A 114,843-nucleotide genomic window follows, 5' to 3' on the forward strand; every position below is an offset into this window, starting at 1 on the left:
AGCAGGAAGTATTTCGCCAGGCTGCCTATCATTTCTACGCCAATTTCGGTGAATAGCTTCGCCATTAGAGCAAACACACCATAAGGTGCCAGACTCATTAAAATAACAACCAGCTTCATAATGACCGAATTCAAGTCATCGAAAAAGCCTTTCAAACGTTCACCCGGTTTACCAACCAGAGCCATAGAAATGCCGAACAGCAATGCAAACACAATAATTTGCAACATATTCCCTTCGGCCATAGCGTTAATGGGATTGTCGGGAAACAAATTAACAATGACTTCGCTAACCGATGGTGCTTCGCTGGGCTCAAAGCTGGCATCTGAAGCACGCTCAATACCCGAGCCCGGTTGCACCAGAATTGCCGAACCAATTGCAAAGGTAATTGCTATGGCCGTAGTGATCATATACATGCCCACTGCTTTTCCGCCTAAGCGCCCAAGCTTGCTGGGGTCACTTAAGGAACAAGTGCCCACCACCAGTGATACAAACACCAGTGGTACAACCAGCATTTTCAAAGAGGTAATGAATATTTGACCAACAACATCGAAAAGACCATTGGTTAAATACAAAGAAACCCAGGCATTATCACCGGCAACGTAACGAATAATGGTACCGAGAATGATCCCAGCGACCATGCCGATAACAATGCGGCTAGTCAGACTGAGTTTTTTCTTTTCGCTCATAAGCGTCCTTTATTATTCATTCTAAAAAACTGCGACAGCCTAGCAGAAAGCTTTTAAATAAGCAGCTATAAAACTGTAAGCCTCGCTGAACACCTTCTATTGTGCGACATCTGACCGGGTTAAGGAAGATTTTAAGGTATGAATAATAACAGACATGCCTTTCGCAAAACGTTCACTTAGCGGTTTACGGATAACATACTGTAATTGTAATACGTCAAAACCTTTATGCTGTTTCATTAACCACGCGTCACTGGTCGTCACCTCATCAATCAAGCCAAGCTCTTTTGCTTCCTGACCTGACCAGACCTCGCCCGTTGCCACTTTGTCTATATCCAGTTCGCTACGGTTTTCCTGAACAAAAGACTTAAACTGACGGTGAATGGCTTCTAAATCCTGTTTAAACTTACGACGCCCTTCATCGGTATTTTCACCAAAAATAGTCAGAGTGCGTTTATATTCACCAGCCGTTAATTGTTCAAAGTCGACATTATGCTTTTTCAAAAGCCGATGGAAATTCGGTATTTGCGCAACCACACCTATTGAACCGATAAAGGCAAAAGGTGCTGCAAGCAGTTTATGACCGACACAAGCCATCATATAACCGCCGCTTGCAGCCACTTTATCTATAGCAACATTAACGGTTAAGTTGTGTTCTCTTAAACGCAGTAACTGAGCAGCCGCCAGGCCATAGCCATTAACCACACCACCGCCACTTTCCAGACGCACCAAAACTTCATCTTTTTCAGTGGCCAAGTTTAAAATGGCATTTACTTCATGACGTAAGCTGTCGACTTCCTTCGCGTCCATGCTGCCTTTAAAATCAACAACAAAAAGCCGTTTCTCTTTGTTCTCCACTGTCTTCTTTTTCTTTAACGCTTTCAATGCCTTTTTCTGAGCTTTTTTATCCATCAGCTCAATTCTCAACTGTTCGCTCAGCTCATTCAGCTCTTTAGATAAATGCGTGACTTGTAAGTCACCTTTACTCTTTTTCTGTTTCTGCGCCGCCTGGGCAATAAGGCCGACAATAAAACCAACAGCCACCACAATAATAGCGGCCTTTAGTAGAAAGCCTCCAATATCAGCAACAAAATCCATACCACTCTCCTAAAACGAAAAAGGCCAGCATAACTGCCGGCCTTTGAATACCAAGTGTTCAATAACCTGAGATTATTCTACCACTTCTTCGTTATCGACTGGTATCGCTAATAAGCCGCTACCAAACCATTTCACAATCTGAGTCTGCATTTCGGTTGTTACTTCAACTGAGGCTTCAGGCGACAACAAGGAAGCATGAGAGCCACCTAAGAAACTGGCATATGCTGATACAGGCTTACCATCCGTTGACTGAACAGGAACAGTCGACTGTGGCTCTTCATTCCAAGCCGCATCTGACAATCCCATTAGTTTCACAAGCGGCTGAGTACCGGCTAAAGGTCTACCGTCGACTTTGTTAGGAATAACTGTATCACCGTCAGCTTCAATAACGAATGTCGGAGTATTTGCCACGAATTCTCTGGCATAGTTTACGGGGTCACCCGAGTCTATGACAGTTTGTGCAGCAAAAGCAAAAGGATTAAATATATTAGCTTCAATCCTTGACATTACATTCACGCCAGCTTGTTGGGAAAACCCATCAAACAAACTAGCTGCCAGGTCAACATTGGCCAATAATTGTTTCGCAGTAACTCCTGCTTGCTCTGCCTGACCATTGACCAGCTGTGTAAACTCATCAACACGGCCATACATTAAACTGTTTTTAACCACTGGACCAAAGCTACCTGAAGCCAGTAAGAAATCAGCAATGCTACCGCCAGGCATACCTAACGCAGACGCTTTCACATTGAAATCAGCATTCGTTTCATTATTTGCTATCTGAGTAAAGCTGACACCAGCAATAGCACCCAGTGAATGCCCTACAAAGTGCACGTTAGCAGAGTCAAGCTGAGCACCAGTTACGTCGCTCAGGGAGTAACGTAACCCCAACAGATCGGAAACCGATTGGCGCAAATTATCGCGAGTTGTCAGAAGACTTTCTAAGTTCATATATGCTGTTGCTGAACCGTTATCACCGCTCGCGATATATTCAACAGTGCCATCTTCATCTAAATCAAATCCTCTATCACCGTGCAGAGGATGGTCGATAGCCACTGTTGCTATTCCAGCAGAGGCCAATGTACCAGCAATACCGAACATCGAGCTCTTATCTGCGGTTATTCCGTGCTGGAAAATAACAACCGGCCAACCATTTGCAGGCATCGTTCTTCCATCGGCGCCATTTGGAATGGAGGCATAGACTGGCACGGACACTGAAGTGCTAGGAACCGGTATAGGGTTATACTTTGTCAAATGGCGATCCGGGTCAACGGGGTCCCCGCCCTTAGTATCGAAATCGGAACAGTTAGTAGGAGGCAACAACAAAGTTGGGTCTTCTGTAAAACCTGACGGCAAACTGGCGATATCTGTATCTTTAAGTTGATCGGCCTCTTCTTCCGCTTGCAAAGCATTTAATATCGCTGCGGGGCTATCACACGCGGCTTTCCAACGTCCTTTTGTTGGATCAGAGTTAGTCGCTGAATCAGGATGCGCAGAATAGTAAGGTAACGTGACACTTCCTTCGTAGAAGTTTGCTAAAGCAGCCGACGCCGGAGGAGTTAGATCGACTGCAGTCATTGTCTGTGCAACAGTTGCTCCGGAATCAGTCAATTCCAAACTAGGCGTAAACTGTCCTGCTATCTGTCGCTTAACGACATTAAGAACTTTACCCACAGACTGTGTCGTAAAGTTCGAGCTATAAATCACTCCTTCAGTATCAACCCCAGCTTGATCAAGCGCACCTTCATAAGTATTAATCAAACTTTGTAAATTTCTAGCAGAAGTGGTATCTGACGCTGGATTTTCAGCGACGGAGCGCTTCATTAATGTATAAGTTTGTGATGCTTTTACGCTGCGCCCCAGTGAGTCCTGAATATTATCTGTTAATACGACTAAGTAGCCAGTTTCAGGCGTAAAAGGCTTTGTTGGAATAATAGCGACTGACCCGTCTCCAGTTGCAGAAACAAGAAAATCTTCGTTTTGAACAAGCTCTTCATCAATTGAGCAGACGGCGCCTGGGCTTGACGCTATAGTTGAAGTTTTCCCTGCCGCTTCCTGAGCTTCATGAAGGGCACCTACAACAGGGTTTTCTGAAATACAACTTGCCGCATTGGCAGGGCCGCCTTGTGTGGTTTTAAATACTCGTATCGAGCCCTGGGCTTCAAGACTAGCGGCTTCAATAGTCACTTCTTCCCCATTTTCATCGACGGGCAACGAAAATTCAAAGGTTATAGGAGAGTGTGTACCCCAACCATCAAGCCCATTAAGGGCAACTTGTGGATTTGCGACGTCGTCCGGATTATCCACTGGAATGTTCAGCGTTCCGTCTTTACTTTCACTCAATAAAATATTGCTAGGCGCAGGCACTTCACCATTGGACGGATCAAAAACTACGCGAGACGCAGCAACACTAACTTCAGTTTCTGTAACAGGAGCTTCGTCACCGCTACCACAGCCTACAAGGCTAAGTGCAGAACCAATTGCAAGCGGAAGTAATAATTTCTTCATGAGGTATCCTCAATTCTTTTTATGATTTGTTATTTTACGTCTTCTCTTAACGATTTTTATACACCTGTATCAAATAAGATGAAAGGCTTTTTACCGATTTTTCGTTCGTTTGCTGAGAAGTTACTCGAATATCGTTACAATAGCCCACTCACCCGACCACAGTCCAATGGTATTAAGAAACTGTTATGGAAATTAAAACCGTACATGATTATCAGGCAAGCCCTGAATTATTGAAAAATAAGGTTATTTTAGTTACTGGCGCAGGCGACGGAATTGGTCGTCAAGCCGCTCTGAGCTATGCTGAACATGGTGCCACAGTCATTCTGCTGGGACGCACAGTCAGTAAGTTAGAGTCGGTTTACGATGAAATCATCGCTCAGGAAAGTCCTCAACCAGCAATTATTCCGCTCGATTTAAAAGGCGCAACAGAAAATCATTATCGTGATATGGCAGCCACCATTGCCGATCAGTTCGGTAAACTAGACGGCGTGCTGCATAACGCTGGACTGCTTGGCATTCTGTCCCCTTTTACTCACATTGAAAAAGACAGCTGGGACGACATTATGCAGGTTAACGTAACGGGTCAGTTTGCCATGACTCAGGCACTGATTCCGGTAATGGAGAAGTCGCCAAATGCATCGTTAGTATTTACCTCCTCCGGCGTAGGAAGAAAAGGACGCGCATTCTGGGGGCCATATTCGGTCAGTAAATTTGCCACCGAAGGCATGGCTCAGGTTATCGCCGACGAGTATGAAGGTACTAAATTACGCACTAATGTCATTAATCCCGGCGCGACCCGCACAGCAATGCGTGCGAAGGCGTATCCGGCAGAAGACGCTAAGTCGCTTAAAACGCCGAAGGACCTGATGCCAACTTACTTGTACCTGATGAGCGACGCCAGCATTCCGGATAATGGCTTGTGCTTCGACGCTCAGTAAACCGGCAGCTTCGAACTGACGTATCGGTAAAAATGAAACGTGTTACACTCAATAACATGCATAATTAATTAGGTTACGTCTATGACATCGAAGCTACAGCAGCGAGCCGCTACTATACTGAGGCTCGCTTTGCCCTTCAGCGCATTGTTCAGTTTGTCAGCAGTTGCTGAGCCTCCGGAGATCGAAGTTTTTGATAACGTCCGCCAGCAACAATGGGTGGGGGTAAGTCCTGTTAGTCGCGATACTATTTGGATCTCCGGTGAGAAAGGAACCGTAGCCAGAACCACAGATTCAGGGAAGAGCTGGGAATATTTTCAACCCGGACCTGATGACCTCGATTTTCGCGATATTGAAGGGATTGATGACCGCCGCGCCTATGCATTAAGTGTTGGCACAGGAGGTCAATCACGTATTTATTACACTGATAACGGTGGTAACAGTTGGCGTCTGCGTTATCGCGGCGAGGCGGACAGCTTCTTCAACTGCATGGCACTAGCTCCTAGCGGCGAAGCCTGGGTGCATGGCGACAGTGTTGGAGACGAATGGCGGATGGTACGCAGTGCCGACGGTCGCAACTGGATGCAAGTTCGTAGTGCTGTTGCCGAGCCACCTCAATCTAACGAAGGTGGTTTCGCCTCAAGTGGCAGTTGTGCCCGATTTAATAACGACAACTGGATGATAGCAACCGGTAATGCTGATAAAGCTCGAGTTCTAATTAAAGGCTCTTTCGGCATACGTTTCCGGGTGGTAGAAACGCCAATGGAAGCGGGCCCTATGGCCGGCATTACCAGTGTCTGGCCTATTGACGATAAAACCTTTTATATTGCCGGTGGCAACTTAAATGATGCCTCCAGTGATGAGAGCCGTTTGTTGCATTATCAGAACAATGAATTTTCCGCCCTGCCGGAGCCTCCTATAACAGGCGCTCTTTATAGCTTAAGTCTTATCGATCACAACGGTTCCTGGTTACTGACGTCTAACCCTCAAGGCGCGGCAGCATTAAACCTACAAACTAACGAATGGTTTAAGCTCTCTGATGCCAATATCTGGAATATTCAGTGTCATGGGGATATCAGCTGCTGGCTGGTTGGTAAAGACGGCTACGTTGGCCGTTTGCAATGGCAGGCGCCGCAACAGCGCCCGAAACTCTAACGGTTACTCACATATTAAGCGGCTGGGGAACTTAATAAAGCCAACCCACCTAATAAGTGACGGCTATTAAATCCGTGCCGCTTAAGTACGTTAGCAACAACCTGGCTTCTGTTGCCCGAGCGGCATAAGCAAATAATATCGCGCTCTCGCAAGTGTGAGTTACTGTGTATAAATTGGATGACTTCAGTCAGTGGCACGTTAACCACCTCTGCATTGCAGGGAATATCGGACAATACGTGTTCCTGCCGCTCCCGCACATCAACAATTAACAAATCATCGCGATGCCAGAATTCATCCGTATCTCCAACCGGAATATTAACGCCGTCATCAACACGACAGTCGCCGTTTAATTCACAAGGAGTGTAAACAATATGGTGCTCTGAGTCCCGCCCCGGGCAAATAAGTGTACTCTCGCCGATAAAACACTCATAAGCGCTTGATGCCGCCTCAGACCCGGTAAATAAGAAGTCTGAAGCAACCCGGCTTTTCAGTTTGGTTGATTCACTTAATACATAAACCGGATTACGACTACCGATCCGAAATAAGCGCCGCTCACCAATACTCACACAGCCAATGACGCTACCTTCGCACTCAACCGGAACCGCGTCGCACGAATCGGCAGCAGACTGCGGCCAGCCAAACACATCATACTCGTCTATAGACTGCTCAGGCATAAGTATTGGCAATAACAACTCAATGGACTGGCTGGTAATTGAATCAGCCGATGTCGATACCACCGCTTTCACTTGATAGTTCTGGCAGCTGACAATATTTTCAATTCTGCCAGCTAAAGCCGGATGAGGATCTATAACCGCTATTTCTTTAGCTTGCTTATCTATCACCAGATAACAACAATGATCATCGTACTTCAGCTGCACAACACCGTCTAACTGAGCGTCGTTATCGTTATTCGTATCCGCAACAATAAGGCAGGAATTTCTTAATGCGTCAGCGGCTTGTTTTATACGTACACAAGCCTCAGTTATTTCCTCTTGTCGCGTTGCCGGGCCAAAAGATAATCGAATAGCGGAACCGCTGCGCCACTCTTCCAGCCCCATAGCGTCTAAAACGAAGCTTTTTGTTACTTTAGAACTGCACGCAGAGCCTGAACTCACTCTTATCTGGCAGGCATCAAAAACATCCATAATATCGCGCGATGCAACACCTTCTACGGAAAAATTCAGCGTAGTAGGAACCGAACGCTCAAAGTCATGATTAAATACAATAGAGGGGAAGGCTGAACGCAGGGCTTCAACCAACTGAGATCGATAGTCCTGTAACTTAGTTTCACTATGAAAACGGCGGTTATTGTTATCCAGCATCAATTCAAATAACGCATTCAATGCTGCTATTCCGGGTAAATTTTCCGTTCCCGAACGTAGCCCCGACTCCTGTCCTCCACCAATAATTAGAGGGGTATAAGGCGCAGAATCCCGAACCGCCATAAACCCGATGCCTTTGGGGCCGTACAACTTATGACCACTGAACGGAGCGTAATCAATGGTTGTTTCATCTAAATTAAGTGCTTTTTTGCCTAATACCTGAACGCAATCGACCATCCAGGGAACATCGGGGTTATGCTGTCGTATAGTCTCTTCCAATTGTCTTAAGTTCTGGATGACACCGGTTTCATTGTTAACTGCCATGGTGCATATCATGGCAGCATCTTTTACATGCTCAGCTATAAACTGGTTATCCAATAAGCCTTGTTTATCAACTGGAATGGCAACAAGCTCAGCTTTCAACCCAAGTAGCTGATTCCAGTGGGCCAAGGCTTGGGGCACGGCTTTGTGTTCTGTCGCACCATACAGCAGGTATTTTTTTCGCTTATCAGGAGCAACCTGCATAGCCGAGTGAATTGCAGAAACCACGGCGGTCTGTATGCCCTCTGTTGCGCCACTGGTAAAAATAAGCCGCCCCGACTGCGAGCCAACAATTTTGCGAGCTAACTGACGCGTAGTATCAAGAATATAGCGAGCTTTTAAGCCAGTAATATGGCTACTTGAAGGGTTCCCAAAAACCGTTTCCATAGTGTGAGAAACAGCTTGGATAATTTCGGGAAGTACCGGAGTGGTAGCATTACAATCCAGATAAAGTTCGTTTGCGTTTGTCTGAATATCTATTGGTTTCATGCCACCCTCCAAATTAACTAAAAGTTATATGTTTATAACCTTTATGACTAAAAGGGTCAATGAATCTGGTTTTCTTTCCAGGCTTGTTCCTTTTTCATCCTATCTTTTCGCTTATCGCATGGTTCATCACAGTCACAAGCTTTTTCCATGCCCAGAGCGCCGATGCCACCACAGCTACCGGAAATTGTCTTGCGCTGTACAATATAACCAACGGCCATTGCCAGCACAACGATGATAAATAAGGCGAATACCATTATAAAGGTTTGCATTAAAACTCCTACTACTGCTCGGCCAACAACGGCTTAAATGCTTCACTCATATACTCTTCAAAACCGTCATCGGTTTTATAAATGAGCATAACTGCCATATTGTGTTTTTTTGCGAAGGACTTTGCTTTTTCCGTTCCCATTACAAATAATGCAGTTGCATAAGCATCGGCAGACATTGTGTCCTCGGCATAAACTGAAGTAGATACCAAGTTATGCTGCACAGGAGCACCGGTTACCGGGTCAATAATATGCGAATATCGCTTACCATCTTCTTCATAATAGTTGCGGTAATCACCGGATGTCGCCAAAGCGCCGTCTTTAAATTGGACAACACGTTGCACCGCTCGTTCCGTTGAAACCGGCTTTTCTATAGCCAGGCGCCATAATTCTTCACCTGGTTTGCCACCTTTAGCGATAACTTCACCACCAATCTCCACCAGGTATTGCTTTATTCGCAACTGATCTAATAAGTGAGCAACTCTGTCGACGCCGTAACCTTTGGCTATAGTGGACAAGTCGACGTATAGATCCGGGTTATCTTTAATCAGCTGATGATTTTCTACACGTAATTTCTGATAACCCGTTTTTTCACGAACCGCACTCAACTCTTCTTCAGACGGTTCTTTTTCTGGTCTCGCCTGAGGGCCAAAACCCCAAAGATTTACCAAAGGACCAACGGTTATATCCAGAACACCGTCAGTTTCCTCAGCAATTTCAAGCCCACGAGTGACTACCCGTTCAAGATCCCGGCTAATAACCATAGGTTCGGTACTTCTAAACTGATTAAACTGAGAAAGTTCAGACTCGGGATCATATGTCGACATTTGTGCATTAACACGCTCGAGCACGATATCGACTTTCTTCTGAATCTCGTCTTTGTTATGTCTGGGGTCCTTCGAGTAAACAGTCACACTATAGGTGGTTCCCATAGTCTTACCGCTAAACGAAATTTTCTCAGGTGAATCAGAACAAGAAACTAAAAAGGCCAGCCCCAGAAGGGCTAGCCAAATTTTAGCAATCGACAGTTTCGATAGCATCATGAATTAACCACCAAAGTCATCCAACATGATATTTTCATCTTCAACGCCTAAGTCTTTCAACAAGTTGATAACTGCGGCGTTCATAACCGGTGGTCCACACATGTAGAACTCACAATCTTCCGGTGCTTCATGGTCCTTAAGATAACGCTCATAAAGAACGTTATGGATAAAGCCAGTATCACCTTCCCAATTATCTTCCGGTTGTGGATCAGATAGTGCCACGTGCCAGTCAAAGTTCTCGTTCTCTTCAGCCAGCATGTCGAAATCTTCAACATAGAACATTTCTTTTTTCGAGCGCGCACCGTACCAGAACGATACTTTACGATCAGTCTTTATACGACGCATCTGGTCAAAGATGTGAGAACGCATTGGCGCCATACCTGCACCACCACCAACGAATACCATCTCAGCTTCAGTATCTTTGGCAAAGAATTCACCAAATGGACCTGAAATTGTAACTTTATCGCCCGGCTTCAGGCTGAAAATGTACGAGGACATTTTACCAGCAGGTAAGCTCAAATCATTAGGTGGTGGCGTTGCTATCCGGACGTTCAGCATAATAATGCCTTTCTCTTCTGGATAGTTTGCCATTGAATATGCGCGCACAACTTCTTCATCAACTTTTGACTCAACATCAAAGAAGCCAAAACGATCCCAGTCTGCGTGATACTCTTCCGAAATATCAAAATCTTTATACTTAACGTGATGCGGTGGAGCTTCAATCTGAATGAAACCACCAGCACGGAAAGGAACTTCTTCACCTTCCGGCAATTGAACCACAAACTCTTTAATAAAGGTTGCTACGTTATCGTTCGACTTAACCGTACAGTCCCACTTACGAATACCAAAAACTTCTTCTGGTAATTCAATTTCCATGTCCTGTTTAACGTTAACCTGACAGGAAAGACGACAGCCTTCACGAGCTTCACGTTTAGTAATGTGGTCAAGTTCAGTCGGCAGTATGTCACCGCCACCCTCTTTAACTGTGACACGACACTGGCCACATGAACCACCACCACCACAAGCTGACGAGACGAAAATACCGGCATTAGCCAGCGCGCCCAGAAGTTTAGTGCCTGGCTGGGTCACGATTTTTTTGTCTTCGTCGTCATTAATCAGGATTTCCACATCACCCTGAGGTACCAGTTTTGATTTTGCGAACATGATAATCGCAACCAAAACCAGTACGATGATGGTAAACATCCCTACACCGAGATATATCTCTTGCATCGATTCGTACCTTTTTTTACCGATTCAACACACTGGTTATAAGGATACGCCGGAGAACGACATAAAGCCCAAACCAATCAGACCCACTGAAATAAATGTGATACCTAAGCCACGCAGGCCATCAGGTACATCTGCATATTTCAGTTTTTCGCGCACTGCAGCCAAAGCAACAATAGCTAAAGCCCAGCCAACACCACTACCGATTCCGAACACAACTGATTCGCCGAAATTGTAATCACGCTCTACCATGAAGGCCACGCCGCCAAAAATAGCGCAGTTAACGGTAATGAGCGGTAGGAAAATACCCAGTGCGTTGTATAGTGCAGGTACATATTTATCCAATGCCATTTCCAATATCTGCACGATAGCGGCAATAACGCCTATAAAGGTCAGAAACTTCAGGAAACTTAGATCCGCATCCGGAAAGCCCGCCCATTCCAGAGCACCTGGTGCCAGAATGTTGTGGTAAATTAAATTGTTAACCGGTACCGAAATACCCAATACAACAATAACCGCGACACCCAGACCAAATGCTGTTTTTACTTTCTTAGATACAGCCAAAAATGTACACATACCTAAGAAGAAGGACAATGCCAGGTTTTCAATGAAAACCGCGCGGATGAACAGGTTGATATAGTTTTCCATGACCATTACTCCTTAGGTTCAACTTGTTCAGTGCGGAAGGTACGCAGTACCCAGATAAACCCGCCAATGATGAAGAAGGCACTAGGTGGCATCAGTAACAAGCCAACCGGCTCGAACCAACCACCTTGTGATGCCAGAGGTAAAATCTGTACATCAAACAAGCTGCCTGAACCAAAGAGTTCACGAATGAAGCCAACAACCAACAGCACCACTGAGTAACCTAAACCGTTACCCAGTCCGTCCAGGAAGGACATAAACGGAGTGCTCTTCATAGCGTAAGCTTCTGCGCGACCCATAACGATACAGTTAGTAATGATTAAGCCAACGAACACTGACAACTCTTTAGAAATTGAGTAAGCGTAAGCTTTTAGTATCTGGTCAACGACAATAACCAAGCTCGCGATAATTGTCATTTGGACAATAATACGTACGCTTGACGGAATATGATTCCTGATAATCGAAATAAACAAGTTAGAGCACGCAACAACCGCGGTTAATGCAATACACATAACCAAGGTGTTGCTCATTTTCGACGTTACAGCCAATGCAGAACAGATACCAAGAATCTGCAGTGCGATGGGGTTGTTGGCGAATATCGGCCCGAACAATACGGACTTCATTTCTTTTACATTAGCCATTGTTCAACTCTCCCTCACGAAGTTTCTTGAGTAATGGACCGTAACCATTTTCGCCCATCCAGAATTGAACTAGGTACTCAACACCATTACTGGTCAAAGTTGCACCAGAAAGCGCGTCAACTTCGTGCTCGCCTTTGGCGCCGCCTTTTACCACTTCAAACTGGACGTTACCGTCCTCACCGTAAACTTCTTTACCTTGCCAAGTTTTTACCCAGGCCGGGTTAGTAATTTCACCACCGAGCCCCGGAGTTTCAGAGTGCTCGTAGAAGTTAACACCTTTAACTGTGTCAAAATCATCTTCTAACGCGAGTAAACCGTACATGGTTCCCCACAAACCCTGGCCCCGAATATGCAGAACAAGACCGGTTGTGTCGCCACTTTCATCTTTAACAAGATAAATCTGTGTTAAATTTTCACGAGTTCCCAAACCAGCAGGGTCGTTCTTTTTCTCAAGCTGCATGCTGGTTTCAGGATCGCTCGCGGCTTTCCTGTTACTAAAAGAGGTCGGGTTAATGTCTTCTTTGATAGTTAAATCTTTAAGACTAACAACCATTGTTTCAATGCGCTGATCATAGGTTTCAGTGACATTGGTATCTGCCTTCAGAATACCGGCTGCATCTAAAACGTTTTTCTGCATATCAAGCGCAGCGTTCTTCTCCTGCAGTGGTTTCAAACCAATAGCAGCACCAGAAACAACAATTGAGCAAACCAGACAAAGCGCTAGCACGACACCAACGGTCTTGCCTAAACTTTCATTTTTCTTAGCCATTGCGCGCTAACCTCCGTTTGATATTTGCCTGTGCTACAAAGTGGTCAAATAACGGTGCAAATACGTTCGCAAATAAGATGGCCAACATGATGCCTTCCGGGAATGCCGGGTTAATAACACGAATCATGACCGTCATAAAACCAATCAACAAGCCGTACGCAAACTTCCCTTTATTAGTAAAGGACGCAGATACAGGGTCGGTCGCCATAAACATCATTGCAAAGGCAAAACCACCTAATACTAAGTGCCAGTACCAGGGCATAGCGAACATTGGGTTAGTCTCGCTACCAACAAGGTTAAGTAGTCCAGAGAACAGAACCATGCCAGCAAAGACACCCAGAACAATACGCCAGGAGGCAATACGGAAATAAATTAACGCTAAACCGCCAATCAAAATCAGTAAGGTTGAAACTTCGCCTACTGACCCCTGAATGTTACCAAGGAAGGCGTCCCACCAAAGCTGAGTATTGCCATAATCCATTTCACCCAGAGCCGCTTTACCCAGGTTTGTCGCACCAGAAAAGCCATCGACGGCCGTCCAGATGGAATCACCTGACATACTGGCAGGATAAGCGAAGTATAAGAATGCGCGACCGGTTAGTGCCGGGTTAAGGAAGTTACGGCCAGTACCGCCAAAAATTTCCTTACCAATAACGACACCGAAAGTGATACCTAAAGCAACCTGCCACAATGGTGTTGTTGCCGGTAAAATCAGGGAGAATAAAACCGAAGTAACAAAGAAACCTTCGTTAACTTCGTGCTTACGAATAGACGCAAACAACACTTCCCAGAAACCACCAACAATAAAGGTAACCGCATAAATAGGTACGTAGAAACAGGCACCATACCAAAGTTTCGTGCCCCATCCAGCATCAGCTCCCAGCTCTCCGCCGAACAAGTGGAATAATCCAACCTGCCAGATGTCAGAAAGCGCATAGCCGTCAGCCAAAGCCAAAGCAGCCTGGTTACCAACGTTGTACATACCCCAGAACATTGCCGGGAACGTCATCAGCCACACCAAGATCATGATGCGCTTAAGATCGATACGGTCACGAACATGCGTAGCCGACTTAGTCACAGTACCTGGTGTGTACAAAATAGTGGCTACGGCTTCGTAAAGCGCGTACCACTTCTCGTATTTACCGCCTTCTTCAAATTGCGGTTCAATACGCTCGAGTGTGTCTTTCAAGCTCATGGTTAGCCTTCTTTCTCAATCTTAGTGAGACAGTCACGCAGCACCGGGCCATATTCATACTTCCCGGGGCAAACATAAGTGCACAATGCGAGGTCTTCCTCGTCCAGTTCCAGACAACCCAGTTGCTGACCTTCATCAGTATCTCCTGATAACAAGTCACGCAACAATAATGTCGGCAGAATGTCCAAAGGCATTACGCGTTCGTAGTTGCCAATTGGAACCATTGAACGTGAAGAACCATTCAGCGACGTTGTCATGCTGAATAACTTCTTCGGATTAAAGTGTCCGGCATAAGCGCGTGTTACTGAGTGCAAGTCAGAGCCCGGGCGTATCCAGCCCAAAAACTCTTTATAATTGCCTTCCGGAATAACACTAACCTGATTGTGAAAACGACCTAACCAGGCATGCTCATCATCCGCAGTGTGACCATGCAGGACTGACCCTGAGATAATACGTTGATTATCACCACTTAGCTCACCATCCGTTAACTCATGCAAGTTAGCACCTAAGCGTGTGCGCAGTAGACGGGGTTTCTTCACGCCTTCGCCGGCAATGGAGACAACGCGGTCAGTAAAGATTTCACCTGTAGTGAATAACTTACCGTAAGCGATAACGTCCTGATAACCGATGTGCCATACTGGACGTTTGATGCTAGCAGGCTGAAGGAAATGTATATGAGTGCCAACCAAACCTGATGGATGAGGACCAGAAAAGGACTCCAGCGTGACATCTGCGTCGCCAGTATCAACTTCAGCATCACCCGCTTTACAAACAAACAACTTGCCTTCGGTCAGATTCGATAACACTTTCAAACCATCGATAAAGGCTTGTTTCTGTTCATTTATAAATAAAGTTGGGTCACCGGCTAATGGGTTAGAATCCATCGCGTTAACAAAAATCGCGCTGGCTTCTGCATCTAATGCCGGAGATTTACTGTAAGGACGGGTACGAAGTGCAGTCCATTGACCAGACTCAACCAGAATGTCCTGAACTTTTTCACGACCTAATGAGTTAAGCTTGTCGCTGTCAAATTTGTCAAAAGTAACTTGCTCGTCACCTTTCAACTCAATAACAACCGCCTGCAACACTCGGCGCTCACCACGCAGGATGTCTTTTACTACACCAGCACCAGGGGCTGTGTACTTGACACCAGGGTTTTTCTTATCCTCGAAAATCAGCTGACCTTTTTTAACCTGGTCACCTTCTTTCACGTGCATGGTTGGGCGCATACCCACGTATTCTTCACCTAGGGTAGCAACTGTCGTCACAGCCTTACCGTCGGATAGTTCTTGCTGGGGCGCCCCTTTAATAGGGATGTCCAGCCCTTTCTTGATCGTAATCATATGCGTTTGCACTACTCGTTAAGGGAAGATTCATCACAACCAGCCACTAGGACTGGAAACCTGAATAATCAAATAGTTACCGACACAAACAACCGCCTTCAGGGGGCTTGTCATCGGCAACCTGAAACATTTTCCACACTTATCGTTGGGATTTTAGCATTTTTCCCACAACGCTTACCAGTTTACTTTTGGATCAATATCCGCGTCATAATCGACATTATCGAAGCCAAAACCGAATAAATGCAGGAACTCCTGATGATACCCTTCGTAATCGGCAAGCTGATGGAAGTTGTCCTGAGTTACTTGCTCCCAAAGTGCTTCTATCTTCGCTTGAGTCTTATCGTTGGTTTCGTAACCGTCCATGTGCAGTCGACCTGCTTCGTCAAGCTCAGGATTACTACTATATAAACCTTCGGTAAACAGACGGTAAATCTGTTCGATACAACCTTCGTGCGTGCCTTCTTCTTTCATGACTTTATAAATTAATGAAATATAAAGAGGCATAACAGGAATGGCCGAACTCGCTTGTGTTACCAACGCCTTTAATGAAGAAACGTAAGCTTTCAGATTAAGATCATCGCACTCGGCGACAAGTTCTGATGCCGCGCGATCAAGATCTTCTTTTGCACGACCAATGGTTGCATGACCATAAATTGGCAATGTAAGTTTTTTACCTATATAGGTATAAGCAGTGGTTTGACAGTTTTCGGCCAGCACGCCTGCATTATGCAGAGCTTTAACCCAGCGCTCCCAGTCTTCACCGCCCATCACTTTTACCGTATTGGCAATATCTTCATCAGTAGCCGGATCAAGTGTCACTTCGTGTACCTGATCTTTGTCCGTATTGTAGGTTTTAGTTGTGTATTGTTTGCCTATTGGCTTTAACACTGAACTGTAAACTTCGCCACTATCGGGATCTTTACGTTTAGGTGATGCCAGACTGTAAACAACGAGGTCAATTTTCCCCATGTTTTGCTTAATGTAGTCGATACTTTCCTGCTTAATTTCATCAGAAAATGCATCGCCATTAATTGAATGGAAAGCTAAACCAGCTTTGTCCGCTTCCTTATGAAAAGCAGCAGTATTATACCAACCAGCTGTCGCTGTTTTCTTTTCCGTAGGCTCTTTCTCAAAGCAAACACCCAGAGTATGAGCTTCGCTGCCAAAGGCAGCAGTAATTCTTGAAGCAAGTCCGTAACCTGTGGAGCAACCTATGACGAGAACATTCTTAGGGCCATTGGTGATAGCAGGTTTATTACGGACAAATTCGATTTGGCGTTTGACGTTTTCGGTGCAACCTACCGGGTGAGAATTGGTGCAGATAAAACCGCGAATTTTTGGCTTAATGATCATATTGATGTATCCCTGTTGTTCGCATTATTTCGGCTATTGTAACCAATCAAACGACAGGAACACATCAGACATGCAGAATTTTTCTTAATTTGCCGCTATTTTCGACCCACCCAGACAGTTCGGTGAACGTCTGGACTCTCCCAGTTGCTCCCACTCACCTTGGGTATAGGTGTGTAATGCCAGGGCATGGATATGATTCATTAGTTCATCCGCTAAAATTTTATTAACCGCACGGTGACGGTTAATAAGTCTCTCTCCGCTGAATTTAGGGGTAACTAAGACCACTTTAAAGTGAGATTCAGCATTAGCTCCGCCTGAATGCATATGACTTTCATCCGCTACTTCCAGATGCACTGGAGTAAACGCTTCCCGCAATTTATTTTCAATATTTAGCCCAATAGACATAACGACTCCCCCTCTGCGTTCGCCTCTAATCTTCAGTTTAGTTTACTTATGCTGAATCGCAGAAATTTTTTTCAAAAACTTGCTAACTCTACGAATTTTCGGAGAATAAAGTTTGCTCAATATTCAGAGTCATCGACTGCCGCATGACAAACTTCATCAATGGCCGAGAAGCTGACGACAGCAGGAAAAACCGCATCTACCACTTCGCCTTTTGAAGCCTTCGCTGGTTTAACCAAGTGATAGCGTTGTGCGCTGACATTTCCTTCTGCCTGCCAGAGTAAAACACCGGTTTGTTTAAAAAGCTTTGATAAGGCATTTATGCCCTCGCTTCTGTGCGGTGGAAACGCCGTACTTTCCCCCGATAGGCGCCAGCCTCTAAGCTCGGCTTCCGATGCCAGCAAAGCCTCATTAATTCGGTTACGGCAAAAACTAAGCTCAATCGTTGCCCGGCTCAGTTGCCAGTTATCATTAGGCAGTAACTGTTCGTCCAGAGCTTTGACTTCAGCACTGTGCAAACTCATTGTGTCTTCCTGACCGCAGCCACTAAGAACTGCCAAGAAAAACCCTACTATCAAAAAACTTTTAAAAGTCATAAGGAAACCTCCAAGGCTGGATATTATAACTGAAAAGCACAGATAAACCGTTGCCTTAGTGTTAAAATTTCTGGCAGTATAGAGTGTAATTTGTCATAGGGATTCAAATCAGTTTCATGTCATCCATCTCATTTTTTCGCAACACCCTTATTGCTGGTGGTCTTAGCTTACTCGTTACCCCATCTGCACTCAGCTCAGTATGGATTGAAGCAAATGACGCGGAATTGCGGAACAGTCTGATTGTATTAGCCGAATCAGGGCTTATTAAAACACCTATTCAGCAATTTCCAATAACCTGGAAAAGCTTATTGCCTGAGTTGGACGCGCTTGAATTAAAAGGTTTGAGCCCAACCCAGCAATTAGCATTACGCCATGTGCGTCATCAATTATCACAAGCTCAGAGTGGACCTAAAACACGATGGTATATAGGTGCAACCGATAGCGAGCAGGTAGTTCAGGATTACGGCGACGACACCTATGAGGAAGGCAAAATTAGCCTAAGCCGCAATATGCACGGTACTAACTGGGCGGCAAGAATTCAGGTAAACTACCGTCAGGATCCCTTTGAAGGTGACCACAAAAAGACTCTGGATGGTAGTTACCTGGCTTACAACCTGAATGACTGGAGTTTCAGTCTGGATTCACTGCCACTGCGTTGGGGGCCGGCAGAGCACAGTAGTTTGCTGTTTTCTAACAATGCACGCCCTATGCCCAAAATTCGAATTGATTACGCTCCTGATTATCCGCCTGCCGGAATGAACCCATTCAAAATCAGTTTATTCAGTGCCTATCAGGACGACGGATACAGCGACCATTACCGGGTCAGCGGCATCCGCTTTTCCAGTCAGTTATTTCAACATTTATGGTTTGGTATAAGCGCTATAGAGCAGAGTGGCGACAACCGCCCCGACAACCGAATGTTGACCGCTGATGCCAGAACCGGTTTCGACTGGGGAGCTCATCAATTTTCAGCCTACGCAGAGCTGGGTATTGACCGAAAACTGGAAACCGATGACAAACCAGTATATACCCTGGGCGCACAATGGATGACTGGCTCTAAAGAACGTCGTCATAGCTTCACGGTTGAATACAGTCAGTTGGATGGTGGAGAAGAACACGACTTTTATTCACTGGACGAAAATCAAAGACAATACTTTCTGAACCACCAGCGTAACCCGGGCTCGCCTTTTCCCCGTGAAAGTCAGACGGTATCTGCCAGTTATCGTCAGTTTTCAGCCGATGGCTCGGCCTGGACGGCGCTGGTCAGTCATAGTAAAGAAAAAGACGATGACACTCTGTCACGGGCTTTACTACGTCGCACTGAACCTGCTTTTTCAGGGTTAGTTAAACTCTCTCTGCAATACCTTGACGGCAGCAATTACGACGGCGAAGTGGGCGTACAATTGAGTGGAGAATGGCGCTTTTAACGCGCCAGCTTCTGCCCTACTCCCAGACTGATGGTGTCCATAACATTAAGCCAGGCTTCATCCATAGCATTGACTAAGGCAGGATAGCCGTCGCTTTTCAACGGTACGGTTTCAGTAAAGGTTCCTTCCAGCACCGTCTGGTTATCCTGACTTTTATACTCCCAGTGACCCGCAACAACGGCACGTGAGTCATTACTTCCATAAAAATCATCAACCCAAACCGTTAGCTTGCCTTCGCAATTGTCAGCCAGCAACAGGCGCTGAACACTACGCTGAAGTTGATGCGCCAGAGGCGTACTCCAGCGGTGCTGCCGGGCACTATGCCAGCGGGTTTCATCCTGCTGTAGTTGCAACCCCGGCTTCGCCGCTGAATCACCCACAAACACAGGACGCTTATCCGCATGACACAAGGCTTCCACAGACTCACTCAAATGTGGAAGTCGATATTGCGTTATCTCGTATGAGTTAGAGGAACACCCGGCGAGCAAAGCAATTGCTGCAACCATAATCAACGGCTTCAGTCTTTTTGGAGAGGAATCTCTGCTATTCATAAGCTTTTGGCTCCGGATCAGGTTCTATAGATGGACTGAAAATAAGTGAATTCGGCTGTTCCTGTAACAATTCAATTACCGGTTTTAACTCACGTGAAAGCTGCTCAATTTCAGTTAACGTTTGATTCAGTTGCTGTCGTGTCGGGGAACCTTCATTAAAACTGCCGGTAAGTTCTTTCAGTTGAATAAGGTTTTGCTGCAATAACTGAGGCAACTGCTTCATTTGTGGTTGCTCAACAATAGCCGCCAGGCTTTCCGACACACTATCCAGTTTCCTGGCCGTGCTGTCGACCGAGCTCATAGCTGCCGAAAAGTCATTAAGCCCCTGCTCCAGTGGCAACTGATTGAATTTATCCAATAGTGCCGTTAACTTTTCTTCCAGTCGAGTGAAGTCACTAGCCATTGCCGGCATAACCGGGTATCCGGCAAATATATCGTCGACGCTTTCCTCACCCGCGTTCGGATAAAAACGAACATCGACAAATAAGGTATTGGTTAACAAGTTAGAGGCTCGGATATTCGCTCTTAAACCCTGCTTAAAGAGTTCTGGTAAACGCCTTTCCCAGCTTTCAATATCAGTATCGGCCACCAATCCCCTTAGGCGCTCAGGTTCAAAACGAATAAGAATGGGAATACGTTTTAACGGAGCCTCATCACCATTTTCCGGGAACCAACGCAGCGGCACCTCTCTGACGGTACCAACACGCACCCCTTTAAATTGAACCGGTGCTCCTTTTTCAAGACCAGCAATCGATTCATCCAGTAAAACAACGTAATCAATACCGTGAATATAACCTTGCTGTTTTGCTTCCTCCAGACTTTCAAACAGCTCGAACTCCTGTTCGCTGGTAAGCTTATCTCCCCGCGGCTGTCCCTCAGGAACCCCAAAAGTCACACTGGCTCCCAATAGCGACTCTATGGAACCCAGAGCCAAGTCCAGTCCCTGAGAATTCCATTGAATAGAAACGCCCCGCTGCAACCAGAACCGCGTATTTTCGGTAATAAGCTCATCATAAGGAGCCTTCACAAAAATTTGGTATCGAGTTTGTCGTTCGTCGACCTGGAACTCCGACTGCTCTACCTGACCAACAGTGAAACCTTGATATTGCACTGAATCACCTACTGTTACGCTGGTTTGCCCCTCGCTGGTCAAATTTAACCGACGCCCGGGAGTTTCCTGAGAAATAACAGGTGGCTGTTCCAGTGCTTTAAAGTGCGACTGCTGCTCTTTAGAGTCACCGGGCTGCAAACGAATATACGCACCTGACAGTAAAGTTCCCAGCCCGCTAATTCCCTGTCGCCCGATCCTGGGTTTTACTACCCAAATTCGGGTCTCCGGATTTAACATTCGCTCGGTACCTTCGTTCATCGCCACTTCTATAACAGCCGAAGAGAAGTCTTCCGACAGGCGCACTTCAGTAACCTGTCCGACGTCGACATTACGAACTTTTACCTGAGTTTTTCCGGCTTCGATGCCTTCGGCGTCCCCTACTGCCACCGTAATAGTCGGTCCAGTTCCGCGCGTATCCTGCCAAACCATCCAAAGCGCCACAGCAAGGGCCAGCAGCGGTACAATCCAGACCGGTGATATGCCGGAAAATTTGCGGACCTTAGTCGTTGAACTCTCTGTCATTTATATGCCTCTCGCCAGAATAAGCGTGTATCAAAACTCATCGCTGCAAGCATAGTAAGAACCACAGCTGCCGCGAATGAAACCGCAGCACTGCCCGGATAAACCGACATAACGGAACCACTACGAACCAAAGCTACCAGTATCGCAACAACAAAAATATCGATCATTGACCAGCGCCCTATCCAGTCCGTCAGTTTGAATAAAATAAGGCGATGACGAACCGTTTGCGGAGTTTGCCAGCGAGCTAATATTAGCAAAGTTATCAGCACCAATACTTTAGCAACAGGAATAACCAGACTAGCCACAAAAACAATAGCCGCTATTGGCTTATCTCCACTTTGCCATAACTCGGTTACCCCGCCAATTATGGTTGACGGTTGATCGCTACCAAATCGGACGGTTTCCATAACCGGTAACCAATGCGCTGGAATTAACATAATAGCGCCGGCAGTAATTAACGCGACCGTTGTGCCTGGCCTACGCCACCAGGATGTTTTCTGTGGCTCTGTGCATTGGTAACAAGTATCAGCGTTCTGAGAATTCAATGCATAACATACCGGGCAAGTCTGTAACCCTTGTTCAAATGCTGTCATTCCGGGTTGACCGTCAGGTGCTGACTGTGACGTTTGAATCAAATGCCGCCAAACGGGTGTCTGTTTCGCCCGCTCATAAACAAAAAGCAGCAGCACAACAAAAGCACTAAAACTCCAGAACCCCTCCAGTAAGCGAATATCAGCCAGGCTGGAAATCTTAACCAACGCCACCAAAGTGCCAAGTAGAAAAACGTCGGTCATTAACCAGGGTTTTAAGTGTTCGGTTAAGCGCAGTAAATATAAGCTGCTCCGGTTTCGCGCTGTATTTTTAGCATGACTGTAAACCCAAATCAGGCTCACCAGGTAAATAAACGGAATAAGAATAACCGTTAAAAGAACTAACACAGCTAATATTTTTTCGTGAAAATAAGAAAGCTGCCAGGCAGCATCCATTAGGGTCATTGACTGTTCAACACCGGCCGCAGAATAACGAATAAAGTCGACCGACAGACTGGCTAAAAGCATCACCAGAGCCGCGGTGGCCATTGCCACCAAGGTAAAATGCTCTGTTCTCCTGCCATGCTCCAGAACGTACCCGCAACGCGGGCATTCAGCTCGCTCATTCCCTGAAAGAACGGCTCGTCGGCTTACCCAGTCGCACTGGGGGCAGCCGACAACATCATTCTTTTCGTTCTGCGTTATCCTGCTCGACGTCATTTTCTTCAGGCTCCGCTGAAATCATGGCTATTACTGTCCAACCCGACTGTGGTATCAATTCCCTTTCAGTAGTAAAAATATGGAGTTTTTCGGCATCGTCCAGCGCAAACATTGGCAAAGCACGAGTTCCATACTTCTGCTGGTAGTCTGCAAAACTAAAACTGTCGGTAATAGGTGTCGACTTAATTTTAGCGCCTTTAAAATGCAGGCTTGCAAGCTTGGAATAGGTTACGCTGTCGCCAAACAAGTTTAATGTCTTACGGTAACTTTCGGTCAACTGATGGCTGGCACGGTAGTCCTGTTCTCCACCGTTTAAACCATGCACTTTCCTGGAACCAAACCAGTCCTGATAGTACATTGAAACTAACGGGTTCAGCTGTTTGTAGGGTGACATAACCAACAACTGGCCAAGGCCGGTTAAATCAATATTGTTAGCCGCGTGCTCAGAAGCCGGGTTACCAAAATACACAGGTAAATTATCCATCCGCGCTAACTTGATGTTTTCCCAGTTGGTATCAGCCAGGCGAACCGGAATGCCGCTTTCCTGTATGCTTTTTGCAACCGCCCGCGCCATTTGGTTGGCACCGAAAATTAAGAAGCCTTTGGCTTGAGGTTCCAGCAGTCCCAGCATTCTGGCCAGCGGTTTTGCGGTCAGGCTCTGCAATACGACTGTAGTCATTATTACTAAGAAAACTAGCGGAACAACCGCCGCGGCTTCTGTCCAGCCTGACTCTTCCATTTTTAATGCGAACAATGCAGACACTGCCGCCGCAACAATACCTCGGGGAGCTATCCAGGATAATAAAACCTTATCTTTAAACCTCAATTCGGTTCCTATCGCAGACAACCAAACAGCCAAAGGGCGCACCGCAAACAAAATAATGGCAATTAGAATAACCGCTGGCATTCCCAACGCATCAAACTCTGCAAAATCCAGCCGCGCTGCCAAAATGATGAAAAGCGCAGAAATAAGAAGCACACTGAGAGTCTCCTTAAACTCTAGTATTTCTTCCATATTGAGGTTACGCGTATTGGCCATAACCATACCCATAACCGTAACAGTCAATAAGCCGGATTCATGTTGAATAGCGTTGGATAACGCGAAGACTCCCAGCACTATGGTTAAAGTCGCAACGTTTTGTAAATAATGCGGGAACCAGCCACGACCTAAAGCTAAACCTAACAGGCGGGCGGCCCCCCAGCCCAGAGCAAACCCAAGAGCAATGGTTGTCGCGAAAGCCTGCAATGCGTGCAGAAAAGCGACATCCTGGCTGGCAATAATAAACTCGTATACCAGTACCGCCAGCAAGGCGCCGAGCGGATCAATAATAATGCCTTCCCAGCGTAGAATGTTTGCTAACTTATTAATCGGCCGAATAGAGCGTATCATGGGTTGAATAACGGTCGGCCCTGTGACCACAACAAGTGCCCCGAACAAAGCTGAAATTTCCCAGCCATAACCCATAATAAAATGCGTTAATATGGCTATAACCACAAAGGTCACCAGCATGCCTATGCTGACCAGATTGGTTACCATACGGCCATGACCACGAATTTCTTCAAACTTAAGGGTCAGGCTGCCTTCAAATAAAATAACCGCAACCGCTAACGAGACAAAAGGAAATAGTAAATCTTCAAATAGCGAGTCGGGTTCAAGTAACCCCAGAGTAGGCCCTAGCAATAAGCCACAAATTAATAACGGCAGTATTGCCGGCAACTTAATACGCCACGCCAACCACTGACAACTAATGGACAATACGCCAATCAGGGCAAGCATCGATAAGTCAGACATAATTTCTCCGCTGAAAGTAAGTCATTTTAGAATAGCAGAAGCTAACACTCTGACTACCCTCAAATAACGAATTTAGATGACTATTTTTTAAATGAGAATGGCTATCATTATTCGCTTTGTTTGATATAATCGTCGCGTTTCTCTCAAAATAGTTCGTTAAGGAGTCATCTGAAATGCGTAAGTTTCATTCACTACTGGCAATACTTGCTGCGACTTCTGCGACACTGGTGTCATTCACTAGCGCCGCCGCTGAAGTTAATATTTACTCAGCCCGAAAAGAAGCGCTGATCAAACCCGTTCTGGAAAAATTCACTGAAGAAACCGACATCGAAGTTAATTTATTAACCGGTAAAGCGGACGCGCTGCTGGCTAGATTGAACTCCGAAGGCGAGAATACCCCAGCGGATCTATTCCTAACCGTTGACGCTGGTGCTCTGCATCGCGCTGTTGAAGCAGACGCGTTTCAGGCAGTGAGTTCTGACGAAATTAATTCAGCCGTTCCTTCTCATTTTCGCTCTACAGACAACCTTTGGTTCGGATTAAGTTTACGCGCCCGCCCTATTTTTTACTCACCAGAGCGCGTTAACCCGGACGAACTGGAATCTTATTTAAGCCTGGCTGATGAAAAATGGAACGATCGTATCTGCATCCGCTCTTCTAATAATCTGTATAACCAGTCGTTAGTAGCAGCCCTAATTGAACACCACGGCGCAGAAAAAACTGAAGAATGGGCAGAAGACTTTGTCGAAAACTTTGCTCGCAAACCCGTTGGTGGCGACCGCGACCAAATTAAAGGTGTAGCTTTTGGTGTTTGTGACATTGCTATTGCCAATACCTATTACTTTGGCCATATGCTCAATTCCGACGACGCAGAAGAGCGTTCAGCTGCCGAAAAAGTAAAAATATTCTGGCCTGCACAGGATAAACAAGGTGCCCATGTGAACGTTTCAGGCATAGGCATTACCAAACACGCTAAAAACGTTGACGAAGCTCAAAAGCTAATAGAGTTCCTGGTCTCTGAAGAGTCACAAAAATGGTATGCTCAGGCCAACTATGAATACCCAGTTCGCGAAGGCGTTGAGTGGAGTGAAACACTCCAGCAATGGGGTGACTTCAAGCAGGATGATATTGAAATGGACATTCTGGGTGAAAATAACGGCGACGCCGTACGCTTAATGAACCGTGCCGGCTGGCGTTAATTTGCTACCAGGAGATGCGTAAATGAACCGTGGCACGCTGTTGCTGTTTGCCGTCGCGGTCTTGATAGGGCTACCACTCATAGTGGTAGCTTTGTCGTTACTGAACCCTCAATGGGACACTCTGCAACATCTTTGGCAAACCGTAATACCGGAATACATCGGTCATTCAGTGATCTTATTATTCGCTGTCGGTACCGGTGTCACTTTGCTCGGGGTAAGTACTGCCTGGTGCATTAGTCAATACGATTTTCCCGGCTGGCGTTGGTTAAGCTGGGCGTTATTGCTGCCACTGGCTATGCCTGCCTACATTACAGCTTATACCTATACGAGCCTGCTCGATTATGCCGGACCAGTACAAGGTGTTATCCGGGACATTTTCTCAGTCAATATAGGTGAGTACTGGTTTCCGCAAATACGCAGCCTGAACGGTGCTATCTTTGTTCTTTGTATTGTTCTTTACCCCTATGTCTATCTTATTACCCGCTCCGCTTTCATGCAGCAATCGACAACCGCGTTTGAAAGTGCAAAAACTCTGGGCGCCAGCTCATTAAGAAGTTTCTGGAAAGTCGCTCTGCCACTGGCGCGGCCGGCTATAGCAACCGGCGTCACTTTGGCGTTAATGGAAACTCTGGCCGATTACGGCACCATGGAATACTTCGGCGTCACGGTATTTACCACAGGTATCTTCCGCACCTGGTATGGTATTGGTGATGCACAAGGAGCCCTGCAGCTATCGGCTTTACTGCTGGTATTCGTGATTATTTTGATAATGGTCGAGCGCTACTCAAGACGCCGCGCTCGTTTTTATCAGCAACGTTCTGCAACCAAACCTCCTCAGCGGCGACCACTAAGCGGCTGGCGAGCGGCTCTGGCTTCGCTGGTCTGCTGGCTACCAGTTGTGCTTGGCTTTGTTATACCAGCGACACAACTGCTCTTGTGGTCGGTTCAGAAATCTGAAATATGGCAACAAAGCGAATTCTGGATGCTAACCTTTAACACGCTTTGGTTGGGCTTATTAGCGGCATTAATTACTGTTACTCTGGCGTTATGGCTTGCTTATGGTCGCCGTCGCCACCCTACCCGACCTTTGCGCGCGGCTATCAGCCTGGCTGGCATGGGCTACGCTATTCCCGGTATTGTTATAGCGGTTGGATTGTTGTCACCTTTAGCCTGGCTCGATAATCAAATTATCGCTATCAGTGAATGGGTGTTTGACTTTAATCCCGGGTTATTATTTTCCGGTACCGTTATCGCGCTTTTGTTTGCCTACAGCGTTCGGTTTTTATCGGTGTCCTTGCAAACCGTTAACTCGGGCCTGGAACAAATTACACCGCAAATGGACGATACCGCACGCACACTGGGCGCCAGCGGTAAACGTATTTTATGGCGGGTTCACCTGCCGTTGCTCCGTAGCCCGTTATTGGCTGCGCTAATTTTAGTGCTGGTCGATGTCATGAAAGAGCTACCGGCCACGCTGGTGTTACGTCCGTTTGATTTTAACACTCTGGCGGTGCGCGCATTTGAAATGGCATCTGATGAACGTTTAGCCGATGCCGGGCCACCCGCATTGATGATTGTCGCAGTCGGGTTAATTCCGGTTATTATGCTGTCCCGGGCCTTACGCAGCAAAACACTGAAAGCAGGAGAGTAAATGAGCACATTACTGAATATTGACGCAGTCAGCATCCAGCTCTCCGGTGACCTCATCGTCGACAGACTGAGTTTGTCTCTGGAGCCAGGTGATATTGGCTGCCTGCTCGGCCCCAGCGGTTGTGGAAAAACCACTCTGCTGCGCGCTATAGCCGGATTTATTCCGGTTTCCGGCGGAAAAATTGAACTGCACGGAACAACTGTCTCATCCAGCCAGATGCAAATACCAACCGAGCACAGAGAAGTTGGTATGATGTTTCAGGATTTTTCGTTATTCCCCCACTTAACTGTGGCCGACAATATTCGTTTTGGCATTAATCGATTACCCAAAAAGCAGCAGGAAGAGCGAGTTAAGGAACTGCTGATCCGCATTGGTCTTAATGGCTATCAAAATCGCTACCCGCACGAGCTATCCGGAGGGCAGCAACAACGTATTGCTCTGGCTCGCGCTCTGGCTCCAAAACCTAAACTGATGCTGCTTGATGAGCCCTTCTCCAGTCTTGATGCCGAACTGCGCGAAGTGCTGGCTCATGACGTAAGACGATTGCTAAAAGAAGAAGGTATTACCGCCTTACTGGTTACTCATGATCAGCAGGAAGCCTTTGCCATGGCAGATAAATCGGGCGTGATGTATTCAGGTCAGCTACTGCAGTGGGAAACGCCTTATGCCCTTTATCATCAACCAACGCATCAACTGGTCGCCGACTTTATTGGCCGCGGCGTTTTGCTCAATGGCGAAATAAGAGAACATCAACTGCATTGCGCATTCGGAGTCATAGAGCACTCACAGTTGCACAACAAACCCGACATGAGTGTTAACTTTTTAGTGCGTCCCGATGACGTATTAATTAATAACGACAGCAGTATGCAGGCCATAGTAGTTGGCTGCGGTTTTCGTGGTTCTCATTACCTCTACACTCTGGAGCTGGCCGATACCAGTCACGTGCTGGCTGTAGGCCCTTCACATCAACCGTTAAAAACAGGCGAACAAATCGGGATTGATATCGACTTTGATCACTTAGTGGTATTCGACTCGTCTTTGTGCGAATTGCCCGACTAATTGATGCGTAAAACAAATGACAAGTTGAATGCCTCACTATAGACTTTGAATAATTGTCATATGTGAGGATTCTATGGATTTTTTAATTGACGCATGGGATTTCAGTCAACATCCCGCAAAGCAACTTCAGTCGCCATCGAGCGCCACAGAAAACACCTGGTTTCATTTTCAACGTGATGCCGAAGGGTTAACCGAATGGTTAACTCAAGCCGGTATACCAGAACCTCTGATTGATGCGGTACTGGAAGAAGACACCCGCCCTCGTTTTCAGCGTTTACCCGACGGTTTCATGCTGTTGCTACGAGGCGTTAATTTAAACACCGGCGAATCTCCCGAAGACATGCTTAGTCTGCGCTTACTCTATTATAAAGGCGCGCTGTACAGCTTTCGTAAACGTCCTTTTTTATCCATAGCAAAACTGCGTGAGCAACTTAGCCAGCAAATGGGGCCGGAGTCGTTACACGACTTTATCGTTGCCCTAATTGAGCAACTGAACTTACGAATTGAAGATGTGGTGTCCTCGGCAGAACAGCAACTGGAAGCCATTGAAGGTGAAGGCTTTGATAATACGGCATCGGTTCAGGTAAAACTCACGGCTTTACACCGTCGCCTGTTACGACTTAACCGCTTTATCCGCCCCCAGCTAGCCGCTTTAGAAAAACTCAGTACCGAAACCGAAAAGGTTATGAGCACGGAGTTACACCAATGGCTGATCAACGAGCGCGATACCACTCAGCGCTTATTCGAACAAATTGACCTGATGCTGGAGCAAGTTTGGATGCAGCGCGAGCAACTTCAGCAGGCCATAGCCGAAAAAATGAATCGCAACACTTATTGGCTTTCGGTCATTGCCGGAGTGTTTTTACCTCTAAGCTTTTTAACCGGTGTTTTCGGAATAAACATTGGCGGCATGCCAGGGGTAGAGAGTGAAGATGCGTTTATGATTTTCTGTGGTGCTCTGGTGGTTATCGCTATTGTCGAATTTCTGTTGTTGCGACGTCTCAGATTCTGGTAAACATGACTTATATCAAAGCTGTTTAGACCTAAGTCGAATAGGAAATTTAAGCCAACGGAATATGCTTAAAGGCTCTGCATAAAAGGATTTGAGGTAGTGCTATGCAAGCCTATAAAAACGTTTACTCCGAAGCCCAGCAAGATCCTGAAGGTTTTTGGCTGGAGCAAGCGCGTCGCTTAAATTGGTTCAAAACGCCTAACGTCGCTGCCCGGGTCAAAAAGAATGGACTGGCAGACTGGTTCCCGGATGGCGAAGTTAACATCAGCTACTTAGCACTCGATGCACAAATTGAGGCAGGACGCGGTGAGCAAGTCGCTTTGTATTACGACTCGCCGGTTACCGAAAGTAAAACCAGTTACACCTTTAATCAGTTACGGGAGCAAGTTGCCTGCTTTGCTCATGTGCTGAAGCAACAAGGCGTAGAAAAAGGCGACCGGGTTATTATTTATCTCCCTATGATACCGCAAGCCGCTATTGCAATGCTGGCCTGCGCCCGCATTGGAGCCATTCACTCCGTCGTTTTTGGTGGCTTTGCTGCGCACGAACTGGCTGTTCGTATCGACGACGCAGCTCCCAAACTCATTATCACCGCGTCTTGTGGTATTGAAGGTGCGAAAATTCTGCCCTACAAACCTATTGTCGATAAAGCTCTGGCTGAAGCGAGCTACAAACCGCGCACTATTGTCTATCAGCGCGAGCAGTGCCAGGCAGAAATGCAGGAAGGTCAGGACACCGACTGGGAACAGGCACTGACGACAGCAAGCCCTGTAGAAGCCGTTCCTCTACCTGCAACTCATCCTCTTTACATTCTTTATACCTCGGGCACCACAGGCAAGCCGAAAGGTGTTGTGCGCGACCACGGTGGTTATGCCGTTGCGCTGAATTTTTCCATGAATTACGTCTACGGACTAAAACCGGGAGAAGTCTTCTTCACAGCATCCGATGTAGGCTGGGTCGTTGGTCACTCATATATTGTTTATGGCCCGCTGCTCTTTGGCTGCAGCAGTGTGCTTTACGAAGGTAAGCCAGTTAATACACCAGACGCAGGCGCTTTCTGGCGTATCGTTCAGGACTATAACGTCAACGCCATCTTTTCTGCTCCGACGGCTTTCCGGGCAATAAAAAAAGAAGACCCTGAAGGCGAATTTATTCAGCGCTATAACTTAAGCTCGCTGAAACGCATTTATATGGCCGGAGAGCGTTTAGATCCGGCAACCTATGAATGGACAACAGAATTAACCGATTTGCCGGTTTACGATCACTGGTGGCAGACCGAGAGCGGTTGGCCAATGTGCGCTAACCCTGTCGGTATTGGAGCGGTAAAAGTGAAACCCGGCTCTTCTACCTTTCCGGTTCCCGGCTATGAAATTAGTGTACTGGATCCACTGGGGAAAAGTTTAGGCAGCAAAGAAGAAGGTGCAATTTGCGTACGCTTACCTTTACCTCCCGGATGTCTGACCACAGTATGGGGAGATGAGCAACGCCTGCACAGCAGTTATCTCAACGCCTTCCCGGGTTATTACTGCAGTGGCGACGGTGGGTACATCGACGAACAAGGCTATGTTTTTATCATGGGTCGTACAGACGATGTGATAAACGTTGCAGGCCATCGCTTATCCACCGGAGAAATGGAAGAAATTTTAGCAGCCCATAAAGACGTTGCAGAATGCGCAGTTGTCGCCCAACCCGATGAACTAAAAGGCGAGTTGCCGGTTGGCTTTGTTATTCTTAAAAACTCTTCCACTATTGCTCACGAGCAATTGCAACAGGAACTCATCCAGTCAATACGCGAAGAAATTGGCGCAATTGCCTGCCTGAAAACCCTGCACATTGTGCCCCGACTACCTAAAACACGGTCAGGAAAAATATTAAGACGCCTTATCCGACAGGTTCTGCAGCGCGAAGACGTAGCAGTCCCCTCTACTATTGACGACCCAACAAGTATTGATGCTATTAAGGAAACTCTGCGTTAAACTATCGCCCTTTCTTTTTAACAGGAACAGGGTGTTATGACGTTATCGATTGTTGCGGTCATTGTGGGTTTGGCTGTTTTGGTCTGGAGTGCAGACCGCTTTGTTGAAGGCGCAGCCGCAGTAGCAAAACACCTGGGCATGGCGCCGTTAGTTATCGGTATGGTCATTATTGGCTTTGGTACATCGGCGCCGGAAATGGTCGTATCGGCACTGGCATCAATGCAGGGTAACCCTGCGTTGGCACTGGGTAATGCTTATGGTTCGAATATAACCAACATAGCTTTGGTCTTAGGTATTACCGCTATGCTCGCTCCTATTGCGGTTAAATCTGTGGTTATACGTCGCGAAATGCCAGTTCTAATCGCCATAACCCTGTTAAGCGCTGTATTCCTGCTTGACTACCAAATCACCCGGCTGGAAGCCATTCTCTTACTGGTTGTTTTTGTCGCTTACATGGGTTGGTCAATCTGGGTAGGTTCAAAAAGCAGCGACGACAGCTTAGCGGCGGAATTCACCGAAGAACTGGACGCAAACCCTCTGCCAATGAAACCCGCCATTATTTGGCTTATTGTTGGCTTATTACTGCTAATTGTCAGTTCACGTGCTTTAGTCTGGGGTGCCGTGAACATTGCGGTGTCACTCGGCGTCAGTGATTTAGTCATAGGTTTGACTGTGGTCGCCATTGGTACCTCCTTACCCGAACTGGCTTCAGCTATTGCGGCAACCCGCAAGAATGAGCACGACCTGGCACTGGGAAATGTCATCGGCTCGAATATGTTTAACACATTGGCTGTCGTTGGTATTGCTGGCGTTATCGAGCCGGTTTCGCTGGAACCTCTAGTGCTAAGCCGGGACTGGGTTGCCATGGCCATACTGACATTACTGCTAATGGCCTTTGGTATTCGCAAAGCACGACAAGGTCGCATTAATCGCGTGCACGGTTTTATCTTTATCTGCCTGTACCTGCTCTATACCTTGTACTTATTGAAAACTGGCTTCATCTCCCTGCAATAAAACACTATTGCAAATCGTTCGCATTTAACATAGACTATCACTATCAAGTGAGGTGATAGTCTATGTATGTTTGTCTTTGTAAAGGTATTAACGATAAAGTCATCCATCAGGCCGTAGTTTCTGGTGAGGTGAACTCAATGCGAGACCTACGCCAACAATACGGTGTAGCCTCACAGTGCGGGTGCTGTAAAAACTGTGCCAAAGATGTTCTTCACGAAGCCCTCGAACAACGTTCCAATCAAGCAGGTAAAGAGACTCAACTTCCGGTTTCCGTATGCTACACTTAATTCATACCTAGTGAATTAAGGAGTAATACGGCTATGAAAGGTGATGCTAAAGTCATCCAGCAACTGAATAAAATACTGACGCTCAAACTTACCGCCATTAATCAGTACTTTCTTCATGCCCGCATGTATCGTAACTGGGGCTTCGAAAGTTTGAACAAGCCTGTTTATAAAGCCTCTATTAATGAAATGAAGCACGCCGATGTGCTTATAGAACGAATTTTATTTCTGGAAGGCATTCCTAATTTGCAGGAACTCGGTAAATTATACGTTGGTGAAGACCCAAGAGAAATGCTGGAAATGGACCACAAAGTCCAGTTTAACGACGTTACCGCAATACGCGAAGCCATAAAAGAGTGTGAGATACACAAAGACTATGTCAGCCGTAACGCATTACGCGATATTCTCGACTCGCAGGAAGAACATCTCGACTGGATTGAAACTCAAATTGATTTGATATCGCGCCTGGGTAACGAGGTCTATTTGCAAACAAAAATTCAAGGAGCTGAATAATGCGCAGAGATAACAATGTCGTTGAGCAACTAAATCGCCTGCTGGCCTTTGAACTCACGTCAATTGATCAGTACACCTCACATTCGCGTCAGTACGAAGATATGGGTTTAATGAAGCTTTATGAGCGAATTAACCATGAAATTGACGACGAACGCGGCCACGCAGACTTACTTATTCGCAGAATTTTATTTCTGGAAGGCAAACCTAACATGAGCAATCGCGAACCTCATACCATAGGTTCGGATGTCCGGGAAATGCTGGAGAATGATCTGAAGCTTGAGCATAACAACGCCAAAACATTGCGTGAAGTCATTGAATACTGCGAAGAAGTTGACGATTACGTTACTCGCGAAATGCTGGTCGGAATTTTAAAAGATACCGAAGAAGATCACGCGTACTGGCTGCAGATACAGCTGAACTTAATGGATCGACTGGGTGAGCAGCTTTATTTACAAAGCATGATGTAATCCAGTCTCCCTTTCTGCAGACACAAAAAAACCGCCTCAAGGGCGGTTTCTTTGTATCTGGCGGAGAGAGAGGGATTAACTCGGGCCTTCCATGGCCCTCGCCCGTTGGGCAGCGCTGAAGCGCTGTTCAAAACGGCTGTCCTGCCGTTTTGTCGAACCTATAGGGTTCTCATCAAGTCCTGCCCTATCAGCAGATACAAAAAAACCGCCTCAAGGGCGGTTTCTTTTGTATCTGGCGGAGAGAGAGGGATTCGAACCCTCGATACGTTGCCGTATACACACTTTCCAGGCGTGCTCCTTCAGCCACTCGGACACCTCTCCTCTACAAGCCGCGTATATTAAGGGAAAGAGGGAGGCTAGTCAATGACTTTACCAACACTATGATTGTTGATTAATAAGTGGTCACTGTACCACCCTTCTGTACCAATTAGAAAGTGAACTGTGTTAAGTTAGTTACTCGGCATCATAAAGAATCGAGCATTTCTCTGTACTTGTCTAAGCCCTCACCAAACTCTAGTCCTACTTCCACTTGAGTCACCTGATACTGCTTGTCTTCGAGATAATTTAAACTTTCGTTCAGCAACGACAACTGTTCTTGAATTACGTCTATCGAAAGTTTTGGGATGTACTTTGCTCTGTTCTTAAAAACTTTAAGGTCATTGTGAGCAATAACTTTATTGCGCCACTTTTTTAGCCCCGAACTGCTGAAAAAAGCTTCGCACTCCTTCAGGTTTGCATTTAACCAAGCTGAGCCTAACGGTTTTATCAATTCTTTAAAGGAAACGACCTGCTCTCCTTTCTTCGTCTTTCCATCTTTCATCGGAGAGTTGTCATGTACAAGTGCTGCATATCTGAGACAGATTTGCGTCAGCATAGAGCGTTCGACGATAAACATGACGGATTTGCCTAATTTATAAGAGTTATTTCGCGCTTGCACAGAGCCAAACATACCTTGATAGACTGTAAAGTCATGGCAAAGCTCAACTACTAGTTGTTTAAACGCTGCTAGTTTTTCTTGGTCTAAATCCTCTTTATTAAAATCAATCGAGGCGTGAGTATACAACTTACGAACAAACTCCGGTGCATCCTCGTCTGAGGGCAAACAAGTTCGGACTTTATCATCATGCATAACATATCCTTTTTCGTGATTGGGAAAGTCGTGATTAACATTCAGGATTATTTAGGTACAAAAATCTGAGGAGTCAAATCGACCAATAAGGAAGGCGAGTTCCCCCCGTGGATGGTCATACTGGCAACCTGAAGAGAGCATTTTCATCAACTCCCATCACGGTCGTAAGAGGACTTACAGCCTAAACAACGCCATTTAGGGCTGCGGTGAGCAGCGTGTATTGACTGAAGCCTTACCGCCTTGCCGTCAACATCGTAACAGCGTTGACAAAATCGACTGTCTTCGTCGTCAGTAAGCACATATGTATTACCATCAAAGTTCAATTTACCTTTGAACTTAATAGCGTCTTTCAGCTCTCTGATTTTCTCGGAGAGCCTCATATTAGACTCTCTCAGTGCGAAAGCCTCCTCTCGGAATTCGATTAGTTGTTGTCGTGTTTCGGCTGTAAGCCCTTTCTCAATCAACGATATAAACTCTTTATAGCCAATCATAATCAACTCCAAAACCATATTAAAAGTTAAATGTCAACGGGTAACAGTTGATATATTAACTGGTCGGATGAGTTGAGTCAAATAGCCAAATGCGCCTTTAAAGTACGTCTTAGTGAGACACAATCGTGAGTTATAAAACCTATTTCATAGAAGTTGGTACCGATGAGGAGACAGAACGAACTTAAGCACTCTAGATCCTATTGAGAAATAATTGAGGTAAAGGGTAAGTATCATGCTATTTGATCAAAAAAGCTGGCACTTAACCTAATAAGTACCAGCTTTTATAGTGAGCCATTAAGCAATTTTAAAGCGTTTCATGCCATTATTTAATCGTTTCGCCAGTTCGTTAAGCTCGCGGCTGGCTTCACTAATTTGCTCTGAGCCCGCTGCTGTTTGCTCAGCGGCCTGAGTAATGGATGTGAAGTTTTGGTTTATCTCTTCTGCTACGGCGGTTTGTTCTTCCGCTGCAGTCGCGATTTGTGCATTCATATCGCTCATTTTTGCAACCGAGCTATTCACGGCATGCAAAGACTTACCGGCGGAGCGCGCCTGTTCAACACTTTCTGCTGCTTTTTCTCTGCCTTTTTCCATAACGGTAACAGCGTCGTTGGCACTCACTCGCATGGTTTCAATTAAGCTTTGAATATTGCGGGTTGAGTCCTGAGTTCGGTTCGCCAGCGCGCGTACCTCATCAGCAACCACGGAGAAGCCGCGGCCATGTTCGCCGGCACGGGCAGCCTCAATTGCGGCATTCAACGCCAGTAAATTAGTCTGGTCAGCAATGCCTTCTATCACTTCCAGTACTTTATGAATTTCTGCGGTGTTATCAGATAACTGACCAATAACTTTTGACGCACCTTCAACCTGGTTTGCCAACTCTTCAATAGAGCGTATGGTCGCTTCAACTTCACGGCTACCACCAACCGTCTCTTTATCAGTGTCGTCCGCCAACTGAGCCGCCTGCTCTGTATGCTGAGCAACTTCTCGCACTGTCTGTGCCATCTGATGAATTGCCGTTGCACCCTGAGTGGTCTGCTCTTGCTGCTGAACCACCAATTGCTGGTTATCATTCGCTGTTTCAGAAAGCTCATTCGATGAGTTCAAAATTGTATCTGCCGAATCATTAACGTCCTGCAGAATCTCTCTAAGTTGACGAACCATGCGGTTAACGTCTGCCATCATGCTATCTTCGTAACGCGTTCGGGTTGAAACCGTTAAGTCACCGTCAGCAATGCGCTGCAATACCTCAGCCGCCTCTTCGGGCTCTCCACCTATGGTGTGAGTCAGCTTGGCGACTATCCGCCAGGCAGCTATACCACCCGTAATAATAGCGAAAGCAGTCACCCACCACATTAAAGTGGCAAAGTTTTCGCTACGGTCCATAACACCTTCGGTACCTGACGCTATGTTCTGCTCCTGATAATCGATGAAGGTATTAATCCGATTCAGCCATTCAGCGTAAACTGGAGAGAGCTCATTCAACACGTACTCCTGCGCCTGTTGTCGTTGACCTGAACTAAGCAAACGCTCTGTTTCATCGGCGGCGGCCAGTCCACGCACTTGTACGTCTTCAATAGCAGCCAATAATTCACGTTCTTTGCTGCTAACTAAAGTGCTGTCAGAAAAAATAGCTCTCATACCCTTATCTGCTGTGTTGTAATTCGCCTTTAAATCATCAATTAACTCAAGCAGCGGAGGGCGATCAGCGGCATCATCCACAAGTACTAAATCGCGCAGGGCAATAGCCCGATCATGGACACTGCCACGGTAATTAATAGCAAAGCGTTGTTTTTCACTTCCTACTTCATTCACTCTTGTTAGTGTTTTATCGATTTCGCTAACCTGATACGTACCGACAATGGTCGTTATAACAAGTAACAGCAGAATAAAGGCAAACCCCGCGTACAACCGATTTGCTATGGTCATGTAATGCTCCAGAAAGTGATGATGATATATTTATCTATGTAATTGAACGATTATACTAATAAGCTTCAAGGATGGATCAGAAAAATTGATATATTGACGACGGTATAATCGGAATGTTCAATTATTGTTTGATAAGCCAACGGAAAATTCTGAGCTGGCTGGGCACATAGAAAAGATACTCGGGATGCCACTGCACACCAATAATAGTTTGTTCGGTCTGGCCTTCAGAAGCTTGTAGGAAACCATCGAGATCCCAACCCACGGCAAGCATACCGACGCCGGTTTGCTTCACAATTTGTGAATGCAGGCTGTTAACTCTGAGTTTTTGTTTTTTACAAATTTTCGCTAACTGACTCCGGGGCTCAATAAACACCTGCTTAGTTGGTAGTAAACCGGGTCGATTATAGGTTAGCTGTCGTAGCTCCCTAATATTCTGATTAAGTTCTCCACCCAGCACCACATTAATCAATTGCGAACCACGACAAATACCTAACAGAGGCTTTTTTTCTTCCAATGCCCAACGTATCCAGGCAATTTCAAGCTCATCTCTGTCAGGATCGTACTCGCCGTCACGCTCAGGTGGTTGATTATACTCAGATGGACTAATGTCATCTCCGCCGCCAATAATAACGGCGTCGATGCCTTCGTGGTCACAGCGGTGTCTGACACTTGCGCGCACAGGCTTCGCACCCAGACACTTCAAAATAAGCCAGGTACACCACCAGGAAGGAGACCACCGTCTGGCGGTCCCGGTTACAACCACTCGCGGTCTGTGAGCCATTGCTGCAACCTTTCCTTCCAGTCTTTTTCTGAAACCCCTATTAACGGGCGCTCAGCATCAGTAAACGCTTGCTTCCAGTATTCTAAAGCCTGTTTATCATTCGCCAGAGCATCCACTATCCACCAAATTTCCCAAGGTTCAGTTAAATCCCAGCCCGGGTGTTCAAGCTGACAGTTCGGTAAACGATAATGAAATGTCGGGCGGGCTTTCACTTTATTATCTTCCACCGCTTTCTTAATTTTTTCTTCATTCAGAAAAGCAAACAGTGGCAACATATCCAGCGCCCGGTTGCGAGTGGCATTATGTTCCAGATAATCATTAATCAGTTGCTCCTGGCTTACTTCCTGCTGAGAAACCAGCAAACGGGTGTAGGCTTCAGGATATTTATCAATATAAGGACTCAGCTTTCGTGTTGTATCAACCCGGTGAGCTTCTACCAGCCACCATTGCAACAAAGAGAATGCCTGCAAATAACGCAGCAGGACATTTGGCTCTAACGACGGTACCTCGGGATTAATATGCACACCATAAGCCGCAATCCAGGATTCATCAGTGCCCTTCGCACCGGCTTCCCTTAACGCGTCAGTCAATGGAATTAACCGCTCACACTGTTCAAGGGTCAGTGGCGGGCAGACAATTTCAATGGGCACCAGGTTCTCAGCTATGCTGCCTAACTCGCGCACCCAGGCGGAGGTATCTCCGCCCTCTGCTTTGGCTTTTCGCTTTAAATAGTCCCAGTCTATCTCAACTTTAAATGAGCCCAGTTCATCGACTTCAACTTTCTGTTCGGCTTTAGATACAGCAACCCGTTCCCCCGACAACTGCTGTTGCAGAACTTCGACGGTTCTCTCCAGAGTTAAACCGCTAAACTCCAGTTCAAAACCGACTTTTCGGTCTTCACCTTCATAGTTCAGCGGCTCGGTTAATGCTTTAAACAACGTTTTACTCAATAGAAAATGTCCCCGCTGGTCCCGGAAATACAACTGGGCTTTCAAAACCATCGTTACTGACACTAGCTACACCAAAAATGTAATTATCGATCACCACATTCTCCAGTGTGTATTCGTTTACATTACCCACATAGCGGCTGAACTGCCACTGCGGAGCGCTGGTTAAGCGCCAGTAAACTTTATAGCCCGCAATATTTTCTTTATCTTCGGCCTGTGGTGTCCAGCTTAGGGTTGTATCCGGTTTTACCGCACCTTCTATTTCGACATTAGCCGGCGGCCGTGGTGCCCATGACATACTTGCCATGGAAACCGCGTTTAGCGCGGTGAGTTTAGCAGCGTAATCAAAGTCTACGCCATCGATGGTATCGCCATATTCAATGCCATCTTCCACGCGCAGATCCTGATGCTGACGATTATAGTTTTCGTTGGTTTCCATAATGCGGATACCGGCATAGCCTAAGTCATTAAAAGGTCTGTGATGCCCACCGCGACCAAAGCGATCTAAGCGATAAACAATCATAGTGTCTAAATTGTTGATGTAGCGATCAGCCACTGTATCAATATAGCGCGCTAAGTTACGCGAGGGAGAATCCACTTCGCCACCATAAAAACGACGCATGGTTGCCTCGCGGTCCGATTCATTCATGCGGGTGCCTTCAGCAAAAATACGTGCAGTAGTGTTATTAATGACCCCGTTAATACCTTCAATGTTACCAATCATGTCATTATTGAGCACAGCGGTCAGATGCCAGCCTTCTTCTTTGGCTTTTTCGGCCAGAATTTTCCCGCCAAACAGGCCTTGTTCTTCACCGGCCAGTGCCGCATAAACAATAGAACCGTCAAACTCGTACTGAGTTAACACTCGTGCTGCTTCTAACGCGCCAGCTACACCAGAAGCATTGTCGTTCGCACCAGGGGCATCGGAGGTATAATCCATAACATCGCTAACGCGCGAGTCGATGTCACCAGACATCATCACATAACGATTCGGGTCTGTTTTGCCACGCTGAATGGCAATAACACTTTTTACTTCCACAGGGTCGGGTATGCGCTTCTCTCCAGAGATAGTATCGCTGACATACATCACTTCAAGACAACCACCGCAAGCTTCAGATATGCGTTCAAACTCGGCAAAAATCCAACGCCGCGCAGCACCAATACCGCGAGTATCAGATTCCGTTTCTGACAAAGTATGTCGAGTACCAAAATCAACCAGAGTCTGAATATCGCTTTCAATCCGGTCTGCCTGGGTTGCGCCTGCTATTTCATGTAACTTTTCCTGCTCTTTATAGTCAATGCTATCCTGAGCCATAACACTTAGCGGAATGGCTAAGCCAACACTTACCGACAATAGTGAACTTGTCCACGATTTGAACATAATTGAATACCTGTTAATTAATGAACTTATTTTGATTATGCGGTATATAGCAGAGGATGGAAAGCCACGCACAGGAGCAGCAGATAACAACCGTTAACGCTACTCCGTTAGTTGCGCAAGCTCACTTAGAGTCTGAGTCACGTCTGTCAGGGTTATGACGCCGCGCAGCTGTTTAAAACTGGTTTCAAGCTCCTTAGCCCGATGCGGCAGGTAGCGTTGAATATAAGACAAATCTGTCATCAATTCGGCTGATATTTGATTCTGACATGGCTGCCCTGATATCAGAAGCGCAAGAAAGTTTTCATCTTCATCAAGAAAGCGAATGTATTCGGCCGCCTCTTCAAAGCTGTCGTACTCGCTAATTTCCCGCCCCATAACGCCGTCTTTCTGAGTGGCCTGAGTAACTCTTAAAAGTAATATACGCGGAGACAAGCTGCTGTTCTCCGACACCCGACGCAATGCCTTTCTTAGCTCTGAGCTCAGGCGTCGCCCGCCAAGCAAGCGCTCATTGTTTGCTAACCAAAATTCAGTGTCATCAAACAATTTCGGTAAGCCTTCGGAAATAGACATTAATGCGGCCAGTTGAGGCTCCCAGTCAACGCCGTTTTTATACAAAAACAAGGCGCTGGATAAAGCGTAACGAAACATGTTCTGCTCCGCTGACGCTTCAGGACTGAGCAGTTTACAAGCCAGGGCTTTAGCTCCCTTGGCTCGATATTCCTGTAACACCGATAATTTCAGCTTCTCATTGGAATGTTCGCGCCAAAGTGGTGTTTTTATCGCATTCAATTCGCCGTAGATTAGCTCATCATCCTTGCTGTAAGTGAGCGTTAGTTGATAACACCTTGCCCCATAACCTGCCGCACGCAATGCGTTTAACGTAGCAATTAAGCTTTTTTCTTTTTGTATAGCCTGCAGCGGCAGTAAGTACTCACGCCAGACTTTATTTATGGGCAAGCAAATACGAAACAAGGTAACTTGTCGGCGTGTTGGTTTCCGGGCTTCTCGCAGCTGATTTACCACAGATTGAACCCATGGTTGCTCAATAAGCTCCGCAATAAGGTCGCTTTGGTGTTGCTGCCAGCTGTTCAGCAGTGTCTGATTGGATTTTGTCTGAATTAAAGCGCAGCTCGCTGCGCCATTTTTTAGAATGATTGGCACAGCCTGAACGGCATCAAACCAGTAACTTTCATGCCCCCGGGCTGTAACCCTCTGGGCTAAATGCTCAACATTGACTTTGTAGCGACGCCGGGACTTGCTCAACATAGCCGCTAAAAACCGGCCAAGTTCATCATCGCCAGTCTCATCCATGCGCCTTAAACGTAAGTAAAGACAAAAATCTCTTTCTTTAAGTCCAACCACCCGGTATTCATATTCCTGGGTTGCGTCAAACACAAAGTCGTCGCTAAGCCCTGAAAAGTAAACCTTTACGCGTGCATACTTCAAACCGGTTAGCTGCGGGTCAAGGCTTAGCTTTAACTGCAGTCCACTGTTGGATATGTCCACAGTCATAGCACTGAATTCCTGGCCGTCGGCCAGTTCCATGGTCACGGCGCTGACCAGGTTAATGCGTTGCTCACAACGTTGGTACTCGCGCCCAGCCACGAAACTGGCAAGTGCTTTCTCTTGTTCCTGCTGGGCTAAGGCTTTGTCTTCCGCCAATTGCTGATGCTGTGTTTTTAACGCCAATATCTGCTGTTTCGTGTCGTTCGTAAAAACGCCCTTATACAGTCGTAAACCGTCTTCAAATAACCGTTTCGCTGCGACATCAAAATAATGTACGCGCCCCTGAAAAGGGTAGGGTTCAATTTCGGACTGAATTTTCTTGCGAAGATCTATAACACCCAAAGCCGGTTTCGCTAATTCGGTAATGCGCATACGCGCCTGCAGCTTCTCGGGCCCGCTAAGGTGTTTTGTTTTACGTTTAAACAGAGACTCAAATTGAGAGCGGTGATAATCTGTTTTAAGCTCATCAATCAGACTTTCTATTGAAGGGTCACTGCTCATAATGGGCTATTAGTCAGTATCTATATTAAGTTCAACATTTCTTTTACATTAACGCTAAGAGGATCTTCATGCAAACGCTTTTACTCGGTTACGGCGATATTGCAGACCGCGTTGCACAAAGGCTGAGCGGCCAAAACGAGCAGGTCACCGGAGTTTGCAGAACGCCGGCGAGCAAACCGGTGCGCAAAGGGGTCGATTTAGTTGCAGCAGACTTAAACAGTGAACAAGAGCTTTACCAACTGTTCCAGAATAAATGGGATAATGTTGTCATTACCCTGACTCCTGCAAAAGGCGCAGAAGATAGCTATCATCAGGGCTATGTCGTTCCCTGTCGTCACCTGCAACAGGTACTGTCACAGCAAACTCATCAGCCTAATATTATTTACGTTTCCAGCACCGGCGTTTACGCACAACGCGACGGCGAGTGGATTGATGAAAACAGTGCAACCGAGCCTACATCAGACTCTGGTAAAGCTCTATTACAGGCTGAATCCATTATCAGTGCCTTACCGGGGCAAACCTCTATTCTTCGTTGCAGTGGTATTTACGGAGAAGGACGTGACTTTTTGCTGCGTCAACTAAGTCAAGGCAATGTCCAACTTCGTGACAGCTGGACTAACCGCATACATCAGGACGATGTCGCTGGCTTTATTGTGCATTTACTTACCCAGGTTAATCAGCCCAAACCTGTTTATTTAGTTAATGACGATGAACCGGTCAAACAATACGAAGTTTACCAGTGGCTGGCTGAGCAGCTTGGAATTGAGCTGACCGGAAACATTGATACAGACGTTGGGCCAAGAGGCTCTAAACGCTGTATGAACAAGGGTTTGAAAGACAGTGGTTACCAACTTCAGTATGCGAATTTTCGCGAAGGTTATGCGCCGGTTATTAAACAATGGCAGCGCTGATTGCGCTGCTCATAACTTATACGGCGTCGAAATAATCAAGCATTCCCTCGGCGGCGTTGCGTCCTTCCGCTATCGCCGTCACCACCAAATCGGCGCCGCGTACCATATCGCCACCGGCAAATATTTTCGGGTTGCTGGTTTGCATAGCAAACTCGGTGTCGCCAGTGGCCAGCACGGTACCCCAGTCGCTTAGCTCCACCTTGTGCTGCTGTAACCATTCCGGCGGGCTGGGTTGGTAACCAAAGGCAATAATGACCGCAGTTGCAGGCATGACGAATTCAGAATCCGGCACGAGTTGTGGACGCCGGCGACCATCTTCATCAGCCGGCCCCAGTTCAGTGCGTACCATTTTCACGCCACTAACCTTACCCGAATTGTCCGTAATCACTTCCAGCGGTTGCAAATTAAACTCAAAAGAGACTCCCTCTTCACGAGCATTCTGCACTTCTTTGCGCGACCCCGGCATATTGCCTTCGTCGCGGCGATAAGCGCAGACAACCGACTTCGCTCCCTGTCTTATTGAGGTTCTGACGCAGTCCATCGCGGTATCGCCACCGCCAAGTACAACCACTGTCTCGTCTTTCACATCAATAAGCGGATACTGCGACATAGGCTCATGAGCCATGAGTTTTTGTGTATTGCCAATGAGAAACGGCAATGCCGGATAAACCCCTTCTGCGTCCAGACCTTTTAGTTTTCCATCCAGCGCTTTATAGGTTCCCAGAGCTAAAAATACCGCATCATAACTGGCTTCAAGCTCAGCAAAACTGATGTCTTTACCCACTTCAACGCCCAGCTTAAACTCAATGCCCATGTCGGTAAATATTTCACGACGCAACGTCATTACCGCTTTGTCCAGCTTAAACGGCGGAATGCCGTAGGTTAGCAGTCCGCCAATTTCAGGGTAACGGTCATACACTACAGCTTTGACACCATTACGCGCTAATACGTCGGCACAGGCGAGACCTGCAGGCCCGGCCCCAATTACAGCGACCCGTTCCTGACGTTGAGTCACACCACTTAAGTCTGGCCGCCAGCCCTGTTTAAAGGCTTCATCGACCATTTGTTTTTCAATACTGCCAATAGTTACTGCGCCGAAACCGTCATTCAGCGTACAGGCACCTTCACACAAACGATCCTGCGGACAAACCCGGCCACAAACCTCAGGCAGGCTGTTGGTTTTATGCATCAGTTCAGCGGCTTCAATAACCCGCCCTTCATTGGCCAGCTCCAGCCACTGAGGAATATAGTTGTGAACCGGGCATTGCCATTCACAATAAGGGTTTCCGCAGTCCAGACAACGATCGGCCTGGCCTTTTAGCTGCACGTCAGGCATTGGATCATAAACTTCTTTAAACTCAATGCGGCGCTCTTCAACCGGACGTTTCGGTGGGTCAATACGCTGCACGTCTAAAAACTGATAAATATTCTTGTTCATTACATCACCTGCACACGTAATTCTGCGGTTGACCGCGCTCGATGCCCTAAAAGCTCTTTCACATCTGCCGCTTTTGGTTTGACGATATAAAAGCTGTCCACTATTTGCTCGAAGTTGTTTAGCAACTCGCGCGAGTAGTGACTTCCCGTTGCTTCGTGATGCTCATGAATTAAACCGCGCAAGTGCTCCTGAATAATCGGGGTATCCACTGCTACGGCTTCAACCAATTCGTGGTTAAGCCGACGGTGCAAATCACCGTCGCTGTCTCTTAAATAAGCAAAACCGCCGGTCATGCCCGCACCAAAATTGATGCCGCAGTCACCCAATACCACCACAATTCCGCCGGTCATATATTCACAGCCATGGTCACCAATGCCCTCTACCACAGCTGTAGCACCGGAGTTACGAACCGCGAAACGCTCGCCGGTACAACCGGCAGCATAAAGTTTTCCGCCTGTCGCGCCGTACAGACAGGTATTACCCATAATAACGGCTTCGTGCGTGTTATAACGACAGCCTGCCGGCGGCTTAATGGTAATTTCACCACCGGCCATACCTTTCCCAACGTAGTCGTTGGCGTCTCCGGTCAGGTGCAGCTTCAAACCACCGGCATTCCATGCACCAAAGCTTTGTCCTGCGGTACCAATAAAGCCTAAGGTAATTGGCGCAACCGCCATTCCCTGGTTTCCATGCTGGCTGGCAATGTAACCCGATACACTTGCAGCAACCGAACGGTCGTCATTACGAATAGTCAAAGACCAATGACCTCCGCTGCGCTTATCGATAGACTCTTTGCACAACTCCAGTAATCGCTGGTTCAGCTTGCCCTGATCAAACGGCGGGTTCTTCTCGGTGCAATACAAAGAGTGCTCTGAACGCACTCCTGCGGACTGCAGCAAGGCATTTAACTGTAACTGCTGCTGGCGTTTGGTTTCACCTGTCAGCCTTTCCAGTAGGTCAACCCGGCCAATAGCGTCGGTTAACTTCTCCAGCCCCAATTGGGCGAGAATGTCACGCACCTCTTCCGCCATAAACTCAAACAGTTTCACCACGCGTTCGGGTAAGCCGGAGAAGTGTTCCCGCCGCAGGGTTTCATCCTGAGTGGCCACGCCTGTTGCGCAGTTGTTCAAATGGCAAATGCGTAAATATTTACAGCCCAGAGCAATCATAGGGGCGGTGCCAAAACCAAAGCTCTCAGCGCCTAAAATAGCCGCCTTCACAATATCCATACCGGTTTTTAAGCCGCCATCGACCTGCAACCGAATTTTATGGCGCAGGTTATTGGCCACCAAGGCTTCGTGCACCTCAACCAGACCAAGCTCCCACGGTGAGCCCGCATACTTGACCGAGGTCATGGGGCTGGCACCAGTTCCACCGTCATAGCCGGACACAGTAATTAAATCGGCGTACGCTTTTGCAACCCCCGTAGCAATGGTGCCAATGCCCGGCGTAGAAACCAGCTTGACTGAAACTAAGGCTTTCGGGTTCACCTGTTTTAAATCAAAAATCAGCTGGGCTAAGTCTTCAATGGAATAAATGTCATGATGCGGCGGCGGCGATATCAAGGTAGTACCAGCTACGGCGTATCGCAGTTGGGCAATTTCCGCTGTGACTTTTTCGCCGGGAAGCTGGCCGCCCTCGCCGGGTTTTGCCCCTTGCGCAACCTTTATCTGTATAACATCGGCATTAACCAAATAATGCGGTGTGACGCCAAAGCGCCCCGACGCTACCTGCTTAATTCGGGAGTTTTTTGCGTTGTTAAATCGCTTAGGATCTTCACCGCCCTCACCTGAATTTGAATGTCCGCCAATTTTGTTCATGGCAATGGCTAAGGCTTCATGAGCTTCTGCGCTTAACGCGCCTATCGACATAGCGGCCGTATCAAAACGCTGAAACAAGAGTTCTTTGGCTTCTACTTTTTCTTTTTCAATTTTTGCTTTTTCAGGCAGTTTAATGCTGAGCAAGTCACGCAGGTGAGTCACCGGCCTCTCATTAACAAACTTAGCGTAAACGTCGTAATCTCGCTGCTCACCTGTTGCTACCGCGCGTTGCAGCGACGTCACAACATCCGGGTTATAAGCATGATACTCTCCGCCGTGTACATATTTTAGTAAGCCGCCCTGAGCCAGCTTTTTTCGTGTTAACCAGGCGCGGTGGAAGCTCTGCTGAAGATCCTGCTGTATATCGTCAAAGCCGGTACCGTCAATGCGTGCTGGCACGTTTTCAAAGCAAAGACGACGCACATCCTCGTTCAAGCCAACCGCCTCAAACAAGGAGGAGCCCCGGTAACCCGCCACTGTCGCAATACCCATTTTCGAGAGTATTTTCAGTAAGCCTTTATTCAGGCCTTTACGGTAGTTGAGCAACGCCTCCTTTATGTCCAACTGAACTTTGCCCCGGGCGACCAGTTGCTCCACGGTTTCATACGCGAGGTAGGGATAAACGGCTGTAGCACCCAAGCCTATTAACACCGCCATATGGTGCGGATCACGCGCGGAAGCGGTTTCAATAATAATGTTTGAATCACAGCGAAGATCATTCTTCACCAGCACTTGTTGCACCGCCCCAACGGCCATGGCTGCAGGTATCGTCAGCTGTTCCCGCTGTAAATCTCTGTCACTGAGAACCAGAATAACCGTTTGCTCATCCTTAACCGCGGTTTTTGCCTGCTCAACCAGGCTATCGATGGCTTGTTGTAAATTCTGCTGCTCTGGTTTAAAACCCAGCGACAAGGTGGTTGCCCGGTAATGTTGTTCATCAAGTTCCCGTAGCTGTTTTAAATCGGTGTACATCAGGATAGGTGATTCAAATAATACCCGGTCGGCATCGCCGGATGCCTCGTTAAATACATTATGCTCACGGCCTATGATAGTGGAAAGCGACATAACATGACGCTCACGAATCGGGTCAATGGCTGGGTTGGTCACCTGCGCAAACTGCTGGCGGAAATAGTCGTAAAGCAAACGCGGCTGCTTCGAAAGCACTGCGGTGGGTGTATCGTCCCCCATAGAGCCGACTGCTTCCTGACCATCTTTGGCCAGAACACTGATAATTTGCTGAATTTCTTCTTCGGAGTACAAATACGCTTTATGAAAAACCAGCATGGTCTCGTCGTCATACAAACGCTTACCCAGCTTGTCGGCGTGGCTGCGTTCAAACGGTATCAAGTGGCGACGGTGTTGTTCCAGCCATTGTTTATAAGGGTGACGCTGCTTGAGTTCTTCTTCAATTTGGTCGTTATACCAAATTTTGCCGGTATAGGTATCCACCGCCATCATTTGTCCCGGTCCTAAGCGGCCTTTTTCAATCACTTCCTGCTCGTCGTAATCCCAGATACCCACTTCGGATGCAATGGTCAGGATACCCGAGCGGGTCAGAACATACCGCGCCGGACGCAGACCATTTCTATCCAGACTACAGGCCACATGCCGGCCATTACTCATGACCACACCGGCAGGCCCATCCCAGGGCTCCATATGCAGGGAGTTAAACTCGTAAAAGGCACGCATGTCGTCCGACATGGTGGCATCTCCCTGCCATGCCGGCGGTATCAGCAAACGCATTGCGCGGAATAAATCCATGCCACCAGCCAGTAACAGCTCCAGCATATTGTCTAATGAAGCAGAATCGGAGCCTGACAGGCCCACCAGTGGCTTTGCGTCCTGTAGGTCAGGCAGTAAGGGGGTCTGAAATTTATAAGCTCTTGCCTGCGCCCACTGACGATTCCCACGTATAGTATTAATTTCACCGTTGTGGGCAAGAAACCGGAACGGCTGAGCCAGCGGCCAGCGCGGTTCTGTATTGGTAGAAAAGCGTTGATGGAAGACACAAATAGAAGTTTTCATTTCGGCATCGGCTAAATCGGTGTAATAAGCCGGCAAGTCAGCTGCCATCATCAGACCTTTATAAACTAAGACCAGACTCGACAACGACGAAATATAGAGCTCATCCTGATTAGGCATCAGCTTTTCGACGCGTCTCCGCGCCATATACAAGCGTCTTTCTAAATCTTTTTTACGCCAGCCCGGCGGAGCTGATACCAGTACCTGCTCAATGACCGGCTCAGACGATTTAGCGCCTTCGCCCAGTACTTGGTTGTTGACCGGAACTTTACGCCAGCCAGTGACCGCTAAAGTCTCTCTTTGAAGCTCTTGCTCAATAAGGTGGCGGGCAGACTCACGTTTATCCTTATCGCGGCTAAAAAATACCATGCCGACAGCGAATTTCTTACTGAGCTGCCAACCTTGAGTTTCTGCGTACTGACGGAAAAACTGCTCCGGCATTTGCAGCAGCAGTCCGCAGCCATCTCCGGTTTTACCATCGGCGCCAATACCACCACGATGCTGCATACGGTCCAGCGCTTTTACTGCGGTAGAAATTAAACCTTGCTGAGCTTCGCCATTAATATCAGCGATAAGGCCGAAGCCGCAGTTATCACGGACATCAGCCGGATCGTAAAGTCCCATGCCTATACCACTCGAATAATTATTCAATAAAGCTAGATTACCATGCAGGCATTCACTTCGGTAGGCACTGGGGTTATTATTGTTATAAATATGTTGTATAGACAAAAAGTAAAAAGGCTCCCGAAGGAGCCTTTCAAATCACTTTAAAGTCGCTGCAAATTCCAGCATTCGATCCAGCGGCACCATGGCTTTTTTGCCCAGAGCTTCATCGACATGAATCTCATGTGTCTCACCGCCGTTCTTCAGTGCTTCTTCTATCGCTTGTAAGCCGTTCATTGCCATCCAGGGACAATGCGCACAACTGCGACACGTTGCACCGTTACCCGCAGTGGGGGCTTCAATAAAGGTCTTATTCGGTTGCAACTGCTGCATTTTATAAAAAATGCCTTTATCGGTTGCCACTATGAAGGTTTCATTCGGCAATTCCTGACTCGCCTTAATAAGCTGCGAGGTAGAACCGACAGCATCAGCCATCGCCACAATATTCTCCGGCGACTCAGGGTGCACAAGAATAGCCGCCTCAGGGTGAAGTTTTTTCATATCCTGCAGGGCTTTCGCTTTAAACTCATCATGCACAACACAAGCGCCCTGCCACAGCAACATATCAGCTCCGGTTTCCCGGGCAATATAGCCGCCTAAATGCTTATCAGGTGCCCAAAGAATTTTTTCTCCTTTGGCATCCAAATGGTCAACAAGCTCAAGCGCCATACTGGACGTTACTACCCAGTCAGCACGAGCTTTTACCGCTGCCGAAGTATTAGCATAAACGACAACCGTCCGGTCAGGGTGTTGATCACAAAATTCGGCAAATTTTTCTGGTGGACAGCCAAGATCAAGGGAACACTCGGCTTTTAATGTCGGCATCAGTACTTGCTTATGAGGCGTAAGAATTTTAGCTGTCTCGCCCATAAAACGAACACCAGCTACAATCAGCTTCTTTGCCGGATGGTCGCGACCAAATCGAGCCATTTCTAAAGAATCGGCCACGCAGCCCCCGGTCTCTTCGGCTAACGCCTGAATATCAGGGTCTGTGTAGTAGTGAGCCACCAATACAGCGTCTTCATCAAGCAGAAGCAGCTTAATACGATTAATGGTTTCGGACTTATCTTCCGCACTTAAAGGTTTAGGCTTTGGAGGAAAAGTATAATCCAGGCTATCCAGAGTTTGAATCTCGGTCATGATACTACGGCTTGTTTTCCAAGTGTTCTTTATAAGTAAGGACTATTATAGCGGAATTCAAGGGATGCTTATAGCTAAGTCAGTATTACCCTTAATTCTTCAGTATGGCTAAGTGGTTTTCTTAATGAGGCATAAGATGAAATGGTGGGTTGTGCAGGATTCGAACCTGCGACCAATTGATTAAAAGTCAACTGCTCTACCAACTGAGCTAACAACCCAAATTCTGGTAAATATTTTTATCGGCGACGTGGTGGGTTGTGCAGGATTCGAACCTGCGACCAATTGATTAAAAGTCAACTGCTCTACCAACTGAGCTAACAACCCAACGCCAATAATATTGCCCGTTTCTGCTTGGCAACGGCGGCATAGTTTACTGAAATAGTGCGCGTATGCAACTGAAAATTGAAAAAAACTGTGCGACTGCTTAATTCACGAACACATGTTGCCCAGTTGTTACTGATTTAAGCGTTGTTTTGCCAAATTAGCTTCAGTACTTTCCGGGTATTCTTTAATCACTTGCTCGTAATAAGCTTTTGCATCTGCTGATTTATCTTGTTCACTGGCGATAGCACCAAGCTTCAATAAACAGTCACCACGTTTATTACTGTCAGGGTAGTCATTAACAACAGTTTCAAACTGTTGCTTTGCCTGATCGTATTGACGTTTGGCAAAAAACAGCTGACCTAACCAGTAGTGAGCATTAGGAGAATAAGTCGAGTTTGGAAAGTTCTTCAGAAAAGACTCAAATGCGGGTATAGCTTCATCATAACGCTTATCCTCAAGGACTAAAGCTATCGCCTTGTCATAAGCATCATTCTCGCTAAGGTTTGGAGAATAGCTGCTATTGTCTGTTTGTGTCGGTACCTGCTCAAGGTTATTGTAATTGTTGCTGGCAGCTTCACTCTGGTTATTGCTCGACTTCAAATTACTGAAGCGACGATCAATTTCCTGATACAGCTCGCGCTGGCGTTGCAACAATTGCTCCAGACGGTACTCATGCTCTTCCGTTATGCCTCTTAATTCAGCAACATCTTGTTGCAAAGAACCTAACTGATTGAGCATTTCAAGCTGAGCACTGGAGCGCGCTTCGAGCATGCGCTCGATTTGTTCCAGTCGTTGCTCAACGTTACCTGAAGACGACAGTCCAGAAACAGGTGCCTGAGCCATAACAACCCCAGGCACACACAAACATACAGCTAACAGCGTTTTTCTCATTACTATCCGTTACTTTTAAATTAGTAAACTAAAACAGCGCGACGGTTTTTCGCGTATGCGCGTTCGTTTGACTCATTTACCATTGGCTTTTCTTCGCCATATGAAACAGTCGAGGTTTGAGAATCCTGAACACCCAAGTTATGCAGGTAGCTCTCAACCGCTTTAGCACGGCGTTCGCCTAACGCGATGTTATACTCAGGCGTACCGCGCTCGTCAGTATGACCTTCAATAACAACTTTCACAGAAGGGTTTTTGACTAAATAATCAGCGTGCGCTGACAACAAGTCAGTGTACTCTGACTGAACGTTAGACTTATCAAAAGCGAAGTAAACGATGTGTTCTTTACGTAACGCTTCCATTTTTTGCTGACGTTCTTCTTCCATTCTTTGTGCGCGATCTGCTGCACCAACTTCAACACCAGAGTCTTGCTCTGCTTGTTGATTGGTTTCCTGACCTGCGCCCATACCTGAATCAGTTTCCTGGTTTGAGCTACAAGCGGCCAGAGTTGCCATTGGTACAACGATTGCCAGAGCTTTTAAAAGTTTATTAAGCTGCATCCTTTTCGTCCTTATCGTTTTTATCGAACAATTCAACCATTCAGGCTTTTGTTTTACATAAATGGCGACCAAGCCGGTGACTTAACTTCACCATCGGTTGCCGGTAATCGTGCTTTAAAACGCCCATCGATAGAAACCAAAGCCAGTACTTGTTTGTTATTATGCGTTGTACTGTAAATAACCATACTGCCATTTGGCGCCACACTTGGTGACTCATCTAAAGACGTTTTCGTTAAAACTTGCATGTTTCCACGCGGAAACTCTTGCTTAGCGATATGATAGTTGCCACGTGTCCGGTTTACTAAAATCATATTTTCGCCAGACGGTACAACGGTACCACCTAAGTTCTGCTCACCATCAAAGGTTAACCGACGAACCTGACCTGATGATAAATTTACGCTATATAGTTGCGGTCTGCCACCTCTTTCTGAGGTAAACACTAAAGATTCACCATCTGGCGTCCAATTAGGCTCTGTATCAATCGTACGATTACGAGTAACACGTTGCAAGTCCTTAGTTTTAATATCAAACACATAAAGCTCAGGATTTCCATCCTTAGATAAAACCATAGCTAACTTTTTGCCATCTGGCGAGAAAACAGGGTTACCATTTATCCCGGGGAACGACGTCAGCTTCTCGCGGCGGGTGGTATAAATATCCTGCATGAATATTTCTGCTGTTTTATTCTCGAAACTAACGTAAGCCAGTTTATTACCATCCGGAGACCAGGCCGGAGACATCAACGGCTCGGGTGAACGTAGCAGTATTTTCTCGTTCGCACCGTCATAATCTGCAACCGCCAGTTTGTATGGATAGCGATCATCGTGGTTTACCGTGACATAAGCGATTTTTGTCATGAAAGCACCACGTTCGCCAGTTAACGCTTCGTAAGCAACATCTGAAATTCGATGTGCATAAGAGCGAAATTGATCACCATCAATAACGCTAGAGCGAGAATCAAGAACATGATCGTTACTCTGCACCAACTCGCCATTGCGTAACATCTGCGAATTACCGCCGGTAATTTGTCCCCGGAGTACATCAATAACTTCAAACTTAACCATGTAGCGGTCAACTGAATAAGGTTCTATTGAACCGACTAAAATGGCTTCTACGCCCATCTTAGCCCAAGCTGAGTAATCTATCTCGTCATCGGCAGCCGGGCGTTGTGGCATTGCAGTTACGGGAATCGGATTAAATTTACCACTGCGCATAAGGTCCGCAGCAATAACATCGGTAAGCTCGTTTGGTACCTGTCCTTCACCTTTCCACTGAAAAGGCACCACCGCAATTGGCCGCGCCGTATCAATACCTTCCGTGATGACGATTTCCAGTACCCCTGCACGCACAAAAGCGGTTAGCGCAACAAAGAGTAGAATGCTTTTAATTAATATATTTTTCATCGGTCACCTTGTTACAACTGCGGTTTTACAGTCAATTTAATTGTACTCATTTGTTCATAAATTTCCGGATCTTCAGAAACCGGCAGCGTTGTAGCTTTTAATACGGCATTTTGTGCAGAACGACAAACGTTCGCATCGCCACTGCCTGTATCAACTGACTTAACGAATCCGCTAGGAGCTACTCTTATGGTTAACTCACATGACTTGCCCTGCATTGAGTCGTCAACATTCCAGTTTCGCTGAATAGTCTGCTGAATGAGCGCCTGATACTTTTCAACCTCACTCAGTACTTGTTGACGACGAGCCGCTTGACGACGTGCTCGTTCCGCTTCCATTTCTTTTTGTAACTGAGCTTCACGTTCTGCCGCTTCACGCTGCTCTTGTTCACGTTTACGCTGCTCTTCCAGACGCTTACGACGTTCTTCTTCAGCCCGACGTTCAGCTTCTTCTGCTTCGCGTTTACGCCGCTCGGCCTCTTTTGCCGCAGCCTCAGCTTTGGCACGCTCCTGCGCCAGGCGTTCAGCTTCTTTCTTTTCTCGCTCTGCCTGTTTGCGTGCTTCCGCAGCTTCTTGTCTTTCTAATTCCTGTTGACGCTCTATTTCTTTTTTACGTTGTTCTTCTCTTTCGCGCGCTTTACGCGCTTCTTCAGCACGCCGCTCAAGTCTCTCAATACGGCGCTGTTCAGCCGCCTCTTGCTCCGCTTTCTGCTGGCGGATTCTATCTGCCTGTTGTTGAACTTTGGATTTATCAACTGTGACTGCACTAACAATCTCTTCTGACATATCCAGCTCGCTTTGATCTAAGTTGACTTCCATAGCCTCCGGCGTTGAGGGAGTAAACTCAAAGCTAAATAACAACACACCCGCGATTGTAGCGTGTATAACAATCGAATATATCAGCGGTAAGGTTAAGCTATCTGATTTTGCCACAACTAATTATCCGACGAATCTGTCATTAAACCGACTGACGGCACACCCGCTCTTTGCAGTAACACCATCAGTTGCACAATTTGATTATAAGATACAGCACCATCACCATTGACCATAACCGGAGTATCAGGTTCAACTTGCAGGTGAGCAGCAACCAGAGTTGCGAGTTCATCTGCCTGCATCGGCGTATCCTGGGAGTCACCCTGATTTAAATAGTAACGCCCTTCAGCATCAACCGACGCAACTAAAGGCGGTTTACTCTCTTCAGAGAGAGGTTCGGCCGTTGCTTTCGGTAAATCAACTTTAACGCCCTGAGTAATCAAAGGAGCTGTTACCATAAAGATGATCAGCAGCACCAGCATCACGTCGATGTAAGGTACTACGTTAATTTCCGCAACCGGCTTACGACGCTTGCGCGGCATTACCATCATACCGTTTCGCCCTCTACTTTACTTTTGCCTGCCTGAGCCGAAGACTGTCGTTGCAAAATTGAGATGAATTCATCAATAAAATTCATGTACTGATTATCAACTTTTTCCACACTAGTGGTAAATCGGTTGTAAGCAATAACGGCCGGTATCGCCGCGAAAAGACCCATCGCAGTTGCAATCAATGCTTCAGCGATACCCGGTGCAACCATAGCCAGCGTCGCCTGTTGCACAGCACCTAAAGCGATAAAGGCGTTCATGATTCCCCATACCGTTCCAAACAAACCAATATAAGGGCTTATAGAACCAATAGTTGCCAGAATACCTAAGTTGTTATCCAGTTTTTCCGTTTCTCTGGCGTGCGCTACGCGCATGGCACGAAACGCGCCTTCAAGCATTGTCTGCGTATTTGTTGTTGAGTGGTTACGCAGCCGCGCATACTCTTTAAAGCCAGCGTGAAACAGTAACTCCATTCCTCGTGCGTTTTTAGCACGAGCCGAAATTTCCTGATAAAGGCGCGCAAGATCAACGCCTGACCAGAATCTATCTTCAAACTTTAGCGCGTCATTTCGAGCCTGTTTCAACACTTTTTTGCGCTGAAAAATTAACACCCAGCCCCATACCGACATCGCCAGTAACATAACCATCACCAGCTTGACTAATAAACTGGCTTGCATGAATAAATCAATAAACGATAGTTCTGCTTCCACGCTTTAAACCCCTGACTGAATACGCGATATTATCGGTTCCGGAATAGCGACAGCTTTCATCGCCTGGTTATCAATACAGGCTGCTAAAACTGTTGCCTGACAATGCACACTGCCATCCTTCGCCAAAACTTGTTGTTCGAAAACCAAAGAGGCTTTCTTAATCTTTGTTACTTTGACAGTGACTGTTAGTTCAGCATTAAACTTAGCCGCCTGCCGTAAATCCAGTTCTACCTTGCGAACCACAAAGGCTATATTGTGGGCTAACCAGGTATCCTGTTCAATCCCTAATGATCTTAACCACTCTGTTCGAGCTCTTTCAATGAACTTGAGATAATTAGCATAATAAACGATACCACCTGCATCCGTGTCTTCGTAGTAAACCCGGATAGGCCATTCAAATTCATAGTGAGACATTACCACCTCAAGTAAAGTTCCGAAAAGTTACCTTTGTGTAATATTTTGTAAAGAAGCCCTTAAAACTATAACTGGTCACTTTGTCAGCAGACTTTTTTTTATAACAGAACGAAAAGAACAAAATATCAACACGATGATTTTTAAGAGATTTTCTTTTTTGTTACAAATATGTTGCGCTTTTTTTGAACAAATAAGGCAACCTTCAGATTAGTTATTATAATGCGAACATCTAATTTTTCTTGTTTGATCAGAATCAGATTAACTTTATAATACTCAGCATCTCAAAGACGAAGAGATTGGTTGTCACTTTTTCTGAGATTGTTTATTCAGTAATAGTTCCCTGGATTTAACTTCCTTCTTGTTGTTCTGTTTGCCCGCACATTGTGCGGGCTTTTTTTTATCTACTTTTCGGGCTTTAACCCAAAATGCTGATAAGCTCTGGGAGTCGCTATACGTCCACGCGGCGTGCGTTGTAAAAAGCCCTGTTGAATCAAATAAGGTTCCAGAACATCCTCAATGGTATCTTTTTCTTCGCCTATCGCTGCCGCCAGATTATCTAACCCCACAGGACCACCCGTAAACTTTTCCATAATGGCTAAGAGCAGCTTCCGGTCCATATAATCAAAACCGGCCTGGTCAACGTCCACCATGGTCAACGCTGCATTGGCTGTTGCTTCGTCAACGTCACCATTACCTCTGACTTCTGCATAGTCGCGTACCCGACGCAATAAGCGGTTCGCTATGCGTGGCGTGCCTCGTGAGCGGCGTGCTATTTCCCGGGCTCCACCGTCGAGCATCCGAACATTCATAAAGTGAGCCGACCGCGCAACAATATCGGTTAATTCGTTCACATCATAAAATTCAAGACGCTGTACAATACCAAAGCGATCACGTAGTGGTGATGTCAACGCGCCAGCACGGGTGGTAGCACCAATGAGGGTAAAAGGTGGTAAATCTAATTTAATCGAACGCGCTGCGGGACCTTCGCCTATCATGATATCGAGCTGGTAGTCTTCCATAGCCGGATACAGAATTTCTTCGACAACCGGGCTCAACCGGTGAATTTCATCAATAAATAACACATCGTGTGCTTCGAGGTTGGTCAGCAACGCCGCTAAGTCACCCGCTTTTTCCAGAACCGGACCTGAGGTTGTTTTAATACTCACATCCAGCTCATTCGCTACAATGTTGGCCAGCGTGGTTTTACCCAGCCCCGGAGGACCAAAAATTAAAAGGTGATCCAGTGCTTCCTGACGCTTGCGCGCGGCCTCAATGAAAATCCCCATCTGCTCGACTACGTGCTTCTGCCCAGTATAATCCGCCAGAGTTTTAGGCCGTATGGCACGATCAACAGCCTCATCTTCACCCTGTACCTCGGGTTCAATGAGCCGCTGAGTTGGTATTTGATCGGCTTCTATCATGGGGCTTCCTTACGACAGCTGCTTTAACGCCAGTCGAATCAAGGTCTCACTGTTATGTTCTGCAGAGTACACTTTTTGCAGGGCTTTTTCAGCTTGATTTTCTTTGTACCCAAGTGACTGCAAAGCGCTAATGGCGTCAGTTCTTGCATCGGCCGGATGTTCTCCTGCATCCATACCCTGACTATCCAGCGGTGCGCGATCAGTAAATGGCGTAGACGGCTGCCAGTCTTTGAGTCGGTCACGCATTTCAATAACCAGACGTTCGGCGGTCTTTTTGCCTACACCTGGCAATTTCACCAAACGAGTAACATCGTTTTGGTTCACAGCCATGACAAACTCATCGGCTGACATGCCCGATAAAATAGCCAAAGCTAGCTTCGGGCCAACTCCCTGAGTTTTCAGTAATAACCGGAACAGCGAACGTTCTGAAGCTGAAATAAAACCGTACAATAGCTGTGCATCTTCGCGCACCACAAAATGCGTGATTAGTTTTATGGTTTCGCCTACCGGCGGCAATTGATAGAAGCAGGTCATTGGCAACTGAATTTCATAACCAATGCCCTGTACATCTAATACTACTTCCGGCGGCTGCTTGCTGGTTAGTACGCCCTGAATATGACCTATCACTTTTGTACTCCGTTAACGCAAACGCCCACGCACTGTCTTACGCGCAGCGCCTGCCATTTTTATCAGGTTTTGTGAACTGTGAGCATGACATAAGGCAACGGCGAGTGCATCTGCGGCATCTTCCTGAGGGCAACGCTGCAGATTCAGTAACGCCATAACCATATGCTGAACCTGAGACTTCTCGGCGCCACCGTTACCCACCACAGATTGTTTAATTTGTCGCGCTGAATATTCCGCTACCGGAAGCTCTGCACAAGCAGCAGCCACAATCGCCGCCCCACGCGCCTGCCCAAGCTTTAAGGCAGAATCCGGATTCTTTGCCATAAACACTTGCTCTATCGCGAACTCATCAGGTTTAAACTGAGTAATCAATTCGCTGACACTGTCATGTATACGGCGTAGCTTTTCCGCCAGGGTTAAAGGCTCTTTAGTGGTACCAATAACCTTTATACAACCACTACCAAGATAATTCAGCTGCCGTCCGCGCTGCTCTATAACGCCGTAGCCGGTCAGTCTCGAGCCCGGGTCGATACCCAGAATAATCGCCACTTAGTCGTCCAGTCGCGCAATGATCTCATCAGAGATATCGGCATTGTGATAAACGTTTTGCACGTCGTCTAAGTCTTCCAGCGCATCCAGCAGTTTTAAAAAGGTTCGTGCAGATTCCTCATCCAAATCAACGCGGGTGTCAGGCACCTGAGTTACTTCAGCGTTACTCGACTCTAGCCCTTTAGCATCCAGAGCATCTTTAACTGCACCGAAGTTCTCTGGCGATGTAATGACATCGATACTGCCTTCGTCATAAGCAAGAATATCTTCCGCACCGGCTTCCAGCGCCGGTTCCATAACCTGTTCTTCGGTCACATCGTCAGAATAACTAATTACGCCTTTCTTATTAAATAAGTAGGCAACAGAGCCGTCGGTACCCAAGTTACCACCTAACTTACTGAACGCATGACGAACATCTGACACCGTCCGGTTTCGGTTATCAGTCATGCATTCCAGCAACACGGCCACGCCGTTAGGGCCATAACCTTCATAAGTCAGCTCATCAACGTTATCGCCTTCAACATCACCCGAACCGCGTTTGACCGCAGTATCTATGGTGTCGCGCTTCATATTATTGGATAAAGCTTTATCGATAGCCGCACGTAAACGCGGGTTGGTTTCAGGGTCTCCGCCGCCTTCGCGGGCAGAGACCGTTATTTCACGAATTAACTTGGTAAAAATTTTGCCGCGCTTAGCGTCTTGCGCGGCTTTTCGGTGCTTAATATTAGACCATTTGGAATGACCAGCCATATGTCACCTCTGTTGATTACTCGTCTTCCTTCACAATACTTTTTACGCCCAGCTCTTGCAATGCTGCCGGGTTCGCTGCACCCGGGGCGTCGGTCAGAACACAGGCCGCAGTGGTTGTTTTCGGGAAGGCAATAACGTCACGAATGGAGCTTGCGCCAACCATTAACATCACCAGGCGGTCTAAACCAAAAGCCAAGCCCGCATGTGGCGGCGTGCCGTACTTCAATGCTTCCAACAGGAAGCCAAATTTTTCCTGAGCTTCATCTTTTTCAATACCCAACACTTCGAATACCGCTTGCTGCATAGCGTTTTCGTGGATACGAACCGAACCACCACCTAACTCAACGCCATTCAAGACCATGTCGTAAGCATTTGAAATAGCGGCTGCCGGGTTAGCTTTTAGCTCCTCAGGAGTCACATTAACCGGTGCTGTGAACGGGTGGTGTAACGCTGCCAGACTGCCGTCGTCGGCGACTTCAAACATTGGGAAGTCGACAACCCATAACGGTTTCCACTCGTTACTGACCAGTTCAAAATCTTTACCCAACTTCAGGCGTAAAGCACCCAGAGCTTCAGCAACAACGTTCGCTTTATCAGCACCAAAGAACAGCACATCGCCAGTTTGCGCTTCAGTGCGCTCTAATAATGGCTCAATAACTTCATCCGGCAAGAATTTAAGAATAGGTGATTGCAGTCCTTCCCGCCCTGCGCTGCGGTCATTTACTTTAATCCAGGCCAAACCTTTCGCACCGTAAATGCCGACAAATTGTGTGTATTCGTCAATCATCTTGCGTGAAACGTTTTCAGCCTGCCCCGGTAAGCGAATGGCAGCAACACGGCCTTCTTCGTCATTCGCCGGGCCAGAAAATACTTTGAACTCAACGTCTTTTAAGACATCAGCAACATCCATCAACTCCAACGGGTTACGCAGGTCGGGTTTGTCACTGCCAAAGCGGCGCATGGCTTCGTGCCAGGTCATGCTCGGGAACTGACCTAAGTCCACATCAAGTAACTGCTTAAACAAGTCACGAGCCATTTGCTCGGTAATTTGCATCACCTGCTCAGCACTCATAAAGGAGGTTTCAATATCAATTTGAGTGAATTCAGGCTGACGGTCAGCACGTAAGTCTTCGTCGCGGAAGCACTTCACAATTTGATAGTAACGGTCAAAGCCCGACATCATTAACAGCTGTTTAAACAGCTGAGGGCTTTGTGGCAGCGCGAAAAAGCGACCTTTGTGGGTACGGCTTGGCACCAGATAGTCGCGAGCGCCTTCCGGCGTTGCGCGGGTCAGCATTGGCGTTTCTATATCTAAGAAGCCGTTGTCATCAAAAAAGCGACGTACCGCGCTGGTTACTTTCGCCCGGAACTGCAGTTTTTCGTTCATTTGTGGACGACGCAAATCAAGGTAGCGGTAACGCAAGCGCGCTTCTTCACTCACCTGCTGATTAAAGTCGATAGGAAGCGGCTCAGAGCGGCTTAGAATTTCTAAGTCGGTAGCAAGCAGTTCAACTTCGCCGGTCGCCATCGTTTTATTTACCTGGCTTTCCGGGCGACGGTTAACTTTACCGCTTAAGCGCACGCAGAATTCCTGGCGCAGGCTATTTGCTGTTTCAAATAAGGCTTTTTGGTCGGGGTCAAAAACAACCTGCAACAACCCTTCCCGGTCGCGCAAATCGATGAAAATTAAGCCGCCTAAGTCCCGGCGTTTATTAACCCAACCACACAGCGTGACTTCTTGTCCCGCCAGTTCAGCATTTATTTGTCCACAGTAATGAGTTCGCATGCGCGTTTATCCTGCTAGCTGTTGCAATGAATGTTTTCACGAAGCGCAACATTATAGCGGACTGACGCCGAATGTCATCCGTCGTCGCCAGCCAGACGCACATCATTTTTACCAGCCGCTTTTGCCCGGTACATGGCTTTGTCTGCAGAGCGAAGCAAATCGTCAGTGTTGGTACCGTTCTTAGGGTAAATCGCAACACCAATGGATACACTAATTTCCAATTGTTGTTTTTTCACTTTATAGGGCTTGGCCAACTGCACAACCAATTTACGAGACACCGCCAGTGATGAACCGACATTGTTCGCTGTTGGCAGCAGGATAACGAATTCATCACCACCATGACGGCACACCGTGTCTGAACGTCTTAATAAAGTGCCCATCCGGTGTGCAGCCTGAATTAAGAGCTCATCGCCATAACTGTGCCCAAACTCATCATTTATTTTCTTGAATCCATCCAGGTCTAAAAAAAGCACAGCAAAGGGTTTTCCTGTTCTTTCATTCTGACTAATGGTTTGCTCCAGACGATCCTGCATTAAATTTCGGTTCGGCAGACCAGTCAGTTCATCGTGCGTTGCAATATGCCGAATGCGTCTTTCCGCCGCTTTACGCAATTTAATCTCCCTGCGTAAACGGCTATTCCAGATAGCAAAACCAACAATAATTAGTAAAACGACAGAGCCAACTTTCATGGCAATATCAAGTAGCTCTTTATTGCTCCAGCCCTGTTCTAAATGAAAACCGTACCATTTATTTTTTAGTTCATTACGTTCACTTTCAGTGACACTGTCAATGCCATGATTTAGAGCCATGACCAAAGGCTTCCAATCATCTCTCACCGCCAGATAAAGCTCTTCGCCCTGTGCATCATCAATGACAGAAAGTTCGGCTCCCGGCAGAGGTCGTTCCTGCAACTCATGAACCAACAACGGCAGGCTATCAACATAATAATCAACAGCACTATTACGCAGCAGATTGACACCCTCGCGTATGCCTCCCACTTCAATGGTTTGAACGCTACGCAGCTGAGACAGCTGTGGCACAATGTTGTAACCTTCGACCACACCAATTTTGCTATCGGTTAACTGCTCCAAATGCAGACTGCCGCTGCTCAGTTGAGTGGTATTCATGGAAGCTACAGCCCAGGGCGTTGACCAGTAACTTTGGGTAAAATCTATAAACTGATTGCGTTCAACGGAGTAAGAAACGCTGGTCAGTACATCAATCTCTTTGTTTTTTATCGCTTCAAGGCAGTCACGCCAATGGCCGCAGGGCTTCCAGACTATTTTTGCCGAAATGTCCTGGGTAAACTTTTTAATTAAATCAACATCGAGCCCTACAGCTTTCCCGTCTTTTATTGATACCAAAGGCTCCATCTGATCGGGCACACCTATACGCACCTCTTCATAGGCTTGGGTCCAGTTATCAGATTGGCCTGCATGACTATTAAAGACGGTTGTAGTAAAAGTGACAAAAATAGCACTTACTACACCTAAAGCTCGTTTCAATGTTTTACCCTCCACAGCGATAGCGCGGATTTTAGTCGAATATTGCCTGTGCGTCAGTAGCATTTATCGGTAAAATGCCTATTAATCTGAATTCTTTATCGAATAAAAGTAGCTTCTATGACGCAACATGACACGATATTTTCAAAGCCTCTGCCCAGCATCTCCGACTTCTGTTTTGACCAGCAGGTTGTCGAGGTATTCCCCGACATGATTAACCGGTCAGTCCCGGGCTACTCCAGTATCTTACAGACCTTGCCACAAATTGTTAGTCGCTATGTTCAGCCTAATAGCCATTTGTACGATTTGGGTTGTTCATTAGGCGCAGCCACCCTTGCTATGCGTAAAGGGTGCGAGCAGACAGAAAACTGTAAAATTATTGGAATAGATAACTCTCAACCTATGATAGAGCGTGCGCAACTGCACCTGGATGGCTTTAAAAGCCAGATTCCGGTTGAACTTCACTGTCAGGATCTAGCCGAAACCGAAATTAAAAATGCGTCAGTGGTCGTACTAAACTTTACTTTGCAATTTATTAGCCAGGATAAAAGAGACGAGGTTATACAAAACATTTTTAATGGTATGAATAAAGGCGGCGCGCTACTAGTCGCGGAAAAAGTACGCCATCCGGATGAATCTATGAATGATCTGCTCATTGAACTGCACCATAATTTTAAACGAGCCAATGGTTACAGTGAACTTGAGATTAGCCAAAAAAGAGCAGCAATCGAAAACGTGATGAAAGTTGATACATTAGAGGCTCATCAGCAGCGTTTTCAAAAAGCGGGTTTTCAACACAGCTCGGTCTGGTTCCAGTGCTTTAACTTTGCCGCCATGCTGGCCGTTAAATAAGGGATATTATGGTTAATTTCAGTAGAGAACTTAGCGCACTGGTGCAAAGTCCACACAGCCAGTGGCTGGATACTCTGGCACCACAACTCACAGCCTTTAAGAATAATCCTCACGGGAACTTAAAACGCTGGCAGCGGGTTCTAACACAGTTGCCAAATTTGACCGCAAAACAGGTTGAATTGTCCGATACCGTGCAGATCGGCAATGCCGATGAAGCCTCAGATGCCGACAGGGCTCGCTTAACCGGCCTACTCCAGCAGTTACAGCCCTGGCGTAAAGGGCCCTTTAATTTGTTCGGAGTGTTTATTGATACGGAATGGCGCTCTGATTGGAAATGGCAACGCGTAGCACCACATTTAGATGACTTAAACGGCCGTCAGGTACTGGACGTTGGCTGCGGTAGCGGGTACCACTTATGGCGGATGCTGGAAGCTGGCGCCGAGCAAGTCTGGGGTATTGACCCGGGCGAACTCTTTCTTATGCAATTCAGAGCCATTAGCCAGTTAATGCCTTTGTCGTGGCAGCAGCGGGCACATTTTTTCCCGGTTGGTATTGAACATATGCCGGAACTCAAAAGCTTTGATACCGTATTTAGTATGGGTGTACTTTATCATCGCCGCTCACCCGTCGAATTTTTACAGCAACTGAAATCTTTAATCCGCCCGGGCGGTCAATTGGTGTTAGAAACCATTGTTGTGGAAGGGGATGAAACCACCGTCATGATGCCTGGCGAGCGTTACGCACAAATGCGTAACGTCTGGTTTTTACCTAGTGCCAGTGCGTTATCCGTCTGGTTAGAACGGCTAGGGTTCAAAGACATCTCCGTAGTTGACCATAATACAACCTCAACCGAAGAACAGCGGCGCACAGATTGGATGAACGGAGAGTCATTAGCCGACTTCCTTGATCCAAATGACAAAAATAAGACTATTGAAGGTTACCAGGCACCGATTCGAGCAGTGATTACCGCTCGGGTTTAGCCCCACCGGAGTGGAATCAAGATGAGTGTTTACCGACCTAAATCGACCATTGAGCAATGGCGTATCCTGCAGGCTGTTGTTGACTGTGGAGGGTATGCGCACGCAGCTGAGGCACTGAATAAGAGCCAGTCGTCGCTCAATCACGCTGTTGCCAAACTGCAACAAGTGGTAGGCGTACAGTTACTGGAAGTCAGAGGCCGAAAAGCTCATCTAACAGCGGCGGGTGAAGTTTTGCTTCGCCGTTCACGTCAGTTAACCAACCTGACTGAAGAAATAGAACAATTGGCTGATAACCTTGAGCAAGGCTGGGAGCCGGAAGTTAAACTCGCGTTAGAAATGGTTTTTGACCGCAGCCAGTTAATTCCTGTGCTAAATGAGTTCCAGCAGCTTAGTCGCGGCAGTCGCCTGATTATCAACGACACTGTACTTACTGGCACCGTAGAGCAAATTCAGGAACAAACCGCTGATGTCGTTATTACGCACCACTTGCCCCGCGGCTTTATAGGGGAACCTATAGGTCAATACAGTATGGATTTGGTTTGTCACCCTGAACACCCGCTGGCACAACTGGAACAACCTATTAACCAGAACGAGTTGTCTCAATATTTACAAATAGTGATTCAGGATACCGGCAGCCAGCCGGTAGAAGACGAAGGCTGGTTAAAAGCCGAGCAACGCTGGACCGTCAGCCACTTTGATGAAGCACTCAGACTCATCCGAAACGGATTAGGTTTTTGCTGGTTACCAGGCTATATCTCTCAGCAAGACTTAGATGCAGGCCAACTAGCTCAAATAGAAGTTGAGGGAAGTAGTTCGCGCAAAGGCAGTTTGTATATGGTATTACCCAAAGCCGAACTGACTGGACCTTGTGCAAAAGCCTTGTCGGAACTGATACTTAAGTACCAGTCCCGCTAGAAAGGTTTACTTCAGAGACTGAATGTAGGCTTTCATGTCGGCACCTAAGTCAGGGTGGCGTAAAGCATGCTCAACAAAGGCCTGAGCGTACCCTAATTTATTGCCGCAATCGTGGCTCTTGCCTTTCATGTAATACGCATTAACCGGTTGTTTTTCCAACAACATCGCCATGGCGTCGGTCAACTGAATTTCATTACCGGCACCCACAGGCGTTTTCTCCAGCAGCGGCCATAAATCAGCAGAGAAGACGTAGCGCCCTACTACAGCTAAATCTGACGGCGCTTCTTCAACTGAGGGCTTTTCAACCAGCTGAGTAATACCGGCCTGTTCGCCCGGACTCAACTCCACGCCATTAATGTCTGCAATGCCATACTTACTGACGTCCTGCTGCGGCACTTTTTCGACCATAACCTGTGAATGGCCGCTCGCTTCAAAGTTTTTCACCATTTCAGCTAAATTATCGCGATTCAGTTTGCAGCTGGCGTCATCAACCAGAACGTCAGGTAATACGACAGCAAAAGGCTCATCTCCAATTAATGGGCGCGCGCATAAAACGGCGTGCCCCAAGCCTTTTGCAACGCCCTGACGAACATGCATAATCGTGGTTTTTTCAGGACAAATGGCTTTCACTTCAGCCAGCAGTTGGCGCTTTACCCGCTGCTCCAGAGTCGTCTCCAGCTCAAAACTCGTATCAAAGTGGTTTTCTATAGAGTTCTTACTTGAATGAGTGACCAGAATGACATCGGTCAAACCCGCTGCTGCGCATTCCTCAACAATGTATTGAATAAGGGGGCGATCGACCAACGGCAACATTTCTTTGGGAATGGCTTTGGTAGCAGGCAACATCCGGGTTCCGAGCCCGGCTACTGGAATAACGACTTTTTTGACCATAACAGCTGTCCTTAAATTCTGTTCACTTCAGAAGCGCAAGTTTATAACCTTTTCCCATGTTATAATGCAACCCAATTAACAAAATTCAAATGAAAGACTGACTATGGCTCTATATTTTTCTTCGCGTCACATTCCTCAACTGTCTAACTACAGCTTTACTCAGCGAGCTATGATTTTATCAATGGCACAGGAAAAAATGCCGGTGCCGCGCCGCCTCATTTGTAATATGGCTAAATTGGTGCCCATTTGTCTTATTTTCTTCTTTATTGTGGAAGTCGAAGGTTGGTGGAAAGTTCCTGCTTTATTAGCCGCAGGTATTGGTTACCCATTATTTACGCAACCTATTAATCTGAACATGTCACTGCCGTATCTTGATAAGGCCATCAAACAGTTTGAGGCACAGCAGTCACAGTAAGCTCCGTGTTTTCGTATCCGCAATGTAACTTATGTAAATGTTCTATGCGGTGCTCACGAAAATTAGCATGCTGCCAGATACCTAATGCCAGGTCGGGTTTTGCTCCCGGCTCTGGCTCAAATTTATCTCCAGCCTGAGCCCATACCCAACTGTGCTTTGCTGTATCAACAACGCCCACCAGAGCATCAAAAGCAGTTCTCACCTGTGAATGACAGAGCTCGTGATTCAAATGCTGTAATAACAGCGCGGGCGCAAGCAAGGTATTATCGTGGCCGGACAAATGCTGGCGGATAAGCGGGTCAATAAGCGTTTTCAATACCAGTAAGGGCAGCAGGTTCTGCTCCGTTGCATTTTGCGCAGCAGCCATAATGACTAAAACCCTGCCCTCGGTTAAAGGCCGGTAATCAATCCAGACCGGAGCCTTTCCTGAGTCATTGATCGAGCAGTTAAATTGGTAGTCATTAAGGTTTAATGGCCCGTCCGGCAGCAACTCCTCAACCAGCCGGCCAACTATCACATCGTCCTGATATAAAATATCAATATGCGCGTCCAGCTCCCACACATCGTGCAGATAGGTTTCTTCCAACTGGTAACGTTGCAGGCAATTCTCTATCGCGTTTTCAATCACACTAAGGCTCTGCACAGGTTTAACCAGATAATCCCAGGCGCCAAGGCGAACAGCTTCACGAATATCAGACATTTTTTCAGAAGCTGAAATGACAATAATTGGAATTTGGGTGCAAACCTTGAGCAACTGCTCGATGACTTCCAGGCCGTCAATGTCCGGCAGTTTTAAATCGCACAGCACAATGTCCGGGCATTGTTCCTGACAAAGCTTAATACCTTGTTTTCCATTATCTGCACAACACACATCATAACCGCTATTTACCAGATACTGTCTGACGACAGACTGAAATACCGGATCGTCTTCAATTAATGCGATGTGTGCTCGGGGCATTGTCACTTCTTAGTTATGACTCATGCCCTAAGCATTGTTCAGGAATGGCTAATCGTCAACAAGACTCATCGACTCATTCGTCGTAATCGTCGAAGTCTTCATCCCATTCATCGAAATTTTCTTCTTCAAGCGGCGGGTTACCATCAAACACTTGATCCTGCCAGCGCTGATAATAAACGTCTTTAACAAAAGAGTAAGGATCGAGGGAGTTTTCCAGTACTTGCTCCTGATCACGCAAGCGCAGGCGCAGTTCCAGCCCTTTAATGGCGTAACGAGCTACATCTACCGGCCAACTTAACAAGGGGTATGGAAAATATTGGCCATCGGCATAGTCGCCTCCCCGGTCTACTACAACGGTTGGGCCCAAAAGCGGCAGCATTAAATATGGGCCTTCCGGAACGCCCCAAACTGCTAAGGTCTGACCGAAGCTTTCTTCCCGCTTGGTAAGACCCATGGGAGTTGCCACATCGAACAGACCGACTAAACCAACCGTGGAGTTGACGACAAAACGCCCCAGTGAAATGCCAGCATCGGCAACTTTCCATTGCAGTAGGTTGTTCACAAAAGATGAAGGTTCATCAAGGTTCTCGACTGCATTGTATAATGAGTCTCGAATTGGCTGAGGAACATATTCGTAGGTTTCTGCCGCAGGTTTTAACACCGCTTTATCAACATCACGGTTAAATTCCCACATATCGCGGTTAAAATCTTCAAACGGGTCACGTGGGTCGGCATAAGGGTCTTCAGGTGTCGATGAACACCCAACCATAAAAAGGGAAGCCAACAGTAAAAAAACATATTTTTTCATTCGTCAATCCGGGTCGATAAAGTCAAAGTTAATTCAGTTGAACCGTCAGCCTGTATAGCCACAGTTTCAGCTTCCAGATCACCCTCCTGGCGATCTATTTTTTCATCCTGCGAAATACGTGCATGCACCAACCACTCGTCGAGGTCACTCAACTTATAATCCGGTAACATGGCATTATTATTCGACAAGGTCACAGTCACAGGGAACTCACCGACTGACTGACGGATAACCGCCGCCGGCATAGGCTGCTCAGAGCCTGTAACATAAACGAAAATCGTACCATCAGCAGGTAAATAACGACGCATTCCATCACTTAGCTTAACAGTGACCTTTAGCTCAACTTCAGATTTCTCCTGCTGAGTTTTCGCATTTTCCAGCGCATTAACAACTGCCTGATACCTATTGGAATTTTCTGGTAAACGCTGTTTTAATAATTGCCATGCGTTAATAGCCTGCTCCCAGTCCTGACGTTCGAAAGCAACAAAGCCCAGTAGTGATAAAGCTTCGATATTATCAGGTTCCTGCTGCAGCGCATGAGCTAACATACGAGCCGCTTTAGGCTGCCCACCTTCAACTCCCGACATTAATAAAAATCGGCTATAACTGACTAAGGTATTTACTCTGTCAGGCTCAAGCTCCAGAGCCTTCTGAAAAGCTTTATCCGCCTCTTCGCCTGCTCCCAGATCAACCATTAATCCGGCGTAAATCCACCAGGCAACCGCGTCATCCGGTTCACGCATCAGTTTCTGACGTAACCCCAAAGCAAAAGTATTCAAGTCTTCACGGCTAGCCTGCTGGCTTTGTTGCTGCAACAATTTTTTCCCTAACTCAGGTAACTGTTCGCGCGCATCTTCAGCCTGCAGCTGTAACTGCCAGCTGCCAAATGCCCAGTAAAGGCCGGAAGATATAGCCACCAAGAGTATCACAGGCACAATCACAGGTGCCCGCTGCCAGTTAACACTTTCTTCAACATCCTGACTGTCATTCAAAAAGGTTTTATCCAGCTCCTGCTTTGCATGCTGATAATCTTCTTCCGGCAGCCCGTGCTGAGAGCGTTCTTCTTCAAGCTCGGACAGGCGTTGTTCGTACCAGCGCTGATTTTCATCCTGACGTTTCTGATAACGTCTTTGCTTTCCCGTAGCAAGAAATACGAACACTACAGCAACGAGCAACATCAACAACATTAGTAACCATAAACTACTCATCGCCCGACTTCCTCAATTGCTGTAAACGCTCTCGTTCTTGTGGTGTTAATTCAACCGCCGCTTTTTTCTTGCGAGTCAAGCCAATGGCTACACCAATGCCAATAACAACTATCAGTAAAGGGCCCCACCAAAGAATACTGGTAGCCGTTGTAAAAGGTGGCTGGTAATGCACAAAATCGCCATAGCGGGCGACCATAAACTGAATAATCTCTTCCCGTGACTTGCCCTCTTTTAACATCTGATAGCTACGATCACGCATATCTTCTGCCAGAGGCGCATTAGAATCGGCAATATTTTGATTCTGGCACTTGGGGCAACGCAACTCTTTGGTTAGCTGTTGGTAGGTTGCGCGCTGTTGTTCGTTATCAAACTTATAACTGTTCTCATTTTCCGCCGATGCTGCAGAAATCAATACAAACACCGCGGCAACAGTCACTAGCAATGAACGGATCATTCGGCCTCCTCCAGCAATTGCTGGTAAATGCCTTGCAGTTGATTTGACCAGTTGCGTTCATTAACGTCACCCACATGGCGATAACGAATCACGCCGTTGTGGTCAATAAAATAGGTTTCTGGGGCACCGTAAACACCAAATTCAAACGCAACCTCTCCCTGCGGGTCAAATAAATTCACCGTGTAAGGGTCACCCAGTGTATTTAGCCAGTTAACGGCTTTTTCCCGGGAGTCGTCTTTATAGTTAAGGCCGACAATTGGTATACCTCTTGAGGCTAGCTCATTGAGAAACTCGTGCTCAGCGCGACAGGTTGGGCACCAGGTAGCCCAAACGTTAAGCAGCAAAGGACCCTCGTGTAACACTGACTGGTCGTAAGTCACCTCGGTATCATAAAGATCACTCACTTCAAACTGCGGCACAGGTTCATCAATTAACGCTGAATTAAGCTCAGTTGGGTCGCTACCAAGGCCTTTAAGTAAAAAGCCCACCAAGCCGATGAATAGAACCAGCGGACCGAATAAGATCAACCAGCGAAACTTAGTCATTGGTCATCTCCTTTTTGCCACGCTTACGATAACGTTTATCAGCAAATGCCATAGCGCCACCTATTGCCATGATAATAGCGCCCAGCCAAACCCAGCGGACAAAAGGTTTTATGTAGAAACGAATGGCCCAGGTTTCATCATCCAGAGGTTCGCCCATGGCAATATAGATATCGCGTAACAAACTCGCATCGAGTCCCACTTCGGTCATGCTGGTACGCTGTACCCGATAAAAACGTTTCTCGCTGGTTAACTGCGTTACTTCCTGCCCGTCTTTGTAGACAGTAAATACTCCCTGATCGGCATCGTAGTTAGGTCCTTCCCTATGCTGCAGGCTTTCGAACACGACGTTATAACCGATAACATCAACCGATTGCCCCGGCGCAAGCGCAATATCGCGCTCCTGCTCATAGTTTGAAACCAGTGTGATGCCGATAAGCGTTACGGCAAAACCTAAATGCCCCAGAACCATTCCCCAATGGCTACCGGAAATTTTGGTCAGCCCGGCCCAACCCTGCTTGCGTTGTTTTACCGTTTGCTGGACTTCGGTCAGTGTAGCCAGAGCCACCCAGAACGCCAGAAACAGCGCAATAACCACCAACGCGGGTAATTCGTCGGCCCAAATCTTCGGCAGCGTGTAAGCCAGAATCAGCGCCAAAGAAAGTGCTAACGCCAGCGGTTTCAGAAGTGGCTTCATAGCTTGTCTGCGCCAGCGCATTAAAGGCCCAAGACCCAGCATTAATGCAAATGGAATAACCAGCCAGCTATAAATTTCGTTGAAAAACGGTTCGCCAATAGAAATGGTGCCAAGTCCAATTTCTTTATGGACTAGAGGTAACATGGTTCCCAGAAACACAACCACCATGGCCGCCATTAACAAGACATTGTTACCCAGCAGCATCACTTCTCGTGAAAGCAGTTCATAACGGCTGTAACTTTGCATCTTACCCGCACGTAGGCCGTAAAGAATAAGCGAGCCGCCGACAACCAGCCCCAGCAGTATCAGAATAAACAAACCTCGGGCGGGGTCGGTTGCAAACGCATGCACTGACACTAAAACGCCGGAACGTACCAAAAAGGTACCTAATAAGCTTAAACTGAAAGCGGATATAGCCAGCAATACCGTCCAGGACTTAAAGCTGCCACGTTTTTCAGTTACGGCAAGGGAGTGCAGTAATGCCGTTCCTACCAGCCACGGCATAAAGCTCGCGTTTTCAACCGGGTCCCAGAACCACCAGCCGCCCCAGCCAAGTTCGTAATATGCCCACCAGCTACCAATGGCAATACCCAGTGTCAGAAAAATCCATGCCGCGAGAGTCCAGGGACGAGACCAACGTGCCCAAGCTGCATCAAGCTTGCCGGACAATAAAGCAGCAATAGCAAAAGCAAAAGCGACAGAGAAGCCGACGTAGCCCATATACAGCAACGGCGGATGAATGATCATTCCCGGGTCTTGCAGCAGCGGATTGAGATCGCGACCGTCAACAGGAATGAGAGGCAAACTGGGATCAAAGGGGTTCGAAACCGTTAGCATAAACAAATAGAAGCCAATGCTGACCAGCCCCAGAATGGCAAGCACCCGGGCTATCATCGGCAATGGCATAGAGCGGGAAAATATCGCGACTGCGGCTATCCAGCCTGCCTGCATTAGCATCCAGAGAAGAAAAGAGCCCTCATGTGACCCCCACACCGCGGTAACCCGATACGCAACCGGTAGCTGACTATTCGAGTTTGCCGCGACATAAGCAATACTAAAGTCGTTACTGACAAAGCCCCAAACTAATAAAGCAAAAGCGATAGCGGTAAAGAAAAACTGGCCATAGGCAAACGGCCGGGCTAAAGCCATCATGCCGCCGTTTCCTTTCGCCGCTCCCCATAAAGGATAAACAGCCAGCAATACAGAAAAGGCCAGCGCAATCGCTATGGCAAGATGTCCTGCTTCAGCAATCATTGCCCTTCACCTTCTTCAACTTTATTTGGGTTTACATGTTTGATGCCCTTCATCTGCTCTGCCAGTTCCGGCGGCATATATTCTTCGTCGTGCTTGGCCAAAACTTCACTGGCTTTTAACACGGTAGGTTCAATCAATTCCCCCTGAGCGACAATACCTTGTCCCTCGCGGAATAAATCCGGCAAAATTCCCTGATACAACACAGTGACTTCGGGGCCAATGTCTGTAATTTTAAAGGAAACTTCTAAAGTTTCGCGGTCACGCTCTACCGAACCTTCAACCACCATACCGCCAACTCGCATCCGCTGGCCAACCTGAGGTTTTTGTTTATCCTTGCCCTTGCCTTCAACCAGTTCCGTCGGTGTATAAAACAGATCGATGCTTTGGCTCAATGCATACAGCATCAGTCCCGTCGCTACCGAAACTCCAATCACTAAAATAGCGACCCAGGTTAAGCGTTGTTTACGTCTTGGGTTCATTACCGTCTCCTACTGCTGCACGGTTGGCTGTGCGTCTGGCTAAGCGTTGTTGACGCTGTTGTAACTGCCGGCTTTTCTTAACCAACTGTCGTTTTGCCAATAAAGTTTCTAACGCAACTCCGGCAAGAACAACAAAACTTAAAAAGAATGACAACCAGACATAAAGTCCGTACCCCCCCATAGCGACGAAGTCAGTAAAACTGTCAAAAGCCATTAGTCTTGCTCCAGTCGTTGCTGTGCCCAGGGGCGGTGTAATTCGTGTCTTAGTATCTCATTTTTTAACCGCATCATCACCAAGGATACGGTTAAAAATGCAAAGCCGGCCAAGCAGATTAATAACGGAATTAACATACTGGCGGCTATAGAAGGTCGTTCAAACTTGGTAATGGTCGCGCCCTGGTGCAGGGTGTTCCACCATTCCACCGAAAAATGGATGATGGGCAAATTGATAACACCCACTAAAGATAAAATAGCAGCAGCCTTGGCACCGGTTCTGGCGTCATCGAAGGCAAAATACAACGCCATAACACCGACATAAAGAAACAGCAAAATCAGTTCAGAGGTTAGCCGTGCATCCCACACCCACCAGGTTCCCCACATGGGTTTGCCCCAAATAGCCCCGGTTAACAAGGCAACAACGGTGAGTGCCGCACCAACAGGCGCAATTGCCGGAATAGCCCACTCCGCGGTTTTAATCTGCCAGATGAGCGCAATGCCTCCCATAATGGCCATGCCCATATAAGCACCCATAGAGAAAATCGCCGCCGGCACATGCAGGAAAATAATTCGGTAACTGTCACCCTGCTGATAATCTCCCGGAGCAAATGCCAGCCCCCAAATTACACCAGTAATAAGGGTTACAAGTGTTAATGCCACGAACCATGGCAGCAGCTTTTGCAACAGATTATAAGTTGCTTCGGGTTTTGCGTACGGATGTAACCATCGCCACATATCAATTCACACTCATTCTAATGCCAGCTGCTACAGCCAGCGGAGCCAATGTTACGGTTAAAACTGAAATTGCCGCCAGTATCGCTAACTGACCATGAACTGCAAGCCCCATTGAGGCATTTTCGACTGCCGCCGTGGCAAATATCAATAAGGGAATAAAAAGCGGAATTAAAATTAAACTGACCAGCGAACTTCCGCGCTGAACCTGCAAAGTTAACGCTGCACCAATAGCTCCCAACGCACTTAATGCCGGAGTTCCCAGAAACAAAGTTAACGCCAGTGCCCACCACCCCTGCAACGGTAAACTCAACAGCAAAGCCAGAACGGGTGACAGAATAACCAGCGGTAAACCACTTAACAGCCAGTGCGCCATCATTTTCGCAGTAACCGTAAAGGCCAGAGGCTGCGGCAATAAACATAACTGCTCCAGGGTACCGTCCTGAAAATCGTCACGAAACAAGCGTTCAAGCCCCAACAAACTGGCGAGTAAAGCGGCTACCCAGATAATTCCCGGAGCAATACGAGCCAGAATATCAGGACCGGGACCAATGCCTAGCGGAAACAACGTCACGACCATTAATAAAAAAAGCAGAGGGTTTAAGGCATCGCTGCGTCGCCGTGCGGCTATTCGCAAGTCACGCTTCAGCAAGGTTAACCAGGTTTGTCTATTCGAAAGCTGGCTCATAGCACCTCGCCCCGATATTCCAGAGACAGTTTTTCAGGCATTAAACCCGACAAAGTCAGTGACTGATGCGAGGTGAAAATAATGGTGCCACCAGCATCTAAATGCTCGACAAAACGTTGTTGTAATAAAGCTATTCCCTGTACATCCAAAGCGGTAAAGGGCTCATCTAATATCCACAGCGAAGCCTGCGTCGCCCACAACCGGGTTAATGCAACTCGGCGTTGCTGACCCGCAGACAGTCGCGTGGTTAATTCATCTTCTAACCCCAGCAGTCCAAGCTTCTCGAGCAAATCCCAGGCATCAACGTTTTGCACAGAAGACAACTGCTGCTGCCAGTGAAAGTTCTCCAGCGCACTTAGCTCGCCTTTAATCGCAGCTTTGTGCCCAATAAACAGTAACTGCTGACAATACTCCGACCAGTTTTGATTCAGCGGATTACCGTCAAAAAAAACAACACCGTTGGAGGGTTCCAGCAATCCGGTAAGAATTCGCAGTAACGACGATTTTCCGGCACCATTAGGCCCGCTAACCTGCCATAACTGACCAGCGCTCACTGAAAAGTCGAGATTTTCAAATAATACCCGCCCTCCACGGATTGAGCTTAGCCGCTCTGCGTGCAATAGTGGGCTGTTGGTGGAAACAACTTGTGTCATGCGGATTTTACAACCGGAACCTTACTGGTAAGCTGACGCAAATGCCCAAGATTCTACCATAAAAATTAGGTAAAGCGCATGGCTGATATTAAGCAACTGTTACAACAAATGATGGCCTCTCCGGAACGAACCTTAGCTCGTGCCGAACAGCAGCAATTGTCCAGTCTAATGCGCATTTTTAGCGGCTCCGCCTCTGGTGGCAATTCAACCGCAGCCACAACTCAGGCTCCGCAACAGGGTAATATTCCAACACCTTCGATAAATGCAGGCTTGCTGAATCAGGCAAATACAACCAGGTTACTTACCCAATTATTGGTTCAGATCAGTTTACCGGTAACTTTTGAGCCCGCGAAAGGCCAACAACCACCTCGTATTCAGGGTAACAACTGGCAATGGCCTAACCCACCCAAAAATATTCAGCCGCCATTAACGGCAGCAACGAAATTGCAACTGACAATAACTCAGCCAGATCCTAAACAACCCATAGTTCGTCTAGCTCTTAGTACCGGTGCAACAAAGCCAGTGGTTGTTGCAGAGATGCCGGTAACTCAACTGCCACCCAAGTTGATTAAAGCCTTTGTTGAGCATGGTCGGGTTGCTACAGTGCAACCGACACCGCAACAGCCCGTAACATCAAAGCCAGGCGCTCAACCCGTTAACCCGCCAGTGAGTCAACCAAACGTCGTTGCCCAACCCTCGCCGACACAAAAAGTGTCGATACCAACGGCAACCGGGTTAGCAATAAAACAGGCTCAACAAATAACACCCAAACAATTTCAACAGGCATTGCAGAACTTTATACCGGAAAGCCTGCGGCCGTCGCCCTCATCGACAAGCACAACTGAAAGTGTTCAGCAGCCGACGGCCCGATTGTCAGCAGACGCAGCAAGAGAAGCATTGCAGTCGCCACCTAAGGCGTTACAGCAGCTTTTAGTCAAAGTGCTTCAGCAAATGCCAACACCGGATTCCATGCAGCGCCCCCAGGCATTACAGAGCTGGGTCAGCGACTGGTTTGCGGCACGCCCGGTCAGCGCTCAACCCAGTCAGCAAATGGGAGGTTTAGGGCAAATGCTAATGACGCTGCTGGGGCTGGCAATGCAGCAGCAACCGGAAACGACCAGCAATAGTTCAGCAGCGAGAACCTCACCAAATCAGTTTACTCAGGCTTTGATCCAGCAGGTACTTAACCCTGCCCCTGAAAATGCAGGCGAAGTGCGCGAGCGCATTAATGCCCTGTTGCAACAATTGCCGCAACAACAATTGCAGCGGCTCTTACAGCTTTTTACCGGTATTCTTAACTCAGCGCAGAGCAGTCAGGCCAGGCTCCAGGATTCACCTGCTCAACAACCGGAATATTACATTCTGCTACCCGCTGATACACAAAAGCCCCAGCAGCATGAACTGCTTATTCGCAGTGAACGCGAAAGTAACAATAAAGGAGAAGGTGGCCGAACCTTATGGTTATTTACCCTACGCTTTGAACTGGAAAGTACCGGCCCTTTACTGGTTAAAGGTCGCTACCACCCACAAGGGTCATCAGTTGACTTCTACACTGAAACTAAAGCAGCGCAAAACGTGGTTGAGAGTAATGTCGAAAGGCTTGAGAAAAGGCTTGCCGAACTGGAAGTTAACAGCATTAAGCTTCGGGTTCAGCAAGGCAAAATTCCGGACAACCTGGCGCAGCAGCACAGCGGGATTATTCGGGTGACAGTATGAGTGACAGAAAAGAAAAACAAGCTATAGGTTTGTCTTACGACGGCTTTAATGCGCCTAAGGTTATCGCCCGTGGGTTCGACGAACTTGCTGAAGAAATTATTGCCGTTGCAAAAGAGCATGGCGTCTTAGTTCATGAAGACCCTTTGCTGTCCGATTCGCTGGCCAAACTGAATGTGGGCGATGAAATTCCACGGGAGTTGTACATTATTATTGCTGAGATTATTGCTTTTGCTTACTTACTTGATGGGAAATTCCCAAGACAATGGGAAGAGGGTTAAGCCGCTTTATGCGCCTTTTTTATGCAACGAGGTTAATAACTCAGCCTCAGCCTGAGGCAGGTCACATTCCTGCATCAGTTCTTCAACACTGGCTCCACTCGCCACTAACTTAGCTGCGCGCTGATAAAGCTTACTACCCGGGTCCTGCTCCGCAACTTCTTGCAACCTTTGCTGTAACTGCTGTTGCTCCTCGTTTAGCTGCGCAACTTGCTGTTGCAACTGAGCAACCACTTGCTGCTGAGCAAAGTCGGTCTTAGAGGAGGCTTCAGAGGGATCCTGTTTGAACTGTTCCCGTAACGACAACACTTCACTGGCGGTTTCCGTCAGCATGAGCAAGCGCTGCTGCTGACGTTCAATGAGCTCAGCTTGCCGCCGCGAGGTAATAACCACCGCGACTAAAGCAATAAGCGCCAGCCCAAGAGCCAGCGCCGAAATAGCAAACAACCAGTTCGTCATCATTTAGCTCAGACGGGAAATTTCATCCCACTCTTCATCGGTGAGCATTTTATCCAGATCCACCAGAATCAAGAGTTCGTCATCTCGGTTACTTACGCCCTGAATAAAACGAGCACTCTCGTCAGTACCCACATTCGGAGCACTATCAATTTCTGAGGTTTTCAGATAAACCACCTCGGCAACGCTATCGACCAGTATGCCAATAACCTGCTGTTCAGACTCAATGATCACAATACGTGAATTGTCAGTGACTTCGGTGGTCTGCAAACCAAAGCGCAGGCGCGTATCAATGACGGTCACCACGTTACCGCGCAAATTGATAATACCTAATACGTAACTGGGTGCACCGGGTACGGGAGCAATTTCGCTGTAGCGCAGCACTTCCTGAACCTGCATTACATTGATACCGTAAGTTTCCTGTTCCAGCTGGAAAGTTACCCACTGCAGAACTTCGTCATTCCCATCAACGTCAGTTTCATTCTTGATAGCGCGATTGTCTTTACTCATCTCTTACTCCGCCATGCGTTATTAATCTTGCTGGATATGTCCCAGACCTTTATCCAGAAGTGTAATCAATGCGTTAACATCCAGCAATGCACACATTCTGTCACGGACAACCCCGGCAAGCCAGGGTCGCTTATTATTTGTTTCCTTACGCCACTGAATCGATTGCGGCTGCAAAGGTTCACTGGTCACTAATTCTTCACACAACAGTCCCCATGGGCTGTCATTCAAAGTAATTAAATACTGATAATCTAAATTCTCTTCCAGCTCCGGCGTACATTTTTCCGGCATGACCCAACGAGCCGTATCAACCACCTGCAGTTTATTGTCACGCTCAGTCATAATACCGCGGAACCATTTAGGTTTTCCCATCAGCGGACTAATTTTGCCCAGTTGATGGATGCCTCCCAGGCTTTTTAGCGGCACGGCCAGAGTTAAGCCCGCGACTTTAAAAAATAGTGCCTGAAAGTCCTGTTCCATATACTCTGACATCGCGTCAGGAAGAGGCTCCGCAGGAGGCTCAGAAACTTCCGAAATTTCAGTTTCCACTGCTGTTTCGGTGTCAGTATGTACTTCCGTATCAACGTCTGTCTCAGTGGTTTCCAGCTCGACAGTTTCTGTTTCAACTTCTGTTTCAACTTCTGTTTCTGTAACCGTTTCAACCTCTGGTTCTTTATAGCTATCGTCCGCTTTTGCAGAAACTAAAGGTAATAAATCCTGTTCACGGTTTAAACTAACCGTTTCCTCTTCAGCAACAGCCTGAATTTTAGGTGCCGCTTGCTCTAACAGTCGTTTAACCGGTTCATTATCAAACTCAACTGTTTCTTCCTCAAGCAGTAAAGCGTTGAGGTATTCTGCCATAGCGGCTTCACTGTTATCGCGTTTAGTCGTCATAAATCAACGCTCTTCCAGCTGCTTCAAATTAGTTAATAGTGACTGGTAAGCCAACACCCCTCGCGATTTCGGTGCATAAGCAGAAGGCGTGAGCTGCTCATTAGAGGCATCGCGGAATTTCGTATCTATTGGGATCATGCCATTCCAGACCGAGCGACCATAACGTGCAATGAGTTTCTTATACGTTTGCAAAGACGCATTGGTTCGCTTGTCATATAGTGTCGGGATAATCGTATAAGCGTAATTCTCACCGCGAGATTTATGTATTAACGTTAAGGTCCGCATCATGCGCTCTAACCCTTTTAGCGCTAAAAACTCGGTTTGAACCGGAATCAATACTCTCTGGCAACAGGCAAGTGCGTTAACCATAAGAACGCCCAGCACCGGCGGCACATCAATAAGTACGTAGTCGAAATCGTCGGCGACCATTGCCAGGCCACGTTTTAACACCAGCCCCATGCCGTCCTGAGTGCCAAGTTTACGATCTAGCGTAGCCAGTGCCATAGTGGCAGGCATAACGCTCAGATGCTTAAACTGGGTAGGCAAAATACTGCGGCGCATCAAATCAGCGGTGACAGCTTTACCGGCACTGAAAACATCAAAGGAGCCGGATTCCAGCGATTCTGAATCAATACCAAAATAATAGGTTAATGACGCATGGGGGTCAGTATCAATACAAAGGACTCGTTTACCCTGTTCAGCCAATAGGCCTGCCAGCGCAACGGTTGTGGTGGTCTTTCCGACCCCGCCTTTTTGATTAGCTACCGTCCATACGATCATTCACTCATCCTGCTATAAGCCGCTGTAACCGACTTCTTTCATAATAGCCTTGGCCATTCCTTCAAGGCTGATACTGCGGGTTGAAATGCCCGCCTGAGCAACCGCCTGAGGCATCCCGTACACAACACAGCTGGCCTGATCCTGAGCCCAGATAGTCGCGCCCTGATCTTTCAGCATCCGCGAGCCGTCACGGCCATCAGCGCCCATACCGGTTAAAATGACACCCAGAACTTTACCCATATAGGTTTTCGATAAGCTGGCAAAAGTTAAATCGACACTCGGCTTATAAGTAATGCGCCCGCTAGTATCATCTTTTATCCGCAGTCTTGCGCTGCCCGGACGACCTTCAACCATCATTTGCTTACCACCCGGTGCTAAATACGCGGTTCCGGCTTTTAGCACATCACCGTCTTCGGCTTCTTTAACATGCACCTGACACAGACCATCCAGACGCTGTGAAAAGGCTTTGGTAAAAGCCGCAGGCATGTGCTGAACCATTACAATAGGGTAAGGAAAATTACCGGGTAATTGGGTGAGTATTTTTTGCAATGCGACAGGGCCACCGGTAGAAGTTCCTATCGCCAGTAATTGGTAAGCCCGGTTGACTGTTAAAGCGCCAGCCGATGTCGCTGTACGCGCATCACTTTCGCGCTGACTTTGCAGCTCATTATTACGTTGCCGAATACGATCCAGCGCTGTAGTCGGCTCTGATGGACGTTCGGGTTGCTTCGCAACAGGCGGCGGTGTCGATGGCCGCGCAGTCGTTCTGCTTACCGGCTGTCGGGCAATTGCTATAACGCGATCCTGCAGAGTTTTTACTGCCTCATCACGGTTACGGGCGATATCTTCAAACTTCTTCGGCAGAAAGTCTGCGGCTCCCGCCTCGAGCGCATTCAGCGTAGCTGTCGCACCCTCATGAGTCAGTGAACTGAACATCAAAATAGGACACGGGTTGCTGCTCATAATGGCTTTTACAGCATCAATGCCGTTCATTACCGGCATTTCAATGTCCATGGTAATAACGTCAGGCTTAAGAGTTCGGCTTTGTTCTACCGCTTCTTCGCCATTATTCGCACTACCAATCACTTTAATGTTGGTGTTGTCTTCTAAAATCTCAGTTACCCGGCGTCTGAAAAACGCCGAGTCGTCTACCACGAGAACTTTTACAGTCATGAACGGTTTGTCCCGTTATCTTTTGGCGTAATACTTAAGCATGCTGGGCACATCGACTATCAGAGCAATACCACCATCGCTGGTAATTGTTGCCCCGGCCATTCCTGGCGTACCCTGCAATAACTTATCTAAGGGTTTAATAACCACTTCTTCCTGACCAATCAGTGCGTTCACCACAAAGCCAACTTGTTGGTTACCAATTTGCACAACCACTACATGGCCTTGTTCTTTACGACTTGAACCATCATGGTTGCGGACTAGCCATTTTTCTAAGAAGAACAGCGGAATCGCCCGGTTACGTACGATAAGAGTCAACTGGCCGTCCACAGTATTGGTGCGCTTCATATCCAGGTCGATAATTTCGCTGACAACAGCAAGTGGCAAAGCAAAAGTCTGATCTTTTACGGCGACCATTAGCGTCGGCAATATAGCCAGAGTCAGCGGCACTTTAATCAAGAGTTCAGTACCTTTACCTAACTCTGAATTAATTTTAACGCTACCGTTGAGCTGACTGATTTTGGTCTTAACCACATCCATGCCAACACCACGACCGGAAATATCCGAAACTTGCTCTTTGGTCGAGAAACCGGCCGCGAAAATCAAGTTATAAGCATCTTCATCGCTTAAACGTGCAGCGGAGTCTGCGTCCATAATGCCTTTTTTAACGGCAATGCCTCTCAGTTTTTCAGCGTCCATACCGGCACCATCGTCTTTAATCGACAGCATAATATGGTCACCTTCCTGAGATGCCGACAAAGTAACGGTTCCTGAACGTGACTTACCATTCGCTTCACGCTCATCCGGCATTTCAATACCATGGTCAACAGAGTTACGAACCAAATGCACCAAAGGATCGGCCAAAGCCTCAACTAAATTCTTATCTAAATCGGTTTCTTCACCGTACATCTCAAGATTAATTTCTTTCTTCAGACTACGAGCCAGGTCACGGACAACCCGCGGGAAACGACCAAACACTTTCTTAATTGGCTGCATTCGGGTTTTCATCACCGCGCCCTGTAAATCGCCAGTGACAACATCCAGGTTCGAAATAGCTTTGCCCATTTCAGCGCTGTCTGACTCATCAGAATTACTCAGGCTCAGCAGGCGGTTTCTGACCAGTACCAGCTCGCCGACCATATTCATTATTTCGTCTAAGCGCTTGGTATCAACCCGCACAGTAGTTTCAACCGGAGCAGGCGCTGGTGCAGCTGGTTTTTTATCTACCGGCTGAGCCGCTGCTGGTTTCGCTTTAGGCTCTGATTTGGGCTCAGGCTTCGGCTCTGACTTGGCTGCTGCTTTTGCCGCAGGTTTTGGCTGCGCTTTGGGTTCAGGCTTTTTCGGTGCAGGCTCGTTAGCCGGCTTATCACCTTTCGGCGTCGGCGCTTTGCCACTGCCATGCAACTCGTCCAGCAAAGATTCAAATTCGTCGTCTGTAATCTCGTCGTCTTTTGCGGGCTCTTTTTGCTTTTCTTGTTTTTTCTCAGCACTTTGAGGCGCTTTGCCGCTTCCATGAAGTTCATCCAGCAATGACTCAAATTCATCATCTGAAATCTCATCACTGTCTTCATTTACCTTGGGTTTAGACGCCACTGGCTTATCTTCTTTTTTGCCGGGTCCCTGACCCTGCCCGTGCAACTCATCCAACAACGCTTCAAATTCATCGTCCTGAATTTCGTCAATGCTGTCGCTGCTGCTCTCTTCTGCTGCAGGTTCTGGTTCCGGAGCAGTTTCCGCTGCAGGTTCGTCTTTTGGAACCTCTATAGGTTCTTCGTCCTCAGACTCTGGTTCACTCAGCTTATGCAATAATTCCAGAAGCTCAGGTGAAGCCGCTTCAGGCTCTTCTTTAGCGCGCACCTGCGCAAACTGAGTATTGATAGTATCCAAAGACTGAAGGATCACGTCCATCAAGTCGGAAGTAACAGTACGTTGACCATTACGCAGGGTATCGAATACATTTTCCGCACCATGACAGGTATCAACCAAAGCCCCCAAAGACAGGAACCCGGCACCACCTTTAACCGTATGAAAGCCACGGAAAATAGCATTCAACAGGTCTTTGTTTTGCGGATCATTTTCCAATTCAACTAGCTGTTCAGACAGTTGCTCGAGGATCTCTCCAGCCTCGATCAGAAAATCCTGCAGAATGTCTTCGTCCATATCAAAGCTCATGCGACTGATGCTCCTAGAAACCTAAACTGGACAGCAAATCGTCCACTTCGTCTTGTCCGCCAACCACGTCATCACGTTGATCAGCATCGATAATTGGGCCTTCGGCATGGGCTGCATCTTTTTTAGGCGCAGGCCCTGCTTTTTCCGCGTTACGACGTTCTTCTTCTTTACCAAATATCTTCAGTAATTCAATCAGGTTCTTTTCAACGTCTTCGACCAATTGAATAACCCGACGAATAACTTGCCCGGTAATATCCTGAAAGTCCTGCGCCATAAGCACTTCAGTCATTAACCCATGCACTTGAGGCATATTTTCGCCACAACGCTTAAGTACGTCATCGACCTCATGACATAAAGACTTGAATTCATTTAACTGAATATCGTTGCTCATTAACCGATTCCAGGCCGGCATCACTTTCTCAACACGATGATGCATATCGTCTGCAAGCGGCAGACAGGCTTCTACAGCATCCATCGTACGATTCGCAGCGTCTTCGGTTTTTTCAATGACATACAGCAGACGATTTTGCGCGTCCGGAAGGTCATCCTGCGTCATTTGCACAATGCGAGGGTCAACCTGAAAATCCTGAAGCGCTTCGTGGAGGTCTCGTGTTAACTGGCCTACAGAGGTGAACAACTTGTCATTACGACGGTTGTAAACATCTTCCAGTAATTGGTTAGCCTGCTGTTGTTTCCCGTCTTCAAGCAAGGTTACTAATTCCTTGGCTTGCTCCAGAGAAATATCATGGGCGTTATCAGACATAGTCGTTCGCCCTTTAGCTGATTCGTTCGAAAATCTTGTCGAGCTTTTCTTTCAACGTTACGGCTGTAAATGGTTTTACAATGTAACCATTTACTCCTGCCTGAGCTGCCATAATGATCTGCTCTCGTTTGGCTTCCGCCGTTACCATTAACACCGGTAAATGAGCCAGGTTATCGTCTTTGCGAATTTCACGCAGCAAGTCAATTCCCTGCATACCCGGCATATTCCAGTCGGTTACGACAAAGTCGAAATCACCGTTCTGCAACATAGGCAATGCGGTATTACCGTCATCGGCTTCCTGTATATTGGTAAAGCCAAGATCACGAAGTAAGTTCTTAATGATTCGTCTCATTGTAGAGAAGTCGTCCACAACGAGAATTTTCATATTTTTATCCAAAGCACCCTCCACTGAGGCTCTCGATTACAACCAAAGTTTATTCAACCCAATTTTGCATTCGCGACTTCAGTCGCAACATTGCCTGACTGTGAATTTGACTGACTCGTGATTCACTCACGCTCAGCACTTCACCTATCTCTTTTAAATTCAATTCTTCGTCATAATACAACGAAAGCACCAAAGCTTCACGTTCTGGTAACGAAGATATTGTCGAAACCAGCGCTTTATGAAACGCGGCGTTCTCAACATCTCTTTGCGGCTCATAAGCTGACCCCGTTACCTGCTCTGGCATGATAGCATCTTCTGACACACCAAGATCTTCAATACCAACGATTCGTCCCGTGCTGACATCCCGCAAAATATGATGATATTCATCCATCCCCATATTCAGCTTTGCGGCCACTTCCGTGTCTTTTGCATCGCGTCCGGTTTCATTTTCAACCTGACGAATGGCTTCCAGTACACGCCGATGATTACGATGAACCGAGCGCGGAGCCCAGTCACCACGACGAATTTCGTCCAACATCGCACCACGAATGCGAATGCCGGCAAAGGTTTCGAAACTGGCGCCTTTACTGTTATCAAAGTTACGCGCAGCTTCTAATAAGCCAATCATGCCCGCCTGGATCAAATCATCCACTTGCACACTGGCTGGAAGTCTAGCCATCATATGATGTGCAATACGCTTAACCAGCCCGGTATGCTGTTCAATAATGGCATTCCGGTTGTCAGCAGTGGCGGCATAAAAGGCTGCTTTATTCATTGGCAACATCCCGCTTACTCTCGTTATCGGCAGAAGTTATCAATTGTTCAAGAAAAAATTCTAAATGCCCGCCAGCTTGAGCCGGAACAGGCCAGTCAATGGCTTTCTTAGCCAGAGCTTTTATTGCTAAAGAGGCAGGCGACCTGGGGTAGGCCAATACCATAGGCTGTTGTTTTCTAACGGCTAAGCGCAAGTTATCATCAAAGGGTATAATCGCGGCAAGCTCTAAAGCAACGTCTAAAAAGCGATCGGTTACTTTAGTTAATTTATTGAACAATACTTGTCCATCGCGCAGATTTCTTACCATATTGGCAACCACCTTGAATTTAAACAGGCCTTGCTCCCGGCTCAATACTTTTATCAGTGCATAAGCATCGGTAATTGATGTTGGCTCATCACAAACCACTAATAAAACATCCTGTGACGCTCTGGCAAAGCTGACAACGGTATTACCAATACCAGCTGCAGTATCGACAATTAATACGTCATAGTTCCCCTGAAGCTGGCTGAAGGCTCTTATTAATCCGGCATGCTCAGATTCACTTAAGTCCACCATAGAGCGCGTACCTGAGGTGGCAGGCACAATTTTTATACCTTCCGGGCCTTCAATCAGAATATCTTCTAATTCGCACTGACCACTCAACACATGAGAGAGGTTGCGCTCAACCCGAAGACCTAGCATCACATCGACGTTAGCCAAGCCTAAGTCGGCATCCAGCACTAATACTCGTTTGCCCTGTTTTGCCATTGCGATAGCCATATTCAGCGACACGTTGGTTTTCCCAACACCGCCTTTACCACCAGTTACCGCAATAACTTTTACTTTCGATTGTTTCATTCTTCGCAGACCGCTTGCTTGATCCATCGGGCGTATCTCTTTTCTGACTAGATTGATAACAGCTTCATATTATATTGGCTCATTCAGCGAGAAAACGCCTCATTCCAGTACGATTTTGGCACGTCTGACACTGAGGAACAAATGCTTTTATCAAGCAGGCGCTCAGCCTCGGCAACCATAAAGTTCGCATCCGCTACACGAATATCTTCAGGCACTTGCTGGCCATTTGTTAAATAACCAACCGGTAAGCCGTGTTCTATTGCTACGCTGATACTCTCACCTAAACTTAAGCATTCGTCCAGCTTAGTGAAAATGCAGCCAGACAAAGGCAGTGCTTTAAATTGCTTAACAGCATCCATCAGCACCTGGCTTTGCGACGTTGCCGACAACACCAAATACGGGCGAATACGAAGCCGTGAATTCTGAATTAACTGACTTAACTGTTCGTTCAAACGCTTATCGCGCTGACCCATGCCTGCCGTATCAATCAAAATGAGACTTTTTTGACGTAGCGCAAGTAATGCATCTGCCAGTTCCTGTGCATTTTTTGCCACTTTGACCGGACATCCTATTATACGACCATAGGTTTGTAATTGTTCACTGGCACCAATACGAAAGGTGTCGGTGGTAATTAGAGCCACTTTATCGGCACCATGACGTTGCGCATAGCGAGCCGCTAACTTTGCAATAGTAGTGGTTTTACCGACACCGGTGGGGCCGACTAACGCAACCGCTCCGCCGCGTGTCAAAATGTCGTCAGAGGTCGTATTCAACTGCCCCTCTAATAAATGCAGAGTCTGTTCCCATGCTTCGTCATCTGAGCCGCCTTCGGGAATAAAACACGCAATCTGGTCGGCTACTCGTTCGCTTAAGCCCATATGCATCAAACGGTTCATCAGCATAGACCGGGTTGGTTCTTCACGATCCATTTCTTGTTTCATTAAGCCGCTCAACTGGTGCTCCAGCAACTGGCGAATACCGTTTACCTGAGAGCGCAGTTCAGCAATGGCCTGGGAGTCATCTGCTGCTGGTGCATTTACTTGTTCAGGAAAAATATCGTCACTTAGCTGAGAATCGGCGAAGGCTTGTGGCTCTGGTTTTGATTCTGGTCGTTGTGTCGGCTCAGCAACTGCTTGCGCAGCAGTGCGTTGCGCAGGCTGTTCAGCCTGCATCTGACGCTGCAACAGTTCCTGCAAAGATTCAGCCGGTACTTCTGGTGTCTTTGATGCGGCTGGCTCGTTAGTTGCCTGCTCTGCCACAGGTTGTGCTTGCTGCGCATCCGGGTCAATAGCAGCAACCAGCTCAATACCGCCGTTCACTTTCTTATTGGACAGGATAATAGCATCCGGACCTAAGGTTTCTTTAACCTGTTGCAAACCACGGCGCATATCTTCGGCAAAAAAGCGTTTAATCTTCACAAGCGACTCCCGTTACTCTTGTGTGGCGGTTTGTTCACCACCGTTTTGTTGTCCACCAATTGAGCTGACAATACGAATTTGTTTATCATCCGGTACTTCCTGATAGGACAACACGCGCATACCATCGGTAGCGTGACGCGCAAATCGCGCCATGGTTGACCGTAGAAGCCCCGAGGTCAGCAGTACTGAAGGTTCACCATTCATTTCCTGCTGCTGATGCACTTCGCGTAATGACTGTTGCAGGCGTTCGGCCAAACCAGGTTCGATTCCGGCGCCTTGCTGATTTCCGTCATTACCAGCCATTTGCAGAGACTGATGCAACATCTGTTCCAACTCTGGTGCCAAAGTTATGACAGGCAGTTCCGCCGCCCCTTCAGCAATGTCCTGAACAATTAAACGGCGCAGTGAAATTCTCACCGCCGCGGTTAATACTTCTGGATCCTGACTACGGCCGGCGTACTCAACCAAAGTTTGTACAATGGTGCGCATATCCCGAATCGCGATGCCTTCGTCCAGTAAGTTCTGCAATACTTTCACAAAGTTACCCAGTGACAATAGATCCGGAATCAGCCCCTCAACCAACTTAGGATGAGTGCGTCCCAGACGATCCAGCAGTTCTTGTGCTTCTTCATGACCCAGCAACTGAGACGCATGATTGGTTACAATCTGACTCAAGTGCGTAGCAACTACGGTTGCAGCGTCAACCACGGTATAACCCAGAGTTTGTGCGTGCTCCCGCTGTTCCGGGCGGATCCAGACCGCATCCAGCCCAAAGGCAGGATCGGTAGTTTTCTCACCGTCCAGTTCACCAAATACCTGCCCGGGGTTAATTGCCATTTCCCAGTCATGACGAATTTCAGCTTCACCCATAGTCACACCCATTAAAGTAATGCGGTAACTGTTGGGGCCTAAATCCAGGTTGTCCCGAATATGTACGGCGGGAACAAGGAAGCCAAACTCTTGAGACTGCTTCTTACGTACGCCTTTTATGCGCGACAGAAGCTCACCACCCTGCTGCTTATCCACCAACGGAATCAGGCGATAACCGACTTCCAGACCAATAGTATCCACATGGCGCACATCGTCCCAACTAAGCTCTTTTTGCTGTGCTTGCTGAACCTGTTGCTCTTGTTCTTTCTCAACCAGTTCACCTTCTTCGGTCTTGGTTTTCTTAAGTTTGAAATACGCGGCGCCTGCTAACACGGCGGACATACTTAAAAAAGCCAGATGCGGCATACCCGGAATAATCCCCATAGCAAAAAGTACCGCACTGGTAATAACCAAAACCTTGGGGTTATCAAGCAGCTGCAGAACAACCGCATCGCCCATGTCTTTGCTGTCATTTTCACGAGTAATAATAATGGCGGTTGCAACCGACAGTAATAGAGAAGGGATTTGCGCAACCAGACCATCACCAATAGTCAGTAGCGTATAAACTTCAATGGCTTCGTTAAAGGTTAAGCCATACTGAATCATACCTATCAGCAGACCACCGATAATATTAATAAATAGAATAAGAATACCGGCAATGGCGTCACCCTTTACGAACTTACTGGCACCATCCATAGAGCCGTAAAAATCCGCTTCACGAGTTACATCACTGCGCCGGGCTTTGGCCTCTTCCTGATTGATCAGACCAGCGTTAAGGTCAGCATCGATAGCCATCTGCTTACCTGGCATAGCATCAAGGGTAAAACGGGCGGTTACTTCTGAAATACGGCCGGCACCTTTGGTAATAACCACAAAGTTGATAATAACCAGTATCGCAAACACCACCAGACCCACAGTGTAGTTGCCGCCGATAACAACACTACCAAAAGCTTCAATCACCGAGCCCGCAGCCCCTGGACCATTATGACCTTCCAGCAAAACAATACGGGTTGAGGCAACGTTAAGGCTTAGGCGTAATACCGTGGCGATAAGCAATACGGTAGGAAAAGCGGCGAAATCAAGCGGACGTTGGGTATAAACCGCCACCAGCATAACCACCAGTGACAGGGTAATTGAAAACGAAAACAAAATATCGAGCACCATGGCCGGAATGGGCAAAACAACCATGGCCAGAATAGCCATAATAGCCACAGGCGTGCCGAAACCTTTGATAAGGTGCGCATTGTTCTGTGTGAAATTTCTTAAATTTACTAACTTTTCGGCACCGCTCGCCATACGTCTTCCTGTTGCGTCAAAAAGTTGAACCTGCGATGTTTTATTCAAGAATCGAGCCAGCTTTTATTTTATTCGGAGGTTATCTTACATTCGTTTCAGTTGGGGCTTACAGACAAAGCTTAAGCAGCTTCTATACTCGTTGCTCTTTTTCAAAATAATGTGTTTTTATGCGCGGTTACTCTCTTATGGAATTGGTCGTAGCATTGGCTGTCAGTGCGATGCTTGGTGCTTCGGCCCTGCCAATATTTACTCAGCAGACAGAGTCTTTGTTGCTTCAAAAAGAAGCTGGCCGCTGGCTGTCTTATCTGCAGTTGGTAAAAGCCAGGTCCATAGCAAATAAGGAATCTATTGAAGTCGACTTAGTCACATTCAGCGATGACTCCGAAGCCTCACGTATTCAAACCAAGTACACCTACAGCCCTTCCGCGTCGCTTACTTTTTATGGAGAGTCAGCTGCCGCAACACCAGGGCATATCAGGCTAATAGGCAAAAGCAGACAGGCAAAAGTCATCATCAGCAGTATCGGTCGTATTCGATTGTGCTTAAGTGAGGGTAATTCACTTCCGGGAATCCCCTCATGTTAATGACTTCTGAGCGCGGCAGTAGCTTGGTAGAAGTTCTTATAGCCTCGGCTATTGGCGCGATAGTTGTTCTGGCGGCGCAGCAACAAATGCAATGGCAAACAGGAGTGCAACACCGCAAGCTAATGCAGGTCAATTTACTATTAAGTGCTCAGTCAGTTGCAAATCAGTTTTTTGAAACTTTAAAAAATACTGCCGAAACGCAAATTTCGAACCCTCAGGGCTATTGCTATTTGTTTCCTCAGCAAAACGGAGGCTCAGTTGGCTTCCGAGTCAGGAATGAACAGCTACAGCATAACTCAATGACTCTCGATTGCGCCGGGTATGGCTGGCAGTCCCTTACCGATAAGTCTCAATTCAAAGTCACGCAATTTACTGCTGACTCTTACTCTCCGGAATCTGGTACTGGGTTATCAAAGCTCGTTGTAATTTTTACCGTTACCAGCAATGCACAGACACATGTTTTCAAACGAACAATCACTCCTCAGGTTAACTAACTGGAGCTTACTATGAACGCGAAAGGATTCGCTCTGATACTCACCTTAGTAACACTCATAAGCTTGAGTTCAGCCAGCTTAGCTGCGCTGCTTTTTTACGCGCAAATGATAGGAGCTCAGCAACATCATCAATGGCAACAGCTTTCTCAGCAACTTCAGCAAGATTTCGAAGCAGAGCGCAGGGCTTATGAACTGGCACAAGAATAAAGGCTTTTCTCTGGTTGAAGTGTTGGCCGGAGCTGCGCTAGTCGCTCTTTGGTCCGTCAGTAGCCTGAAGATTTTACAGGTTGGATTATCGGCGATTGACCGTACCCATACAAAAGCAAAGGCGGTGGAGGTTTTGATGACTTATTTAAGTGAGGCTCAACAAACGTGGGCTAAAGGTAATAACCCGGAACTATCAAGGAAAACCGGGCAACTTCATTTAACAGCAAAACTCACTTCTATTGACCAGTTTAACGCTACCACCAAAGTCACAGTGTCCTGGGGAAAAGATAACGAACTGACCCAAACATTCTGGCTTTCCCGATAAATTAGCAAAAACTTATTTATAAGATATAATGAATAAAATTCAATGGACAAAAAAAGCGGTAAAGCAACTGCATAGAATTGCGCAAAACGATAAAGAAAGGGTCTTTAGTAAAATTACAACCCTTCGTCAGTTCCCTGACTGCTTAAACATAAAAAAGCTGAAAGGATTTGAGGATATTTATCGACTGAGAGTTGGCCGTTACCGGGTATTATTTCTATTTGTCGAAACTATTAAAGTCATTCGTATCAAAGAGGTGAGAAAACGAGATGAGCGCACCTACTGATGTACAAATCATCGAAAGAAACGGCCAGCCGGAATACGCCGTCATACCTTATGAAGACTACCTATCACTTCTGCATTCACAGACAGAGGGTGAGTTTATTCCCCATGAAGTTGTGGAAATAAGCTTATTTACGGGGGGGAACATGGTAGCAGCCTGGCGGAGGCATAAAAAAATCAGTCAAACTGAGCTCGCCCAAAAACTCGGTGTTTCCCAATCAGCAGTAGCTCAAATGGAGCGCCCCGGTTACAACCACAGAAGCAACACGCTAAAACGTATTGCTGATGCTTTGGGTATTACTATAGAACAACTGTTTTAATTAACCCACCGGGTGCGGTCTTAGCTCCGGTGGAATTGAAAAGGTAATATTTTCTTCGCGGCCGCTCAGTTCTACTGCGGTTTTACCGCCCCATTCCTGTAGCTTAGCAATGACTTCTTTGACCAACACTTCGGGGGCAGAAGCGCCAGCGGTTACAGCCACCTTCTCGTGACCTTCTAACCAGGCTTTATCAATACAGCTGGCGTCATCAATTAGGTATGCCGGAGTTCCCATTTTCTCGGAAAGCTCGCGTAAGCGGTTTGAGTTTGAGCTGTTACGCGCGCCGACTACCAACATGACATCGGCATCGCTGGCTAATTCACGTACCGCATCCTGACGGTTTTGAGTGGCATAGCAAATATCATCTTTACGCGGACCGTTAATCTCAGGGAATTTTTGGCGCAAAGCATCAATTACATCGGCTGTATCATCAACCGATAAGGTGGTCTGGCTCATGTAATGCAGGTTTCCCGGGTCTTTCACTGCGAGCTGAGCAACATCTTCTGGTGATTCCACAAGGTAGATACCGCCCTCATCGTTCTTATACTGCCCCATAGTCCCTTCAACTTCAGGGTGCCCGGCGTGGCCAATTAGAATGCATTCATGCCCTTTACGACTGGCCCGGGTAACTTCCATATGGACTTTGGTCACCAATGGGCAAGTCGCGTCAAATACCCGCAGACCGCGATCTTTGGCTTCCTGGCGAACCGCCTGAGAAACGCCATGGGCGCTAAAAATAACGATTTGATCGTCTGGTACTTCGTGCAACTCTTCTACAAAGACCGCACCGGCCTCGCGCAGTTTACTGACAACGTATTTGTTGTGAACCACCTCGTGACGCACGTAAATTGGCGGCTCAAATATTTCTAAAGCCCGCTCAACAATAGTTATAGCGCGATCAACTCCGGCACAAAAGCCCCGTGGGTTCGCTAACAAAATTTGCATCAGTTCCTCCTGCGTTCAGCCCGGTTTATTAACCAATCATGGCTCAACGCTAATAATCTCTACTTCAAAAATCACCGTTTGTCCGGCCAACGGGTGATTAAAATCGATGGTGACTGTTGGACCTTCAACTTTACGAACAATTCCCGGTAAATCGGTACCGTCCGGTTGAGTGAAAGCCAAAATGGCTCCAACTTCCGGTTTCGTTTCATCGTTAAATTTTGCCGAATCAACATAATAATAGTTGTCCGGGTTCGGTTCACCAAAGGCGTCTTTAGGCTCTAACGTGAACTCGCGTTCCGCCCCTTCGCGCAGCCCTACCAGGCACGCTTCAAAGTTTTCGGTCAGATTGCCATCGCCCATCCGGAATCTGGCAGGCTTACCTGACATTTTTGTGCTGTCTGCAACCGAGCCATCGGCCAGTTTAATGGTGAAGTGCATCACCACTTCCCGTCCGTGCTCTATAGGTAAACGACTCAAATGAAACTCCTTACTGCCCGTGACCGTTCTCGGCTTTGTCCCGACGGTTATCAAAAAAAGCTTCCAATAACATGAGTGCAGCACCGATAGTAATGGCCATATCAGCTACATTAAATGCAGGCCAATGCCAGCCCTGATAATGAACATCAAAAAAGTCGATGACATAACCATACATTAAACGGTCAGCTACGTTGCCAATAGCCCCGGCCATAATCAGAGAAAAGGCTAAATTTTGGCGCCATAAACCCACCGGGTTGCGGCGCATCCAGATAAGCAGCACCACGCTGATAGCAATAGCAATGGCGGTGAAAAACCAACGTTGCCAACCGCCACCGTCACTTAAAAAGCTAAAAGCCGCACCGTAATTGTGCACGTAAGTTAAGTTGAATAGCCCGTCAATTAAAACTCGGCTTTCATAAAGCTCAAACTCACCCGCCACCCAAATTTTAGTAATTTGATCAATAACCACCAGCAACAAGGTCAACCACAAAAAACGCAGCCCAGTTGCACGGTTAGTCTGGTTAGAAAAATCAGGCAAAACGACGCTCCTCACCTTCACCTTCAATATTGGTTACGCAGCGCTGGCATAAATCAGAGTGGTTCTCTAAAGTCCCCACCTCTTCGCGATGATGCCAGCAACGCTCGCACTTCTTGTATTCAGATTTTGCCACACTAACGGCCAACGCCATTTTTTCCGCTTTAACTGCGTCAGCAGGTGCGTCATTAATGGACGCCACTTGCGCTTCCGATGTCAGCAGTGCAAAACGCAACTCTTCGCCTAAACGATTCAAGGCTGTCGCCAGTTCATCATCAGCGTACAATGTGACTTCTGCCTGTAACGAACCGCCGATAACATCATCGCGGCGTGACTGCTCCAGCGCCTGGTTAACAACATCACGAATTTCCAATAGCTGCATCCAGAACTCGTTTTCATCGTCCTTAACACCAGAAAACTCATCAAAGCCCTGATACCAGCTTTCAGTAAAGACATACTGGCTGCGTCCGTTTGGCAACAAGTCCCAAATTTCCTGAGCGGTGAAGCTGCAAATTGGAGCCATCCAGCGCACTAATGCCTCGGCAATATGATACAGCGCCGTCTGACATGAACGCCGCGCTAAACCTTCAGATTTAGCGGTGTACTGGCGGTCTTTAATAATATCCAGGTAGAAGCTGCCCAGTTCAATGGAGCAGAAATGCATGAGTTTTTGCACCACACTGTGGAACTGGTAGTTATTGTAGGCTTCAAGCAACTCTTTTTGTAAGTCTGCCGCACGTCCGACAATCCAGCGATCCAGTTCAACCATATCTTCTTTGGCAACCAAGTCCTGTTTAGGGTCAAAACCGCTTAAGTTCGCCAGCAAAAAGCGCGAGGTATTACGAATACGGCGATACGCATCGGCTGAACGCTTGAGAATTTCATCAGAAACCGTCATTTCGCCGGAGTAGTCCGCTGACGCAACCCATAAGCGCAGAATGTCTCCGCCCAGCTTATTCATCACGTCCTGCGGAGCAACCACGTTACCGATAGACTTCGACATTTTCCGGCCCTGCGCATCAACAGTAAAACCATGGGTTAATACCTGATGATACGGCGCTTCGTCATACATGGCCACACCGGTAACCAGCGAGCTCTGGAACCAGCCGCGATGCTGATCCGAACCTTCCAGATACAAATCAGCAGGCCAACGCAAGCCGTCAAACTCACGCAATACACAATGGTGCGTCACACCAGAGTCAAACCAAACGTCTAAAGTGTCAGTGACTTTGCGATATTTGTCAGCTTCGTCGCCCAACAAAGTTTCCGGCTCTAAGTCGAACCAGGCTTGCACGCCGTCTTTCTCAATCAGCTGAGCCACTTTTTCCATAAGCTCCAGCGTGTTTGGATGCAGCTCTTCCGTTTCGCGGTTTACGAAAATGGCAATGGGGTTACCCCAGGTGCGCTGACGTGAAATGCACCAGTCAGGGCGTCCTTCGACCATGGACTCAATGCGGCTTTGTCCCCACTCTGGGAACCAGTCAACTTTTTTGATTTGCTCTAAAGCACCTGCACGCAAACCTTTCTTGTCCATACTGATAAACCACTGCGGCGTAGCACGGAAAATAATGGGCGTTTTATGGCGCCAGCAATGCGGATAAGAATGGCGATAACTTTCCGCATGCATCAAATTGCCCACTTCGCGCAATTTATCAACAATAGGTTCGTTCGCTTTAAACACATGCTGTCCGGCGAACAGTGGCGTATCGTCTTTGTACACGCCGTTATCACCCACCGGGTTGTAAACTTCAATGCCGTATTTCTGACCCACTAAAAAGTCATCAACACCATGACCCGGAGCCGTATGCACACAACCGGTACCGCTCTCGGTAGTCACGTGGTCACCTAAAATTACCGGCACCTGCAGTTCGAACAACGGATGCTGCAATTGCAGACCTTCTAAGTCTCTGCCTTTACAGAAACCCAGCTTGTGATAATGCGTAATGTTCCAACGCTCCATACAGGAGGTAACAAGGTCATCGGCTAAAATCACGCGCTCTGCGGGATGATCGTCGTTGGCTTCAACTTGCACTAAGGTATATTCAAGCCCATCCGCCAGAGTTACCGCACGGTTAGCCGGAATGGTCCACGGCGTGGTGGTCCAGATAACCATGCTGACATTGCCTTCACCTACATGGCCTTCCGGCGTGCTAAAGCGCTCAACCGTTTCAGCCGTAGCTGCAACCGGCATGCGCACATCAATAGCCGGTGAGTTTTTGTCCTGATATTCAACTTCCGCTTCCGCCAACGCTGAACCACAGTCTGTACACCAGTGCACTGGTTTAAAACCCTGATGCAAATGACCTTTATCAATAATTCTTGCCAAAGCACGAACGCTGTCGGCTTCCTGCTTAAAGTTCATGGTCAGGTACGGGTTGTCCCAGTCGCCAAGCACGCCCAGACGTTTAAAGTCGGTACGTTGCTGGTCAATTTGGGTCATAGCATATTCGCGGCATTTCTCGCGGAACTCAGCCAGATTCAGTTTTTTTCCTGGCTTGCCGTATTTTTTCTCTACTTGCAGTTCAATTGGCAGACCATGGCAGTCCCACCCCGGTACGTAAGGTGCGTCGAAGTCGCTTAAAGTTTTTGCCTTAACAATAACGTCTTTTAAAATTTTATTTACGGCGTGACCGATGTGAATTTGCCCATTCGCGTACGGAGGGCCATCGTGCAGAATAAATTTTGGCTTGCCCGCTTTGGCTTTACGAATTTGACCGTACAGGTCAGTTTCATACCATTGCTCCAGCATCTTTGGCTCGCGTTGAGCCAGGTTGCCGCGCATTGGGAATGCTGTTTCTGGCAAGTTTAAGGTGTGCTTGTAATCACTCATGGGTCACTGTTTCCATTTCCGCATAGTTACTGACTCCGGCACGCTAATGCTTCACGTGCGCGGGCGGCATCTTTTTCAATTTGTTCTTGTAGGTGCTGTAACGACGCAAAACGTTGCTCGTTACGCAATTTGGCCACCGGTGTGACCGTCATCTGCTGACCGTACAGATTGCCTGAAAACTCAAACAAATGCACCTCCAGCTGTACTTCATCGCCATTTAATGTTGGCCGGGTTCCCAGGTTGGCAACGCCGGAATGTATTTCTTCGTCTTTACCAAACTGAGCTGTTACTGCAAACACCCCATGTGACGGGCTTTTTAAACGCTTTAACGGCACGTTCGCGGTAGGAAAACCAATAGTTCGGCCATTTTTCCGTCCGTGTACGACTTTTCCGCATATTTGATAAGGTCGCCCGAGCATTTGTTTCGCCTGCTCAAAGTCGCCGTCTTCTAGCGCCTGACGTATAGCGGTGCTGCTGACTCGTTGTTGCTGTTGACGATAGCTGCGGGTATCGACAACCTCAAACCCCAGTTCTTTACCCGCTTTTTGCAGCAACTCGAAGTCACCTTCTCGTTTGTAGCCAAAACGAAAATCGTCACCCACCACTAAAAATTTAACGCCTAACTTACCCACCAGAGTCTGTTCAATGAATTCACGCGCCGGCTGGCTGGCAAACTTCTTATTAAACTCAATAACAATATGCCGGTCGACATTTTGTGCCTGTAACGCGAGATATTTCTCACGCCAGTTGGTTAGGCGTGCAGGCGCTTTTTCAGGCTGGAAAAGCTCCTGCGGTTGCGGCTCAAAGGTCATAACCGCGGACGGCACACCCAACTGCTGAGCTTTTTCACGGACCTGACTAAGCACCGCCTGATGCCCCAGATGAACACCATCGAAGTTACCTATGGTCAATACGCAACCACAATGTTCAGCTCTGAGATTATGAGTACCGCGAATCAGTTCCATGCCCGCACAATCTTAATGTTTTCCGGAAAAGACGCGATTATAACTGATACCGAGGCGATAATCAGTACTCGCGCGCACGGAAATGTCGTGGTCTCAAGCCAGTAATAACCAACACACCAATATAAATGGCAGCGCCGAATCCAATCACCTGAGCCAAAAGCCAGGGGCGCTCCACCAACGAACTGGTTCGCCAGGCGTCAATGTCCGGGCTCAACCACAGTACACCCGCTATCATCGCAGCTGTTGCGAAAAGTACCTGTAGAATAAAACGCCCGGTTCCCGGTTGTTTCTTCAGAACACCTTCTCGCCATAAAGTAACGCCCAACAGCCCAGCGTTAATAGCCGCTGAGGCCGCTGTTGCCAACGCTAGTCCGACATAGCTATAAGGAATTGCCAACGCAATGTTAAAGACCATATTCACCGCCATGGCAATGATGCCGTACTTCACCGGGCGCTTAGTGTCTTGGCGGGAGTAAAAGCCCGTTGCCAGAACTTTTACCATCATAAAACTTAGCAAACCGGTGGAATAGGCCATAAGACTGTAAGACGCCATACGTGCGTCGTCAGGGCTGAAGGCGCCGTGCATGAACAACACCATAAGCATGGGCTCTGCTAACACAAAAAGCCCCGCCATGGCTGGTACACCTAACAGCAGGACCATGCGAATGCCCCAGTCGAGCGTAGCACTGAAGTTTTCAGTCGATTTATCCACATGACGTGATGAAAGCGCGGGCAAAATAACCGTAGCAATGGCAATACCGAACAGACCCAGAGGGAACTCCAGCAATCGGTCCGAGTAATAAAGCCAGCTTATGGAACCGGTCATTAAAAAACTGGCAATGAGGGTATCCAGCAGTAAGTTAATTTGGCTAACCGACACACCAAAAATAGCCGGCAGCATCAATTTGCGAATTTTAGTAACACCCGGATCTTTCCAACCCCATTGTGGTTTAACCAATAACCCCGCTTTTTTCAGAAACGGCAGCTGAAATAACAGTTGGATAAAACCACCGAAAAATACGCCCCAGGCCAGTGCGTATTCAGGTTGCTCAAACTGAGGTGCCAACCAGATAGCTGCCGCAATAATGGCGACATTCAAAAATACCGGTGTAAAAGCGGCTACGGCAAACTTGCCCAGCGTGTTGAGTATGGCTCCAGCCATAGCGGCGAAACTGATAAACCATAAGTAGGGAAAAGTAATGCGGAGTAAGTCGCTGGCAAGGACAAACTTTTGTCCCTGAGGACCGTCATTCCACCAGTCTAAAAACCACCCCATACCAAAAAGCGCCGCCACAACAGGAGAGGCTACCACACCGAAAATGGTGACCACAGTAACGATAGTACCTAAAGTACCTGACACCCGGGCAATAAGTAATTGCTGTTCGGGCAGTTTTTTGCCCTGCTTGTACTCAGTGAGCACCGGCACAAAAGCCTGAGCAAAAGCGCCCTCAGCAAATAGCCGACGTAAAAAGTTGGGGATTTTATTAGCAAAGAAAAACACATCTGCCGCAGCGCCCGCTCCCATCAGGTTGGCGATGACCACATCGCGCACTAAACCTAACACGCGTGAGATCAGGGTCATCGCGCTGACGATAAAACCTGAGCGGAGTAAAGCTTTTGACACGAGAGATCCTTTCGGCTGACAGCTAAGTTTCTGTTTTTGATTGTAACTGAGACCAATGACGGATGCTATTTTATCAAAACCTCAGTTAAAGCACTGAGTTTTTCCCTTTTCACTGTTGACTTTTACAGCAGAAAAGGCATAATCTGCGGCCTTTATAAGAGAAGCGTTCTGTTAATGAATTTAGGAGTTCACCTTGGCTAACATTAAGTCTGCTAAAAAGCGTGCGATCCAGGCCGAGAAAAATCGCCGCCACAATGCAAGCCGTCGTTCAATGATGCGTACTTACCTTAAACGTGTAAACGCAGCTATTGAGACAAAAGACAAAGAAGCAGCAAACACTGCAATGAAAGACGTAGCTCCAATGCTGGATCGTTACGCAACTAAAGGTCTTATCAGCAAAAACAAAGCGGCACGCCATAAGAGCCGTTTGAATGCTAAGATCAAAGCACTGTAAAAAGAATTACTGACCTGGGCTTAGGCGCAGGGAACGAAAAAACCGGCTAATATGCCGGTTTTTTTATATCTGTCGTAACAGCTTGTTGCGCCACTTACCTTAATTTTACTTAGTGTAAGCCTTAACGCCCTTTTTGCTTTTTGTGATTTTACTCATAGCTGCTCTGGCCTTTTCTTGTTCTGCTTCCAGTGTTGGCTGAATTTCAGTCAGGTATTTGTCTGCTTCAGCAACAACAGTTACCCACTGCTGAGACTCTTGCCAATTGTCAGGAAGATGGTTGAGGCTTTTAATCAGTTCGGCCAACGTCGCGTTAGCAGATTCAAGTTCTGAATCCGCTATCTCTTGCTTAAGCTGGTCGCTTAACTTTGTTAACTTTTCAGGCTGCATCGACTCTTTCGCACTTAAGCGCCCGAAGCTTGTTGCATCTGACTCATAGCAACGTCGCGCTGCTCCACTGGAATTTGATCCCACGCACCTTTAATATCCAGCATCAAACGCGCTACTTCATCAATAATGTCAGTGTCTAACTCAATAGATGCATCGGCAATACGCGTACTCATATACATGTACAGCTCACGTAAGTTACCAGCAGCATCAGATCCGGCGGTGTCATCCAGGCTATAGCGCAAAGAATCGACAATGGCCTGAGCCTTACTTAAATAAAGACTTTTCTTTTCTAAGTCTTTTCGTTGAATAGCACCTTTGGCGTAATTCAGGTTCTCCAGCACACCCGCCATCAACATCTGTACCAGTTGATAAGGGTCCGCACCCGCAACACGGGTTTGCAGAGAGCCTTTAGTGTAGCCTTTTAACTTGGCATTCATACGATATTACCTCTAATTAATCACTATCTCTGGTGAAACCGGGAAGGTTTGATAGCTGTGCACTGACAGCGTTCCCACGGCTTTGTAACTGGCCGACTAAAGAATCCAGCGCCTGATATTTCGCGCGCAACGTTTCTTCCATAGACTCCATGCGAAGTTTGAGATCTTCACGGCTTTCCTTTACACGAACCAGACTTTCGTCAATCGTATCTTTCCGTAACTGTAAGGAGCCACCGGCGCCAACATAACCGTTTAGAAAGCTTTCCATACGAGATGCAAGGCCGTTCTCGCCGCCCATAACAGACTCTAAAGCTGCAGGGTTATTCTTCAGTACATCGCTAACATTAGTAACCGGATTCTCTTGTTCCAGCTTACCGTTTTCATCCAGTCCGAAACCTAAATCAAACAAAGTTTGCTCATTACCAAAAGTCGAGGTCAGTATGTTATTCAATTGACCTTTTAAGCTGCGAACAGTGGAATCACCTTGCAGCATACTATTTTCGCCACCAATTTCATTCAGCGATGAAACCACGCCATTGTATGCTTTGACAAAGTTATCAATAGACGTTTGAACACTTGAATCATCCCGGGCAATTGAAAGCTTGGCCGTTTCTGTGCCTTCGGTTTCTTTAACCGCCGTTATAGTTGAGCCCTGAATGACATTTTCAAAGACATTGGTGTCATTGGTCGCCTGGATACCATCAATTTCAATAATCGCATCGGTCGCTTTATCAGCATCGGCAATACTCATACCGCCTGAGCCTGGGGCACCACCATTAGCCTGGGTAGAAATAGCATCGAACTCAGCGTTATCGTTAGTAACGGTTAAATTATTACCTTCGCCACTCACGTTCGAGCGGAATACCAGTTTCGCCTGGTCCCCAGTATTAATAATATCCGCGGTGACACCAAAGTTATCCTCGGACGAATTTATCGCTTTACGGATATCCTCCAGACTTGAGCCTGCCTCAATATTTAAAGTGAAGCTTTCGTCACCCGCACCAAAGGTTAATGATCCGGCATTGGTGTTCACTTCGTCATCGGCGCTTGCAAAAGCCCCATCCGCAGATACAGCACGACTTCCTTTAGCCAACTGCATCACAGAAATATCAAAATTACCTGCACCGGCATCTTCTGTACTTTCAACAGTTATAACATCGCCTGATTCAGGCTGTTTAACAGAAGCTTTCATTGCAGTAAACAAACTAGCTTCGGTGAGCTTTTCAGCAGCATCCTGAAGTTTTGATAATACCGATCTCATTTCACCAACTGCAGACAACTCTACCTGCAACCGTCCTTCTTGTTGGTCAAGCCGGTTCTGTTTCGGAACGCGTTCCGCTTCAAGTGTCGCTTTAACGATACCCTCCAGGTCTAAACCTGAACGAGCACCCAATGATGAAACTAATGGCATACCATCACCTCTTTAAATTTCGTTATCGAACAACAATCCTGCCCGACTTTCTTCGTTATCGGCCATATCTTCTATAGCTTTAGCTAACTTGACCGCCAGCTCAGAAGGAATTTGCCGAATCTTTTCACCACTTTCAGTATCCATAACCTCAACAACCGGCGGTTCGCCTTTTTCGTCAAAGACAAACTGCAGACTGGTGTTGCGTATAATCGGGGACTTATTAATTTCTTCGACCATATCTCCAACACTGGGTTCCTCCAGCGGCTGGCTTAACTGAGACTTTTCTGTACGTTCAGCTACCTTATCCTGTACCTCACTAACGGCATCAATCACATCCTGCTTTTTAGGTTGTTGTGTTTGTACCGATCCTTTCCCTGTTGAGAGGAGGCTGAAATCGCGGGTATCCATTGATATATCCGCCATAATAATCACCTGTTCCCTATCAAAACATCAATTAAGTTGTTAACGGACTATGAAAACACCTGTCCTTGTATGTTATCGGTATAGAGTACTATAAACTTTAGCTTTTATTTGAAGTTTTTTTAACCAGCATTTTTTAATGCTCAAACTTTCTTTCAGGCATAAAAAAACGGAGCCGAAGCTCCGTTTTTATACACTATTAAGTTAAGTCGGGTATTAGCCCAGTAACTGTAGTGCTGCCTGTGGACGCTGGTTTGCCTGCGCCAGGATAGTCTGTGATGCCTGCTGCAGGATCTGAGCCTGAGTCAGTTTCGCAGTTTCAGCAGCAAAGTCCGCATCTTTGATTCGAGACTTCGCACCTTCAAGGTTTTCAGCGATGTTCGATTGGTTACGAATAGTCGCTTGGAAACGGTTCTGAACCGCACCTAAATCAGCACGCTGTGCATCAATACGGGCAATTGCTCCGTCGATAACGTCTAACGCGTCCTGAGAACCCTGATAGCTGCTGATATCAATTGCGTTAACAGCAGATAACGCGCCTGTTACATCCGTTTCGCCAGCTTCAATTAACGCACCTACGCCGCCTGCAGTACCTGTCTCAGTAATCGCAAATGAGTCTTTAGAATCAAATGACAGTTGTGCGTTAGCTGTTTGCAGAGCATTGGCTGCACCGCCGTTTAACTGAACAGTGTTATCAGTATCACCGTCATCAGTAATACTTATACCATCTACATCCTGAGCAGTAATAGTTAGCTCTGTACCGGCATCATTCACTGTCGCGTTGTAACCAGCTTTACCGATATCTTCAGCCAGCTTCTCTAAATCACCACCGTACTCAGAAAGAGCGAAGTCGCTAGTATCGCCTGCAGTACCAATTTGCAAAGTACCAGAGTCTGCGGCTGATAAGTTTGTAATTGTAGCTTCGACTTCAGCTGTTGCACTTACACCTGTACCTGAAGAAGAGAACTTAGAAGCCATATCAGTAACTGAATCGCCAACTGCGGCTGTTACTGTAGCAGTTCCATCTGGACCCTGAACGCGGAAACCATAAGTAGCGGTAGATGTTGCAAATGCTGCTGCTGTATTATCACCAAATTCACCACCTACAGTACCACCACCCTGGTAGTTACCGATAGCGTCACCGGAAACGTCACCAACGGTTACACCAATAGTTTCGTTAGCGTTAGCGCCTACTTGGTATTGCTGAGTACCAAAACTTCCGTCCAGCAATTTCTTACCACCAAAACTTGTGGTTTCAGCGATACGAGTTAATTCTAACTGCAGGTTAGAAATTTCTTTCTGCAAAGCACCACGGTCTTCATCAGAGTTAGAGCCGTTAGCTGACTGAATAGACAGTGTACGCATACGTTGCAGGATGTTAGTTGATTCATCCAAAGCACCTTCAGCAGTCTGCGCCATTGAGATAGCGTCGTTTGCGTTACGGTTACCCTGGTTCAAGCCGTTAACCTGTGAGCTTAAACGGTTTGAAATTTGTAAGCCCGCAGCATCATCTGCAGCACTGTTGATACGGAAGCCTGACGACAAACGTTGAAATGCTTGGTCAAGCGAGTTACCTGAGCTGATCAGCTGACGCTGTGCGTTCAATGAGCTGACGTTAGTGTTTACATATAAAGGCATAATAATGCTCCTCAGTTTCTGGCCTAAGCTTGGATTCAATCGTTGTTGCCAAGCTGGAGGAAGTGTTCGGCTTCGTGTTTCGCCTGGTTAAAGTTTCCTCTCACAAAGGGTATCGGCCGGGGTTTGGGGAGCTTTAGGATTTTTTTGAAAAATTTTGAATTTTTTATGTGGGCTAGATATTTGTTGTGTAGCCTGACGTTTACGTCAGGATGGATATATGACCAGACATAAATGTCAGGCTACATATACCGGGTTTAATATCTCACCTGACATGAATGTCAGGTTACGCAACATTGGTCAGATATAATCGAACAGACTCAAGCGGCTGATACGAGTAAAAACCTGTTGAGCGGCTGAGTAGATCGTTTCATTTTTTACTAAATCGGTCATCGCTTCGGAGTAATCTACGTCAGAAATATCTGACCGCGCTTTTTTATTCACTATTTCAATATCGGCGTTACTGAGTTTAGCATTGTCCATAACATTCAGCCGTGCGCCCACCGATGCCTGAGTATCGGTCAGATCACCAATAATCGTATTAAAGTCGTCCAATGCAAAGGCTATTTCGCTTTCATGAAAATCTTTGCTTTCAGGCCCCGACTTTTCCAGAATATTGGCTAAATCACCAAGTTGGGTTAATAGGTTACGAGAAACAGGTTCACCTATACTATAGCTAAAAGAGTCTCCGGCTACTGGCATATTGTCTTTATCAAGCTCCAGGCTCATACCATTATATTCAACTTTACCGTCAGTAACGGTTCCGGCAACCACTGGGTTGACGCCATCATCAATTTCGTAGGTATCCGGACCAGTAAAGTTAACAGTAAAGTCTGTGGGATCACCGGCAGCTATCCGCGCTTCGGTATCGGCAATTAACGCATTACGATCAGTTACCGCTACTTTTTCAATAAAGTCATTACCACCAGTCAGTTCAAAGTCAACCCGTTTAGACACATTTGAAAACGCCCGACTGCCCGGATCATTCGCGGGCAAATAAAGTGTGGGCGACAACTGAATGGTGCGCTGCCCCTGGTCACCAACATATTGGTACGACTGAGTAGCATCATCAAACTCCATAGGCTGAGTGCGGTTTTGGTAACCGGCAAAAATATACTCTCCCGATTCGTCCTGGGCATTAGTCAGGTCGAAAATCGAAGTTTCAATATTGCGTAACTCAGAGGCAATAGCTTTTCGGTTCGTCTGGTCGTAGCTACCATTACCCGCTTGTACCGCCAGCGTACGAGCTTTCTGAATAGCATCAGTAATGCTGTTTAATACACTCTCTTCGCGGCGCAAATTGTTTTCTAAGGTTACTGAGTTACGTTCAAACTGCTCGTTCTGACCAATTTTTTCATTCAGCGCCAACACTTGCGAGTTACCAATAGGGTCGTCTGCAGGACTTAATATCTTAGTCTGCTTAGTCAGCATCAGTTGAATTCTATCTAGCTGACTTTGTGAGGTTTGTAAGCTGTCCAGACCGCGCTGGAAAAATAAATTTGTACTTAATCGCATAGTAATTACCTCAAGGACGTCAGCAACGTCTCAAAAATAGCCTGTGACGTTGTAATGATTCGGGCAGACGCAGTATAAGCTTGCTGATACTGAATAAGATTAGCCGCTTCTTCTTCCAAATTCACACCCGCTTGCGATTCATAAAGCGCCTCAGTTTGTGACCTAATCGCTTCGGCTGAATCACGCAACACTCGATTTTGGCTGACTCGACTTCCCACATCCGACACCAAACGACCGTAACTTTCATTAAAAGTCATAGTGGGCTCTGCTTCTTCACCACCAGACCGACGAACCAACTGCTGACGCTGCAGGTCGGCCATGGACTGCCCGTTGCTGTTGTCATCAAAGCCGTTGGTGTTGTACTCAATAGTGTACTCATCACCTACCGCTGGCTCGCCATTAATATCTACTTCATAGTCGGGGTCGGCTAAACCGGCTTGACTTAAAATACCATTAAGATCCGTGGTTCCAGTAACCGTACCTATACTATTACCATCTTTATCGAAAACTTCCAGGTCATAAGCATTACCTGTCTGGCCGGTTATTTCTATACGAGCCGGAGCACTGCCAAGTAAGGTGTTATTAGCAGTATCGTAATAATCGTCCGGGGTGTTAATTGAGTTAATTTCAATACTCGCAGCACCTTGATTATCCAGCCCGTCTTTCACCCGAATAGGGTTAGCCAGAGCAATGTCTTCTGGTCTTCTTATTGCCAAGCTAATTTCAGACGCCGCACCTTCAGCCGGCTTTGCCAGGAACTGGTCGCCAGCGTTCGCAGCCCCGGAAAGATCTAAAGAAACTCCCAGCTCAACAATATCCACTGTGCCGGGCGATGCCTGAGTGACCGTAATAGTATCGGCACCACTGACGACGGTGCCGTCGCTGTTCACCGGAACTATCTCATACTCGTCCGGGTTACCTGTTTTGGTAATACGTAAATTTTCAGAAGGAAACGACTTACTATTACCTTCCAGTACGCGCACGCTTATTTCGCCAGTACCACCATTATCAGAATAAGGTAGTGCTTGTGATTCTGTTTTAGATAAATCAAAAATTTTACTGCCTAGCTGATTATCTAAATCCATGCCTTTTTGGTTTTGGGTGTTCATTGAATCTGCAATACGTATTGCCAGTTGCCCCAAACGTTTTTGAGTTGGCATTAACACTTCATCACGATATTCCAGATAACCACCGACAGAACCACCGACTTCATCGGTTGGCACATAAAACTCACTGATACTGCCGCCGCTGTGCTCTTTTCTAAGCACCATCTCTAAACGCTCGGTATCCGGATTGCTTTTTATTGCCACAGCATTAAAGCGACCATCTTCTAAAACCAGTGGCTGTCCATTTTTTAAATTAACAGCAATAGCGCCGTTCTTTTGCTCAACCGTGCTGAACTGCACTAACTCGGCAAGCTCACGCAATTGCTCGTCACGTTTGTTCAACAGGGCGTTGATATTGCCGTTAGCGGTGTTTTCACCACCTGACGACTGAATTTTCGAGTTCAGCTCGGCTAAATTTTCTGATATCGAGTTAATACGGTCAGTCGATAGCTTTAGCCTGTCGTTAATAATGCTTTTCTGATCATTTAGATAACTGGAAAAGTCATTAAACTTAGTTACCATAGCGTCAGCTTCGGCAAGAACTAACTGCCGGGCAGTAACTGAACCAGGGTCATTATTTGCGTCCTGTAAAGTGTTAAAAAAGCTCTCTACAGAAGAAGCTACGTTCGTGGTACTGTCACCCAGTAAGGTGTCTAGCTGCTCGGCCTGTTGAAGGTTGGCTTCGTAGTAACTGACCCTGGAGATATCGGTACGTAACTGGCGATTAGCAAACTGATCAATCATCCGCTGCACGCGCACACGCTCAAGTCCACCATATGAAGACTCGAAGTATTCAGTGCGCTCGCGAACATAACTGTCCGTGTTCGTATTATTAATGTTTTTACCGGTGGTTTGCAGGCTTTGCTGATGCGCTAATATGCCGTTCTTACCGATATTTAATAAGTCAAAACTCATTAATGACTCTCCAGTTACTCTGTGACCGTTATCGGCACCTAGCAAATATTATTTAGTATAGACGGCAATTTTTTGCCGCCTGCGGCACCACTAAATTTCTTTATCTACAAAAGCCGGGTTATTTAATACCGACTGAATCTTCTGTGCATACTGAGGATCTGTCGCGTACCCCGCACTTTGTAAAGCCTCCGCGTACTGAGCCGGATCATCGGCTACTTGTAAAGCCTGCTGGTAACGCGGATGCTCTTTTATAAAGTCAACGTAGTCCTGCAAGCTCTGTTCCACATTAGCGTATGAACGAAACGCTGCACGTTCTTTTCGGGCAACTTCGCCATCAAACTCCAGGGTGCTAACGTGAGACTTATCACCGTCCCAGCGCGTATCAGCTTTAATATTAAATAAGTTATTGCTGGAACCACCGTGCTTTCCGGGTATTAAACGTTTACCCCACCCGGTTTCCAATGCAGCCTGAGCCATTAAAACATCCGGATTCAGCCCAGCCTCTTTCGCAATGCGTTCCGCATGAGGTTTCAGTGCCGCAATGAAGCTCTCGGGTGAATCAAAAGTGGCATTCCCGTCACTCAACTTCGCAGTATTAACGCGCTGATTACCATAATACAAACCCGCATCAATGCCGCCCTGGTCGCTTAACTTTTGCGAGTCTGTTGGTTTATCCACGCGATTCTTCATACGCGGGTCATCAAGATTGGCGCCATGACGATTCATTGACGCGGGAACATAACTGTCATCACCACCCAACTGTTTTACCATCAGTTCGGCTAAACCTAAGCTTCCCTGACTAGAAAGCTCCGAGGTCAACTGCTGGTCATACATATCGCGGTACATATTGGTATAGCGACTGTCCAATAAATTGTCTTTCTCAAACACCGCATTGGCCTTACGCATACTGCCCATGACCATGTTCAGGAATATGGCTTCAAACTGCTGCGCGGCTTCCATCAACGCTTCTTTATCACCCGGTTTAAACGCACGCTGACGCAGCCCGTCAAGGCTGTGCGTATCCATAGCGTGTTGCGCTTGTTTTAGATGAGAGTCTGAAACCGTCATAGCTTAAACCGCCATTAAATCACTATCAGCTCGCCGGATATTGCACCAGCCTGCTTCAATGCTTCCAACACGGCAATCATGTCGCCGGGAGCTGCACCTATTTGATTCACCGCTCGCACTAAATCATTCAATGTTGTACCCGGCTGGAATACAAACATGCGTGCATCTTCCTGATTCACGTCGATAATCGACTGCGGCGTTATAGCTGTCTCACCGTCAGCAAATGGATTCGGCTGATCGACGTTCACATTCTCAGCAATGGTAACCTGCATGTTACCGTGAGCCACGGCTGCTGGTCTCAACTCGACGTTCTGACCCACTACAATGGTGCCGGTACGCGCGTTCACAATAATTTTCGCTGACGCAGATGCCTGCTGAACTTCCAGATTTTCAAGGGTCGACATGTAGCTCACGCGCTGACTTAAGTCACGGGGAGCTCGTACTCGTACCGAGGTTGCGTCTATGGCCTGTGCGGTGCCGTCGCCAACTAAATTATTAATAGTTTGCGCCATACGCTTAGCAGTCGTGAAGTCAGACTGATGCAAGTTAAAAGTAAGATAATCGGATGAGCCAAAACCAGAGCGCACTTCACGCTCAACAACGCCACCATTAGGAATACGACCGACAGTCGGCGTATTAATAACTATACGAGAGCCGTCGTTACCTTCAGCCCCCAGGCCACCTACAATAAGGCTGCCCTGCGCTACCGCATAAACTTCCCCATTGGCGCCTTTTAAAAAAGTCTGCATCAAAGTGCCGCCGGTTAAACCATCAGCGCTGCCAACAGAAGACACCGTCACATCAATTTTTTGCCCGGGTTTAGCAAAGGCTGGTAACTCTGCATGCACGGCAACTGCCGCGACATTATCAATTTTTGGACGTTCATTTGCCGGAATATTAATACCGAAGTTGCCCAGCATGGTACGGAAAGTCTGATCGGTGAACGGCGTTTGTTCTCCGGTACCAGGCAGACCGACTACTAAACCATAACCAATTAGTTGGTTAGAACGAACTCCCTGAACCGAAGCAATGTCTTTTATACGCGAAGCCTGTACCGGTGCCGCAAGCATTGACAATAAACTTACCGCCAGCGCAAAAATTTTAAGCGTTCTCATACCTTACTCCTTAGAATGGCCATATCGGGCTGTTAAAGAAGCGAGTTAACCACCCCTGCTCCTGAACCTGAGCCAGACTACCGGTACCCGAGTATTCAATGCGCGCATTGGCGACACGGGTTGACGGGATTTGGTTTGCTGCTGTTATATCCTGGGGACGGATCATGCCGGTTAAACGAATGTACTCGTCACCCGTATTAATGCGCATCCACTTTTCACCACGAACAATTAAGTTACCGTTTGGCAGCACTTTTATAACTGTTACGGTAATTTCACCATTCAACTGATTACTTTGGTCTGAGCTGCCGTCACCACTGAATTCTCGAGTGCCATTAATACCGGCAGACAGCGGGTTACCGCCAACGGTGATATTACGTCCAAACGCCGTGGGGGCAGCTAATTCAGCTGTACTCTCTTTTGATGTTTCCGTCGTAGCCGTTTTGCTGGCTGTCGTTTGTTCCCGCAAAGTGACCGTAATAATGTCACCTAACCGGCGAGCTTTAATATCGGAATACAAATTATCCGCGTAAGCATCCTGAAACAGAGAACCAGTTGGCACCACAGGCTGAGCACGCTCTTCCGGCAATACGGGTGCGTAATATGGGTCATCCGGCATGGGTTTATGCGGCGTTTGCACACAACCGGCTAAAACCAATGCGGTTAAAGAAATAAGTAAAGAACGCATAAAGTCACCCGCTATTATTTAATGACGACAACAATTAAAGCTGCTGGTTAATGTAACTCAGCATCTGATCCACAGACGAAATCACTTTAGAATTCATCTCGTAGCCGCGCTGGCTCTCAATTAAGTTCACCAACTCTTCAGTCACATTCACATTCGAAGTTTCCAGCGCGCCCTGAATGGTGTTACCCATTCCGTCAACACCCGGAACCGCCTCTAAAGGAGCACCACTTACTGCGGTTTCTTTATAAAGGTTTTGTCCCATAGGTTGTAAACCGGCCGGATTGATAAAGTTAACCAGGTTAATCTGACCAACCACCACGTTATCCGGGTTACCAGGCTGCGTAACAGTAACCTCACCTTCTTGTGAAATACTGACCGACATAGCGTCTTCCGGTATCTGAATAGCAGGTTCAATGGTATAACCATTACCCGACGTCACAATTTCCCCTTCTTCATTTAAAGAAAACTGACCATTACGGGTATAGGAAATATTGCCATCCGGCATTAACACCTGAAAGAAGCCTTTGCCGTCAATCATCACATCAAGCGAGTTATCGGTGGTCTGCACGTTGCCCTGAGTATGGGATTTTTGCGTCGCAACAACTTTGGTCCCGGCGCCCAGCATTAAACCATTAGGTAATTCGGTGTCTTGTGCCGACTGCCCACCCGGCTGGTTAATATTCTGGTACAACAAATCTTCGAACACCGCCCGACTCTTTTTAAAGCCGATGGTGCTGGAGTTCGCCAGGTTGTTAGAAATAACTGAAATATCGCGCTGCTGCGCGTCCAATCCGGTTTTACTTATCCATAATGCTGGGTTCATGGTCTTTCTCCTGGGCTAAACTTAGCTCATTCTCATCAGCGACTCGGAACGCTGGGCGTTCTCATCGGCCGTTTTCATTAATTTGACGTTCATTTCATATTGGCGCTGCAGAGCAATCAAATGCGTCATTTCTTCGACGCTATTCACGTTACTGCCTTCCAGAGCGCCAATTTGCAGTTTGACATTGGCATCGGCTAAGGCTTGCTGGTCATCTTTTAACTTAAATAAGCCACCGTTACCTTTTTCCATATTGCCGTTCGGCGGGTTAACTAATTTAATGCGGTCAATCACTTCCATCGCATTCGCCGGAGCCCCCATCGGACGTATCGAGATATTTCCGTTTGAACCAATAGCCAGGTTATCTATCGGCATGGGTACAAATATGGGGCCGTTATTGCCGAGCACCGTCTGCCCTGTTGAGTTTTTCAACAAGCCATCAGTGCCGACTTCCAGGCTACCGTTTCGGGTATAACGTTCATTACCGCTGCCATCATCGACTGCAATCCAGCCCTGATCTTTAATGGCAACATCCATGTTCCGGCCGGTTGTCTGTATTGCTCCACTGGCAAAATTTTGCCCGGGGCTTTCCGTCATAGAAAAGACCCGTGTTGGCAAACCTTCGCCAAAGGCTTGCATGGCCCGCGCCTGTTGCAAGTCGCCTTTAAACGCCGTGGTATTGGCGTTAGCTAAGTTGTTGGCACGAACAGCGACAGCATTCATATTTTCTTTCGCGCCGCTCATTGCTACCCATAGCATCTTGTCCATAGCTGACCTCCAGCCAAAATTTTGTCATCTGGGTTCTATAATGTAGATAATGCAGATTTCATGCCAAAAACAAAAAGACGCCCGAAGGCGTCTTTTTTAAGCTAATAACCGAGAAGTTATTATCGAATCTGAAGAATCGTCTGGTTAATAGTGTTGTTAACCTCTAACGAACGCGAGTTCGCCTGGAAGTTACGCTGCGCTGTTATCAAATCAACCAGTTCTTTGGTCAGATTAACGTTAGAGTTTTCCAGTGCTGATGCTTCAATACCACCAAAAGTACCGGTGTTGGCTTCACCAGCTAAAGGCTCGCCAGAATCAATGCTTTCCCGCCACTTTGTACTGCCTATCTGGGTTAAGCCTTGCTCATTAGCAAAACGGACAATCGCAACCTGTCCTAAATACTGGACATCACCATTAGAGTAGGTTGCAGCAATTAATCCTGCCTTATCAATATCCACGTTAGTCAAACGACCAACAGTACTACCGTCCTGATCCAGGTTGGTTACTTCAAAGTCCGATGCAAACTGCGTCGGGCTTGTTGTGCCGCTCAAATCCTGAAAGTTAAACTGAACCGTTTGTGCGGACGCACCGTTATTCAGATAGGGGTCACCATCGGCGTTGTTACCAGATAAGTCGATAGTGCCCGGATCAAATGTTATCTGTCCTGCAGGCACGTCCGGTTCACCACTGCCTAAAAAGTTTATTTCTAAACCTGAATAGCCATTAACAGAGTCCCTTGCGGCTGGCGTCGATGTCGCAGTGCCTGTTGGCGCTAAGTCAATTTCGTCGCCGTCAAAGGTCGCATAAACATCCCACTGGTTGTTGCCGCGCTTCACATAATAAGTTGACAACGTATGGGATTCACCTAGTGAATCATAAATCGTAGCGGACGTAGAGCTGTGGTAAGTACTTGGTGTTTCAGGATCAAATGGGTTAGCCGTTCCATCAATTGGTGAACGACGCGCATCCACGTTAAACGCGGTAAACACGTTGTCGGTACTTTGCGGCGCGCCTGCAACATCCGGAATACGGATAGGCTGAGTCGTCGCCAATGCAGTAGAGGAGTTTGTGCCACTATTGCGATCGACCTGATAGCCCTGCAGGTAATTGCCCTGATTATCGACAATAAATTTATCTTCGTTAAGCTTAAAAGCGCCTGAACGAGTGTAAGTCATGTCGCGAGAACCTAACCCATCAGTGGTAGCAAAAAATCCGTTACCACTAATAGCCATGTCCAACGAGTTTTCTGTAAAGTCCAGAGTTCCCTGACTAAATTGCTGCGCAACTGATGAGGTCAAAACACCATCACCAACCTTAGTGTTACCCGCATTAAAAATACTGGTAGCATAAACATCAGCAAATTCAGCACGAGACTGCTTAAAACCCGTTGTTTTTACGTTTGATATGTTATTCGCGGTTACATCTAAGTCTTTTTGTGATGCGTTGATACCGCTGAGTGCAATATTAAATGACATAAGTCACCTCACCTGTTAGCTAATTTCAGTCACATCAGAAAGCTTGATGCCACCTAATCCTTTAAGATTCAAAACCACACCGCGGTCACCGCCGGTGCTGACACTTTGCACACGAGCGTGCATCTGTATGGGTAATTCTTCAGTCTGCCCCGCCACTTGGGCATTCACGGAGAAAGAGTAGTTACCGGCAGGAGCTTCTTCGCCGTTTGACATCTTCCCGTCCCATTCAAACTCTTTAGTTCCCTGAGCCATATCGCCAATTTCAATGGTCTTGACGGTAGCGCCGGTTGAGTCTTTGATACTTATCTTCACATTTTGGGCCGTTTGCGGAGTGGCTATCATACCGGTAACTCCCGCGCCTGACTCGAGGTTAGCCTTATCCGTTGGCACCAACACTTTACGACCAACCATAGTTGAAGCCTGCAACGCCTGATTTGACGTCATGTCACTGGCAAATTGGTCAAAACGCTCAGAGAGACCGGTTATTCCCTCTGCCATAGTGAAACTGGTCATTTGAGCAATCATCTGATCATTTTCGACCGGCTTAGACGGGTCCTGCATATTCAACTGCTCGGTTAACAGCTTGAAGAAGTCTTCCTGCTCAAGCTTGCTCCGCTCATCTGGATCAGCATATCTGGCATCGTCTTCTTTCTTCCACTTCATGCTGTCGATGTAGGAATTAGTGCTTACGCCTTCCATTTGTTATCTCCTGCTTACCCTTGACCCAGACGCAATAAACGTTGTGTCATTGTTTTGGCAGTGTCCGCTACCTGTACGTTTGTCTGGTAGGAACGCGAAGCCGAAATCATATTTGCCATTTCTTCCATGGTGTTGACGTTTGGACGGTAGATATAACCGCTTTCGTCAGCCATAGGATGATTTGGAGCATACTCAATTTGCAGCGGATCCTGGCTTTCCACAATACCCAGTACTTTGACACCCGCTTCCTGACCCGCCTGGGTCTGATTCGTCAGACTATTGCCTCGGTAATTGCCGTTAGCATCGGCTAAAGCTGTCGCAAAAACCGGGTTTCTGGCCCGATAAGTTTCATCAATACTGCTGCTGATTGAGTTAGCATTTGCCAGGTTACTTGCCGTTGTATTCAGCCGTACTGACTGAGCACTCATAGCCGAACCGGTCACATTAAAAATGTTAAACAGACTCATGACTTATTATCTCCCTTGTCCGCCCAGGGCTTTCTTCACACCGCTGATGCGGCCATCAAGAAAG

114 protein-coding genes, 3 tRNA genes and 1 pseudogene (2 of these 118 only partly in view) are annotated in these 114,843 nt (G+C 47.1%); 26 read left to right on the forward strand and 92 right to left on the reverse strand.

Features of this window, described 5'->3' with window-relative positions; translation table 11 throughout:
* The 3 genes from NJR55_RS09595 to NJR55_RS09605 form a co-directional block, all read right to left on the reverse strand.
* Positions 1-686 carry the 5' portion of a dicarboxylate/amino acid:cation symporter gene (locus tag NJR55_RS09595; protein ID WP_253619738.1) on the reverse strand. It extends 598 nt beyond the left edge of the window, so the window shows 686 of its 1,284 coding nt (coding positions 1-686); the start codon lies at positions 684-686; its stop codon lies off the left edge, out of view.
* A 96-nt stretch (positions 687-782) separates the two neighbouring features.
* Positions 783-1,781, reverse strand: a complete 999-nt coding sequence (sohB, locus tag NJR55_RS09600; RefSeq protein ID WP_253619739.1) for a protease SohB — start codon at positions 1,779-1,781, stop codon at positions 783-785.
* Between the two features lie 72 nt (positions 1,782-1,853).
* Positions 1,854-4,286, reverse strand: a complete 2,433-nt coding sequence (locus NJR55_RS09605; RefSeq protein WP_253619740.1) for a VolA/Pla-1 family phospholipase — start codon at positions 4,284-4,286, stop codon at positions 1,854-1,856.
* Positions 4,287-4,471: 185 nt separating this feature from the next.
* Here NJR55_RS09605 and NJR55_RS09610 point away from each other — a divergent pair, with 185 nt between their 5' ends.
* Together NJR55_RS09610 and NJR55_RS09615 are read left to right on the forward strand one after the other, a co-directional pair.
* Positions 4,472-5,224, forward strand: coding sequence for a YciK family oxidoreductase (locus tag NJR55_RS09610; protein WP_253619741.1), 753 nt, complete (start codon positions 4,472-4,474; stop codon positions 5,222-5,224).
* A gap of 81 nt (positions 5,225-5,305) precedes the next feature.
* On the forward strand, positions 5,306-6,376 hold the full coding sequence (locus tag NJR55_RS09615; protein ID WP_253619742.1) for a WD40/YVTN/BNR-like repeat-containing protein: 1,071 nt from the start codon (positions 5,306-5,308) through the stop codon (positions 6,374-6,376).
* Between the two features lie 14 nt (positions 6,377-6,390).
* On the opposite strand, the gene NJR55_RS09620 is transcribed toward NJR55_RS09615, so the two are convergent.
* From NJR55_RS09620 to NJR55_RS09675, 12 genes are all read right to left on the reverse strand, one after another.
* Entirely contained in the window at positions 6,391-8,508 is a 2,118-nt protein-coding gene (locus NJR55_RS09620) for an aminotransferase class V-fold PLP-dependent enzyme (protein ID WP_253619743.1), read from the reverse strand.
* Between the two features lie 56 nt (positions 8,509-8,564).
* Entirely contained in the window at positions 8,565-8,777 is a 213-nt protein-coding gene (gene nqrM / locus NJR55_RS09625; RefSeq protein ID WP_034819948.1) for a (Na+)-NQR maturation NqrM, read from the reverse strand.
* A gap of 11 nt (positions 8,778-8,788) precedes the next feature.
* On the reverse strand, positions 8,789-9,817 hold the full coding sequence (locus NJR55_RS09630) for an FAD:protein FMN transferase (RefSeq protein ID WP_253619744.1): 1,029 nt from the start codon (positions 9,815-9,817) through the stop codon (positions 8,789-8,791).
* A 3-nt stretch (positions 9,818-9,820) separates the two neighbouring features.
* Positions 9,821-11,047, reverse strand: a complete 1,227-nt coding sequence (gene nqrF / locus NJR55_RS09635) for an NADH:ubiquinone reductase (Na(+)-transporting) subunit F (protein WP_253619745.1) — start codon at positions 11,045-11,047, stop codon at positions 9,821-9,823.
* Between the two features lie 36 nt (positions 11,048-11,083).
* A complete protein-coding gene (gene nqrE, locus NJR55_RS09640) occupies positions 11,084-11,692 on the reverse strand; it encodes an NADH:ubiquinone reductase (Na(+)-transporting) subunit E (protein WP_011234297.1) in 609 nt (202 codons plus the stop codon).
* Positions 11,693-11,697: 5 nt separating this feature from the next.
* Positions 11,698-12,330, reverse strand: coding sequence for an NADH:ubiquinone reductase (Na(+)-transporting) subunit D (locus NJR55_RS09645; RefSeq protein ID WP_011234298.1), 633 nt, complete (start codon positions 12,328-12,330; stop codon positions 11,698-11,700).
* On the reverse strand, positions 12,323-13,099 hold the full coding sequence (locus tag NJR55_RS09650) for a Na(+)-translocating NADH-quinone reductase subunit C (protein ID WP_253619746.1): 777 nt from the start codon (positions 13,097-13,099) through the stop codon (positions 12,323-12,325). The genes NJR55_RS09645 and NJR55_RS09650 overlap by 8 nt, the downstream gene beginning before the upstream one ends.
* Positions 13,092-14,294: an NADH:ubiquinone reductase (Na(+)-transporting) subunit B gene (locus NJR55_RS09655; RefSeq protein ID WP_253619747.1), complete on the reverse strand. Its 1,203-nt coding sequence runs from the start codon at positions 14,292-14,294 to the stop codon at positions 13,092-13,094. Before NJR55_RS09655 ends, NJR55_RS09650 begins: the two co-directional genes overlap by 8 nt.
* 2 nt (positions 14,295-14,296) lie before the next feature.
* Entirely contained in the window at positions 14,297-15,637 is a 1,341-nt protein-coding gene (locus tag NJR55_RS09660) for a Na(+)-translocating NADH-quinone reductase subunit A (RefSeq protein WP_253619748.1), read from the reverse strand.
* Between the two features lie 174 nt (positions 15,638-15,811).
* The gene (fabV, locus tag NJR55_RS09665; RefSeq protein ID WP_253619749.1) at positions 15,812-16,990 is read right to left on the reverse strand and encodes an enoyl-ACP reductase FabV; all 1,179 of its coding nucleotides are present in this window, start codon (positions 16,988-16,990) and stop codon (positions 15,812-15,814) included.
* An 84-nt stretch (positions 16,991-17,074) separates the two neighbouring features.
* Entirely contained in the window at positions 17,075-17,395 is a 321-nt protein-coding gene (locus NJR55_RS09670; RefSeq protein WP_034819916.1) for a BolA family protein, read from the reverse strand.
* A 116-nt stretch (positions 17,396-17,511) separates the two neighbouring features.
* Positions 17,512-17,916, reverse strand: a complete 405-nt coding sequence (locus tag NJR55_RS09675) for a hypothetical protein (protein WP_253619750.1) — start codon at positions 17,914-17,916, stop codon at positions 17,512-17,514.
* Between the two features lie 188 nt (positions 17,917-18,104).
* Here NJR55_RS09675 and NJR55_RS09680 point away from each other — a divergent pair, with 188 nt between their 5' ends.
* Entirely contained in the window at positions 18,105-19,415 is a 1,311-nt protein-coding gene (locus tag NJR55_RS09680) for a capsule assembly Wzi family protein (RefSeq protein ID WP_253619751.1), read from the forward strand.
* Here NJR55_RS09680 and NJR55_RS09685 read toward each other — a convergent pair.
* Genes NJR55_RS09685 through NJR55_RS09700 form a run of 4 tightly spaced genes read right to left on the reverse strand, consistent with a single transcriptional unit; the run spans position 19,412 to position 24,641 of the window.
* Positions 19,412-19,966, reverse strand: a complete 555-nt coding sequence (locus NJR55_RS09685) for a PqiC family protein (RefSeq protein WP_253619752.1) — start codon at positions 19,964-19,966, stop codon at positions 19,412-19,414. The two genes, NJR55_RS09680 and NJR55_RS09685, sit on opposite strands and share 4 nt — an antisense overlap.
* Entirely contained in the window at positions 19,959-21,599 is a 1,641-nt protein-coding gene (gene pqiB, locus NJR55_RS09690) for an intermembrane transport protein PqiB (RefSeq protein ID WP_253619753.1), read from the reverse strand. The genes NJR55_RS09685 and pqiB overlap by 8 nt, the downstream gene beginning before the upstream one ends.
* Positions 21,596-22,849 (reverse strand): PqiA/YebS family transporter subunit, encoded by a 1,254-nt coding sequence (locus NJR55_RS09695; protein WP_253619754.1) that lies wholly within the window; start codon positions 22,847-22,849, stop codon positions 21,596-21,598. The genes pqiB and NJR55_RS09695 overlap by 4 nt, the downstream gene beginning before the upstream one ends.
* Positions 22,812-24,641 carry a cation:proton antiporter gene (locus NJR55_RS09700; RefSeq protein WP_034819903.1) on the reverse strand — a complete coding sequence of 610 codons (1,830 nt, stop codon included), beginning with the start codon at positions 24,639-24,641 and terminating at the stop codon, positions 22,812-22,814. The genes NJR55_RS09695 and NJR55_RS09700 overlap by 38 nt, the downstream gene beginning before the upstream one ends.
* A 173-nt stretch (positions 24,642-24,814) precedes the next feature.
* Between NJR55_RS09700 and NJR55_RS09705 the strand changes: the two genes are divergently transcribed.
* The 9 genes from NJR55_RS09705 to bfr (NJR55_RS09745) all read left to right on the forward strand — a co-directional run bounded on the left by NJR55_RS09705 (position 24,815) and on the right by bfr (NJR55_RS09745) (position 33,816).
* Positions 24,815-25,840: a Fe(3+) ABC transporter substrate-binding protein gene (locus NJR55_RS09705; RefSeq protein WP_253619755.1), complete on the forward strand. Its 1,026-nt coding sequence runs from the start codon at positions 24,815-24,817 to the stop codon at positions 25,838-25,840.
* Between the two features lie 22 nt (positions 25,841-25,862).
* Positions 25,863-27,491, forward strand: a complete 1,629-nt coding sequence (locus NJR55_RS09710; protein ID WP_253619756.1) for an ABC transporter permease — start codon at positions 25,863-25,865, stop codon at positions 27,489-27,491.
* Positions 27,492-28,550, forward strand: a complete 1,059-nt coding sequence (locus NJR55_RS09715) for an ABC transporter ATP-binding protein (RefSeq protein WP_253619757.1) — start codon at positions 27,492-27,494, stop codon at positions 28,548-28,550.
* Between the two features lie 73 nt (positions 28,551-28,623).
* Positions 28,624-29,565: a zinc transporter ZntB gene (locus NJR55_RS09720; RefSeq protein WP_253619758.1), complete on the forward strand. Its 942-nt coding sequence runs from the start codon at positions 28,624-28,626 to the stop codon at positions 29,563-29,565.
* Between the two features lie 101 nt (positions 29,566-29,666).
* The gene (locus tag NJR55_RS09725) at positions 29,667-31,538 is read left to right on the forward strand and encodes an acetate--CoA ligase (protein WP_253619759.1); all 1,872 of its coding nucleotides are present in this window, start codon (positions 29,667-29,669) and stop codon (positions 31,536-31,538) included.
* A 36-nt stretch (positions 31,539-31,574) separates the two neighbouring features.
* A complete protein-coding gene (locus tag NJR55_RS09730) occupies positions 31,575-32,552 on the forward strand; it encodes a calcium/sodium antiporter (RefSeq protein WP_253619760.1) in 978 nt (325 codons plus the stop codon).
* Positions 32,553-32,614: 62 nt separating this feature from the next.
* A complete protein-coding gene (locus NJR55_RS09735) occupies positions 32,615-32,839 on the forward strand; it encodes a (2Fe-2S)-binding protein (RefSeq protein ID WP_114981584.1) in 225 nt (74 codons plus the stop codon).
* 33 nt (positions 32,840-32,872) lie between these two features.
* A complete protein-coding gene (gene bfr / locus NJR55_RS09740) occupies positions 32,873-33,349 on the forward strand; it encodes a bacterioferritin (RefSeq protein ID WP_253619761.1) in 477 nt (158 codons plus the stop codon).
* Positions 33,349-33,816 carry a bacterioferritin gene (bfr, locus tag NJR55_RS09745; RefSeq protein WP_011234318.1) on the forward strand — a complete coding sequence of 156 codons (468 nt, stop codon included), beginning with the start codon at positions 33,349-33,351 and terminating at the stop codon, positions 33,814-33,816. The genes bfr (NJR55_RS09740) and bfr (NJR55_RS09745) overlap by 1 nt, the downstream gene beginning before the upstream one ends.
* Positions 33,817-34,049: 233 nt before the next feature.
* Here bfr (NJR55_RS09745) and NJR55_RS09750 read toward each other — a convergent pair.
* The 8 genes from NJR55_RS09750 to NJR55_RS09785 form a co-directional block, all read right to left on the reverse strand.
* A tRNA-Ser gene (locus tag NJR55_RS09750) sits at positions 34,050-34,137 on the reverse strand.
* 142 nt (positions 34,138-34,279) lie between these two features.
* Positions 34,280-34,945, reverse strand: a complete 666-nt coding sequence (locus NJR55_RS09755; protein ID WP_253619762.1) for a hypothetical protein — start codon at positions 34,943-34,945, stop codon at positions 34,280-34,282.
* A 146-nt stretch (positions 34,946-35,091) separates the two neighbouring features.
* Entirely contained in the window at positions 35,092-35,436 is a 345-nt protein-coding gene (locus NJR55_RS09760) for a hypothetical protein (RefSeq protein WP_253619763.1), read from the reverse strand.
* 294 nt (positions 35,437-35,730) lie between these two features.
* Positions 35,731-37,362, reverse strand: a complete 1,632-nt coding sequence (locus NJR55_RS09765; RefSeq protein WP_253619764.1) for a methyl-accepting chemotaxis protein — start codon at positions 37,360-37,362, stop codon at positions 35,731-35,733.
* Positions 37,363-37,483: 121 nt separating this feature from the next.
* Complete coding sequence (locus tag NJR55_RS09770; RefSeq protein WP_253619765.1) at positions 37,484-38,143, reverse strand: gamma-glutamyl-gamma-aminobutyrate hydrolase family protein; 660 nt, start codon at positions 38,141-38,143, stop codon at positions 37,484-37,486.
* A complete protein-coding gene (locus NJR55_RS09775; RefSeq protein WP_253619766.1) occupies positions 38,116-39,093 on the reverse strand; it encodes an amidoligase family protein in 978 nt (325 codons plus the stop codon). The genes NJR55_RS09770 and NJR55_RS09775 overlap by 28 nt, the downstream gene beginning before the upstream one ends.
* Complete coding sequence (locus NJR55_RS09780; RefSeq protein ID WP_253619767.1) at positions 39,086-40,471, reverse strand: M28 family metallopeptidase; 1,386 nt, start codon at positions 40,469-40,471, stop codon at positions 39,086-39,088. Before NJR55_RS09780 ends, NJR55_RS09775 begins: the two co-directional genes overlap by 8 nt.
* Positions 40,472-40,570: 99 nt before the next feature.
* Entirely contained in the window at positions 40,571-42,478 is a 1,908-nt protein-coding gene (locus tag NJR55_RS09785) for a PilZ domain-containing protein (RefSeq protein ID WP_253619768.1), read from the reverse strand.
* Between the two features lie 68 nt (positions 42,479-42,546).
* On the opposite strand from NJR55_RS09785, the gene NJR55_RS09790 reads away from it, so the two are divergent.
* On the forward strand, positions 42,547-43,389 hold the full coding sequence (locus NJR55_RS09790) for an SDR family oxidoreductase (RefSeq protein WP_253619769.1): 843 nt from the start codon (positions 42,547-42,549) through the stop codon (positions 43,387-43,389).
* A gap of 16 nt (positions 43,390-43,405) precedes the next feature.
* Here the strand turns inward: NJR55_RS09790 and NJR55_RS09795 are convergent, their stop codons facing one another.
* The 18 genes from NJR55_RS09795 to NJR55_RS09880 form a co-directional block, all read right to left on the reverse strand.
* Complete coding sequence (locus NJR55_RS09795) at positions 43,406-44,827, reverse strand: FAD-dependent oxidoreductase (protein ID WP_253619770.1); 1,422 nt, start codon at positions 44,825-44,827, stop codon at positions 43,406-43,408.
* On the reverse strand, positions 44,827-49,293 hold the full coding sequence (gltB, locus tag NJR55_RS09800) for a glutamate synthase large subunit (RefSeq protein ID WP_253619861.1): 4,467 nt from the start codon (positions 49,291-49,293) through the stop codon (positions 44,827-44,829). The genes NJR55_RS09795 and gltB overlap by 1 nt, the downstream gene beginning before the upstream one ends.
* Before the next feature lie 138 nt (positions 49,294-49,431).
* Complete coding sequence (nadA, locus tag NJR55_RS09805) at positions 49,432-50,472, reverse strand: quinolinate synthase NadA (RefSeq protein ID WP_253619771.1); 1,041 nt, start codon at positions 50,470-50,472, stop codon at positions 49,432-49,434.
* A 142-nt stretch (positions 50,473-50,614) separates the two neighbouring features.
* Positions 50,615-50,690: transfer RNA gene (locus NJR55_RS09810), tRNA-Lys, on the reverse strand.
* Positions 50,691-50,720: 30 nt separating this feature from the next.
* Positions 50,721-50,796 (reverse strand) — tRNA-Lys (locus NJR55_RS09815).
* Positions 50,797-50,925: 129 nt separating this feature from the next.
* Positions 50,926-51,687: a tol-pal system protein YbgF gene (gene ybgF, locus NJR55_RS09820; RefSeq protein WP_253619772.1), complete on the reverse strand. Its 762-nt coding sequence runs from the start codon at positions 51,685-51,687 to the stop codon at positions 50,926-50,928.
* 20 nt (positions 51,688-51,707) lie between these two features.
* A complete protein-coding gene (gene pal, locus NJR55_RS09825; RefSeq protein WP_253619773.1) occupies positions 51,708-52,244 on the reverse strand; it encodes a peptidoglycan-associated lipoprotein Pal in 537 nt (178 codons plus the stop codon).
* A gap of 53 nt (positions 52,245-52,297) precedes the next feature.
* A complete protein-coding gene (tolB, locus tag NJR55_RS09830) occupies positions 52,298-53,647 on the reverse strand; it encodes a Tol-Pal system beta propeller repeat protein TolB (RefSeq protein WP_253619774.1) in 1,350 nt (449 codons plus the stop codon).
* A gap of 11 nt (positions 53,648-53,658) precedes the next feature.
* Positions 53,659-54,576, reverse strand: a complete 918-nt coding sequence (tolA, locus tag NJR55_RS09835) for a cell envelope integrity protein TolA (protein ID WP_253619775.1) — start codon at positions 54,574-54,576, stop codon at positions 53,659-53,661.
* A 2-nt stretch (positions 54,577-54,578) separates the two neighbouring features.
* On the reverse strand, positions 54,579-55,007 hold the full coding sequence (gene tolR / locus NJR55_RS09840; protein WP_011234333.1) for a protein TolR: 429 nt from the start codon (positions 55,005-55,007) through the stop codon (positions 54,579-54,581).
* On the reverse strand, positions 55,004-55,714 hold the full coding sequence (tolQ, locus tag NJR55_RS09845) for a protein TolQ (RefSeq protein WP_011234334.1): 711 nt from the start codon (positions 55,712-55,714) through the stop codon (positions 55,004-55,006). Before tolQ ends, tolR begins: the two co-directional genes overlap by 4 nt.
* A 3-nt stretch (positions 55,715-55,717) precedes the next feature.
* Entirely contained in the window at positions 55,718-56,128 is a 411-nt protein-coding gene (gene ybgC / locus NJR55_RS09850; protein ID WP_253619776.1) for a tol-pal system-associated acyl-CoA thioesterase, read from the reverse strand.
* A 401-nt stretch (positions 56,129-56,529) separates the two neighbouring features.
* On the reverse strand, positions 56,530-57,549 hold the full coding sequence (gene ruvB / locus NJR55_RS09855) for a Holliday junction branch migration DNA helicase RuvB (RefSeq protein WP_253619777.1): 1,020 nt from the start codon (positions 57,547-57,549) through the stop codon (positions 56,530-56,532).
* Between the two features lie 9 nt (positions 57,550-57,558).
* The gene (gene ruvA / locus NJR55_RS09860) at positions 57,559-58,176 is read right to left on the reverse strand and encodes a Holliday junction branch migration protein RuvA (RefSeq protein ID WP_110012731.1); all 618 of its coding nucleotides are present in this window, start codon (positions 58,174-58,176) and stop codon (positions 57,559-57,561) included.
* Positions 58,177-58,188: 12 nt separating this feature from the next.
* On the reverse strand, positions 58,189-58,725 hold the full coding sequence (gene ruvC, locus NJR55_RS09865; RefSeq protein WP_253619778.1) for a crossover junction endodeoxyribonuclease RuvC: 537 nt from the start codon (positions 58,723-58,725) through the stop codon (positions 58,189-58,191).
* On the reverse strand, positions 58,726-59,475 hold the full coding sequence (locus NJR55_RS09870) for a YebC/PmpR family DNA-binding transcriptional regulator (protein WP_253619779.1): 750 nt from the start codon (positions 59,473-59,475) through the stop codon (positions 58,726-58,728).
* Between the two features lie 16 nt (positions 59,476-59,491).
* A complete protein-coding gene (gene aspS, locus NJR55_RS09875) occupies positions 59,492-61,261 on the reverse strand; it encodes an aspartate--tRNA ligase (protein ID WP_253619780.1) in 1,770 nt (589 codons plus the stop codon).
* A 74-nt stretch (positions 61,262-61,335) separates the two neighbouring features.
* Entirely contained in the window at positions 61,336-62,829 is a 1,494-nt protein-coding gene (locus NJR55_RS09880) for a diguanylate cyclase domain-containing protein (protein WP_253619781.1), read from the reverse strand.
* Between the two features lie 54 nt (positions 62,830-62,883).
* Between NJR55_RS09880 and cmoA the strand changes: the two genes are divergently transcribed.
* The 3 genes from cmoA to NJR55_RS09895 are packed head-to-tail and all read left to right on the forward strand — an operon-like array spanning position 62,884 to position 65,510.
* Positions 62,884-63,615 carry a carboxy-S-adenosyl-L-methionine synthase CmoA gene (cmoA, locus tag NJR55_RS09885; protein ID WP_253619782.1) on the forward strand — a complete coding sequence of 244 codons (732 nt, stop codon included), beginning with the start codon at positions 62,884-62,886 and terminating at the stop codon, positions 63,613-63,615.
* A gap of 8 nt (positions 63,616-63,623) precedes the next feature.
* A complete protein-coding gene (gene cmoB / locus NJR55_RS09890; protein WP_253619783.1) occupies positions 63,624-64,595 on the forward strand; it encodes a tRNA 5-methoxyuridine(34)/uridine 5-oxyacetic acid(34) synthase CmoB in 972 nt (323 codons plus the stop codon).
* A gap of 21 nt (positions 64,596-64,616) precedes the next feature.
* Entirely contained in the window at positions 64,617-65,510 is an 894-nt protein-coding gene (locus tag NJR55_RS09895) for a LysR family transcriptional regulator (RefSeq protein WP_253619784.1), read from the forward strand.
* Positions 65,511-65,516: 6 nt separating this feature from the next.
* On the opposite strand, the gene galU is transcribed toward NJR55_RS09895, so the two are convergent.
* A complete protein-coding gene (galU, locus tag NJR55_RS09900; RefSeq protein WP_253619785.1) occupies positions 65,517-66,401 on the reverse strand; it encodes a UTP--glucose-1-phosphate uridylyltransferase GalU in 885 nt (294 codons plus the stop codon).
* Positions 66,402-66,504: 103 nt separating this feature from the next.
* On the opposite strand from galU, the gene NJR55_RS09905 reads away from it, so the two are divergent.
* Positions 66,505-66,816 carry a DUF6170 family protein gene (locus NJR55_RS09905; protein ID WP_011234346.1) on the forward strand — a complete coding sequence of 104 codons (312 nt, stop codon included), beginning with the start codon at positions 66,505-66,507 and terminating at the stop codon, positions 66,814-66,816.
* Here NJR55_RS09905 and NJR55_RS09910 read toward each other — a convergent pair.
* The 11 genes from NJR55_RS09910 to ccmA form a co-directional block, all read right to left on the reverse strand.
* Positions 66,785-67,774, reverse strand: coding sequence for a response regulator (locus tag NJR55_RS09910; RefSeq protein WP_253619786.1), 990 nt, complete (start codon positions 67,772-67,774; stop codon positions 66,785-66,787). The two genes, NJR55_RS09905 and NJR55_RS09910, sit on opposite strands and share 32 nt — an antisense overlap.
* Before the next feature lie 73 nt (positions 67,775-67,847).
* A complete protein-coding gene (locus NJR55_RS09915) occupies positions 67,848-68,582 on the reverse strand; it encodes an MlaA family lipoprotein (protein ID WP_253619787.1) in 735 nt (244 codons plus the stop codon).
* Complete coding sequence (gene ccmI / locus NJR55_RS09920; protein WP_253619788.1) at positions 68,579-69,787, reverse strand: c-type cytochrome biogenesis protein CcmI; 1,209 nt, start codon at positions 69,785-69,787, stop codon at positions 68,579-68,581. The genes NJR55_RS09915 and ccmI overlap by 4 nt, the downstream gene beginning before the upstream one ends.
* Positions 69,780-70,241: a cytochrome c-type biogenesis protein gene (locus tag NJR55_RS09925; RefSeq protein ID WP_253619789.1), complete on the reverse strand. Its 462-nt coding sequence runs from the start codon at positions 70,239-70,241 to the stop codon at positions 69,780-69,782. The genes ccmI and NJR55_RS09925 overlap by 8 nt, the downstream gene beginning before the upstream one ends.
* Entirely contained in the window at positions 70,238-70,786 is a 549-nt protein-coding gene (locus NJR55_RS09930) for a DsbE family thiol:disulfide interchange protein (RefSeq protein ID WP_253619790.1), read from the reverse strand. Before NJR55_RS09930 ends, NJR55_RS09925 begins: the two co-directional genes overlap by 4 nt.
* The gene (locus NJR55_RS09935) at positions 70,779-72,734 is read right to left on the reverse strand and encodes a heme lyase CcmF/NrfE family subunit (protein ID WP_253619791.1); all 1,956 of its coding nucleotides are present in this window, start codon (positions 72,732-72,734) and stop codon (positions 70,779-70,781) included. The genes NJR55_RS09930 and NJR55_RS09935 overlap by 8 nt, the downstream gene beginning before the upstream one ends.
* Complete coding sequence (ccmE, locus tag NJR55_RS09940) at positions 72,731-73,213, reverse strand: cytochrome c maturation protein CcmE (protein WP_253619792.1); 483 nt, start codon at positions 73,211-73,213, stop codon at positions 72,731-72,733. Before ccmE ends, NJR55_RS09935 begins: the two co-directional genes overlap by 4 nt.
* Complete coding sequence (ccmD, locus tag NJR55_RS09945) at positions 73,197-73,427, reverse strand: heme exporter protein CcmD (RefSeq protein ID WP_011234354.1); 231 nt, start codon at positions 73,425-73,427, stop codon at positions 73,197-73,199. The genes ccmE and ccmD overlap by 17 nt, the downstream gene beginning before the upstream one ends.
* Positions 73,427-74,164 carry a heme ABC transporter permease gene (locus NJR55_RS09950; RefSeq protein ID WP_253619793.1) on the reverse strand — a complete coding sequence of 246 codons (738 nt, stop codon included), beginning with the start codon at positions 74,162-74,164 and terminating at the stop codon, positions 73,427-73,429. The genes ccmD and NJR55_RS09950 overlap by 1 nt, the downstream gene beginning before the upstream one ends.
* A gap of 1 nt (position 74,165) precedes the next feature.
* On the reverse strand, positions 74,166-74,849 hold the full coding sequence (gene ccmB / locus NJR55_RS09955; RefSeq protein WP_253619794.1) for a heme exporter protein CcmB: 684 nt from the start codon (positions 74,847-74,849) through the stop codon (positions 74,166-74,168).
* Positions 74,846-75,502 carry a cytochrome c biogenesis heme-transporting ATPase CcmA gene (gene ccmA, locus NJR55_RS09960; RefSeq protein ID WP_253619795.1) on the reverse strand — a complete coding sequence of 219 codons (657 nt, stop codon included), beginning with the start codon at positions 75,500-75,502 and terminating at the stop codon, positions 74,846-74,848. Before ccmA ends, ccmB begins: the two co-directional genes overlap by 4 nt.
* A gap of 78 nt (positions 75,503-75,580) precedes the next feature.
* On the opposite strand from ccmA, the gene NJR55_RS09965 reads away from it, so the two are divergent.
* Both NJR55_RS09965 and NJR55_RS09970 read left to right on the forward strand, forming a co-directional pair.
* Complete coding sequence (locus NJR55_RS09965) at positions 75,581-77,218, forward strand: flagellar hook-length control protein FliK (protein ID WP_253619796.1); 1,638 nt, start codon at positions 75,581-75,583, stop codon at positions 77,216-77,218.
* Positions 77,215-77,496 carry an EscU/YscU/HrcU family type III secretion system export apparatus switch protein gene (locus NJR55_RS09970; RefSeq protein WP_253619797.1) on the forward strand — a complete coding sequence of 94 codons (282 nt, stop codon included), beginning with the start codon at positions 77,215-77,217 and terminating at the stop codon, positions 77,494-77,496. The genes NJR55_RS09965 and NJR55_RS09970 overlap by 4 nt, the downstream gene beginning before the upstream one ends.
* Before the next feature lie 6 nt (positions 77,497-77,502).
* Here NJR55_RS09970 and NJR55_RS09975 read toward each other — a convergent pair whose 3' ends face one another.
* The 12 genes from NJR55_RS09975 to flhA are packed head-to-tail and all read right to left on the reverse strand — an operon-like array spanning position 77,503 to position 89,817.
* Positions 77,503-77,955: a DUF2802 domain-containing protein gene (locus NJR55_RS09975; protein ID WP_253619798.1), complete on the reverse strand. Its 453-nt coding sequence runs from the start codon at positions 77,953-77,955 to the stop codon at positions 77,503-77,505.
* On the reverse strand, positions 77,956-78,459 hold the full coding sequence (locus tag NJR55_RS09980; RefSeq protein WP_011234361.1) for a chemotaxis protein CheW: 504 nt from the start codon (positions 78,457-78,459) through the stop codon (positions 77,956-77,958).
* 21 nt (positions 78,460-78,480) lie between these two features.
* On the reverse strand, positions 78,481-79,350 hold the full coding sequence (locus NJR55_RS09985) for a chemotaxis protein CheW (protein WP_253619799.1): 870 nt from the start codon (positions 79,348-79,350) through the stop codon (positions 78,481-78,483).
* Positions 79,351-79,353: 3 nt separating this feature from the next.
* On the reverse strand, positions 79,354-80,130 hold the full coding sequence (locus NJR55_RS09990) for a ParA family protein (protein ID WP_253619800.1): 777 nt from the start codon (positions 80,128-80,130) through the stop codon (positions 79,354-79,356).
* 12 nt (positions 80,131-80,142) lie between these two features.
* Positions 80,143-81,303 (reverse strand): protein-glutamate methylesterase/protein-glutamine glutaminase, encoded by a 1,161-nt coding sequence (locus NJR55_RS09995; protein ID WP_253619801.1) that lies wholly within the window; start codon positions 81,301-81,303, stop codon positions 80,143-80,145.
* A 15-nt stretch (positions 81,304-81,318) separates the two neighbouring features.
* A complete protein-coding gene (locus NJR55_RS10000; RefSeq protein ID WP_253619802.1) occupies positions 81,319-83,472 on the reverse strand; it encodes a chemotaxis protein CheA in 2,154 nt (717 codons plus the stop codon).
* A gap of 13 nt (positions 83,473-83,485) precedes the next feature.
* Entirely contained in the window at positions 83,486-84,235 is a 750-nt protein-coding gene (locus NJR55_RS10005) for a protein phosphatase CheZ (protein WP_253619803.1), read from the reverse strand.
* A 13-nt stretch (positions 84,236-84,248) separates the two neighbouring features.
* Positions 84,249-84,632, reverse strand: a complete 384-nt coding sequence (gene cheY / locus NJR55_RS10010; RefSeq protein ID WP_016341317.1) for a chemotaxis response regulator CheY — start codon at positions 84,630-84,632, stop codon at positions 84,249-84,251.
* Positions 84,633-84,669: 37 nt separating this feature from the next.
* The gene (locus NJR55_RS10015; protein ID WP_253619804.1) at positions 84,670-85,395 is read right to left on the reverse strand and encodes an RNA polymerase sigma factor FliA; all 726 of its coding nucleotides are present in this window, start codon (positions 85,393-85,395) and stop codon (positions 84,670-84,672) included.
* A complete protein-coding gene (locus tag NJR55_RS10020) occupies positions 85,388-86,260 on the reverse strand; it encodes a MinD/ParA family protein (protein ID WP_253619805.1) in 873 nt (290 codons plus the stop codon). Before NJR55_RS10020 ends, NJR55_RS10015 begins: the two co-directional genes overlap by 8 nt.
* Positions 86,261-86,316: 56 nt before the next feature.
* The gene (flhF, locus tag NJR55_RS10025) at positions 86,317-87,651 is read right to left on the reverse strand and encodes a flagellar biosynthesis GTPase FlhF (protein WP_253619806.1); all 1,335 of its coding nucleotides are present in this window, start codon (positions 87,649-87,651) and stop codon (positions 86,317-86,319) included.
* A gap of 12 nt (positions 87,652-87,663) precedes the next feature.
* Complete coding sequence (gene flhA, locus NJR55_RS10030) at positions 87,664-89,817, reverse strand: flagellar biosynthesis protein FlhA (protein WP_253619807.1); 2,154 nt, start codon at positions 89,815-89,817, stop codon at positions 87,664-87,666.
* 167 nt (positions 89,818-89,984) lie between these two features.
* On the opposite strand from flhA, the gene NJR55_RS10035 reads away from it, so the two are divergent.
* From NJR55_RS10035 to NJR55_RS10060, 6 genes are read left to right on the forward strand one after another with little or no spacing between them, the layout of a single operon-like run.
* Entirely contained in the window at positions 89,985-90,401 is a 417-nt protein-coding gene (locus tag NJR55_RS10035; RefSeq protein WP_253619808.1) for a prepilin-type N-terminal cleavage/methylation domain-containing protein, read from the forward strand.
* Positions 90,395-90,895 carry a prepilin-type N-terminal cleavage/methylation domain-containing protein gene (locus tag NJR55_RS10040; protein WP_253619809.1) on the forward strand — a complete coding sequence of 167 codons (501 nt, stop codon included), beginning with the start codon at positions 90,395-90,397 and terminating at the stop codon, positions 90,893-90,895. Before NJR55_RS10035 ends, NJR55_RS10040 begins: the two co-directional genes overlap by 7 nt.
* Positions 90,896-90,907: 12 nt before the next feature.
* Positions 90,908-91,102 carry a Type II secretion pathway-like protein gene (locus NJR55_RS10045; protein WP_253619810.1) on the forward strand — a complete coding sequence of 65 codons (195 nt, stop codon included), beginning with the start codon at positions 90,908-90,910 and terminating at the stop codon, positions 91,100-91,102.
* Positions 91,083-91,427 (forward strand): prepilin-type N-terminal cleavage/methylation domain-containing protein, encoded by a 345-nt coding sequence (locus NJR55_RS10050; RefSeq protein ID WP_253619811.1) that lies wholly within the window; start codon positions 91,083-91,085, stop codon positions 91,425-91,427. The genes NJR55_RS10045 and NJR55_RS10050 overlap by 20 nt, the downstream gene beginning before the upstream one ends.
* A 28-nt stretch (positions 91,428-91,455) precedes the next feature.
* The gene (locus tag NJR55_RS10055; RefSeq protein WP_253619812.1) at positions 91,456-91,710 is read left to right on the forward strand and encodes a type II toxin-antitoxin system RelE family toxin; all 255 of its coding nucleotides are present in this window, start codon (positions 91,456-91,458) and stop codon (positions 91,708-91,710) included.
* Positions 91,694-92,026, forward strand: coding sequence for a helix-turn-helix domain-containing protein (locus tag NJR55_RS10060; protein ID WP_253619813.1), 333 nt, complete (start codon positions 91,694-91,696; stop codon positions 92,024-92,026). Before NJR55_RS10055 ends, NJR55_RS10060 begins: the two co-directional genes overlap by 17 nt.
* On the opposite strand, the gene ispH is transcribed toward NJR55_RS10060, so the two are convergent.
* From ispH to murJ, 6 genes are all read right to left on the reverse strand, one after another.
* Positions 92,027-92,971, reverse strand: a complete 945-nt coding sequence (gene ispH / locus NJR55_RS10065) for a 4-hydroxy-3-methylbut-2-enyl diphosphate reductase (RefSeq protein WP_253619814.1) — start codon at positions 92,969-92,971, stop codon at positions 92,027-92,029.
* A 36-nt stretch (positions 92,972-93,007) separates the two neighbouring features.
* Entirely contained in the window at positions 93,008-93,448 is a 441-nt protein-coding gene (fkpB, locus tag NJR55_RS10070; RefSeq protein ID WP_034819709.1) for an FKBP-type peptidyl-prolyl cis-trans isomerase, read from the reverse strand.
* Positions 93,449-93,458: 10 nt separating this feature from the next.
* Complete coding sequence (gene lspA / locus NJR55_RS10075) at positions 93,459-93,986, reverse strand: signal peptidase II (protein WP_253619815.1); 528 nt, start codon at positions 93,984-93,986, stop codon at positions 93,459-93,461.
* Entirely contained in the window at positions 93,979-96,813 is a 2,835-nt protein-coding gene (gene ileS, locus NJR55_RS10080) for an isoleucine--tRNA ligase (RefSeq protein ID WP_253619816.1), read from the reverse strand. Before ileS ends, lspA begins: the two co-directional genes overlap by 8 nt.
* Before the next feature lie 26 nt (positions 96,814-96,839).
* Entirely contained in the window at positions 96,840-97,778 is a 939-nt protein-coding gene (gene ribF, locus NJR55_RS10085) for a bifunctional riboflavin kinase/FAD synthetase (RefSeq protein ID WP_253619817.1), read from the reverse strand.
* Positions 97,779-97,839: 61 nt separating this feature from the next.
* A complete protein-coding gene (gene murJ / locus NJR55_RS10090; protein ID WP_253619818.1) occupies positions 97,840-99,402 on the reverse strand; it encodes a murein biosynthesis integral membrane protein MurJ in 1,563 nt (520 codons plus the stop codon).
* Between the two features lie 193 nt (positions 99,403-99,595).
* On the opposite strand from murJ, the gene rpsT reads away from it, so the two are divergent.
* Positions 99,596-99,856, forward strand: a complete 261-nt coding sequence (rpsT, locus tag NJR55_RS10095; RefSeq protein WP_011234382.1) for a 30S ribosomal protein S20 — start codon at positions 99,596-99,598, stop codon at positions 99,854-99,856.
* A gap of 105 nt (positions 99,857-99,961) precedes the next feature.
* Here rpsT and NJR55_RS10100 read toward each other — a convergent pair whose 3' ends face one another.
* The 17 genes and pseudogenes from NJR55_RS10100 to flgB form a co-directional block, all read right to left on the reverse strand.
* Positions 99,962-100,243 carry a hypothetical protein gene (locus tag NJR55_RS10100; protein ID WP_253619819.1) on the reverse strand — a complete coding sequence of 94 codons (282 nt, stop codon included), beginning with the start codon at positions 100,241-100,243 and terminating at the stop codon, positions 99,962-99,964.
* A 14-nt stretch (positions 100,244-100,257) separates the two neighbouring features.
* Positions 100,258-100,680, reverse strand: coding sequence for a flagellar export chaperone FliS (gene fliS, locus NJR55_RS10105; protein ID WP_253619820.1), 423 nt, complete (start codon positions 100,678-100,680; stop codon positions 100,258-100,260).
* Positions 100,681-100,696: 16 nt separating this feature from the next.
* Positions 100,697-102,091, reverse strand: a complete 1,395-nt coding sequence (fliD, locus tag NJR55_RS10110) for a flagellar filament capping protein FliD (RefSeq protein ID WP_253619821.1) — start codon at positions 102,089-102,091, stop codon at positions 100,697-100,699.
* A 12-nt stretch (positions 102,092-102,103) separates the two neighbouring features.
* The gene (locus tag NJR55_RS10115) at positions 102,104-102,514 is read right to left on the reverse strand and encodes a flagellar protein FlaG (protein ID WP_253619822.1); all 411 of its coding nucleotides are present in this window, start codon (positions 102,512-102,514) and stop codon (positions 102,104-102,106) included.
* A gap of 213 nt (positions 102,515-102,727) precedes the next feature.
* Entirely contained in the window at positions 102,728-103,489 is a 762-nt protein-coding gene (locus NJR55_RS13795; protein WP_420844466.1) for a flagellin, read from the reverse strand.
* Between the two features lie 249 nt (positions 103,490-103,738).
* Positions 103,739-104,149, reverse strand: a pseudogene (locus tag NJR55_RS13800) (flagellin N-terminal helical domain-containing protein); the annotation flags it as partial.
* A gap of 297 nt (positions 104,150-104,446) precedes the next feature.
* Entirely contained in the window at positions 104,447-105,661 is a 1,215-nt protein-coding gene (flgL, locus tag NJR55_RS10130; RefSeq protein ID WP_253619823.1) for a flagellar hook-associated protein FlgL, read from the reverse strand.
* Positions 105,662-105,666: 5 nt separating this feature from the next.
* Positions 105,667-107,682, reverse strand: a complete 2,016-nt coding sequence (gene flgK / locus NJR55_RS10135; protein WP_253619824.1) for a flagellar hook-associated protein FlgK — start codon at positions 107,680-107,682, stop codon at positions 105,667-105,669.
* A gap of 90 nt (positions 107,683-107,772) precedes the next feature.
* Positions 107,773-108,750, reverse strand: coding sequence for a flagellar assembly peptidoglycan hydrolase FlgJ (gene flgJ, locus NJR55_RS10140; protein WP_253619825.1), 978 nt, complete (start codon positions 108,748-108,750; stop codon positions 107,773-107,775).
* 14 nt (positions 108,751-108,764) lie between these two features.
* Positions 108,765-109,865 carry a flagellar basal body P-ring protein FlgI gene (locus tag NJR55_RS10145; protein WP_253619826.1) on the reverse strand — a complete coding sequence of 367 codons (1,101 nt, stop codon included), beginning with the start codon at positions 109,863-109,865 and terminating at the stop codon, positions 108,765-108,767.
* A gap of 10 nt (positions 109,866-109,875) precedes the next feature.
* The gene (gene flgH / locus NJR55_RS10150) at positions 109,876-110,550 is read right to left on the reverse strand and encodes a flagellar basal body L-ring protein FlgH (protein WP_153848906.1); all 675 of its coding nucleotides are present in this window, start codon (positions 110,548-110,550) and stop codon (positions 109,876-109,878) included.
* Positions 110,551-110,584: 34 nt separating this feature from the next.
* Entirely contained in the window at positions 110,585-111,373 is a 789-nt protein-coding gene (gene flgG / locus NJR55_RS10155; RefSeq protein WP_011234393.1) for a flagellar basal-body rod protein FlgG, read from the reverse strand.
* Between the two features lie 21 nt (positions 111,374-111,394).
* Positions 111,395-112,138 carry a flagellar basal body rod protein FlgF gene (locus NJR55_RS10160; RefSeq protein WP_253619827.1) on the reverse strand — a complete coding sequence of 248 codons (744 nt, stop codon included), beginning with the start codon at positions 112,136-112,138 and terminating at the stop codon, positions 111,395-111,397.
* A gap of 119 nt (positions 112,139-112,257) precedes the next feature.
* Positions 112,258-113,613 carry a flagellar hook protein FlgE gene (gene flgE, locus NJR55_RS10165; protein WP_253619828.1) on the reverse strand — a complete coding sequence of 452 codons (1,356 nt, stop codon included), beginning with the start codon at positions 113,611-113,613 and terminating at the stop codon, positions 112,258-112,260.
* A 15-nt stretch (positions 113,614-113,628) separates the two neighbouring features.
* Entirely contained in the window at positions 113,629-114,312 is a 684-nt protein-coding gene (flgD, locus tag NJR55_RS10170) for a flagellar hook assembly protein FlgD (protein ID WP_253619829.1), read from the reverse strand.
* A gap of 14 nt (positions 114,313-114,326) precedes the next feature.
* Positions 114,327-114,779, reverse strand: a complete 453-nt coding sequence (gene flgC, locus NJR55_RS10175) for a flagellar basal body rod protein FlgC (RefSeq protein WP_153848902.1) — start codon at positions 114,777-114,779, stop codon at positions 114,327-114,329.
* Between the two features lie 6 nt (positions 114,780-114,785).
* Positions 114,786-114,843: the end of a flagellar basal body rod protein FlgB gene (gene flgB, locus NJR55_RS10180; protein WP_153848901.1), read on the reverse strand. Its footprint extends 347 nt past the window's final position; only the last 58 of its 405 coding nucleotides appear in the window; its start codon lies off the right edge, out of view; its stop codon occupies positions 114,786-114,788.

It is taken from the genome of Idiomarina rhizosphaerae, assembly GCF_024159085.1.
Lineage (GTDB): Bacteria > Pseudomonadota > Gammaproteobacteria > Enterobacterales > Alteromonadaceae > Idiomarina > Idiomarina rhizosphaerae.

What these genes read in the sequence shown, in the direction of transcription:
- sohB (WP_253619739.1), bottom strand. Translation starts at nt 1,781, where the DNA reads ATGGATTTTGTTGCTGATATTGGAGGCTTTCTACTAAAGGCCGCTATT.
- NJR55_RS09605 (WP_253619740.1), bottom strand. Translation starts at nt 4,286, where the DNA reads ATGAAGAAATTATTACTTCCGCTTGCAATTGGTTCTGCACTTAGCCTT.
- NJR55_RS09610 (WP_253619741.1), top strand. Translation starts at nt 4,472, where the DNA reads ATGGAAATTAAAACCGTACATGATTATCAGGCAAGCCCTGAATTATTG.
- NJR55_RS09615 (WP_253619742.1), top strand. Translation starts at nt 5,306, where the DNA reads ATGACATCGAAGCTACAGCAGCGAGCCGCTACTATACTGAGGCTCGCT.
- NJR55_RS09620 (WP_253619743.1), bottom strand. Translation starts at nt 8,508, where the DNA reads ATGAAACCAATAGATATTCAGACAAACGCAAACGAACTTTATCTGGAT.
- nqrM (WP_034819948.1), bottom strand. Translation starts at nt 8,777, where the DNA reads ATGCAAACCTTTATAATGGTATTCGCCTTATTTATCATCGTTGTGCTG.
- NJR55_RS09630 (WP_253619744.1), bottom strand. Translation starts at nt 9,817, where the DNA reads ATGATGCTATCGAAACTGTCGATTGCTAAAATTTGGCTAGCCCTTCTG.
- nqrF (WP_253619745.1), bottom strand. Translation starts at nt 11,047, where the DNA reads ATGCAAGAGATATATCTCGGTGTAGGGATGTTTACCATCATCGTACTG.
- nqrE (WP_011234297.1), bottom strand. Translation starts at nt 11,692, where the DNA reads ATGGAAAACTATATCAACCTGTTCATCCGCGCGGTTTTCATTGAAAAC.
- NJR55_RS09645 (WP_011234298.1), bottom strand. Translation starts at nt 12,330, where the DNA reads ATGGCTAATGTAAAAGAAATGAAGTCCGTATTGTTCGGGCCGATATTC.
- NJR55_RS09650 (WP_253619746.1), bottom strand. Translation starts at nt 13,099, where the DNA reads ATGGCTAAGAAAAATGAAAGTTTAGGCAAGACCGTTGGTGTCGTGCTA.
- NJR55_RS09655 (WP_253619747.1), bottom strand. Translation starts at nt 14,294, where the DNA reads ATGAGCTTGAAAGACACACTCGAGCGTATTGAACCGCAATTTGAAGAA.
- NJR55_RS09660 (WP_253619748.1), bottom strand. Translation starts at nt 15,637, where the DNA reads ATGATTACGATCAAGAAAGGGCTGGACATCCCTATTAAAGGGGCGCCC.
- fabV (WP_253619749.1), bottom strand. Translation starts at nt 16,990, where the DNA reads ATGATCATTAAGCCAAAAATTCGCGGTTTTATCTGCACCAATTCTCAC.
- NJR55_RS09670 (WP_034819916.1), bottom strand. Translation starts at nt 17,395, where the DNA reads ATGTCTATTGGGCTAAATATTGAAAATAAATTGCGGGAAGCGTTTACT.
- NJR55_RS09675 (WP_253619750.1), bottom strand. Translation starts at nt 17,916, where the DNA reads ATGAGTTTGCACAGTGCTGAAGTCAAAGCTCTGGACGAACAGTTACTG.
- NJR55_RS09680 (WP_253619751.1), top strand. Translation starts at nt 18,105, where the DNA reads ATGTCATCCATCTCATTTTTTCGCAACACCCTTATTGCTGGTGGTCTT.
- NJR55_RS09685 (WP_253619752.1), bottom strand. Translation starts at nt 19,966, where the DNA reads ATGAATAGCAGAGATTCCTCTCCAAAAAGACTGAAGCCGTTGATTATG.
- pqiB (WP_253619753.1), bottom strand. Translation starts at nt 21,599, where the DNA reads ATGACAGAGAGTTCAACGACTAAGGTCCGCAAATTTTCCGGCATATCA.
- NJR55_RS09695 (WP_253619754.1), bottom strand. Translation starts at nt 22,849, where the DNA reads ATGACGTCGAGCAGGATAACGCAGAACGAAAAGAATGATGTTGTCGGC.
- NJR55_RS09700 (WP_034819903.1), bottom strand. Translation starts at nt 24,641, where the DNA reads ATGTCTGACTTATCGATGCTTGCCCTGATTGGCGTATTGTCCATTAGT.
- NJR55_RS09705 (WP_253619755.1), top strand. Translation starts at nt 24,815, where the DNA reads ATGCGTAAGTTTCATTCACTACTGGCAATACTTGCTGCGACTTCTGCG.
- NJR55_RS09710 (WP_253619756.1), top strand. Translation starts at nt 25,863, where the DNA reads ATGAACCGTGGCACGCTGTTGCTGTTTGCCGTCGCGGTCTTGATAGGG.
- NJR55_RS09715 (WP_253619757.1), top strand. Translation starts at nt 27,492, where the DNA reads ATGAGCACATTACTGAATATTGACGCAGTCAGCATCCAGCTCTCCGGT.
- NJR55_RS09720 (WP_253619758.1), top strand. Translation starts at nt 28,624, where the DNA reads ATGGATTTTTTAATTGACGCATGGGATTTCAGTCAACATCCCGCAAAG.
- NJR55_RS09725 (WP_253619759.1), top strand. Translation starts at nt 29,667, where the DNA reads ATGCAAGCCTATAAAAACGTTTACTCCGAAGCCCAGCAAGATCCTGAA.
- NJR55_RS09730 (WP_253619760.1), top strand. Translation starts at nt 31,575, where the DNA reads ATGACGTTATCGATTGTTGCGGTCATTGTGGGTTTGGCTGTTTTGGTC.
- NJR55_RS09735 (WP_114981584.1), top strand. Translation starts at nt 32,615, where the DNA reads ATGTATGTTTGTCTTTGTAAAGGTATTAACGATAAAGTCATCCATCAG.
- bfr (WP_253619761.1), top strand. Translation starts at nt 32,873, where the DNA reads ATGAAAGGTGATGCTAAAGTCATCCAGCAACTGAATAAAATACTGACG.
- bfr (WP_011234318.1), top strand. Translation starts at nt 33,349, where the DNA reads ATGCGCAGAGATAACAATGTCGTTGAGCAACTAAATCGCCTGCTGGCC.
- NJR55_RS09755 (WP_253619762.1), bottom strand. Translation starts at nt 34,945, where the DNA reads ATGCATGATGATAAAGTCCGAACTTGTTTGCCCTCAGACGAGGATGCA.
- NJR55_RS09760 (WP_253619763.1), bottom strand. Translation starts at nt 35,436, where the DNA reads ATGATTGGCTATAAAGAGTTTATATCGTTGATTGAGAAAGGGCTTACA.
- NJR55_RS09765 (WP_253619764.1), bottom strand. Translation starts at nt 37,362, where the DNA reads ATGACCATAGCAAATCGGTTGTACGCGGGGTTTGCCTTTATTCTGCTG.
- NJR55_RS09770 (WP_253619765.1), bottom strand. Translation starts at nt 38,143, where the DNA reads ATGGCTCACAGACCGCGAGTGGTTGTAACCGGGACCGCCAGACGGTGG.
- NJR55_RS09780 (WP_253619767.1), bottom strand. Translation starts at nt 40,471, where the DNA reads ATGTTCAAATCGTGGACAAGTTCACTATTGTCGGTAAGTGTTGGCTTA.
- NJR55_RS09785 (WP_253619768.1), bottom strand. Translation starts at nt 42,478, where the DNA reads ATGAGCAGTGACCCTTCAATAGAAAGTCTGATTGATGAGCTTAAAACA.
- NJR55_RS09790 (WP_253619769.1), top strand. Translation starts at nt 42,547, where the DNA reads ATGCAAACGCTTTTACTCGGTTACGGCGATATTGCAGACCGCGTTGCA.
- NJR55_RS09795 (WP_253619770.1), bottom strand. Translation starts at nt 44,827, where the DNA reads ATGAACAAGAATATTTATCAGTTTTTAGACGTGCAGCGTATTGACCCA.
- gltB (WP_253619861.1), bottom strand. Translation starts at nt 49,293, where the DNA reads ATGGGACTTTACGATCCGGCTGATGTCCGTGATAACTGCGGCTTCGGC.
- nadA (WP_253619771.1), bottom strand. Translation starts at nt 50,472, where the DNA reads ATGACCGAGATTCAAACTCTGGATAGCCTGGATTATACTTTTCCTCCA.
- ybgF (WP_253619772.1), bottom strand. Translation starts at nt 51,687, where the DNA reads ATGAGAAAAACGCTGTTAGCTGTATGTTTGTGTGTGCCTGGGGTTGTT.
- pal (WP_253619773.1), bottom strand. Translation starts at nt 52,244, where the DNA reads ATGCAGCTTAATAAACTTTTAAAAGCTCTGGCAATCGTTGTACCAATG.
- tolB (WP_253619774.1), bottom strand. Translation starts at nt 53,647, where the DNA reads ATGAAAAATATATTAATTAAAAGCATTCTACTCTTTGTTGCGCTAACC.
- tolR (WP_011234333.1), bottom strand. Translation starts at nt 55,007, where the DNA reads ATGATGGTAATGCCGCGCAAGCGTCGTAAGCCGGTTGCGGAAATTAAC.
- ybgC (WP_253619776.1), bottom strand. Translation starts at nt 56,128, where the DNA reads ATGTCTCACTATGAATTTGAATGGCCTATCCGGGTTTACTACGAAGAC.
- ruvB (WP_253619777.1), bottom strand. Translation starts at nt 57,549, where the DNA reads ATGATAGAAGCCGATCAAATACCAACTCAGCGGCTCATTGAACCCGAG.
- NJR55_RS09870 (WP_253619779.1), bottom strand. Translation starts at nt 59,475, where the DNA reads ATGGCTGGTCATTCCAAATGGTCTAATATTAAGCACCGAAAAGCCGCG.
- aspS (WP_253619780.1), bottom strand. Translation starts at nt 61,261, where the DNA reads ATGCGAACTCATTACTGTGGACAAATAAATGCTGAACTGGCGGGACAA.
- NJR55_RS09880 (WP_253619781.1), bottom strand. Translation starts at nt 62,829, where the DNA reads ATGCTACTGACGCACAGGCAATATTCGACTAAAATCCGCGCTATCGCT.
- cmoA (WP_253619782.1), top strand. Translation starts at nt 62,884, where the DNA reads ATGACGCAACATGACACGATATTTTCAAAGCCTCTGCCCAGCATCTCC.
- cmoB (WP_253619783.1), top strand. Translation starts at nt 63,624, where the DNA reads ATGGTTAATTTCAGTAGAGAACTTAGCGCACTGGTGCAAAGTCCACAC.
- NJR55_RS09895 (WP_253619784.1), top strand. Translation starts at nt 64,617, where the DNA reads ATGAGTGTTTACCGACCTAAATCGACCATTGAGCAATGGCGTATCCTG.
- galU (WP_253619785.1), bottom strand. Translation starts at nt 66,401, where the DNA reads ATGGTCAAAAAAGTCGTTATTCCAGTAGCCGGGCTCGGAACCCGGATG.
- NJR55_RS09905 (WP_011234346.1), top strand. Translation starts at nt 66,505, where the DNA reads ATGGCTCTATATTTTTCTTCGCGTCACATTCCTCAACTGTCTAACTAC.
- NJR55_RS09910 (WP_253619786.1), bottom strand. Translation starts at nt 67,774, where the DNA reads ATGCCCCGAGCACACATCGCATTAATTGAAGACGATCCGGTATTTCAG.
- NJR55_RS09915 (WP_253619787.1), bottom strand. Translation starts at nt 68,582, where the DNA reads ATGAAAAAATATGTTTTTTTACTGTTGGCTTCCCTTTTTATGGTTGGG.
- ccmI (WP_253619788.1), bottom strand. Translation starts at nt 69,787, where the DNA reads ATGAGTAGTTTATGGTTACTAATGTTGTTGATGTTGCTCGTTGCTGTA.
- NJR55_RS09925 (WP_253619789.1), bottom strand. Translation starts at nt 70,241, where the DNA reads ATGATCCGTTCATTGCTAGTGACTGTTGCCGCGGTGTTTGTATTGATT.
- NJR55_RS09930 (WP_253619790.1), bottom strand. Translation starts at nt 70,786, where the DNA reads ATGACTAAGTTTCGCTGGTTGATCTTATTCGGTCCGCTGGTTCTATTC.
- NJR55_RS09935 (WP_253619791.1), bottom strand. Translation starts at nt 72,734, where the DNA reads ATGATTGCTGAAGCAGGACATCTTGCCATAGCGATTGCGCTGGCCTTT.
- ccmE (WP_253619792.1), bottom strand. Translation starts at nt 73,213, where the DNA reads ATGAACCCAAGACGTAAACAACGCTTAACCTGGGTCGCTATTTTAGTG.
- ccmD (WP_011234354.1), bottom strand. Translation starts at nt 73,427, where the DNA reads ATGGCTTTTGACAGTTTTACTGACTTCGTCGCTATGGGGGGGTACGGA.
- NJR55_RS09950 (WP_253619793.1), bottom strand. Translation starts at nt 74,164, where the DNA reads ATGTGGCGATGGTTACATCCGTACGCAAAACCCGAAGCAACTTATAAT.
- ccmB (WP_253619794.1), bottom strand. Translation starts at nt 74,849, where the DNA reads ATGAGCCAGCTTTCGAATAGACAAACCTGGTTAACCTTGCTGAAGCGT.
- ccmA (WP_253619795.1), bottom strand. Translation starts at nt 75,502, where the DNA reads ATGACACAAGTTGTTTCCACCAACAGCCCACTATTGCACGCAGAGCGG.
- NJR55_RS09965 (WP_253619796.1), top strand. Translation starts at nt 75,581, where the DNA reads ATGGCTGATATTAAGCAACTGTTACAACAAATGATGGCCTCTCCGGAA.
- NJR55_RS09970 (WP_253619797.1), top strand. Translation starts at nt 77,215, where the DNA reads ATGAGTGACAGAAAAGAAAAACAAGCTATAGGTTTGTCTTACGACGGC.
- NJR55_RS09975 (WP_253619798.1), bottom strand. Translation starts at nt 77,955, where the DNA reads ATGATGACGAACTGGTTGTTTGCTATTTCGGCGCTGGCTCTTGGGCTG.
- NJR55_RS09980 (WP_011234361.1), bottom strand. Translation starts at nt 78,459, where the DNA reads ATGAGTAAAGACAATCGCGCTATCAAGAATGAAACTGACGTTGATGGG.
- NJR55_RS09985 (WP_253619799.1), bottom strand. Translation starts at nt 79,350, where the DNA reads ATGACGACTAAACGCGATAACAGTGAAGCCGCTATGGCAGAATACCTC.
- NJR55_RS09990 (WP_253619800.1), bottom strand. Translation starts at nt 80,130, where the DNA reads ATGATCGTATGGACGGTAGCTAATCAAAAAGGCGGGGTCGGAAAGACC.
- NJR55_RS09995 (WP_253619801.1), bottom strand. Translation starts at nt 81,303, where the DNA reads ATGACTGTAAAAGTTCTCGTGGTAGACGACTCGGCGTTTTTCAGACGC.
- NJR55_RS10000 (WP_253619802.1), bottom strand. Translation starts at nt 83,472, where the DNA reads ATGAGCTTTGATATGGACGAAGACATTCTGCAGGATTTTCTGATCGAG.
- NJR55_RS10005 (WP_253619803.1), bottom strand. Translation starts at nt 84,235, where the DNA reads ATGTCTGATAACGCCCATGATATTTCTCTGGAGCAAGCCAAGGAATTA.
- NJR55_RS10015 (WP_253619804.1), bottom strand. Translation starts at nt 85,395, where the DNA reads ATGAATAAAGCAGCCTTTTATGCCGCCACTGCTGACAACCGGAATGCC.
- NJR55_RS10020 (WP_253619805.1), bottom strand. Translation starts at nt 86,260, where the DNA reads ATGGATCAAGCAAGCGGTCTGCGAAGAATGAAACAATCGAAAGTAAAA.
- flhA (WP_253619807.1), bottom strand. Translation starts at nt 89,817, where the DNA reads ATGGCGAGCGGTGCCGAAAAGTTAGTAAATTTAAGAAATTTCACACAG.
- NJR55_RS10035 (WP_253619808.1), top strand. Translation starts at nt 89,985, where the DNA reads ATGCGCGGTTACTCTCTTATGGAATTGGTCGTAGCATTGGCTGTCAGT.
- NJR55_RS10040 (WP_253619809.1), top strand. Translation starts at nt 90,395, where the DNA reads ATGTTAATGACTTCTGAGCGCGGCAGTAGCTTGGTAGAAGTTCTTATA.
- NJR55_RS10045 (WP_253619810.1), top strand. Translation starts at nt 90,908, where the DNA reads ATGAACGCGAAAGGATTCGCTCTGATACTCACCTTAGTAACACTCATA.
- NJR55_RS10050 (WP_253619811.1), top strand. Translation starts at nt 91,083, where the DNA reads ATGAACTGGCACAAGAATAAAGGCTTTTCTCTGGTTGAAGTGTTGGCC.
- NJR55_RS10055 (WP_253619812.1), top strand. Translation starts at nt 91,456, where the DNA reads ATGAATAAAATTCAATGGACAAAAAAAGCGGTAAAGCAACTGCATAGA.
- NJR55_RS10060 (WP_253619813.1), top strand. Translation starts at nt 91,694, where the DNA reads ATGAGCGCACCTACTGATGTACAAATCATCGAAAGAAACGGCCAGCCG.
- ispH (WP_253619814.1), bottom strand. Translation starts at nt 92,971, where the DNA reads ATGCAAATTTTGTTAGCGAACCCACGGGGCTTTTGTGCCGGAGTTGAT.
- ileS (WP_253619816.1), bottom strand. Translation starts at nt 96,813, where the DNA reads ATGAGTGATTACAAGCACACCTTAAACTTGCCAGAAACAGCATTCCCA.
- ribF (WP_253619817.1), bottom strand. Translation starts at nt 97,778, where the DNA reads ATGGAACTGATTCGCGGTACTCATAATCTCAGAGCTGAACATTGTGGT.
- NJR55_RS10100 (WP_253619819.1), bottom strand. Translation starts at nt 100,243, where the DNA reads ATGCAGCCTGAAAAGTTAACAAAGTTAAGCGACCAGCTTAAGCAAGAG.
- fliS (WP_253619820.1), bottom strand. Translation starts at nt 100,680, where the DNA reads ATGAATGCCAAGTTAAAAGGCTACACTAAAGGCTCTCTGCAAACCCGT.
- fliD (WP_253619821.1), bottom strand. Translation starts at nt 102,091, where the DNA reads ATGCCATTAGTTTCATCATTGGGTGCTCGTTCAGGTTTAGACCTGGAG.
- NJR55_RS10115 (WP_253619822.1), bottom strand. Translation starts at nt 102,514, where the DNA reads ATGGCGGATATATCAATGGATACCCGCGATTTCAGCCTCCTCTCAACA.
- NJR55_RS13795 (WP_420844466.1), bottom strand. Translation starts at nt 103,489, where the DNA reads ATGGCTTCTAAGTTCTCTTCTTCAGGTACAGGTGTAAGTGCAACAGCT.
- flgL (WP_253619823.1), bottom strand. Translation starts at nt 105,661, where the DNA reads ATGCGATTAAGTACAAATTTATTTTTCCAGCGCGGTCTGGACAGCTTA.
- flgK (WP_253619824.1), bottom strand. Translation starts at nt 107,682, where the DNA reads ATGAGTTTTGACTTATTAAATATCGGTAAGAACGGCATATTAGCGCAT.
- flgJ (WP_253619825.1), bottom strand. Translation starts at nt 108,750, where the DNA reads ATGACGGTTTCAGACTCTCATCTAAAACAAGCGCAACACGCTATGGAT.
- NJR55_RS10145 (WP_253619826.1), bottom strand. Translation starts at nt 109,865, where the DNA reads ATGAGAACGCTTAAAATTTTTGCGCTGGCGGTAAGTTTATTGTCAATG.
- flgH (WP_153848906.1), bottom strand. Translation starts at nt 110,550, where the DNA reads ATGCGTTCTTTACTTATTTCTTTAACCGCATTGGTTTTAGCCGGTTGT.
- flgG (WP_011234393.1), bottom strand. Translation starts at nt 111,373, where the DNA reads ATGAACCCAGCATTATGGATAAGTAAAACCGGATTGGACGCGCAGCAG.
- NJR55_RS10160 (WP_253619827.1), bottom strand. Translation starts at nt 112,138, where the DNA reads ATGGACAAGATGCTATGGGTAGCAATGAGCGGCGCGAAAGAAAATATG.
- flgE (WP_253619828.1), bottom strand. Translation starts at nt 113,613, where the DNA reads ATGTCATTTAATATTGCACTCAGCGGTATCAACGCATCACAAAAAGAC.
- flgD (WP_253619829.1), bottom strand. Translation starts at nt 114,312, where the DNA reads ATGGAAGGCGTAAGCACTAATTCCTACATCGACAGCATGAAGTGGAAG.
- flgC (WP_153848902.1), bottom strand. Translation starts at nt 114,779, where the DNA reads ATGAGTCTGTTTAACATTTTTAATGTGACCGGTTCGGCTATGAGTGCT.